Here is an 84,154-nt window from a genome sequence, read left to right as displayed (position 1 = left end):
ACCGAACGAAAGCTGGTTGGAAGCTGACGTATCCGGTATCACTCAGTTCCTTGAAACAGAAGTGGCGCTCCATAGAATGGAAAGGCGGGCATCTTCACTCAGCACTTCAGAAACGCATTCGAAGCACGTTCTACATCGTACAGCAATGCTTGCCTCTCGCAACTTTTAAAGGGAGTCCCTTCGATCTGCGCGTCTCCGTGCAGTGAACTGCGAACGGTCTCTGGAATGTAACGGGTATCGTAGCGAAAGTAGCTCCGAAACACACGTTCGTTACGAACGTAGCTCAAGGTGGCAAAACGTATCCGTTGCGCACAATATTGCAAAAAGAATATGCGAAGTTAGATACAAATGATATAGAAAAGCGCATCTTCAACCTTTCCATGCGAATCGCTTCACAGCTATCTAAACGACTTCCCCATATGGCCGACTTGGGACTCGACGTAGGCATTACGGCCGACGGGCATCCAATGTTTATTGAATGTAATGGCAGAGACCAGCGTTACAGCTTTCGAGAAGCCGGCATGATGGATGTGTGGAAAGCTACCTTTGATAATCCAATGGGTTACGCCAAATACTTGCTGGACAAACGCTCCAACGTATAAGCGTCGGAGTTTCCGGAATATAATCACTCAAGGACAAAGGCTAAAAACTCAAGGGGCCTTTAGCTCAGAAAACCAATGTCCATTTAGTATTTTAATACATTTCAAGATTTCGTGTAATCGAGTTAAGCGCGACCATTAAGTAAGTAGTATCGGCTTTGTCAATCAGCACGTCCATCTGCGTATGATCCGCTGGCTTAGCAGATCATCAAAGCCATCACAAATGGACTGGAGATATAGGATGTATTTCTCATTTATCTAATATCTTATATTCCACGCACAGGAATTAAGGCTGCAATTACTCTCACTTCACTCGGAATGGCGTTCGATCAATTCCCACATCGAACAGAAGTAAATATACTCAAAGGACCAGGAATCACACGATATAATATTTCACCAAAACGGGTATGGAGTGAATAATCATTAATACTTTTGAACGTATTTATTGGTCTCAATATTTCGACTTTATTGATGGTTTTAAAGCGTTGAACTATGCTGGATACTCATTACCATTTATACCTAATTTTCAAAGATTTATTGTAAAAAATAAAAAAGTTATTGAAGAGTTAAAAAAGGATTCTTTAAATTCTTTCTTAAATAATAAAATCATTGATGAAACCTATGTTCAAAAAAAATTTGATACTTATATAAATCCATTTAAGAAAGATATAAAATATAATAATAAAAATGGGTACGTGGTAATGCATGAGGATGTACTGAGATTCCCTAATAGATTCCTTAATGATTATTTTAAACCAAAAAAAACACTTATGCTAAATAGATCAAATATAAATAATTTGACTGGAAATATAAGCAGGCTTACTAATCTATACAAAAAAAGAGCAATTAATATATTCCGATCTTATAAAAACCATCCGATCTTCAGCAATAAAGAATTCCAGAAAGAATTTATACAACTTATTCCTGAAATACTAGGTAGTATCATAGCTGCAAATAAGTTATTCAAACAAATGCCCGTCTCTTGCATTATATTAGGGACAACTAATAGTATAACAAGTAGAGTATTAGCACTAGCTGCATTAGAGAAAGGAATTCCAAGTATTTGTATGCAGCACGGTGTCATAGCCTCTGAATTGGGATATTTACCAAAAATCTCACCAATCATGGCTGTCTATGGGAAATACGAGGCGGAATGGTATAAGAATAAGGGAGTGGCGGAATCCAATATTGAAATTATTGGTCACCCGAGATTTGATGATCTATTTGAAAGAAAACCAATATCTAGGACTAGGTTTGAAGCGAAGCTGGGTTTAAAACCTAAATTAAGATCTGTACTATTCATAATTCGAGGTAACCAAATAGCTATCCCAATAATTATTATTAAACATCTTTTAAAAATTCAAAAGGTTAATATCATTATTAAATATCACGGAGTATATGCTAAACTTCTAACAAATGAGTTTCCTTCTATTCGTTGCATAAAGCATAAGGATATGCACTTGTACGATCTCATTCATAATACAGACGTTGTTGTAAGTTATCAATCAACAGTCGCTTTAGAGGCCATGTTAGCGGGACATCCAGTTTTTATTTGGAAATCGAATTTTTTTTGTACAACCGATATGTTTGATGATATGGGCAAATTTCTTATAAGTGACCCTTTAGAATTAGTTGATATGCTAGTAAAGTATTTAAATGATGAAAAAGAAATAAAAAAGAATATTGAACAAACTAGAAAGCGGTTCATCTCCTATCATTATAATACTTCCGTTACCTCGGGAGAGAGGTTGAAAAAATTAGTACTTTCATTAACTCCAAACACGAAGCCAAAAATTTTGATCTTATCGAATCCAGAAACTATACCCAGTGATTCGAAAGACATTCATTTGCATGCGGATATACGGTACTGGTCCGAAGACGGAAGCATTATGGATATTTTGCGGGAAATCGATATTGCGCCTGACTTCATCCTCCTTTGCGGCAATTCCAAAGGCTGCGCATTCGCTCCGAACATTACCAACCTGAATCAAACCGTGATCCCCAAAGGTTATTATGCGGTCGACCAATTGAATTCACAGAAGAGACAAGGTGCTTACATTGGCGATCAACTGATTGACGTCTTGTTTACGGCAGACAATATAACATTATCCTTGTTTCCCCAATCCAAAATCCACTTAATAACCACACCTGCGAAAAGGAGTCTGCAGCAAATCATTGCGTATGTCCGAAATCTAATAAGTTTATCGCTTCCTCCCTTCTTTAAAAGCCCTAGGGCTAAGAAAGTGTTAAAACGTATCCCGAAAAAACCAAAAAAAGCTATGAGAACCAAAAAATCACGCAAAGTGGCCGTCCCCACCCGAAAGAAATTGCCGCCTCCTAAAAACCCTAAAAAATCTAAAAATGTTTCGAAAACCAATAAGCGAATAAGGGCTAAAAAAGTGTTAAAAAATATCCCGAAAAAATTAAAAAAAGCTATGAGAACCAAGAAAATACAATGTGGCCGTCCCCACCCGAAAGACACACATTATTTTAGGAAAAAGAAAATGAAAAACTAGAAATGAGGATTGAGAAGTGATATTAAATCTAAAAGATAATAACTGCAAACAACTTCTATGGAAGGCGTGGAAAAAATGAAGTTACCGGGAGGGACTGAAGCTATATACCATAAGCCCCAAATTGTCTTCGTAGCACTTGAGAAGTGTCGGGACTGGCTAGGTTATTCTTATACAGGTAACGGTTGGCATTATTCTAGCGCCACAATCAAAGAATATACTTTAAACCCTAAACTCACTTATGACCATTCAATATTGAAAATCTACTATGAAAAATTTCAACCCAAATCTTTAATAGAAGCACTTTTTTTAAATAATAACAATATCAAAAACGCTATCGTAGCAAAGTGGCCAGCTTTGCCTTGGCTTAATATCGCAATAAAACCCGGAATTTACCGTGAAACTTATATGTAGGAGTAATAATATGTATCAAGATATTTGGATAAAAGGAAAACTCAAGCAAAAAGGTGAGAGAGACTGTTCACTGAGATATGAGCATATCAAAACGCAGTTAAAAAAACTAAAAAAACCTTTTTCCGTATTGAATGTCGGAGCAAATTGCGGGTATTTCTCTTTCAGAATTGCAGAAGATTTCGATTCAAAAGTAACCATGATTGAAGCATCCAAAGGTATATTAAATATTTTTGATCAAAATGATAATAGTAACGTACAGTTACTTCACAAATTGGTCAGTGTTGACGAATTAAAGCAATTAGCCAAAAGCAAACATTACAATGTCGTTCTTGGCCTTAGTATCCTTCATCATTTTGAAGATTATAGAGGTGCAATTGATGCTTTCTTTGAGCTTGGGGACCTTATATTTATTGAGCCGCCGGCACTCGAAGAAGAGCGAGGAGGTTATAACGGTCATCGCGCTAAAGGTATTAATGAATATCTTAATACCAAAAGGTCTAAAGTACTCGCCTATACTCCGAACTTAAGGAACCTCGGCAAAAGACCGCTGCTCATGTTTGAATCGAAATAGACTAAAGGATCCGGCAGATTGCGTACTCTTATCCGGGTCGGTCTGCACTTACGATAGATAGCCCACACCCCCAAGGGGGAGTTAGCTATCTAGAGTTTATACATAATTCTTGACAGACCCTTTGTTGGTGTTTCAGATCATTCAGTAATATTGCGCTTATCTCTGAATCTTCATATTCTTCTGTCGTAATAATACTTTTGCATAAAAAAATCCTTTACAATAGATATGGTGGGTAGCCCTGTCCATAATCCATTGAAAAGGATCAATCACATTGACAAGCATACTCTATCTTCGTTTGATAAATGGCTAGCGCCAATATGTACGAGAACGTTTACAGAACAAGTGGCTGAAGCACGACAAAATAAATACACTAAGAAATTAACGACATTGGCATACCTAAAGTTGTTCCTGCACGCGCAACTGCAAGGCAGAGAAGAACTGCGGCATATCGCAGACGATGTGCTCAGTAAGGCATTTCAACAGGAGCTTGGACTCACGTCGATCTCGGCAGCCCAAATCAGTCGTAAGCACAAACAGGTGAATCCGGATCTGCTTCAGGAGGTGTTCGAGCGTCTCACCAGACGGATTCTTTCGACGAATCGCGTACCGGCTCATCGCAACAAGATCAAGATCACCGACTCGACGACCGTTGCCCTTTTGCTTGCAGAAGTACCAGCGGGCCCAATTTCGCAAGACGAAGGCTGACATCAAGATCCACATGCGACTGACAAATATCGGCGAACAGGATGGTTATTCCAGAGAAGGCGACAGCTGCAGGCCTTCTTTTCAGAGGCCGACAAATGCACATATGACAAAAGAAGTCCGGCAAGACATCTTGTATTTCCTGTCCTTTTTCGTATGATTTATTGCTCCGACTTGACATGGAGCCTCTGCGGGCATGATTTCTTGCGAAAGGGCGATACCACAAGGGTTTCGCATGGCTGGTTAGCCTATCATGCCCACCACTCCATGTAAAGTCTTTGAAGGATCAGTTGAGAATAATATTATTGCTTTGTTATTAAACGAGACAATAATGGGATTAAATCGAAAATAGGCTCTTCTATTTCCCCAATTGCGAAAACGTCTGAATGCCTTCCAAAGGATTCTCTTTCAAATTTGTATCTTACAGATTCTCCTCCTATCAAATAAATTTTGTTATCACGAACAATATAATCCGGGACATTTATTTCACAAAATAGAGTGTTATCATTATAACATGTATCAGTAACGGTATCATAGATAATTATTCTATTTGAAAACTTGCCATTATACATTGAATTTTTCATAAGTTTATTCTTATTCATAAAGTATCTATACGAATGTCCTCCAATAAGGATAATATAACGGTCCTTATAAACTATCTCGTCATTACCTGGTCCCCAATTACTTAGACCATTACAAATATTAGTTTTAATCAATGACCATTCTTTGGTCACCGTATTATATTCCCAATTATCGTTGATATTATAAAACCGTTTAGATGTATCTTTAATATTGGTAATCCATTCTTGGTTTGGATATATTCCTCCGATAATATAAATCTTATCACCAATACTCGTCATGGCAGGATTAAACCTTAGAGTACCCGGAAAGGTATCATATTTTTCCCATCCCTTATTTAAGTTGTTAATATCTAGTCTATATAATATCCTTCCAATTTCGGTGTTTTTATTGTTTCTTGATTCAACTTTGACCATTAAATGGTGACACCTATAATGTGCTTTTCTATGTGCACCACAACATATATAAATATAATTGTTTATTTTGGTCATCCCGAATCCTGACATACTGACAGGCAAATTGGGTAATTTAGTCCATATCCATTTATTGTCTGTATATTTTAGCGCATATCCGTCTTGTAACGTGTTGAAGGATTGTTTTTTTTTATTATTAGTTTTACCATGATTCCTTGTTGGCGCATAGACGTAACCGCCATAACAATACATGGTATTGTCGATACAGACTGCTCTGCCTGCTTGTCTCTCTGTGCCAGGAAATTCAGGTATTCTATTCCACGTATAGATTTTTTCATTCAAATCTAGGTAATAACCGTCATTTTTGAACCCTCTAATGTATTTATTAACTTTATAGTTGGTCGCGTAAGAAAAGGTTATTCCACCATTTAATCCACACAAATATATTAATTTATTATCTATCATGCCAAAAAAAGTTTCCTCTATACCTGACGGTATACTAGTAGACTTTTTCCATTTTATCCTCATACTATTACTATTACTATCACTATTACTATTACTATTACTATTACTATTACTATTACTATTACTATTACTATTACTATTACTATTACTATTACTATTACTATTACTATCACGATCACGATCACGATCACGATCACGATCACGATCACGATTACGAATACGATTACGAATACGATTACGATTACGAATACGATTACGAATACGATTGCGATTACGAATACGATTACGATTACGAATACGAATACCATTACGAATACGATTACGATTACGAATACGATTACGATTACGAATACGATTACGATTACGAATACGATTACGAATACGATTACGATTACGATTACGATTACGATTACGAATACGCATAATAAACACCTTCTCTCCTTCATGTTAGGTTTAAATAATTTGAGCACCTTCAATTGTTAATAGGTGGTCTAGCAATTGGTGTGCAGTTCGTAAACAACTCCATTCTAAAGTGATATCACATTTACATAATTTTAGATTAGTTTCATCATAGTATATGTCCGCGAGTAATCTTATGGAACGGCACTTGGCTTATCTTCAATTTCCTCACACTTTCACCATCTTGGCTTGTACATCCCCAGACGCTACGGCTTTACGAAACTGCTTTGGTGCCAAATCATACAGACTCCCATCATACGCCGCTCGTTGTAAAAGCGAATATAGTTGGTCACAATCTCGTACGCCTCCGTTGAAAGCATTCCGCTTCCAAAAGGCTGTGAAAGGATTCAATATGCGCATTCTTGTTCGGCGTCTTCGGGGGAATCCTCTCGTGAGTGACGGTATACGTTTCACACGCCTCCTCAAAGGCATGAGAAATAAACTGCGGTTCTCGATGTAACCTTATTTTTTGTCCATTTCCCACAGCTCGTTCGAAGCTTTAATCTCACGGTTGTTCGCCAATCTGCGCGGGTATTTCATTCTCTTACGACGTTGAGGTTGCAGCATCTCCATCTCGTCTAGCAGCCGATATACTTTTTCTTGTTGATGATCAGGTCATACTCACGCCGTGAACACACGGTCAGCTTACGGTAACCGTACACTTCGGTTTCTCCATCTAACAGTTCACAGAGTCATTCTTGGATCTGGCCGTCACTAATCGGCACACCTGTCTTGGTCATCGAGAAACTAGGCACAGGACGACCACCTTTGCGAGAACGCTCGCTGCTTTGTTGTTTCTTCCGGTAATAATAAATCTGTTCGCTCACACCGACGATCCGCAAAATGCGGCTAACCGCATGCCCCAGCTTAATCCATTTGTCAGCTATTTCAATTTAGTCCGATAAGCTGGGTTCTACTTTTTTAGTAAGTCATGAAGAACGGCAATCTCCAGTTAATCTCGCCTAATCGCCTTCAAGGGAACGAAACTCTTGTGGCAGAGGTGTATAAGCCGCAATCGTTTTGGACGTGGAATCGGTTGTTTTCCAATCCGTGTGTTCTGATTGTTCTATCCAACGGTACAGCATCTTTGGATTATCTTATAGCGGCGTGCTACTTGCGCAGTATTTCCTACCTCTTTGGCTTCTTGAATGATTAGTTGTTTGAACTCGATCGTGAATCGTCTCCGTTGCATAAAAAATCCCCTCCATTGATTCTTCATTGTTACCGCTGAAAGATAAAGTCCATATGCTGGTGGGATTGCCTGTCCAACTGTTGCTGAATATAATGACATCATGACAATGGACGATTGCAGTTCGCCAGAGCATTGTCGGTGATGAAATTAAAAAGCCACCGTCATTGGCGGTTCCGAAAGCACCGTCAATTAAAGTGGCTGATGACATTATTGAATTAATAAAATTTCAAGCCGAGGCAGGTTCATTCAATAAATCTATCCGAACAAGTCCCACGTAATGGGAGTTCCCTTCCTGACATCTTTGTTCACTCGTTTCCCGATTATAATCGGATAATATTTAGGAGGAAGACCGAATCCGGGGCGGATCGAACGAAGGTTGTCATTGTTTAGCATTTCGCCCGCTACAATATCTCTGGCCGCATAGAGAGAACGACGAAATTGCAGCGATTTCATCTCCGATCCTACTGGTCCGTAGGAGATTACTCCCATCGCCTGCCAGGCATTCAAAGATTCTGCAACCAGTCGCTTCAGCTCCTCTGGCTCCATAGAGAAAGCGGAGTCCACTCCGCCGTCCGCACGGTTTAGAGTGAAATGCTTCTCGATAACAGTCGCACCGAGTGCAACGGCGGCAACGGCAACCCCGGTTCCCATCGTATGATCAGATAAACCAACTTCGCAATGAAACAGATCTCGCATGTGAGGAATCGTCATCAGGTTGGTATCTTCCGGGGTTGCCGGGTACGTGCTCGTGCACTTTAACAAAACGAGTTGTTTACAGCCGGCTTCCCTTGCAGCACGAACCGTCTCATCTAACTCTGCTACAGAGGCCATACCTGTCGAAATGATTAAAGGCTTACCTGTAGCGGCTGCCTTGCGGATTAACGGAAGATCTGTATTTTCAAACGATGCGATCTTGTAGCATGGAACATTCAAGGATTCCAAAAAGTCTATCGCCGTCTCATCGAATGGAGTGCTGAACCCCAAAATTCCAAGCGCCTTGCAGCGATCAAATATCGGCTTGTGCCACTCCCATGGCGTATACGCTTGGAGATACAAGTCGTATAGCGAACGATCTTTCCACAAGCTGTCCGAATCCCCGATCACGAATTCGTCCTGACTTAAATTAAGCGTCATAGTATCGGCTTTGTAAGTTTGAATTTTCAGTGCATGTGCTCCTGCTTTTGCAGCTGCTTCTACGATGGTGAGAGCTCTTTCCAATGATTGATTGTGATTGCCCGACATTTCCGCAATGATGAATGGAGGATAGCCTTTCCCTATCTTCCGATTTCCAATACTAAAATCTCTCATCCGTCCCCCCCTCCTTCATCTACGACAAAAGGTACATTGAAAATTTTACTATGAAGCTCGTTCTTAATCCGGAACCATTCCTCGGTGGACAATATGAAAGTCAAAACATCCTCATAACGTCCATTCTTCCATATCTGCTTTCTTAAGCTCCCTTCTTCCCGAAATCCGAGCTTACGGTGGAAGGCAATGCTTGCAGCATTGAAAGCAAAAGCTTCACCGAAACATTTACGCATCCGCAAGTTTTCGAAGCAATGCTCCAAGCCTAAAGATCCCATGATCGAACCGCTTCCTCGAGGGGCTTGAGGATCACCTACGTAAAAGCCCCAATGGCAGGATTGATTCTGTGGATCAAAACGAGTGAAATTTATGAACCCCATACTTTGTCCATCAATCTCGAATATGCTGCAATCGGATGCGCGGGTATACTGGTTAGTCGTGTACCAACGGCTGTGCTCCTCCATCGTGATATGTCTATCCGTATACATATTCTCGCGAATTCGATCGGAGTTGCGCCACCTTAAAACTACGTCCAAATCCGCTTCCTTCATACGTCGTAGCAAATACGAACCATTCATTAAGTACCACCACCACCTATTATTGCTTGCGCAGCAAGTCCGTTTTTTAACGTTACAGTTCCACCCATTATTTCCATCGAGCACTTGCGCATTCGTTCGAGCAAACTAACGTCCTCGATAAACTGCAGTACAGCTTCTGCAAGCCGTTCATCATTCATCGTTTCATGCCATCCCAAATTGAAAATAACACCCGCTGTATGTGCCGCTTCAGCAACCCTTACCTGGTTTTCAGCAACCGTGATAGTTATAGCCGGTAATTCCATAAAACATCGCTCCCATGTCACATTCCCGACGGCACCAATGGCCAAGTCCGCATTCGCCATTAAATCAGCCATATTCTCTACCTGACAGTGAAAAACCACATTTGGCATACTTTCGCACAGCAGCTTGATCTCATCCTTATTAGGATTGTTCTCTCCGACGACAATATCGATATGAATTCCCGTAAGATCGAGAAGCTTGATTGCGCTTAGCGCTTTCGCCGTCTCATTTGTTGCATCAATTCCGCCAAAAAAAACAAATATTCTGTTAATTCCAGTGTTTTTACGCTTCAACCTTTTTCGAGCTTCACGAAACTCGGGACGCAGCAAGGCGAATTGAGGCCCAAGCAGCAGCCGGCATTTTTCAGGTACTAGACCCATATACCGCTCTTCCGGATTCGAGAATAGATTTTGATCGAGCAGTAAATCGCAATCATGCACCCGATTCACAAGATCGTCTATCACTACTATTTTTTACATAAGGCCGCTGTGCCTTTTCCCAACTCGCATCGAGTGTGTAATGATCGACGATCAAACAATCTGCAGGTTTTTCTAGTCCCTGTAGAATCGCTTTGCTGCATAAAGCATCATCCTCGTTCGCAGGTATCCGGTATACCGGAAAACCATGCCTCTCTATCCACTCACATAGATGCCCCGGTGACTCACGGCAAATAAAAGACGTGTTTGCACCCATGACGGACAGCTTGGAGGCAAGCGCCACGCAGCGGTAGACATGTCCGGTTCCGATTGCGATTGACGCATCAGCGCGTATGATCACATTCATTGGCAGCCATCCATTATTATCGTTGATATTATAAAACCGTTCAGATATGTCTTTAATATTGGTAATCCAACTTTGGTTTGGATATACTCCTCCGATAATATAAATCTTATCACCAATACTCGTCATGGCGGGATTAAACCTTAGAGTACCCGGAAAGGTATCATATTTTTCCCATCCCTTATCTAAGTTGTTAATATCTAGTCTATATAATATTCTTCCAATTTCGGTGTTTTTATTGTTTCTTGATTTAACTTTGACCATTAAATGGTGACACCTATAATGTGCTTTTCTATGTGCACCACAACATATATAAATATAATTGTTTATTTTGGTCATCCCGAATCCGGTCATACTGACAGGCAAATCGGATAATTTAGTCCATATCCATTTATTGTCTGTATATTTTAGCGCATATCCGTCTTGTAACGTGCGGAAGGATTGTTTTTTTTTATTATTAGTTAATTTACTATAAATCCTTGTTGGCGCGTAGACGTAACCGCCATAACAATACATGGTATTATCGATACAGACTGTTCTGCCTGCTTGTCTCCCTGCGCCAGGAAATTTAGGTATTCTATTCCACCTATAGATTTTTTCATTCAAATCTAGGTAATAACCGTCATTTTTGAACCCTCTAATGTATTTTTTTACTTTTCTGTCTCTAGGGTTTGTCGCGAAAGAAAAGTATATTCCACCATTATATCCACACAAATATATTAATTTATTACCTATCATGCCAAAAAAGTTTCCTCTATACCTGACGGTATACTAGTAGACTTTTTCCATTTTATCCTCATTCGATTAAGATTAAGATTAAGATTACGATTTCGAATACGATTACGAATACGCATAATAAACACCTTCTCTCCTTCATGTTAGGTTTAAATAATTTGAGCACCTTCAATTGTTAATAGGTGTGTCTAGCAATTGGTGTGCAGTTCGTAAACAACTCCTTTCTAAAGTGATATCACATTTACATAATTTGTAGATTAGTTTCATCATAGTATATGTCCGCGAGTAATCTTATGGAACGGCACTTGTCCAATTTTGTATTAAGTACTGAACCCCAAAAAACAACATAGTATACGGATGAACACCCGAATCCTTTAGTCAAGTCACTAACCAATTTAACGCTTAGTTTATCTTTAATTTCCTCACACTTTCACCAACTTGGCTTGTACATCCCCAGACGCTACGGCTTTACGAAACTGCTTTAGCGGGGTATTTCATCCGACTAACATTGAGCTTGATACCGAGTGGTATGTCGCTTTTGGCGGGACGAAGTTCCGGCTCCATACCAAGATGAAATAAAGGGTCTTATTATTGCAATAACCTGCTCTTGCGAGCAGGTTTTCTTTTGCCATCATGACAATGGACGATTGCAGTTCGCCAGAGCATTGTCGGTGATGAAAGAACAAAATCACCTAACGGTGACTTAACTTGCTAGCCGACGGTTACTCTTTCGCCGGCTTTTCCTTTCTCACCAGGGTTCCATTACATTCCGGACAAAAAAATTCAGGATTTTCACCTGGCTCTAATTCATAAGCACATTCTGCAACAATGAATTCAGGAACAGGATCTACACATCCGCAATCTACGCAATAGTAATCTATAAAAACCTCTATCGTCGAAGAAGAATACTTCCATCATCTCTTCCTTCTCCTTGTTATCCTGTTCTTTGTTTTTTCTTTCGTTCATAAGACCGAACTCCCCATTTCTTCTTATATGCTCGTTCGCTTTCCTCATCATAATAATAAATTCGGCCATAGTCTGCATGCCAAATCACTACAAGCAACATCGCATGCTTGCAACAAGGACAGGCAATCGGATCACGTTCATACGTTTCAATCATCCGTTCACGGTATGTCTTTTTTCTCGTCTCCTTCGGAGAAAACGTCATTTCGATTTGCTTGTGCACCATGTACCGCCACAAGTTAATAATTCTCTGCGACTCTTTATTCTTGCTTCTGCTGTATAAGCCGTATCTTCCCACCATTCGAAAATGTTTTGGTGATATGTACTGGAGGAGATCATATATGAATTTCATAGCCGGAGATACTACATTGACTCGCTTCCCGGTTTGATGATCTTCATACCAATAATGCACCTTATGGTAGTCGTACTTGATAATCCGATACTCCGCAATTGCAGGACGTGCCAAATAACGACCAATGTATTTGGCTGCTCCGCGAGCATCCTTCATACGCTGTTCTGCATTGACATAAAACCCTTGCTTGTATCGTTGGTAAAGTCGATTGACCAACGCTTGGACCTTCTCATCGTTCGGAAACCATTTCAACATGAGATCCATCAACAGTTTCTGCCACGATTTTCTTAAATACGTAAAGGATATATATTCGACGCTTTTCCATTGCCGATGACAGTCGAGCGCACCTTCCGTCACATGAATATGCGGATTAATTTCAAGTCCCGGCCAGATGTATGGATAACCGTGATGATGCCAACCTCGTACAGCTTGCTTTTGTTTTTACGGCGATAATAGTACTGAATGACCCTCGCCACTTCTTTGCTAAGTTCGTTCAGCCAACTTCTGTCCTCGAAAAAGTACTTCCGAAGCTCTTTCGGCACCGTTAAGACAGTATGACGATGCGGCACATTCAAGATTCGCTCCTGCTGCTTCTCAGCCCAATCATCTGTATATTTTTTCCCACATCCGTGGCAGAAACGGCTCTTACACGTAAAGCAGATGAGAATCGGTTCTGGGGTCCCTTCCTTGCATCCCATGCACTCATACCGAGCATACCTCATATCTTTCGTACCGCATCGAGTTGCCTTCTTTACCGCTTCAGGGATTGCGCTCTGCAATTCTTTCGGAAAGTGACTCGCATGGAGCTCCCAGAACCCATGAAAGTGATCTTTTAAGATCTGTTTAACTATCCTGAATAATCCGGAGTGAAATGAGCCATCGTTCCGGTGAGTGAGAGCCACGTCTCCGGCGTTTTTGAGCCACCCGTCCGGACTAGGTGAGCCACTTCATAGCGCCTCCTGTTAGAATGATCCCTATGCGTTGTTGAAAGACAGCGTAAATCATTCGTGAGGAGGTCACTATGACCAAATATCGTGAAATCCTGCGGCTCTACAGCCAGGGAATCAGTCAACGTAACATTGCCCTCAGTTGCGCCTGCTCGCGCAACACCGTATCCAAAATCATTCAGCGAGCAGAAGAACTCGGTATCGCCTGGCCGCTAGAAAAAGAGCTAACGGATGGCGAACTACGCCAGCACCTCTTTGCTGAATTTGCTCAAGTCTCTCGTCGCAAGTATCCAGATTACGACTACATCCACAAAGAGATGGCAAAAAGCGGTGTTACGTTAAGTTTGCTTTGGAACGAATACTGTGAACAGTGCCGGTTAAATCAAGAAATTCCCCTCATGTACTCGCAATTTTGCCATCACTATCAGCAATACACGTTGAAATCGAATGCCACGATGCGAATTCAGCGTAAGCCCGGCGAGCAGATTGAGGTGGATTGGGCGGGCCAAACGGCTTCCATTATCGACCGCGACACGGGCGAAATCGTCATCATGTATGTGTTTGTAGATGTGCTCTCTTACAGCCAGTATGCCTACGTGGAGGCCTTCCCTTCGCAAAATCAGGAAAGCTGGATTACCGCCCATATCCACATGTATCAAGCCTTTGGCGGCTCCACGAGAGTCCTCATTCCGGACAACTTGAAAACAGGAGTAGACAAAGCAACCGGACATGCGCCTGTCATTAACAAGGTGTATCACGAGATGGCCGAACACTATAGCACAGCCGTCATTCCAGCTCGCGTGCGCAAGCCCAAAGACAAGCCGAATGTAGAGGGAGCGGTCGGCGTTGTCTCCACATGGATTCTAGCTGCACTGCGCAACCAACAGTGCTTCAGCGCGGTTGAGTTAAACCGAGCGATTCGTGAGAAGCTTGAAGTCTTGAATGCCAAACCGTTTCAGAAAAAAGAAGGGAGCAGGCTCAGCGTGTTTATGGCGGAAGAAAAGCCGTTTCTACTTGCCTTGCCTGCAACCCCTTATGAGATGGCGGTTTGGAAGGCCGCCACAGTCCAATTCAATTATCATATAAGCATAGAGAAAATGCACTACTCCGTTCCTTACGAATACATTAAGCATCGCGTCGATGTCCGAATGACACGATCAGCCGTTGAGGTTTTCTACCAGAATCATCGGATCTGCTCTCATCCCCGGCTTCACGGAAAGCCCGGGCAGTACAGCACGGTAGAAGCTCACATGCCGGAGAATCACAAACAATTTATCCAGTGGAATGCTCAGCGGTTCATCGTATGGGCACAGCAGATCGGCCCCTGCACAAGCACCGCTGTACAGGCCATCCTCAGTAGCATAAAGTTGAGCAAAAGGGCTACAGAAGCTGTATGGCCCTTCTGAAACTAGCCGACAAGCACGGGGTTAGCCCACTTGAAGCTGCGTGTGCCAGAGCGCTATCCTACACGCCAAGGCCGAGCTTTCAAAGTATTAAAACGATTCTAACGACCGGGCAGGATCGCCTCGAGACGGGGACGCCGGACGAGAGCCAGGCTGCTTCCTCCTCCGAAACCCACAGCTTTGTCCGCGGCGCGGATTACTACGGGAGGGGCTAAGTCATGGTAAATGAACCGACCGTGCGCAAACTGCACGAAATGCGTCTCGCTACCATGGCAGAGTCATTCCAAAAGCAATTACTGCACCCCAGCTTTCAGGAGCTCTCTTTCGAGGAACGATTCGGCATGCTAGTAGACCTGGAGTGGTCCAGGCGTAAAAATAATCGGCTGGCCACATTAATCCGCAAGGCAGATTTTCAGCAATTGAACGCCAGCATTGAGAACATCGAATATCATGCTGACCGCAAGCTGGATCGTGCGCAGATCCTACGCTTGGCAACGGGCGCCTACATTCATGACAAGCTCAATATCATCATCATGGGTGCATCGGGTGCAGGGAAAACGTATTTGGCCTGCGCTTTCGGGATCGCCGCCTGCCGGAACTTCCTACCCGTGAAATACATTCGCTTGCCAGAATTTCTAAACGATTTGGCGGTAGCACGAGGAGAGGGCATCTTTCAACGGGTCATGAAACCCTACAAAAAAGTTCCGCTGCTCATTTTGGACGAAGCTCGGGACTTGCTTGAAATCGTGGAAGCGCGCCATAAAACCGGCTCCACCATCTTCTGCTCCCAGTTCACTCCGGGAGGCTGGCATAGCAAAATCGGTGAAAGCACACTTGCCGATGCCATTCTCGACCGCATTGTACACTTCTCTTACACGATAACGATTGGAGGCACGGATTCCATGCGTAAACGCAAAGGACTAATCAAGTAATCCCTCATCAGGAGCTACCTCTTTATAGGTGGCTCCTACCACCGGAGGGCTGGCTCATTTTCCCCGGAGACCTGACTCACTCATGACCGGAATGCTGGCTCTATTTCATCGAAATATTCATCTGAAGAAAAATGCCGTAATTGAGCCATTACATACGTATGATTTGCCACAAGGCAGCAAGGTTTCGCTAGATGAAAAGGTTCAAATCGGAACGCCGCAAAAACGCATGAAGCATCCATTGCGTATGATCCAAACAGAGGATTCGGAAGGCAATATGCTATTTCTAATCACGAATCGCTTTGATCTATCCGCCGATGAAATCGGTGAGATGTATCGCAGCCGCTGGGCCATCGAAACGTTCTTCAAGTGGATGAAGCAGCACATCAAGATCAAATCCTTCTACGGCACAAGCGAAAACGCAGTGATGAATCAAGTCTGGATCGCGCTCATCGCGTTCTGCTTACTGATTATGATCAAGCAAGAAACCGGAGTAAAGCATAAGCTGCTGCAGATCTATCGATGGCTCAAGGTGTTTCTCTGGAATACCTATGACGTGTGGTTCGCGAAAATGAACCGACAACCAAGCCGCACATCAACCGGACGGAAAAAGAAAGTGATTCACTGAGTGAAGAAGAACTGTTACTAATGGCTATAAATGAATAAAATTACCAAATGGATGGAGTTACCTTTAAGGGGTTCTCGACCTTTTGGTTTATTTGATCAAAACTCAATTTCTTAATTTTCAGTCGATTTGATTTTTAAGGTTTATGCAACGCTAGTGATTCTATTTAAAGGATGTTGCGATGTTTATTTCTTCATGCACCTTGGAATTATCTTTCCATTTTAATGATACAGCATTATTTATTTGTACAACCGAAGGATTATTTATTAAATACTCCCTAATCCTTGAGAATTGTAACGGTTCAACACCAATATTTAATCCTTTATACAATTCAACAAACATTTCATAATCCTTCTGTTCATCAAGAGTCAATCTCCAATGTGGAAATTTAAATTCATCTGGAAGCTCTACTTTATTCACACGAAATAATTGAGGATTATTTACAAAGTAAAACGACAAGTATTCTGTATAATCCAATGTGTGACCTAACTCGACCAGCTTGTTTAAAGCATGGACTGAATATACATCCGCACCAGTTCCAATTGCATGATTACTTGTAGCTAATGTAAGATCAGCTCCATGTTGTAAGTGCTGATCAATGAGATAATCAATGATTTCTGGTGAAACTGCAGGACAATCTCCAGTAACACGCAGAACAATATTTGCTTCAGTTGTTTTTGCAGCCTCCAAAATTCTATATGCTACATTTTCCGGATCCCCTTTAATAACCTGAACTCGTCCATTTAAATCGAAATTCGCCAAAGGTGCATCATCTTCCAAATAAGAAGTTGCAAGTACTACATGATCTGCTTTTTCAGCTGCTAAGCAGTTTAATAAGCAGCGCTTTATGGATTCTACACCGTTTATTGGTAATAGTGCTTTTTTCTTCAGTCTTGTTGACTTTAATCTGGCTACAACTGCAATTGTTACTTTTGGTTCTGTAACAACGGTTGCCGAGATTGATTCATTTTTCGCAATATTAACTTTTGATATAAGTGGCAGGTTCTTTTCAAATTCTGAAGGCATGTATCCTTCTATATTCTTAGTGCGTTTATATGCGATTTTATCGAGAGTAATAACTTCACCCTGTAAAATCTCTTGATTAGCAACAACCCTTATAGAATCTTTTAAATATTTTCTTTGGGACTCATTAACTATGGTATTACCGTTAACAATTTCAGCCAGCCTTATTTTTTCGACCATCTCTTGAAATTCATTAGGCTCTAGGGAAGAATAATAATCATAACCTTTTAGTGATCTATCCAATGTAATATGTTTCTCTATAACACTTGCACCTGCAAAATAAGCATAAACTGGAATATCCATTGCAGCTGGCTTATCTCCATCTGTATGGTCTGCAAACCCTATAGTACAAGTATACTTTTCTTTTAAATAGGTTAATCTCGCTAGATTTACATCTTTCTCATTAGTTGGATACCCTTGGAAACCATACATCAAGATAATTGGCACTGACGTAACGTCAGTGACAAATTTTAATATTTCCTCGATCTCATTATCGTACCAACCGCCAATACCGATCAGAATAGGTTTTTTAAAGTTAGCTATCTCATTAATCAAAAGTTTTGATTGAAGCACTGTCGAAGGAACTTTAAATCCCGTGATATATTGATGATATTTTTTAGCAAGTTCCAAACCCCATTTATCAAATATATCAACCCATACTTCTAAGTTATTTTGGGCGGCCAAGATTATTGCCTCTCCCCAACTCGATTCATCAATAAATAAATCCAAATAAGCATCATACCATTCATAGTCCGGTGTAGCTAATTGATCATATTTAAACCATTGAAATTTAACAGCATCCGCACCTGCTTTGGCAGCCTCGGATATAATTTGCTTTAAATTGTTTATATTACCTTGATGGGCATTCGCTATTTCAGCTATGATCTTAGCTTTGACCAATATAATTCACCCTTTCATCTACTCCAATAATCCCCAATTCACCGGAGTACCTCTTTCGATATCTTTTTTTACACTTTTTCCCAATAAAATATCATAATACTGTGGCGCCAAGCCATAACCTGGGCGAATTGCCCGAAGATTCTCTTTCGTGAATATGTCTCCGGCTTTCATATTTTGAACAACATATAGTGATACATTAAGGATGGCTTTTCCTTATCAGTCACCCCATAATGAATCGACCCTATTGATTTCCAAGCCCGCTCACTCTCCTGAACAAGCGCTTGAAATTCTGCCGGTTCAGCGGAAAAAGCAGCATCTACGCCACCGTCCGCTCGTGACAAGGTAAAGTGCTTTTCAATGACCGTAGCTCCCAAGGCAATGCTGGCAACTGCGGCGCCAATTCCCATGGTATGGTCGGACAAACCTACTTGAGTACTGAACAATTCACTCATATGAGGTATGGTACGAATATTGGTATTATCTGCAGATGCAGGGTAAGTACTTGTACATTTTAAAAGGATGATCTCGTTACAACCTGCATTGCGTACTTCACGAACAGTCAAGTCCAATTCCGCCGCAGTCGCCATACCGGTAGAGATAATCATTGGCTTGCCGGTAGCTGCCACCTTACGAATAAGAGGAATGTCCGTATTTTCGAACGAAGCAATATTGTAGCAAGGTACATTCAATGATTCTAGAAAATCAACAGCCGTTTCATCGAATGGAGTGCTGAAAGCAATAATACCTACCTCTTTACAACGGTCAAAAATTGTTTTATGCCAATTCCAGGGAGTGCAGGCTTCTTGATAAAGCTTGTGCAATGATTTACCTCTCCATAAGCTATTAGGATCATCTATAAAGAAGTCGCCATCGGCAATATCTAAAGTCATAGCGTCCGCAGTATATGTTTGCAGCTTCAGAGCATGTGCTCCGGCTTTGGCAGCAGCATCTACAATGGCTAAGGCGTGGTCCAATGATTGGTTATGGTTGCCGGACATTTCTGCGATAATGAACGGAGGAAAACCTTTTCCTATTTTTTTAGTTCCTAATTCAATATACCGCAACATTAAATACCCTCCCTAATCAATATTTATGAGCCTTCCCGGATAATTCAGAAACAGAGGTATCCCAACCTTTGATAAGTAAATACTCATACTGTGCGCGATCTTGGGAACGGTGAAAACTCCCTCCCGGCGGTTGCGGATAAGATTTTATTGTACCATTACGAACATCGGGCCATATCCTACAAAATAGTTTCTCAATTCTCTTAGTTAAATATTCGTAACTTGTAAGTAAAGTTTCCTTCGTATCAAAAGTCACTCTTTCTTGAGCTAAAATCTCTCCTGTATCAAGGCCTTCATCGATAAAATGAATGGTTACGCCCTTCGGGGTATTCTCTAAAAAACTCCAAAGGTTTGGATCGGTACCTCTATTCCAAGGTAAGTATGAAATATGAAGATTGATAATTTTTTTAGGAAAACGGGCTACAATTTCCTTTTTTATAATGTGCTGATATCCATAGCTTAAAATAAAATCGGTATAGTTCAATATCTCTGGTCGTTCAATCAAAGAGGACTCTATATGAATCACTTCATCATTAAAAGATTTGATAAAATCAATCAAATGTGGTCGCTGTGGTCCAAGAAACAAAATTTTCATCAAATTCCCCCTGTTTAATTTTTAATAAATGATGCAACTTTTTGAACCCCATCACCTTTCACTAGTGTTTGAGCTCTTTGGCTAGATGTAACTAAGCGATGAGGATTTGAGCTATAAGCCTCAATACCTTCCACGATATGTTTAACCTGGACATTCTCTGAGATTCCAAGGTAAAGGTCAATTCCTAATTCTGAAGTCGTTTTGGCAATTTCAACCTGGTTTTCCGCTACAGCAATAGTAACAGCAGGAAGCCCTAAGCATAACCTTTCCCAAGTAATTGTGCCCGAACTACAGATGGCAAGATCTGCCCTTGCAAACATATCCGCCATCTTAGATACCTGAATAAAAAGTTTAGTATTTGGGATATTTGAACAAATTTTTTTAATCTTCTGGGCATTTGGATTATTGATACCAATAATTACATATATTAGAATATTTGTTCGATTCGATTGATTAATTGCTTCCAGTACCTTTTGCGTCTCATTTGTTGGATCAGTTCCACCAAAACAAACTAAAATTGTTCTTATCTTCCCTTCCTTCTCTACTAACTCTGGTCTCTTATTAAGAAATTCAGGTCTTAACAAACAAAAATCAAGACCTAACAATTTAATGCAACTTTCAGGTACTAAATGATTGTAACGCGAATTCAAATTCTTATATAGATTTTGATCTAATAATATATCACAGTCATGCTTTCTATTAGCCAAGTCGTCAATAACCATAATTTTATTTACAAATGGCCTAACGTGTTTTTCCCAATCAATATCCAATGAATAATGATCCACAATCAACCAATCGATTGTTTCACCAATTTTTGCTATGATTGTTGCGGTAAGTTCTGCATCATCTTTCCATCGGCAACTCAGCCAGTCAGCGTGTTTATGATTCATATTTTCGTCTAATTTTTCTGTAGGTGACACCCATGTCAATCGATGAACAAAATAACCTTTATTCTCAATAATTACACAAATATTGGAATGAAATGTACGGCAAACAAACGAAACTTTAGCCCCTCTTCGGCTCAATTCATCAGCTAGCGTTAGGCAACGCATCACATGCCCCGTTCCGATTTGAATGGAAGAGTCAACTCGAAATAGACAATTCATCGTCAAAATTCCTTTGATGAATAATAACAGAGAACCTTCCGGATAGCAGTAATGACATCCTGGGCATCTTCTTCTGTCATTTTTGCAAATAAGGGAATGGTAATGATCTCTTCATATACCTTTTCAGCTACTGGGCATAGGCCCCTTTTGAAGCCTAATGACTGATAGTAAGGATGCAAATGGACAGGAATATAATGAACATTAACCCCGATATTTTCACTAAGCAGTGCTTTGTAGATTTCATTTCTCCCTACATTCAATTTTTTTGTATCAAAATGAAGGATATATAGGTGACAACTGGAAACCCCGTGCGCCATTTGATATGGTAACCGAATATAAGGTTCCATGCTTTTAAATGCTTCGTTATATATAGATACAATACGTTTTCTTCGTTCCAAAAATCGGTCAATCTTTGTTAATTGGCTCAATCCGAGTCCCGCTTGAATATCCGTCATTCGGTAATTAAATCCCAAATTATGCATTTCATAGTACCATGGCCCCTGGTTTTCATTAAGTTTGTAAGGTTCGCGTATGATGCCGTGTGTCCTGAATTGTACAAGCTTGTCATAATATTCTTCACTGTTAGTTGTAATGATTCCACCTTCCCCGGTTGTTATATGTTTAACCGGATGAAAGCTGAACATCGTCATGTCGCTTATTGACCCGATCTTCTTTTTTTTATAGCTCGCCCCTAAAGCATGAGCTGCATCCTCAATGACAACCACTCCCCGCTCTTTAGCAATTTTCAATATTGGATCAAGATCTACTGGTTGCCCAGTGAAATGGACAGGAATAATAGCTTTTGTTTTTTCATTCACCGCTTTACGTACTGCATCAGGGTGGATATTATAAGTTTTGGAATCAATATCAGCAAAAACTGGTATTCCTCCATTGTAAAGGATACAATTTGCACTTGCAGCGAAGGTCATCGGGGTAGTAATCACTTCATCACCAATCTTTATACCGGCAACAAAACAAGCAGCGTGTAAAGCAGCAGTTCCATTAGAAAAAGCTACTGCAAATTTTGCACCGACAGTTTCAGCTAACTTACTCTCAAATTCACTAATTTTAGGGCCTGTTGTTAGATAATCACTTTTTAAGACATTCACAACGGCTTCAATGTCGTCCTCTTCCAACCATTGCCTTCCATATGGAAGAAAGTCATTCCTGACTGGCCGTCCACCATGAATAGCCAATTGGCTCCATCTGTTTTCTTTATCCATTGATATACTCCCTTTAATAATAATAGACTCTCAGCATTCGCCGAGGCAGATGGGACAAGGGTTTCCCCGAACCATCTTTATTAGCATCCTCCTACTTGGGTAGGGGGATTTTTCAATTAATCCCATTTTTCATTATGGGAAATATTCTAGAATTTTTTGGCGATTTCCTCAGAAAACACTTGACTTTTCTCAAATTTCGCAAAATCGCGAGAAGGGTATGCCCCTTACTACTCACGATTGGAGCGTGTTCCCTTTTGAAGCCTTCTTTCATTCCTCATTCTGATTACCAATCTTTTGTTCTTCATCATTTTCATACCTCTATCGGTCCCGGTATTGTCCTCATCAACAAGGATTGGCCTTTGGCTGTGAAGCTTTGGATGACCGATTTATCTGCCATCACTACCTTGCTTATGGATGAATACTCCGATCAAGGGCCGGAGCCTCGTGATCCCGCATCGCTATTCCGCTCTTACCTGATTCTTCCTCTAACCAATCCGTCGATGGGCATCACCGAATGGGTCAATGAGTTAAAGCGTACACCTGTCTATGCGATCTTGAGTGGCTTCTCTCTAACGGATCTTCCCGGCGTAGGCACGTTCTATGACTTCTTCGATCGCCTCTGGCCAGGCCAGCAGTCGATCGCAATTTGAGGCCTATGCTTCAGCGCAAACGCAAGGGCAAAAAGAAAGGCAAGAAGGGCGAGAAAGCGCCCACGACGCCAGGAAGAGTTGAACGTTTGGTTAAATGGATGATGCGTCATGCCGACAAACAAGCTGCTTTACCTGCTGATCTTTTGTTTCATTTCTTTCAATCGCAGATTGTTGCTGTATCTGCACAGTTCGGGTTGCTCGGGGATATGTCGGCGATTAGCGCAGCCGGCGACGGTACGCCAGTCGTCACATCCGCCTATCCCCGAAGCAAACCCACTTGCGATTGTCGCGCCCACGGTATAGCTGATTGCAACCATCATCGTCTTTACTCCCAGCCCGACTGCAACTCGGGCTGGGATAGCGCCAGAGAGCGGTACTTTAACGGCTACCACCTGTACATGATCTCAGCGGCGGACAGCAAACACGATTTACCCTTATACCCCAGACTGCATCCTGCTTCCCGGCACGATGCGGTCAGTTTGGTCATGAGCACAGTCGAATTCAAGCAACGTTTCACCTTGGGCACGGTCGATAACATGCTTCTCGACGCCGCGCATGATGCGGAATCCATCTATCTTCTTCTTGAACATCAAGGCATGGAAGCCTTCATTGATTTGAATGTTCGCTCCAAGAAGAACATAACCAGCACAACCGCAAGCGATATACAGATTTCACCCACAGGAATTCCGATTTATCCAAACGGAAATCCTATGAAGCCTAATGGGACGGATTACAAGCTCCATCGTCGCAAGTGGAGATGTACACCGGCTTGTGGTTGCTCTACAGCCAAGTATGGTCGTACCTTCTACACGAAAACCAAGGATGACCCTAGACTGTTTACGAAAACGCCTCGCGATTCGGAAAAGTGGAAGCTGACTTACAAACGCCGCTCATCCATTGAACGTTCTAACAAGCGTGAGAAGATCGACTACAAGCTCGAATCCGGCAGGCATAGTTCTACGATGATGTGGTACATGCGACTCTACGGCATTATGATCTGCCAGCACATGGACGCTTGGTATGTGAGCCAAAAAGATGAATGGGACAAAAAGAAATCCATGATTTGCCCTTCAGCAGCCTAATTTTTAAAAAGCCTGATTGAAAAATTGGTGGAGTCTGCCCTTTCATGAAACTGGTTTTCATCTTCCATATTTTTTCCAGCATAATTTCATGGCTATTCCGGCATCGTCTCTAGAATTCCTCATTTAATTCCGAGAGTCTATAAAACACAATTCGCACTGGCAGCGAATGTCATCGGTGTCGTAATTACTTCATCTCCAGTCGTAATTCCCGCTGCAAAGCAAGCTGCGTGAAGAGCTGCGGTACCATTTGAAGAACGCGACCGCATATTTTGCTCCTGTGTAGTCGGCAATCGCCGATTCGAATCGTTCAACAACCGGACCTGTCGTCAAGAAATCGCTGCGAAGCACTTGGATCACCGCTTCAACATCGGCATCGTCGAGCAGCTGTTTACCATAGAATAAATATTCGGAGCGTACTGGTGTTCCTCCTCGAATAGCAGGTATTGCTTTGTCTGTCATCCGCACTTTTCTCCTTAGATCAGATTAGTTGATTGAATCCACTGTTCCGTTTTTAAGATACCGTCTTCCAATCTAACTTGCGGCTTCCAACCGAGCAGCTTTTCCGCTTTATCGTAATTACAAAGTAGTTTTGCAATTTCGCTTTGTGGATGAATATGTGGGATATGATTGATACGAGAGTCGTCCTTAACAATCAGTTTAGCAAGATCATTAATGGAAATGTCGCGTCCAAGCCCTGCATTGACGATCTCACCATTTACCCGATCAGAATAACCTGCCCAAGCTACGAATCGGGCGCAATCCTCCACATACAGTAAATCACGGGTTTGAGAGCCGTCTCCATAAATATCAAGTGTTTTCCCTTCCAGCTTACGCTTGATGAATATGGCCATAACACCGCCTTCTCCGCCCGTTTTTTGAAATGGGCCATACGTATTGAACGGACGAATGACAACGACTGGCAGACCGAAGGAGTGATGATAAGACAACACCATATTTTCTGCAGCAATTTTCGCTCCTGCATAAGGTGATGCCGGCTTAATCGGATCAATTTCCATGATTCCTCTAAAAGAGACAGCGCGGTTATACACCATGCATGTGCTCATGAAAACAAGCTTGACACCGTGCTTTCGGCACTGCTCTAAAATATGAAAAGTACCAACCGTATCGTTTTCAAATGTTGTCGCAGGATCATCGATGCTCTCCTGAACGTTGATGCTTGCGCCCAGATGGTAGCATATATCAAATTGTTTAAGAAATAATTCGTTTAGCAAAGCTTGATCTTTAATATCCCCAATTATAACTTCCATCAGATTTTTCTTTCCCTCAAATTCTTTGATATTTTCAAGTCGGCCGTTGGAAAGATTATCAAGTATCCAAACCTGATGCCCATCTTCCAGCAGACGTTGTACCACCCATCGACCAATAAATCCCGCGCCACCTGTAATCAAAATCCTCAAATGCATTCACCCTTTCATTCGAACAAATTTATTTCAGAAACAAGTCGTCTTACTTCCTCTGATGAAATAGGCTGTTGATTATGGGAACTGTAGGTTCCATAAGCAGCCTTAACCGCATCCTGGTAATGATGCCTCTTCACAAAATTGGAAGGAATAATGTACATATCCGGCAGTTCCAATGCCCAGCGGGATTCCTCTTCCGTCATAAGTTCTTCAAACATTTTTTCACCGGGCCTTATGCCGATTGTATCCACCTGCATATCCTCCGGCTTCAAACCAAATCGATTACAAGTCTCTTCTATTACAACTGTGGCCAAATCTTTCAAATTGATAACTGGCATTTTCAAGACAAATACCTCTCCGCCTTTTGACTGCTGAAGTGCTTTGATTGTTAATACGGTTGCTTGTTGCAACGTCATCATAAAACGGCTCATAGAAGGGTCAGTTAACGTTATTCTATTGGCTCTTTTTATTTGTTTTACAAATAACGGAATAACAGACCCTCTCGAACCGAGAACGTTGCCGAATCTCACAATGGCGAATGTCGTCTTACTCAATCCCTTACTGAATTCTGCTACCGCAACCAGTCTTTCTGAAGTTAGCTTCGTAGCGCCGTATGTGTTCGTTGGTGAGATTGCCTTATCGGTACTTGTAAAAACAACCTTCGTTACTTTTCGTTCAATGGCTGCTTTGATCACATGATTCGTACCGACAATATTAGTCAGCACTGCCTCGTACGGGTTATATTCACATGCGGGAACATGCTTCATTGCTGCGACGTGGAACACATAATCAATCTCTTGCATCGCAATGCTTACTCTCTCATAGTCCCTTACATCCCCAATAAGAAAGCGAACATTCTGCGGATTCCCAAGCTCGTTTGAGAGTTCAAACTGCTTGTATTCATCCCTGCTGAATATACGAACAACCTTCGGCTGCTGTATTAGTATATGCTTTAACAAGCTGCGGCCGATTGTACCGGTACCGCCAATGATTAGTATATTTTTGTCTTTAAAAAACATGTGGCACTCGTCCTTTAAAATAAATGTGAGAAGCGATTTGCTGAGACACCCGCCTAATTTGCCAAACAATTGCGATAAAACATGCTTGATAGTCTTCTATTTAACGATAGTCTCCTTTCTTTTCAATTGGTAAGGCTGTTCATACACCAAACTTGTATAAATACTGATTTACTTCCATAAAAATCACCTTAATTGCATTGTATGTTAAAGCTTCATTATAGGAACGGCAAACAACCTGAAAGATGAATGATATCAAAAATGATAGTATTAGCACTCGTTCTGTCGCCTTTTTTGAGAGAGACGAGAGATTGCTGATGCAGTCAAAATATAGAAAATATATTTATAGTGGAACGACATCGGAACGAGACATCCAACAATTCATAAAATCCGTAACAGGTATTCTTCTTCTTTAGAATAAACTCCAAGTTCTTGAGACGAACTTCTTTAATATTAGTTGGAAACTATGAAACTATTATTTTAGATAAATCCACCATATGCTCTTCAACAGTACCGGTAGGCTGGTAAATATCTTTCAGGAACAAACTTTGAAAATATAATACTTTTTCATTATTTGTCCCGTCCGGGATTACCAGTCGAATTCTTTTTTTGAAGCCTCTATCCATAACCGCTTGGACAAGTTCGGCAACTTCTCTAATGGTAAGCGTGTCGGGTCCATAAACATGTAAGAGAGGAAAATCTTGCATCCTGGAGAAAGAGTGATTGATTACTTTGCAAATGTCGAAAACCGATACAAAATTTCTTTGCTGCAACCCCGAGGTTTCCAACACAATTTCTCCAAACATAACCGCCTGTCTGCAGAAAGAGAAGGGTACAAGGCTCCATCGGTTAAAGGCGATCATATCCTGCGGGACGCCGATAAAGGTACTGGGACGTATGACCATTCCCTTAATTTTCCCTTGATTCGTATAAATGCGGACATACTCTTCTGCTTGAAGATGGCTGATTCCGTAGTCATCTTCGGGGAATGGAGATGACAATTCATGAATGTGACCTTCAGGATGGCCGAACACATTTAATGTGGACAAATATACGAAATGCTCGATCCGATTGGCTACGCAAAAATCTAACGCTGCCTTAGTACCAAGTATATTTTGTGCGATACTGCGATATGGATGCGCAAGACAGCTCTCTTTATTTGCGGCTGCAGCGTGTATAAACAAATCCACCTTATCTGAAATCCGCATATTGGCTATCGATTCAGGACTGTTCAAATCAAAAAAGATATTTGCGTTCTCGCGACGCATTGCCCGAATTACCGTCCATCCGTTTGAAGCAAAAAAATCACATGCGATCGCTCCAAAATAGCCAGTGGCGCCTGAGATGATCAAGGACTTCGTCATTTATATACACGCATCCGTATCTTCATATTGTTTGATTTGCTTCAAACAAATCTCTTTAACGTCTTCATCGGCCATAAAGCCTCGCGTCCATTCTACGATTAGAGATATGGCCTTTTCCACACGCCACTTGGGATACCAGCTTAATTCGGCCTTCGCTTTGGAGCAATCGAGCTTTAGTAGTTTAGCCTCGTGAGGCTGCTCTCCTCCGCTGCTAGCAATTTCAAAGCTGCCTTCCCAATGGCTTAACAGCTCCTTAACTACCCATTCAACCGTTCTTACATCCTGATCCTCCGGACCGAAGTTCCAGCTTTGTGCATAAACAGGGCCCTTCTCATATAAACTCTTCGCCAATAATAGATACCCATAAAGCGGCTCCAGGACATGCTGCCACGGTCTGATCGCGGTTGAATTTCTTATGATTATTTTATCTCCCTTCATTAAAGATCTGATGCAATCGGGAACAAGTCGATCCGGCGCCCAATCCCCGCCGCCAATGACGTTTCCCGCTCTGACAGAAGCCAGACTCACGCCATGCGTTTGATAGTCTGACGGATTGAAGAAAGAATTTCGATAAGCAGACGTCACCATTTCCGAACATGCCTTGCTATTGGAATAAGGATCGTAACCACCTAGAGTATCATCTTCTCGGTATCCCCAGTGCCATTCCTTGTTTTCGTAACTTTTGTCCGACGTTACATTCACGATCGCTTTAATCTTTGCTCCCAATTGAACGGCATGCCTAATCGATTCAAGCAAATAGACCGTTCCAAGTACATTGATTTCATAGGTCTCGACCGGATATTGATAAGATTCTCTGACAATCGGCTGTGCTGCCATATGAATGACGATATCCGGATTCGAAGCCATAATAGCTTGCTGCAGCTTGGGCCGGTCTCTTATATCCCCAATAATGGAATTCATAGATGAACTTAATCCGCATAACTCATATAAGCTCGGGGAAGTGGAGGGTTGCAGGGCATAACCCGTTACCTCCGCTCCCATAGCTTGCAGCCACAAACAGATCCAGGCTCCTTTAAATCCGGTATGCCCCGTAACAAATACTTGTTTACCTTTCCAAAACGTAGAGTCGATCAAATCTTTCCCTCCTTTTAGCCGCTATTCTGCTTCAGGACCACTTTTTCCAAGGCGCTCGCCCCGACTTCCATAATTCATCCAAATAATTTCTGTCTCGCAACGTATCCATAGGATGCCAAAAATTCGTATGCTTGTAGGCCATTAATTGCGATTGCTTTGCAATGTTTTCTAAAGGCTCTTTCTCGAAGACAATGTTGTCACCTGATATATAATTGAATACTTCGGGCTGCAGGACGAAAAAACCGGCATTGACCCATCCCCCGTCTCCTTTAATCTTCTCCGCGAATGTATTGACACTGTTCTCTGAAGTAATATTTAAGGCACCAAATCTGCCGTTTGGTTGGGTAGCTGTAATGGTAGCCAACTTGCCATGGGAATGGTGAAATTCGACCAATTTTCGAATGTCAATATCTCCAACACCATCCCCATAAGTCAGCATAAACGGCTGATCACCAATATACTTTTGAACTCGTTTCAATCTTCCGCCCGTCATGGAGTCTTTACCTGTATCCGCAAGCGTAACGGTCCAAGGTTCTGTCGTATGATTATGAATAATCATTTCATTCTCATTCGCAAAATTAAATGTAATATCCGAATTATAGAGAAAGTAATTGGAGAAATACTCTTTAATCATTTCCCCTTTGTAGCCGAGGCATATGATAAATTCGTTAAACCCATAGGCTGAATAAATTTTCATAATATTCCATAAAATTGGATGGTCTCCGATTTTTATCATCGGTTTTGGTTTCATGTCCGTTTCTTCACTAATACGGGTACCAAACCCGCCGGCCAATATAACAACTTTCATATCGAATCCCCCCTTCCATAAGCCTCATAAAGCTTATCTACCATATATTTGACCATCTCACGATTAATGCCTGGATGAACGCCTAGCCAGAACGTCCGTTCCATAATAATATCCGTATTCGCTAAGTTGCCGACAATACGATGCGGGATGTTCTTATAAGCTGGCTGTTTTAACAAATTCCCTGCAAAAAGCAAGCGTGTTCCAATGTTATTCTGCTCCAAATATTGGATGAGCTGATTTCTAGTAATAGGAGATTCCGTCCTCACTGTAATTGGAAACCCGAATGGACTAGAGCTGCTGTTCGGCGTTTCACGGGGTAAAATAAGCATATCCTGCAGCTCAGAGAGCCCTGCTTGCAAATCATTGTAATTTTCCCTCCGCTTGGCTATAAATCTCGGCAGTTTTTCTAATTGCGCTACTCCTACCGCCGCTTGCATATCGGAAACTTTTAGGTTGTACCCGATATGATTGTACGTATATTTATGATCGTAGCCTGGGGGAAGATCTCCCAGCTGCCACGAAAACCTCTTGCCACAAGTATTGTCTTTCCCCGGATCGCACCAACAATCTCGACCCCAGTCTCGAAAAGACTCTACGATTTTTTTTAACCGAGGATTGGAAGTAAGGACGGCGCCCCCCTCACCCATCGTTATATGATGCGCCGGATAGAAGCTGACAGTCGCAAGATCACCGAATGTTCCAACCTTTTTCCCCGTATACTCCGCTCCTACCGCATCGCATGTATCTTCAATAAGCCATAATTGATATTTATCTGCAATTCGTTTTACTTCAGCCAAGTTAAATGGATTACCGAGAGTATGGGCAATCATGATGGCTTTTGTTCGGCTGCTGATGGCAGCTTCAAGCATATTGGTATCGATATTATAGGTAGGAATGTCTACATCCAGGAAAACCGGAATAAGTTGATTCTGAAGAATGGGATTTACCGTAGTAGGGAAACCGGCCGCAACCGTAATGACTTCGTCACCGGGCTGCAATCGGCGTTCTCCTAACGATTCCGAGGTTAACGCGGAAAGCGCAAGCAAATTTGCACTTGATCCCGAATTGGTTAACATCGCATACCGAGTATCCATAGTGCGGGCAAATTCCTTTTCAAATCGTTTGGCATACCTTCCAGCCGTCAGCCAGAAATCAAGAGAGGAATCTACCACATTCAGCAGCTCCTCCGCATCAAATGTTTTTCCGCTGACCGGTATATAATCAACTCCCGGCACAAAATCCTGCTTAGCCCATTTTTTTTCATAATATTTTGTTGTCAATTTCAAAATTTGCATTCGAAGCTCATTGTGTGTTGAACTGATTGTTATCATCCCCTCTATTCGGCAATCAGGTTCCTCTTTACGCCTTACGAATTGACATTCAATAATTTTTGGAGAAATAGAAGATCCTGTTTTTTTATATTCGGATCCTGCTTAAACTCCGTGAAAAAATCAAACCTGTCCAAATCTCGCTCTTTCAATCTGACTGGTTGCGTTCTCTCGCCGTTCGGACTCGCTGTCCTTTCAATATAATGATTAACCTCAATTAACGCGTCGTATCCACCCTTTGCAATATGCAGGGATAATCGAGCTTCCCCCGTCCAGAAGTTTTTGGCATAATACTGGCTGTCTTGGATCGCTATATTACGATACGCCGTAAGGGGTGGTGCAGGCATATATCGGAGGCTAGCAATGAATGAATAATAATCTGCGCTCCGCATTAATCTAGTGCTTCTAAATACCTTTTGAAAAGCTTGTATAGACACAAAATGAATCACGCCCACGTTTGGATTGCCTTCCAGGAGGTCTACAACTCTCTCAAGATACCTATGATGTTTGTAATAGTCACCTCCATGCAGCGTAACGACGAACTTACCTGTTACCTTGGTAAGGGCAAGATTGGAATTTAATCTCCACCCCAAATTCTTTGCGTTTTGCCAGATTTTAATTCTCGGATCTTTATATTTTTGTATTTTCTGGAATGATCCGTCTGTAGAGCAATTATCTATGATAATCAGCTCAAAATTTTTTACAGTCTGAGACAATACACTATGAACGGCTCTGTCGATTGTGGCTATTTCGTTATAAATAGGCAGGCATATGCTCACTAATACTGGATTTTTCGTTATTGACAAAAGAATCACCCCTTTGCATGTACCCATTCTTCGATCGCTCGTTTTCCGCTTAGCAAGCTTTGATCGCTCCATAAATAATCCCATTCCCCGAATCGTCCTATAGGAGTGATGCCGATGCTATTCAAATATTTCCTAACCTGATCTCGCCTAGAAATCATGCCATGATCGAACACAACATTGGCGAATCTTTCCACTTTCAAATCGGCAAATAATATTTCGTCATCGGTTGCAAGCTTCATCTGTTTCAAACAGTTAACGGCATGCTCAAGCAAATAGGATTTAGAGAACGGGAGCGGCTTATATTTTGAATAGAAGATTTCAAATTGCAGAGAGCTGCAGTTTTTCGGCGCATTGTCTGATGATTTCAAGCTTGGCGAATGAACGCGCGATGCAAGCATCTCCTCGTCGTAAATATAAAACCAAAGTGAATCGACAGTCTTCGGCTTGCTTAAGCCTATAGATATTAGAGCAACCGAAGTAGCCCATAAGCTATCTGCTAACTCCACTATTTCTTTAGGAGCTCCATCAATCATCGGAATGAGTTCGGGTAAAGGTATACTGCTAAATAACTGTTCGTAATGCGCTTTGGTCCCGTCCGTAAACTCCACATATTTCAACTTTGGTTGAATTCGTGCGGCCTTTTTGTTGATGCGAATATCCGTCCCTGAAACCATCGGTTCCATGAAAGTTCGGTACCCGCCCTTGACGGGGTATCGCATCTCTTTGGCGTAATACGTATTGGGTGTTTGGCTTGTCATAGTGCCCTGCAGGACCTCCTCCAAAGTCGGTCGGTACATACGATTACCGATCCACTTTGTACTCAACATTTCCGGTGGGACCGTCCAATATTTTTGGGTATATATGACAGGAAAGCGATTCGCGATATAATCTCCGTATTGATGGACAAGCCATTCCATATAATTCGCAGGATTATATAAAGTAGGACGATTCAAAAAGCTCATGACGGCCTCAACTTTATCCAAGACATCCAACGGGTATAAGTTGTTTTGTACCGGGTGCTTAAGCCATTTCCCTTGTTCAAAATTAGAAGGGTTTGGGTAGTGGGATAGGAAAGGAGTTTGATCAAATATGGAACGAACATACTTATTATTTGTAAAAGAGAGATGGATCGCTTTATCGAATCTGAATCCGTCTATGACAAAATTGTCAAGTAATCCACCCCAAAAGCCTTGTGCTTCGTAGACCACTGCCTTTTTACCCGACAATCTTGCATGATAAGCAGCTGATATTCCTGCGATTCCAGCTCCTAATATGACGATCTCAGACATAATTGCCCCTGTCTTTCTTCACTATATGTTTCCATGAAAACGCCTGTCCCTCGTTGACCGGCTGCAGCAATGTCCGTCCAAATAGTTTGTCGAAATCGTCCGGACCCATATCCGCCCAATCTTCCATCCGCTTAAACTGAATATCCCGCTCCGTCAATATCGCGTCGATCGGCAAATCTCGTGCTGCCACCATTTGCTTGCGAGAATGCACATACTTTTTCTCATCCTCTTTAAGCTCGAATTTCAAAGGGCCGCTCATTAGCGAAATCATATTCGTATTTTCCGTAAATTGAATAAACGTATTTGCTTCAATGGCAGATTCGTCATCTATGTGTTTGCTCACAAAATCCAACGTGACATGCTGTTCAAATACGCGCGCTCCGAGTCCATATGCTGCGGCATATGCAACATATCTCTCTTGTTCGGAATGTGCTGCGGTATGGTCGGCATACCCGACTGGAAAACCGAATAATTTTTCATACATCGGTATCTTTTGCAGATGCAGCGATGACGGAGGCGTTGGATACTGCTGTATGCCATACATGAAAACGATATTTTTCTTGGGCGAGAGCATGCGGATGGTATATTCGATATCGGGCAGTGTCGCTCCTCCCACGCCGACGAATAACGGCTGCTCCGCTTGAGACAGCTTCCTGAGCATGTAGGCATCATGCATGCTTGCTGCATGGATTGCTAAAGCATCAACTTTCTCATCGATCAAAAATTCAAGTCCCGGCAGCTCGTCAGCCAATCCGACGATTGCGAGCTTATGCATGCGGCAGCGGGCGAATACCTCCTTCCATTGTTCGCGAGTGAGCAACCACTTTTGCAATCTCACAAATAAAGAATGGTTCGCTGCCATATATGCGTCCAATTCCAACATAATATGAAGCTTCACCGCATCAGCTCCGGACGACTTCAAATCATCGATCAATTGGAGCAAATAGCTTAAGCTGCCTTCATGATTGTACGCGGTTTCTGCAATTCGAAATATAGTGGCAGGCTTTTCCTTATGACTTTGAAAGTACGTTCCCATATCTTTCATTCTGTTAAGTCTCCTTCCTTAACTTTTATATATCTGTTCCTTCAGCAGCAGCAGCCGTTCCATTTGATCTTGATACAGCCGCTCGATTTCCGCCTTCTTATCCGAAGCAAGCTGTTTTTGTACAACTTCTCGATTGAACAAGGAAGCATAGGGCAGCCTATCTATTGCGCTTAAAATAGAGCCGAGGCTATGCCGTTCACCCAGCATCTCTCCTAACTGTTGCAAATAATGCAGATCCTCGTAGGTATCCAGGGTAAGCCTTACATCTCGGAATTCCTCCTTACGAGCTTGTATAACGTGAACGTCGAAAATATGGGGCTGATTTAACCAGTACCCCCATATTTCGGTGTCCGAATCCATATTTTCCTTAAATGTAACCACGGTTTTCAATGCTTCGTAACGAATGCCGTAAATGGAAGCTCCTAATGGCAGTCCTTCCACATACATAAAGTCAGGTTTGCGCAGCAGCGCTTCATTGGTCAATAGATTCGCATATTCGACCGAGAAAAAAGGATTATCCGCCGTAATTGAAAGAACATAATCTAATCTATAAAATGTAGCGGCCTCGTATAGCCGAAGAAGCACATCGTCCGGATGCCCCATAAAATAATGTACACGCTGGGCATGCGCGGCTTCGACCAATGGCGCGTCCTGCAGATTGGTCGAAGTGCACAGCACAATTTGATCTACCCGGCTTACCATCTTTGCCCTTTCAATGACGTGATCAATAACCGGCTTTCTCCCGATATGAAGCAAAAGTTTAAGGGGGAGTCTTGTTGATTTCAATCTAGCCGTAATCAGCACGCCGATTTTCATATAATGATCCTCCTCTATAATGGATCCTACTCTTTAATTACACTCCACCGTAAAGCTACTATATTCTATTGCAAACAATTGAAATATGCTCTAGACACCTGTTTCAATGTACGCAAATAAAACAAAATTGGTTGACTGCCCTATCGTATTTGGCTCCTTTCTCTCATAAGATACATAGATGATAAACTCGCAACTTCGAGCATTCGATCTGACTGCATATTTCTTTCATACGTTTCGCAATGTCAGGTATAAACATGTTCCTGTCGTTCGGGCAATGGCCTATCCATTCCATCTAGATGCCGTCAAATATTTCAAAAGCACCAAACGGGCAGGCCTACGGTTGATACGTAGCCCGCGCCAAATGTACGCCAAGTTGATCGCTAGCGATCAAGTAACAGCGGTACCTTATAAACCTAGCGAGCTTGTAAAAGCTAAAACAATATTTAGTTCTTTGGTTATAGATGGGTTAGGTGTAAATATAAAACAAAACATCATTTGCATCGAAAAGAAGAACAGCCGGTGGTTGAAGGCTCCCTAGCGGCCGGTCGTCTCCAAGCAGCTCACTACAACACGCTGTTGCGTCAAATCAAATCAATCGTGAACCTGAAAGGTGTACACCCTTACTTCAAGCGTAAAGGCTTCATGAAATGGATCACGTCCTAGCTTCGTTCGGTTATGCGGAAAATAGACGGTATCGATCAGTTATTCTCAAAAAATAACATTAAGGCAATCGTCCAGTCCTCATCCGTTAATCCGATGGGTTACCTGCTTGTGCATATGGGCAAGCAGCGCCGCATTCCTACGATGAATTTTCAATACGGGCTGATCGACACATACCAGATTTTATCTACAAACGTGGATCATTACATCGCTTGGGGAGATCAGCATCGAAAGCGGCTTACGCGGTATGGCGCTCCTCAACATAAATTTCATCTTCACGGGAACGCGCGGTTCGACCCCATCTTTAATGGCAAATGGATGAATAAATCACAAATCTCGAGGAAATTAGGCATAAACGGGAACAAAACGATATTCGTTTATCCCGAACAGCCTCTGAAGCCGCGTGATAACCGAATCGTCATGGAGCGAATCATTCGGGCTCTGCTGCCATTTCGTAATAAAGTCGCGCTCCTTGTAAAGAAGCATCCTCGTCAAAAAGGAAGCGGATTATCTCCTGGCATGATGCGCAAATACCCGTTCGCTAAGCTTATTCGTCACCGGGCAATCCGACTTTACGATCTGCTGAGCGGTACGGACGCTGCATTTGTGCAGTTCTCCACTACCGGTCTCGAAGCCATGCTGTTCCGTAAACCCGTCATTGCGCTGTCCTTCTTTCCCAATACGAATAAACACGAATACTCTTATTATGCTTCAAGCAAATTGTTAACATCTGCGAAGGGACAAAAACAGCTTCGGACGATTGTGTCGAAATTCATGAACAGAAGCTCCTATCGACGGCTTATGATGAATAAGCAGCAAAAGTACCTTCTTGGCGCTTACAGCGGCAGTGGGAACGCAAGAAAAAATATTAATGATTTGATGGCATCCATTTAATGAGGTAAAAAAAGGGTTGAGCAGAATGTTATTTCTGCTCAACCCTTTTCCGCTTTTGGTACTTTGCAGCTTGGCCCGATGTTGACATAATCGCCGATTGGGCAATCATGATCGAGTTCTGCTGCCGTATTAATCATACAGCCACGTCCCGATGAGGGTTATGTTCTTTTTCGAATCATCACCGTTTGCTTAAACTAATGAATCTATGCCTAAAGTTATTCCTATTACCTGGTTTGTTTAACTATCTTAAAATAGGATATAAAACGGTTGAGGATGCGGTGAAAGGCTGCGAACAGGAGCGTTGCCAGGTGCTTTATTATTCGGCGCTAGTCCTCTTTTATCCTCGCGGGAATTTGCAGGATGCTGCTAGCTGGCATTGGGCAGATGAAAGCGGGATGAACATAGACATTGTCTCGGCAGTAATTACAAAAGAAAAAGTCCATTCCGTCTATTGGAATGGACAAATCCTGCTTGTATGAAAGGATTAAACTGGTTGAATCACAATAACAGGTAGACCACTATCATCAATATATACAACATAAGAAGCTCCACTTGTACCCTTTAATACCAATCCCGGTTGATTCGCCACCCCAGTGGCATCGAACTGTACAGTTGTAGGTAAAGATGTACTTGAAGTTGGTTGATCGGTGACTATCACCCTAGATACTGCTGTGACATTGTTGCCTGCCGTCACGTCAGTACCTGCATTTACAGCTCCTGCGGTAGCGGTTATATCTCCTRCGGTAGCGATTATATCTCCTGTAGTTGACGTAATATTCCCTGTGACGCCGAGCGTTCCCCCTACTGTCGCGAGACCTGTGACGTCGAGCGTTCCCACCTGTGACGTCGAGCGTTCCCCCTACATCCGCATTGCCTGCTACATTCAAGTTAGTACCTGCATTTACAGCTCCTGCGGTAGCGGTTATATCTCCTGTAGTTGACGTAATATTCCCTGTGACGCCGAGCGTTCCCCCTACTGTCGCGAGACCTGTAACGTCGAGCGTGCCCCCTACAGTCGCATTCCCTGTAACGTCCAACGTAGTGGCATCCAAGTCATCTACTGTTGTAACTCCTGTGACGCCGAGCGTGCCAGTTAAAACCGTGTCGCCAATGACATTCAAATCATCGTTGACTTGTAAGTCAACAACAGTTGTTTGACCTGTAACGCCCAGTGTGCCAGTTAAAGCCGTGTCGCCAACGACATTCAAATCATCATTGACTTGTAGGTCGACGACGGTTGTTTGACCTGTAACGCCCAGTGAACCTACTACAGTCGCATTCCCTGTAACGTCCAGCGTGGTGGCATCCAAGTCATCTACTGTTGTAACTCCTGTGACGCCGAGCGTGCCTCCCACAGTCGCATTTCCTGCAACGTCCAGCGTATTGGTAACATCCAGRTCGYTGAGTGTTGTGAGACCTGTGACGCCGAGYGTGCCCGTTAAARCCGTTTCTCCAACGACATTCAAATCATCATTGACTTGTAGGTCGACGACGGTTGTTTGACCTGTAACGCCCAGTGTACCTACTACAGTCGCATTCCCTGTAACGTCCAGCGTGGTGGCATCCAAGTCATCTACTGTTGTAACTCCTGTGACGCCGAGCGTGCCCGTTAAAGCCGTGTCGCCAACGACATTCAAATCATCATTAACTTGTAAGTCGATGACGGTTGTTTGTCCTAATACGCCGAGCGTTCCTGTTAAAACCGTTGAGCCAGTGACATCCAAATCATCGTTAACTTGTAAGTCGAAAACAGTTGTTTGACCTGTGACGTCAAATGTTCCTCCTATTGTCGTATTGCCTCCGACCGAAAGCGGACCGCTGGTGGTAACGGTGTCGCCTGCTGCGTTCCCAAGGTCCGTATTGCCATTCACAGTCAAATTGCCTGCTAGCGTTAAGTCAGGGCCTAGCGTTAATCCGCCGTTGATGGTGATGTTGTTAACCGTCGTGTTGCCGCCGACAGTCAAATCACCCGTGATCGTTTCATCCCCCCCGATGTTGACATTGCCGGGAACTGTTACCGTGTCCGCCGCCGCATTCCCCAAAGTCGTGCTTCCATTCACAGTCACGTTACCCGTGACCGCCAAATTGCTACCGATGTTGACATTGCCGGGAACTGTTACCGTGTCCGCCGCCGCATTCCCCAAGGTTGTGCTTCCATTCACAGTCACGTTGCCCGTGACCGCCAAATTGCTACCGATGTTGACATTGCCGGGAGCTGTTACCGTGTCCGTCGCCGCATTCCCCAAGGTTGTGCTTCCATTCACAGTCACGTTACCCGTGACCGCCAAATGCCTACCGATGTTTGTATCGCCTGTAATCGTAGTGACATCGATTGTCGCGTTCCCAAGCTTCGTATTCCCACGTACATCCAAAGTATTTGTAATTATTACGTTGTCAAATGTGGCCAATCGATCAGCTCCTAACTAATATGATTTAAAATACATACTCACGGTTCAGCCCTTTCTTAAGAATGGATTACAAATTAAATATACTCAAAAATTTAAATAAGTTTACAGATATTTGTCATATTTACAAAAATATACTAGTGTTACTGGTCAATGAATCTAGTATTTAGGTAAAGCGCAGCATGCGATCGAACACGATTTTCCTTTACCCCAGATTCGTCTGCCGGACGGCTGAAACAGGCAGAGCTTGTCTCAAATACACTCAGTCCTTTACAGGGGAGATCCTAGGTACCACAGAGTAAATAAAAAGAGGCATTTATTACTGGACGCCTCTCTTTTACTAGCTGTATGACCTTTACATACTATAACTAAAAACGGAAATAAGCAGCTATGGAAGCACAAAGGAGGATTAATGAGACGAATGAATTTTCCAACAGGCATGAATGCAATATACAGCAAAAGTGAAATTCGCAAGGATTTCATTGCCGGTACATCCAGAGTTATCCTTACGGTGCCTTTCTTTTCTTAGCGTCTATCAAAGACCATTAAAGGTCTCAAAGGTCTATTTATTGCTTGTTTCTTCAATCGCGGGGGTTCGATGAAAATAATGCGGCCAAGATTAAATCTTCAGCGATTCGATAGGAGAAATAACTACCTCATTTTGCGGCGGCTCGTATCACTCAAACTTTTCCTTGACTTCTTAAACCTCAATTTTTTATTTTTCAAAGCAAGTGCTCTAATTTGTTTTTTTCTTATAATTTCCAGTCTTTTTCTTATAAGAGCAGCTTTCTTTCTTTTTACAACCAGCATCTTATTTACTAAGACATTTTTCTGCCGCAGAATACAGTTTATAAGTCTCAAGGTAACCATAGAAGGAGGTACGGAACTTTGCAACGTCTTGCTTATGAAATTAGCAGCCTGATTCTGCAAGCTAGTACGGAGTTCCCCCCTCCTAATCAATTTCTTTAAATGTAACAGAAGATCTTCACTGCCGAATGCGGCCAAGCCTGCGGATGCATGGACCAAATGAGCGTGGAAATCATTATAATTCAGGTCATAGTCGTAAGGTATAAGCGGCTGCAGTACGATAATTGCCTTCTTTAAACTTGCTGCCTCAATGGCGGTATTAGAAGAAATCGTCATCACAACATCTGAATTACCCATAATATTATAGATTTCGTCAGATTTTGGAAGGATCCTTATTCGGTGATTATCTTTGTAAAGAGAATAGTCAAATTTATCCCCTGGATGGGGTTTTATTAAAAATGTGACCGGTAAGGATGAATGATTAGTTACTTTATCGATCCAATTCATTATGGTAGAGTTTACGCTGTTCACAAAATGTTGGCTTGTATAGGTAACTACAAGATGCTCCGGTGGAATACTCCATTTAGCGATAAATGAGTTTCGTTCATCTACAATCACCCGATTCGCATATTCGAATTTCAAATTTCCCGTTATGGTTATTTTATTGGAAGCGATCCCCCTTCGTTCCAGCCATTCTTTATAATGAATTCCCCATACCGCATAATGGGACGCTCTTGAAGGGATCATTGTTCGATCTGCAACCAATAGCTGCGGAATATTGATAAACGGTATATTATATTTATTGCCAAGTAAAGCAAGCGTGGTACCGGGATTCACAATTTCAATATGGTCCATCATAATGCCTATCCGGCATTTCATAATCATGTTTTCTAATACAGTGATCGATTTGATTGATAATAATGAGCGAGTATATAACCATTTGGAAAAAGTCTTTGATCCGAATATAGGATGTTTATGATTCGCCCTCACTAGATTAGTAATGCTCTTCATGACATTGTTTTGGACAGCAGATGAGACTTTCACCCTTCGCAACTCAGAATAGTAATCGAATACCTGAAAATTGTTTGGCAATACTTTTCCTATCAAAGCAATCCTATCCTGCACAGTAGATACAATGAGCAAGATTTGATGTTTTTGCAGCTTATCCAAAGCAAAAGATAAAAGGCGCGCCGGCAAAAGAATCCGATTTCGTCCTGGCTCTTTAGATAAATCCGTTCTAACGGACGGCTTTCGGAGCAATACGGACTGAACGTCCTTTATTGTTGTTAGCTTATGCTTTCGTTTCATGGATTCCAAATACGCTTCGTTGCTTAATTGGTCATCCACAAAGTGTCTAATATGAACTTGAAAATAATTTATTATCGTTAGTGGAATTTCAATATCCTTAAATCTAAGGAATTTGAAACCTTCAAAAAACTCCTTAATTAATGCGTATTTAATGACATGATGAGCATTTAAGCTCTCCTCGCCATACATGTTGATCACAGCCTTTCAGTGCTAACGAGTAAACTCATTTCCTTCCCCGACGTAATTTCCTTTTCCTCGCAAGCTTTAGGCGTGCGGCTCTTGATAGAGTCCTTTTCTGTAAAATCAAGCTGCGAATCACTTTATATGCTTCGTCTGCTGGACTTATAGAAGTCTGAAGCGTATTGCTCAAAAACTGTTTCGCTTGCTTCACTAATAAACTTCTAAGCGCTTCGCTGCGTATAAATTTGCTAACATAACTGCTCAAATGTTTGCTGTTTCTCGCAACCAATCCAGCAGAAGCATTGACGAGATGTTGGTTGAAATCATTGTTGTGGTGCTCGTAATTATAAGGGATCGGTGGCTGGAGCACGATAATGGCTTTGTTAAGCATCGCTGCTTCTATGGCAGTATTAGAGGATATCGTCATGACGATGTCGGCCGAATGAAGTGCATCATACAAGCCTGCATCTTTAGAAAGCAGTTTCACCTGGGGAGATATGGTATATTTCGTATAGTCAATGGTATCGCTAGGATGAGGTTTTATTAGAAATGTAACAGGCAGTGAATTATTCGAAGCATTAGAAATCCACCTCATGATTTCGTTGCTGACCGATGCCTCAAAAGGCTGGGTCGTATAGAGGACAATGGTATGATCGGCCGGTATGTTACTGCTGGCAAGAAATTTCTCTTTCGTGCTGGGCACCTCTTGCTTCGCGTATTGAAACCTTAAATTTCCCGTTATTTTTATTTTTCTAGGATGAATGCCTCTCCTTACAAGCCATTCTTTATAATTTTCACCCCATACAAAGTGATAAGAAGCCCTTGTCGGCATAAGGGAGCGGTCTGCGATTAGCAGTTGGGGAAAGTTTATAAACGGGAGATTGAATTTATTCGCCAGTAATGCAAACGTCGTGCCGGGATTAACGATTTCCACATGATCGATTAACACACCAATGGGCTTCTTGTGAATGAGTTGTTCTAAAGCATTGATCGTTTTTATTGACTTCACAGATTGACTATACAGCCATTTTGAAAACTTGCGCGTTCCGAATATAGGATGCGCACCATTTTTAACGGCCAGTTTACGAATGATTCGATTTAATTTTCGAGTAGTCTTGGGAGCAATTCTCTGTGTTTTAATTGCTTTTTTATAATCAAATAGTTTAAAGTTGCGAGGCAGTCTTTTTCCTTTTAAAGCCGCACGATCGTGTCTATCGGAAACAACGAGAATAACGGACTGCTTCTTCATCTTATCGAGAGCGAAATCGATTAGCTTGGCCGGCATGATCGTTGTTGTGCGGCGGCTTACCTTCGAAAGATTCCTTTCGATCTTTGGCTTTCGAAGCAGCGCGGATTGCACATCCCGCATCGTGTTGAGCTTATGATTTACTTTTATTTTGTTAGCATATTTAGTTTTTGGCATCTGTCTGTTTATAAATGATTTAATGTGGACGTGGAATGGTCTGATTAAAGTGAGCGGAATCTCAATTCCTTTATGCCTAAGCGTATGAAACTGCTCGAAAAATTCTTTCGTTAAACCGTACCTCAGTAAATGATGCGTATTAAGCTTCTCTTCTCCGTACATTTATACACCGTCCTTTCATCCGTTTAATCTGAGCTTGCATTGACGATCGGCGAATAAAAACGTTTCCATCTATCGCATTGTTGTTCTATAGTGACCAAGGAAGCGTGGTTGGAATTCTCGAGAAAGGCTTCCGTTTGCCGATAAAGCCCCGGTTTATACATAAGATCCAAATGATCCTCTAGAGAAGCTTGCTCGACAAGCGTGCTTCCGATATGCTGAACTTGCAGCTGCTCTAAGGGCCTCAACATCAATCGCCGCTTTCGGGTCATCAGCTCGATTCCCCAACGACCCGGGGATTCCCAGTCGGCATGGTACGAGAATAATGCTCCTTTATCCGTACAGCCTGCACCGCAGAATACGGAAGCGGCCGGATGCCAGGCAAGGCCTCCGGCCGTATAAACATTCATTTGCCGAGGAATACCTCCAACAAAGAATGCTAGATCTACCACATGAGTAGAATTGGCTAGAAACCAATTTTCTTTAACGGCAGGCGCTTTATCGGATTTCGCGATGACATGACTCCATTCCGAGAAATCGAAGTGGAACGAGCTTACTCCCCCATCCTCCTTGATGAACTCAAGCGCTTTATGAGTAGAGGCATAGAACCTTCGGTTATAGCCCACATAAACATCCGCATTTCGCGCTTGAGCATCATTGCGAACGGCTTGAAGCTCGCTCTCATTTATGCCGCCAGGCTTTTCAATCAGGATTCGCCTAACCCCATAACGAAGCAGGAGAAGCGCAGCAGTTGCTAACTCCTCGACAGGGAGTGCGACAATTGCCGTATCCGGAACACGTTCCGTATGCACAAGCCATTGCTCAAAGCCTCCTGTTATCGGTTGGATACCAGTCTCTTTCTCAAATTGCGAAGCGGACTGCCTTCCGCGGCCGATCACAACTATTTTGCGACTCATTGTACGCAGAACATTCGCATAAGCCGCCCCCATCCTTCCGGTTCCTACAAGTAAAATATCATCGGTTATGTGACTGGGCATGTTGTCACCTCATCGGAAGTGATCGATTGATATTTTTCTAAGAGCGTCTCTATAAGTGGAAGATGAAGTTCGGAAGATTTGGTGTATGTCGTCAATTCGCAGCTGCCCGTATCAAGAAGCTGCCTTACAACATGATGGGTAAGCTGGCTTTGAAGCTTACTCGTGTAATTCAGTTCCTTTATTGCCCAGTTAAAGTCCGCATCTGCAATCCACGCCTTACGCTCAGTCGGTCGGATCATGCAATGCATGTTTTCGGACGAAATATGAATGTGCATGGGTGACTCTCCGGTTTCATAAGACGTTATGCTGATTCGCGCTTTAGCGGACACTCCCTTTAAAGTTCCGGTAAATTCTATGAAACCGGGTCTTTTACTTTCAATAACGTTATCGCTGAGATCGTCTCCGTTCAAAGAAAAGCGATAACAATTTGTCAAATACGCGAGCAGATCCAAATGATGAATCGCATTCGAGCCAATGCCCAAATGCGTTCCGCTTACCCGATAATCAACCTGCTGAGCTTGGTCCAGTTTTATTTTTAATTGTTGGAAGAATGACATCAGCCGCATCGGGCAATTCACCCACGCCGAAACCCGCTTTACTCTTAATAACTCTTCTATTTCGCCGTAATCCTGCAAATTTTGGAATAACACTTTTTCTAAAATAAAGTACTTCACTTTTTTTTCATTCAATAACTGCTCGATGATAGCCCTTCGTATTTGGCTGTTGGTTGCAACGATAACGGCATCCAATTCATGAGGCAGTTCCGTTATGCTCGTTAAATACTGTACATCATAAGCATAGATTGCATCCTTAAACAGATCCATTGATTGTTCAGCGCTCTGCAGCGAATGCAAGGATGGATCCACGACCCAAATCGAAAGCGGTCTATCCATTAAGGCCAGCGCCTGCAGGTGACGACTGCCGATTTGTCCGGCTCCGATGACAGCAACGTTAGGATAATTCATTCAAATCCCCCCATTCACCAAGCGCTTAATCCACCGTCGATAATAATGTTCTGACCCGTGACATAGCTTGAAGCGTCAGATGCCAGGAAAATATAGGCGCCGACAACCTCATCCGGTCTTCCCATTCGGCCGAGAGGCGTTCTTGCTGCATACTTTTTCTGAAACGTATCATTATGCCCGCTCTCGATGCCTCCGGGAGTAACGGCATTAACGCGAATGCCCTGGCCTGCCCAATACGTAGCCAAATATTTTGTTAATCCGTATACGGCTGCTTTGGAGGCTGAATATACGGCTGGGGAATTAATTGGCCGCCCCATAAAGGAGGAGCCCTCGTAAATGCGATGGTCAGCTCCGAGCATTCCATGGATCGAAGCCGTCTGAATAATGCTTCCGCCCGTTTTCTGTTGAATCATATATTTGCCCACCGCTTGCGCCATCAGAAACATCGCGTCAATATTAACAGACATAATTTTCCGCCATTGCTCCAAGGTATATTGCTCGAAAGGAGCGAAGAAGCTATTCAGATCGGAGGATTTACTTGCTGCATTATTAAGAAGAATATCAATTGAGCCGAAACGAATGAAGATCGTTTCCACCATTCGGATTACCTCATCCAGCGATGCAATATCACCGCCGAGGCCGATACAAACGGTACCGTAGCTTTTGGTCAGCTCGTCTGCGAAAGATGAGGCAGCCTTCTCGTCTAAATCGATAACGGCCACGTTCGCGCCGAACTCGGCCAAGCCAGAGCATATCCGTTTACCAAGAATTCCGAGTCCTCCCGTAACGATTGCCGTTTTTCCATTTAATTCAAACATTGATTTATAATAAGAGTTCATCAAGCCTCACGCTCCTCCCTTCTTGTACGGATCTTCGTCCCGCCGCCAAAATTCGCATGATCGTTAATGTCGTCACTGCAGGCACTGCCGGCGCCCTCTCTTCAACAGAGCGAAAGAAATGCCATAACATCCGGCGAAACATTGAAAAGTTATCTTCGACATGAAATACGGCGTGCTTGCGGCTTCCGTAAACATCTATTTTGAATATCGGGGAAACGTCTCCAAAGCAGTCGATTTGCAGCAAGAGACCATTATCGAAGGATACGGCCATTGAATAATGACCGGCAGGCAGCGCCGTCACTGCATGCGGCGTCGAACCGATTAGCGGAATAACGGCTTCAAGCATATGCACGCCGTACTTCTCCCAGGAACGAACCACTGCGCAGCGGATCAGCTTCAGCTCCCCATAATCAGTAAGCCCGACTCGAAGCCCGTCAAGCTCTTGAGCATACCGCATGCCCGAACAGGACATAAGCAGTCCGCTCTCCAAATACGGCCGAAACAGACGAAGCTGCTCGAGATTTGTGGTTAGCGGTTTGTCGACGAATACCGGGATTCCGTACTCCAGGAACGGCAGCGCCAACTGAAGATGCGATTCCTCGTCGTCCCTTGCCACGATGACCGCGTCTACCTGACCGAGCATTTCGCGCCAATCGGCAAGACCGTTCGGGATGAGACATGCCTCACACAGGCTGTTCGTATCCACTGCGTTTTGCGTCCAAGCATGAGTCACTTTTATGCCCTCAAAGCCGAATTCCGAGGCATCGCGTTTCGCAAGATAGTGATAGATCGGGTCCCATCCGGCAGCTGCTAGCTTCGTAGAGTCATACCCGTTCACGATTGCCGAGAAAGAGAAAGGATGGCCGTTACCTTCGGATAGTCCGATAACGCCGACCTTCATTACCACACTGTCCAGCCCCCGTCGACGCAGACATGCTGACCGGTCATGTAGCTGGATGCATCCGAACATAGCAAGGCGACGGCTCCTTTAATTTCATCAGGGTCGCCGATACGGTTCATCGGATTTTTCTCGGATAGGTGCCGAATAAACTCCTCATGCTGCTGAGTAACCGGATGAGGAAATGCTCCGGGACTAAGACAGTTGACGCGAATACCGTACGGGGACAGGAAGCTGGCTAAATATTTGGAAAACTGGATGACTCCCGCTTTGGCCGCGCCGTAGCTAGGCGGGTTCGTGAATTGCACGCCGTCATAGATTCGATAATCAGGTGCGACGTGTCCGTACATCGATGTGATATTCAAAATGACGCCTTTCTTTGCTACTAATCCGGGGAGTGCTTCCTTCACGCATCTGAAGACAGAGGTCATGCTCATCTCAATGTCATACTGCCAATCCTCGTCAGAAATCGATTCGAAGGAATTTTTATTTCCGGACCAGGCATTATTAACGAGAATATCGACACCGTTGTAATCCGATTTTATCTGTTGAAAGCATTGAAATATGGATTGTTTGTCCATTAAGTCCAAAACCATTGCAGTAGCCTTAGCACCCGTTATGCTGCTCTCGATTTCCTTGCATTTCTCCTCGCATTTCTTCAGATCTCTGCTCGCAATGATGACATGAGCGCCGAGCTCCGCCAGAGTTTCACATATAGCAGTACCCAAATAACCAGCTCCTCCGGTAACAAGGGCCACTTTACCGCGAAGCGATAACAATTGATAAATGTCAGTCATTGGTATCCTCTCTTTTCATCAGCAATTCGGCGAACAGAAAATCGATCTCGTCATCGATGTCAACAGAACGGTTTTTGGGCATCTTAACGACGCCGCATCGATCTGACAGGACGGAAATGCTTGATCCCGAAATACTGTCTAACGTAAATGCGTAAACTGCTCCATTCAATTGCAAAGCGTCTGGAAGCTGCTGACGAGGCAGCCACGGAACGGCACCGTCAATGAACATACTGGGCTTGCCCCCATCCCTTTTCCAAGCGCGGTAAGGATGCAGGTCTGCCTCTTTGAATGTCGCGACAGAGCTTAGACCTTTTACCGGATCAGCCAACATAGATAAGCAGTCGCTAATATCCTCAGGCTTTCGCAGCGGGCAGGTCGGCTCCAAATAAACGATCAGCTCTGCAGGCTCTTTGTCGGCCTTCAATCTCTCCATGCAATATCGGATTACATCGATAGGCAAAGAATCATCTTGCGACAGGCGATCCGGTCTCAGCATTACCTCTGCCCCATATTGATGAGCAACAGATACGATGCTCGCATGATCTGTAGAGACAATTACACGATCGATTTCTTTTGTATTGAACGCTGTTTCGATGGTCCAAGCAATGAGCGGCTTTCCATTCATCATCTTAATATTTTTTAACGGAATGCTTTTGCTGCCGCCGCGAGCTGGAATAAGTGCGACGACTCTTTTGTTTTGTATCACCAGACACGCTCCCTCCTTCTTCCACGAACTCCTACTCTATTGTATGAGGCAAAAGGAGAAAGGTTATGAGAAAAACATCTATCTTTGAGAGGCCCTATGATTTTCCAGTAAATTTGAATAAAAGCATTAATCTGCACTAGGCGGCAGTTCTCCAATTACGCGCGCGGGTACGCCTACTGCTTTGCTATAGTCAGGAAGGTTCCGGGTAACCACCGTTCCCGCTCCGATGACGCAACCTTTTCCGATACGGATGCCAGGAATGACAACAGCACCAGCCCCAAGCTCACTTAACTTCCCGACACTCACGTTACCGGCAAGTCTGCAGCCTGGTCCGATATTGACATAATCGCCTATCTGGCAATCATGATCGAGTCCGGCAGCCGTATTTATAATACAGCCGCGTCCGACGACGGCGTCTGGATTAACAATGGAGCCAGCCATGACCGAGCTGCCTACTCCGAGCTTACTGCTAACCGCCAGTACACTTGATACATGCACAGCAGTAATGACAGGACATCCAGTACGTAACAGCCATTCGACCTTGCTCCTTCGAATATGCGGATTGCCGATTGCGACATGCCAACCAGTCAACACGCTGCGGTAAGACATCTGTACATGTTCCGAATCCTTCTCGATTTCGCATGCAAGAAAATAAGGATCGACCGCCTCCGGCAACATTGTAAAGAAAACGATTCTCTCATTCGGCTTCTGGCTTCTAAAGATGTCCGTAATGACCTTCGCATGCCCTCCCGCTCCAATAATGCCTATCATGCATTCACCTTCCTGTTGATAAAGACCTTCTACTACTATATGAATAGATGTTTGTCCTAGTCATTCTGTACTTCGTACATTCGTCGAAACAGGCGGTAGTCGTATCACTACCTTACAAGAGCATTCATACAATATGAGTAGAAGCAGCGGACATTCCACCTATCAGACAGCTGTCCATGCCGGCAGAAAATTTATGTCATATTCTATATAGTGACAGATAAAAATTAGAATCCACAATGAACAGGGAGGCTCCGACATGTATCCGCCCATCGTGGGTATTCTTGTAAATGATAGTCTGCATCGCTGCATCTCCTCCGGAAAAACGAAATATGAGGCTATCAACCTTTATGTAGAGGCGGGTAGAAAATACGGATTTTCCCCCTGCTTCTTCCGTCTGAGCGATCTCCGTGCGGGTCGTTCGACAGTTAATGCTTACGTCATGCAAAATCAAAGATTTGTTCAGCAGCATGTGCCCGTACCGCGTGTCATTCACAATAGAGCTATTTTTGCCGGCAACCGGCTTAATCGCCAATTATCGGTACTGCTCGGAGGTGATCGCCAGCTTTTTAATTTCCGAAATCGATATGGTAAATTGTTCATAAATCGTTTACTAATGGAAGCAGCAGATTTGCGTGTCCATTTACCGGAAACGCAGCGGGCAACGTCAACTACCCTTTTTCAGATGATGAAAAAGTATGATTCACTTATCGTGAAACCGGATAACAGCAGTATCGGCCGCGGCATCATGCGAATTGACCGGAAGGCAAACGGATGGATGCTTACCTATCCGGCGTCTCTCGGCTTTCGTAATCGAAAATGGCATACGCTCGAATGGAAAGGATCCAGGCTTCCCGCGATTTTACGGAAACGAATTCAACGAACATTCTACATCGTTCAAAAAAGAGTGCCGCTTGCAACGTATCAAGGAGCCCCCTTTGATTTGCGCGTCTCCGTACAGCGCGCAGGAGACGGTCGCTGGCAAATAACAGGTATTGTCGCTAAAGTCGCCCCAAAGCACAAATTCGTGACCAACGTTGCGCAAGGAGGAAAAACCCATCTGCTGCATACCATTTTGACTGAAGAATACGTACATCTGATGCCGGAGGATGTCGTTAGTCGCATCCGCGACTTCTCCTTACGTCTTGCTTCCCTTCTTTCAGAGCGGCTGCCGCATATGGCTGATTTAGGACTGGATATAGGCATTACCGCCGAAGGACATATCATGTTTATTGAATGCAATGGAAAGGACCAACGTTATAGCTTCCGTGATGCCGGCATGCAGGAAGAATGGACCGCCACTTATGATAACCCGATGGCATACGCTAAATATTTGCTTGATGGCGGCATCAAAAGTTGAACACTCGAAAGCGCCGTAAAGATTACACCTCCAATTGCAACTGGTGTTATTCTTTACGGCGTTTACTTTGCTTTGCTACTGTCAAACAGCCTTAAGTTGGTTGTATATAGAATAGTAGTTTTAGTTGAATCCATATTAGCGTTGTCAAAACAAAAAAACGAGGCGGAAAACAACTTCCACCCCGAAATTTTATACATTTTAACCGCTTCGACGGATACGCTTTTTACGGCTAGCATTTATTTTTACGCGTCTTGCTTTTGTTCTACTAATTTGAATAGCCTTGTTCTGTTTCTGTATTATCTTCTGAGGCAGATGTGGGTTTGGTATAATGTCGGTCTTTTGACTATCCAGCTCAATATTGAAATAGGCATTTGACAACATAAAAGGATTTTCAATTTCTGGATTTTTCATATAATTTTTGAGGAAAATCCTTTTCGTCTCATCGCTGATCGGTTCCCCGCTCGAGAAGAGGCTATAGCTCCACGGTTTTTTATCCATATCACTTAGTCCCAGCTCGATCACATGGTTTAAATATTGGATATATAGATCACTATAAATTTTTCCCTTTTCCGGCTCGATCCAAGAAGATGCAAGTAAGAGATCAGGCGAAAGTTGAAGGCAGCGTAGAGGCTGATCGTTAATAACGTATAAATCCTCGCCAATCCGGTCAATATTCCATCGTTCGATTAAGTTCAAGGAAGAAACATTATAGCCGGCATGCCGCAGTGTATATACTTCATCAAAAAATAGATGGGATAGATCCAGCCAATCTTGATCAGCAAATCGGTTTTTTTCATGATCGTAATATCCATGATGATCGCTAATCTTTGACCACCAAAGCAAGTACTTCTCTGCTGACGGATGCCTATTTAATGCAACGATTCCCGGATGAAGTAAGCCCAATTTTCGGATTTCCGCCATACCATCCGGATCGAATGTTTCAGGATATATGAAATGACCCGTAACCGTAATAGGATTTTCCTTCACAATTGCCGGCAGCTCATCAAAAGGGCCTAACACCTTCATATCAGCATCCAAATAGACCATAATATCTTCATCTGTATATTTATAATAGATATACTTCATTATTGGCGCTTTGCAAGAGCGTATCGCTTCCTGCAACGTATATTGAAAGAAAAACTTATAATAAATGGTATACGTAGTAATATGTTTCATTAAAATGACTTCATTAAAATAAGGAAAGCGGAGCGCTGATTCCGGTATCTTATCTTCAATAATACCAACAACAACTTTGCTTCTAGGCATATATTTCTTGACCGATCTCGCCATGATCATTGCTTTCGGCAAATCGCTTGCGCTTGTAACCGTTCCAAATATCATGCTGCTCCTCCCAGTCTAATTAAAGGTATGCCTTATCCTATGAATGCCTAAATTCATGGGAAACCCTATTTATGCCTATTTTCAAAATATAATATTGAACGGTTTCTATTAATCTGCATAACTCTCTCGCTCTTATTCCATCTTAAATGACATAAAAAAACCGATTTAGAGAGTGGCAGCTCACTATACCGGTTTGCATTTCATATTTTTTGATTAATGAATCAGTCGTAAATCATACGTTTGTTTTTAATACTAGAGCTTTTGAGTTCCATATCGCTGGACTTCGCAGGGAATACCCGCTCGGCCATAGAATTAAATTCTGCAATAAAGCCTTGGATAGGATGTCCTTGCTTCACATCGTTCATATAAGCGTTCATGCGTCCGACAAAATCAGGATTAGCAGATACGTACACATGCTCCACGCTTGGTCTTGAACGCATGACCACTTTTGCAATTTCATCTTTTATTTGGTCTGTAAGCATATGTTGTCCCGTTGACAGGCTGCTCATTCGCCTGCTCATTCTAACGCCCTCTTTGCCCATATAACCGCTATCTGTGCGGCTCATCATTTTCGAATTGCCTGCAGGCTCTTCCTCATCAAGCGATACCGCAACATAAGCGTTATGATCGGTCAGTAGGACGTATGATAATTTGACCGCATCCAATTTCGTTATGCTCTCGGCAATTTTCTCGCTCATTTCCATCCGATAATTTTTATGCGATCCGATAATATTATTGCTGTTCAGCCTACGGCCGTTTACACGGTTCATTTCATTCATCTGATCATCAGCAAAGCGCTTGTCCTTCAGCAAATTACCATTTGCATCATATCTTATGCTGTTTGAACGGATATTTTTGTTGCCTAAATCCCCTTGTTTCTCCATGCAGCCCGCAAGCATTGTGCTAAGCAGCACGCCAGCAGATAAAGCAATGATTCTTTTGTGCATTTAGCCATCCTCCATTTCGGTTTGATCAGGCTTCAGGCCCTTTCTTAGCGTTCGCCAATCACTTTCGAACTATGCATGACGTTGACAAGAGCGAATCAATGAAGTAAATTAGCATCAGGTACTAGTACTTGATACTAAATATTGTGGGAGGTCTGAAGGTAATGAACGATACCATTCAATCCGTTATCCGCTCCAATGCCGCAATTACCGCTATCGGCACTTATGTTCCAGAACGAATTTTAACGAATGCCGATTTAGAGAAGCTTGTTGATACGAATGATGAGTGGATTGTGCAGCGAACCGGCATACAAGAGCGTCATATTGCGGCCGATCATCAATTCACGAGTCATCTTTGTTTCGCAGCTGTCCAAAATATGATTGAACGTTACAACGTAGAAGTGAACGATATTGATTATATTCTTGTCGCTACCTCTACTCCTGATGCCGTGTTTCCAAGTGTAGCTTCACAGGTGCAAGCTCATTTTGGCATTGAAAACTGCGGGGCTGCAGATTTACAAGCCGCTTGCGCCGGATTTGCCGCTGCCATTCAGCTTGCTAACGGATTGCTGCTTTCCGGTGCCTATCGCAAGGTGCTCGTTATTGGTGCGGAAACGTTATCCAAAATTACCGATTATTCAGATCGATCCACATGTATATTATTTGGCGACGGAGCCGGGGCATTCCTTATGGAGTCGTCGGATGACGGAAGTGGAGACGTGGTATCTATGTATTCCATTACGGATGGCGCGCGCGGACATCAGCTTTATCGCAGCAGCTTAGCTTCTGCTATAGGAGATCATGCTATTCATGCAAACGGATTAATTGTGCAAAATGGCCGTGAAGTATACCGGTGGGCTGTCAGTCATGTTGCAGCAGGTGTAAAGCAGCTCATGACACGAAGCAATCTCTCGGCTGCGGACATCGATTGGTTCATTCCACACAGCGCGAATATGCGCATTATAGAAGCACTTTGCGAGAGGACCGGCTTCACTCTTGACCAAACTTTGTCCAGCATCCAAAGGTTCGGCAATACATCCGCCGCTTCGATTCCGCTTGCCATAGACGAAGCAGTCAAAGCAGGCACATTGAAGCAAGATCAGCTCATGCTTCTTTATGGGTTTGGAGGCGGCTTAACGCAAGCCGGTATCATTATCCGCTGGTCGTTGTAACCAAGTCAAAAAGCCCTATATGCTATCGTTTCAGCTCCTGACGAAACGATAGATATATAGGGCATGAAGTATACCGGATTTATTATGGCTGTTGTTCATAGGCCAATTGATGACCATCTTCAAAACCTATTGCAAACCCTGTATTATAACCATTGTTGAACACTTGGCCTAATTTTACGCGCTCGTTATTTTTCTGAGTAAGACGCTTTCTTTGTACGGACTTTCTGCGCTGCAGCGTCTTTTTTGTATTTATTGCCATCCATTTTGCCTCCTAACCTTTAATGCGAATAGAGATTACAATGCTTGCCGAAGACGGACCGGTCCTATTATAGGCAGACCATCGGGAACATCATGAAGCTGTGACTCTGGCAAGCTGATTTGTGAACGCATATTCATAAACCAGGCCTCGGCTGCTAATGGACTAACGATAGCTCGTTTCATGCCCTTTTCCATATAATACATACAGCCATCCGCTTTGACGCAAATGGATCCATGGAGAACGTTGTTTTGTCCGTCTCCCTGAACAATCTCCAATTTAAACAGCGCTTCCTCCTCAGTCAATACAGGCCCGAACAACCATCGCTTTAAATCCATTTGGGACAACTGAATGACAGGTCCATCCCATATCCCTTCAATAGGCCTGCGAACATCATCTTCAATCCAGAAAATGGTATCCATTAACCCTTTTACTGCAATCGCTTGCGGGTAAAACGTCGTTTCGCCGAGTTTTCGTTCATACAGCCTATCCTGTTGATGAGCGTCTATCCGGCTTAATAGATTGCTGATTGCACTTTTATACGAATCCTCATTCCATTTATCCGTATAGTATCGCATTGCTTTCTCGCTTGCCGCTTCCGCTTCATGATCTGGAATCACCTTATCATCCGAAGCGAGATGAACGAAGGCGTCTCCAGCATGCACCAAAGAAAGTCCTTGGAGTTTTACTCTAATGCAATAATCTTCTATTACGTATGATCCTTCGAGGCAGCCTTCGTCCAAAAAACCTACCTTCTCTAGCAAATCGCGCCGAAGCAACAAACACTTTTGGGACAAAATCTCTTCATCGCTCCATTTGGCAGAATCACTTTGATTGCTTAATGTTTCATATTTCTGCAGATCATCCATACTGCTGTCATTCAGCTCATTCATTTCGCTGCCGTTCATCTCATTCAGCACCGGTCCTACCATGCCAATGCTAGAATTACTTTGTAAGCAAATAAGCATATTGTTAAGCCAATTGTCGGTGCAAACAGCATGATTGCTTAACAATAGAATCGTCGTTCCTTTGGCCATCATTAAGCCCCTGTTCACCGCTCCTGCAAAACCATGATTATGTGATAAAATTTGATATCTTACAAAACCGTCCAGCTGCTTCATATAATGCTTCATTCCATCTGAGGAGTTGTTGTCTACTACGATTATTTCGTAAGGCAAATCCGTATGATTGATGATGCTTTCAATGCATTGCTTAACGTATTCGACCTCGTTATCGCTCGGAATAATAATACTTGTTCCTTCAAAATACGATTCAAAGCTTTTATACCCTGCTTCTAAACCTTGCTGGTAGCCTGCATCAAAGCCACGTTTGTAACGAGCAACGCGTTTGTTCATATTGGTTTTCAAATCAGATTTGTTTTTGAGACGTTGGTCATTCTTTTTTTTTCGTCTCATCAGCGTTCTCTCCAATCCTTAATATGATCGGTCGGTATAACACCATATTGTATGTAGGACTTCCTGTACCGTAACGGCATCCGTGTAATTTTCGAAATTATACCGTCTTCTTTCTATAAATAGAAAAAGAGGATTTTGACGCATTTCGCGTACAAAATCCTCTTATCGTATCTAGGCTCTGCCGATTGCAATCCAGTTAATTTCACCTTTAGGATCATGACTGATGCGCGTACGGATAACGGTAATCTTTGCTTGTTCGGCCGTTTTTGAATGTATCACCGCATAACAAGCGGGATGATCAATCGTCGCTGTCAGTACGTAACGATTATCCACGAATGGCTCTTCGAATGCAATGATAACTTCAAACTGCTCTTCTTGAAAAGTGAAGCTAAAGGGCGACAATCCAAACTGCTGCTTAGTAACTCCGCTCCTTGCAGTCGATATTACAGGCGCAAAAGTTAATGAAGAAAGTTCAATCGGCTTTTGCTGCAAGGACAGAATCGTTTCATTTTCATCAATATACGCTTGCAGCATACCTGGCGCGAGCTTATCGGCTGTTATGCTGCCTGCCGAAAGCTGCTCTGCTCCTACGCTTCCGCTTACCAATTGTTCCGAGCCTACGCTTCCGTATGCCAGCTTTTCTCTCGTTACACTGCCTCCCGAAAGCTGCTCTGCTCCTACGCTTCCGCTTACCAATTGTTCCGAGCCTACGCTTCCGTATGCCAGCTTTTCTCTCGTTACGCTGCCTGCCGAAAGCTCCTCTGTTCCCACGCTTCCGCTTACCAATTGTTCGGAGCCTACGCTTCCGTTTGCCAGCTTTTCTCTCGTTACGCTGCCTGCCGAAAGCTCCTCTGTTCCCACGCTTCCGTTTACCAATTGTTTGGAGCCTACGCTTCCATATGCCAGCTTTTCTCTTGTAACGCTGCCTGCATCCAGATGCTCTGCTCCTACGCTTCCGTATGCCAACTTTTCTTGCGTTACGCTGCCTGCTGAAAGATGCTCTGCTCCTACRCTTCCGCTTACCAATTGTTCGGAGCCTACGCTTCCGTATGCCAGCTTTTCTCTCGTTACGCTGCCTGCCGATAGCTGCTCTGCTCCTACGCTTCCGATTACCAATTGTTCGGAGCCTATGCTTCCGTATGCCAGCTTTTCTCTCGTTACGCTGCCTGCCGAWAGCTGCTCTGCTCCTACGCTTCCGCTTACCAATTGTTCGGAGCCTACGCTTCCGTATGCCAGCTTTTCTCTCGTTACGCTGCCTAAATCCAGATGCTCCGTTCCTACACAACCAACTTCCAGCTTTGACGAAGTTACGCTGCCAGCCGATAATTGCTCCGTTCCTACGCTTCCAAGCGCAAGCTTCTCCGTCGTTACACTGCCTTCCGTCAGGTGCTCTTCACCTATGCTTCCGAGCGCGAGTTTTTCCCTCGTAACGCTGCCTTCCGTCAGGTGCTCTTCACCTATGCTTCCGAGCGCGAGTTTTTCCCTCGTAACGCTGCTTTCCGCCAGCTGCTCTGCGCCTACGCTTCCGAGCCCCAGCTTCTCCGACGTTACGCTGCCTGCCGAAAGCTGCTCAGAGCCTACGCTTCCAAGCGATAGTTTTTCTGTCGTTACACTGCCGTTTGACAACTGCCCGGAACCTACACTTCCATGCGCAAGCTTCTCCATCGTTACACTGCCTGCCGTAAGCTGCTCCATTCCTACGCTTCCAAACGCCAACTTCTCCATCGTTACGCTTCCTGCAGACAACTGCTCTTCACCCACGCTTCTGAGCGCCAGCTTCTCCGTCGTTATGCTTCCTGCAGACAGCTGCTCAGAGCCTATGCTTCCAATCGACAGTTTCTCTATCGTTACACTGCCGTCTGTCAACTGCTCCGTTCCTACGCTTCTGAGCGCAAGCTTCTCCGTCGTTACACTGCCTGCCGTAAGCTGCTCCATTCCTACGCTTCCAAACGACAGCTTCTCCGTCGTTACGCTTCCTGCAGATAACTGCTCTTCACCCACGCTACCGAGCCCCAGCTTCTCCGTCGTTACACTGCCTGCCGTAAGCTGCTCCGTTCCTACGCTTCCAAACGCCAGCTTCTCCGTCGTTACACTTCCTGCAGACAACTGCTCTTCGCCCACGCTTCCGAGCGCCAGCTTTTCCGTCGTTATGCTTCCTGCAGACAGCTGCTCAGAGCCTATGCTTCCAATCGACAGTTTTTCTATCGTTACACTGCCGTCTGACAACTGCTCCGTTCCTACGCTTCCAAACGCCAGCTTNTTCCTGCAGACAGCTGCTCAGAGCCTATGCTTCCAATCGACAGTTTTTCTATCGTTACACTGCCGTCTGACAACTGCTCCGTTCCTACGCTTCCAAACGCCAGCTTTTCCGTCGTTATGATTCCTGCAGACAGCTGCTCAGAGCCTATGCTTCCAATCGACAGTTTTTCTATCGTTACACTGCCGTCTGACAACTGCTCCGTTCCTACGCTTCCAAACNGACAGCTGCTCAGAGCCTATGCTTCCAATCGACAGTTTTTCTATCGTTACACTGCCGTCTGACAACTGCTCCGTTCCTACGCTTCCAAACGCCAGCTTCTCCGTCGTTATACTGCCAGCCGACAGCTGCTCTTCACCTACGCTTCCGAGCCCCAATTTCTCCGTCGTTACACTGCCTGCCGAGAGCTGCTCCGTTCCTACGCTTCCAAACGCCAGCTTCTCCGTCGTTACGCTGCCAGCCGACAGCTGCTCCTCGCCTACGCTTCCGAGCCTCAACTTCTCCGTCGTTACACTGCCTGCCGAGAGCTGCTCCGTTCTTACGCTTCCAAACGCCAGCTTCTCCGTCGTTACGCTTCCTGCAGACAACTGCTCTTCGCCAACACTTCCTAGCGATAGCTTCTCCGTCGTTATACTTCCTGCAGACAGCTGCTCAGAGCCTATGCTTCCAATCGACAGTTTTTCTATCGTTACACTGCCGTCTGATATCTGTCCCGTTCCTACACTTCCCAGTGCCAGCTTCTCCATCGTTACGCTGCCTGGCGTCAACTGTTCCCTTCCTACGCTTCCAAACGCAAGCTTCTCCGTCGTTATGCTGCCTTCCGAAAGCTGCTCCGTTCCTACACTTCCAAGTGCCAGCTTCTCCGTCGTTACACTGCCTGTCGACAGCTGCTCTTCGCCTACGCTTCCTAGCGCCAGCTTCTCCGTCGTTACACTGCCTGCCGAAAGCTGCTCTTCGCCTACGCTTTGGGACGCCAAAATTTCCGTCGTTACACTGTTCACGGAAAGCTGCTTCGATCCCACGCTTCCGAATGCCAGCTTCTCCATCGTTACGCTGCCTGCCGACAGTTGTTTCGTTCCCACGCTGCCGAACGCCAACTTATCGGATGTTACACTGCCAGCCGTTAACTGCTTCGATCCAATACTACCAAGCGCCAGCTTCTCTGTCGTTACGCTTCCGGATGCAAGCTGTTCCGTGCCGACACTTCCGAACGCCAGCTTCTCCATCGTTACACTATCCGGCGCCAGCTTCTCTGTCGTTACGCTGTCTGCCGAAAGTTGTTCCGTACCGACACTTCCGAACACTAGCTTCTCCGTCGTTACACTGCCGACTGACAGCTGCTCCTCGCCTACGCTTCCTAGCGCCAGCTTCTCATTCGTTACACTGCCATTTGACAGCTGCTCCTCGCCCACGCTGCCTAGCGCCAGCTTCTCCGTCGTTATGCTGCCAGCCGAAAGCTGTTCCGTACCGACACTGCTGAGCACCAGCTTCTCTGTCGTTACACTGCCTGCAGATAGCTGTTCAGCGCCGATACTGCCGAGCGCCAGCTTCTCCGTCGTTACGCTTCCGGATGCAAGCTTCTCCTCGCTTATGGAGCCACATGCAAGCTTCTCCATTGTTACGCTGCCTGCAGCAAGCTGATCCGGGCCTACGGTTTCAAAAGCCAGCTTTTCCGTCGTTACACTTCCGGCTGCCAGCTTCTCCGTGCTTACGCTTCCGAGCGCCAATTTCTCTTCTGTCACGCTTCCAGCTGCCAGCTTCTCGTCCGTTACGCTATGTGAGGACAATTGCTCTTCTCCTACGCTTCTAAGCGCCAGCTTCTCCGTCGTTACGCTGCCTGCCGAAAGATGTTCCTCGCCTACACTTCTGAGAGCCAGCTTCTCCATCGTTACGCTGCCGGCTTCCAATTGTTCTGCTCCGACACTTCCATGCGCCAGCTTCTCTGTCGTTACGCTGCCTGCCGAGAGCTGCTCCGAACATACACTGGCGATTGCCAGCTTCTCCGTCGTTACGCTCCAAGCTTCTAATTGCTCTTCTCCTACGCTTCCGGGTGCCAGCTTCTCCCTCGTTACGCTATCTGCCGCAAGCTGCTCTGCCCTGATCGCACCCGCTTCGATTTGCTCACTGCCGACCGCAGCCGTGAACAACTTATCACGCGTGACTGCCCCCGTATCCAGCTGATTTCTTCCTATACTGAATTCGGCTATTTGCTTCCGGCCAATCGTTCCTCGCTTAAGCTTGCCGCCGTGAATTGTATCATCGGATATTTTCTCGAACGAAAGCACTTCTTCTGAGAGATGCCCAACCGTAATCGTACCTTTACGAATGTGATACCCTTGGATCGTGTCAGCCTTAAAATGTTTACCCGCTAACGATTCCAGCTGCAGATGCTCTGACGTTACCGCACCGAAATCGATCTTCGCTCCCGTTACCGCTCCGTCCTGCAGGGCTTCTTCGCTTACGCTCGCCGCTTCCAGATTCGCCGCCTTCACAGCAGCCGGCTGCAGCTGCTTCGAGCTGATTGACAGTTCAGCAATTTTGTCCGATGTAATCGCACCGTCCGCCACATGCGCAGTGCCTATAGCGCCTTGCTTCAATGCCGCAGCCCCGACAGAACCGTTCTGCAGCTGTTTTTCTCCTACACTTTCAGCGGACAGCTTCTCATTTGAGATCGATTCATCCACAATATGGGCACTGTGCACACTATTCTCGCCTAAGTGAATGCCGAGCACCGAAGCATTGGCCAAATGACGGCTCTGCACTGCCTCATCGGCGATTTGCTTGGACTGGACAGCGCCGGCAGATAACTTTTCAGTCTTAATTAATCCATCCTGCAGCGCTTCGGAACCTACCGATTGGGCAATCAAATGATTAGCCCCAATGATACGATTCTGTAAATGCGATGAATCAATCGCGCCAAGCCCAATGTGCCTAGTCACTACTGACCCATCCGAAAAATGCTCCGATTGCACCGCGTTCGGTGCAATTTTGGAGCTTATTACGCTTCCGTCCGCAAGCTTAGAAGCCACAACACTTAAATCAGACAGCTTATCTGAAGTAACGGATTCCGGAGACAGCTTGAGTGAATTGACGATATGATCGGCCAAATGATGTGAAAATACGACTCCTGGAGCGATATAACGTTCCGTAACTGCGCCAAAAGCCAGCTTATTGCTCGTTACCGATCCATCCTGCAGCTTCTCCGTATCTACTGCATCTTTTACCAGATGACCATTGTCAATAATTCCAAGCTGCAAATGCTCCCCGCTCACAGCTTTCGGCGAAATTGACGCTTCCGTTACAGCACCAGCCGAAAAATGATACGCCCTCAGCGCATCCGGAGCTATTTTCTGAAACGTAATAATATCATCCTGCAAATGTCTTGACTCAACTGATCCATTCGCCAAAATGGACGCCGTCACAGCGCCTTCGGTTAACTTATTTTTAGTGACTGACTCATCTGCTAATTGCGACGTACCGACAGCTGAATGAACGATATGCTCCTTCCTGACAGATTGAAGAGCAAGCTTATCTTCATTAATAATTCCATCTTGCACATGCTCTCTCATAATTGAATTAGGTGCAAGCTGCTCCATTGATACCGAATCGGCTGCCAGATGCCACTGCAGCACCTGAGCTTCAGCAATTTTGTCTGAAGTGACGCTGAAACGTCCCAGATGACGGTTTTGTACCGCATCATTAGAAAGCTTTTGCGCGTTCACGCTTTGGTCCGACAGCTTTGATAAAGTAATCGAATGATCGACAATTTTGATCGTCGATACCGATTGGTCAGCCAGCTTCGCGGATGTGACAGAATGGTCTGCGAGATTCCCGCTTATGATTTGTTCCGCTCCGATGTGGCCGCTTTGAACGGCACCCGCTTGCAGATGCTCCGAGGATACCGACCCTGCAGCTAAGTGCTTGGCACTGACTGCGTCTGCTTGCAGTTCTCTTGCCCCAACTACTCCCTCGACCAAATGCTCGGCTGCAATCTCACCTGCGGCCAGATGTATTCCTTGAATAGCACCGGGCGCTATGTGCTCTGCAAACAATAAGCCAGGTTTCAAATGAACCGTGTCAACCGCTCCCGGCGCAATCTTCTCCCCGGTTACAGCTTCATCGCGCAGCTTGGAGTGAGTAACGGAAGCTTCACCCAGCTTGGAGTTGTTAATGATCTCATTAGTCAAATTTTCAGCCCGGATTGTGCCGCTTTTAATTTTATCCGATGTGATCGACTGGTCTGCCAGCAGCTCCGCAGTAATAATAAACGATTTTAAATGTCTGGATTCGATCGAGCCTTCTGCTAACTTGTGAGAGCTTATCGTACGGTCTGCGAGCTTCTCTGACGAAATGCTCCCGTCCTGCAGCTTGCTTCCGTAGATGGAGTGATCCAAAATTTTATCGCCGGATATCGAATTGTTAGTCAAATGATTACCCGTGATCGACTCCGGAGCGATTTTTGCGGACTTGATGGCGCCGTCTGCTATATGGACAGTATCTACTGCGTAATCTGCAATCACGTCTGAAGTGACAATACCCGCTCCGAGCTTGCTGCTGTCGATAGCACCTGATGCAATTTTTTCGGAGGTAACTGCGAAATTGACCAAATCATCCGTATAAATAAACGGAGCAGGCCTATCAGGGTCTTTCTTCTCTTCAAGCTTCTCCAACTTCTCTTCATGGCTTATTTCCTCTTCATCAATTACTTCAAAAATTTCTACCAATTGCGATGCATCAATCTCGATAAAATCAGGCTGATCATCATCTGGCAATTCAGCTTCCTTGCTTTCCGTTCCAAGTCCCATTCCCGTTTCCGCTTCCGAAGTTGCCATAACTGCATTAATATTCAATGTTGGTTGATTATCATCCTTAGCTTTTATCGTTCGATTGGCAACCGAATTTTGCGCAGCAACTTTTTTATTCAAATCATCTAGCCACTTTAACTCGGAAGTATTCGGATTATCAACATAAAAAAGCGGCTTTCGCCCTTTCGGGCTCTTTCCTTTATTGCTTTTTGTCATAGCCCTCTCCTTCTTCCACCTGAAATGTCATAGGTAATATATGCACTTACCCATAGGCTGGCTACTAGGTGTGCAGACAATTATGCATGCACCGTTAAACCAAAAATAAAAACCGCGGGAGCTCATTTGAGCCGCTCTCCGCGGTTTTGGTTTGTAATTAAGGTCAATTATTTCGATCTTGACAGCAAGTATAGGAAATAAGGAGCCCAGGAACGCAAACAAAATACCGCCAGCGATCATGTCCGGCTGACATGATCGCTGACGGCATTACTTCTAATTATATCAACAATCGGCTGTACGTTCCGGCAGCGCTAGCTGTAGATACTGCTTCCTGCCGCTTTAAACGCATCCGACTTTTCCTTCATCCCCGCTTCAATCGCATCTGTCGTTTCCATCCCGTTTTGCGCAGCGTATTCCCTAATATCCTGGGTAATTCGCATACTGCAAAACTTAGGACCGCACATGGAACAGAAATGTGCCGATTTTGCCGCATCCGCCGGGAGCGTTTCATCGTGGTACGCCATTGCGCGCTCAGGGTCAAGCGATAGATGGAACTGGTCGCGCCAACGGAATTCGAATCGTGCCTTGGACAACGCATCGTCACGATACTTCGCCCTTGGATGGCCCTTCGCCAAGTCGGCAGCATGAGCTGCGATTTTGTAAGTAATGACGCCTTCCTTCACATCCTCTTTATTCGGAAGCCCCAGATGCTCCTTCGGCGTTACGTAGCAAAGCATCGCCGTACCGAACCAACCGATCATTGCGGCTCCGATAGCCGACGTAATATGGTCATAGCCCGGTGCAATATCTGTCGTAAGCGGTCCTAGCGTGTAAAAAGGAGCTTCATCGCAAACTTCCAGCTGACGGTCCATATTTTCTTTTATGAGATGCATCGGCACATGACCCGGGCCTTCAATCATAACCTGTACGTCATGCTTCCAAGCGATTTTCGTCAGCTCTCCCAGCGTATCAAGCTCTGCAAATTGTGCTGCATCATTCGCATCGGCAATCGAGCCGGGTCTCAATCCGTCGCCCAAAGAGAACGACACGTCATAAGCCTTCATAATCTCGCAAATCTCTTCGAAATGCGTATATAGGAAGTTTTCCTTATGGTGTGCCAGGCACCATGCGGCCATAATTGATCCGCCGCGCGAGACAATACCGGTAACGCGTTTAGCTGTGAGCGGTATGTAACGCAGAAGCACGCCCGCATGAATGGTAAAATAATCGACGCCTTGTTCCGCTTGCTCGATAAGCGTATCGCGGAATACTTCCCAGCTGAGATCCTCCGCATTGCCGTTTACCTTCTCCAGCGCTTGATAGATCGGCACCGTTCCAACCGGAACCGGTGAATTACGGATGATCCATTCACGCGTCGTGTGAATGTTTTTGCCCGTGGACAAATCCATAATCGTATCGGCTCCCCAGCGGGTTGCCCACGTCATCTTCTCCACTTCCTCTTCGATCGAGGATGCAACAGCGGAATTACCGATATTCGCATTGATTTTTACGTGAAATTGACGTCCGATTATCATCGGCTCGCTCTCCGGATGATTGATGTTTGTCGGGATAATCGCACGCCCGGCTGCGATCTCGCTGCGTACAAACTCCGCGTCCATCCCTTCGCGAATCGCGATATATTCCATCTCTGAGGTGATAATTCCCTTACGGGCGTAATGCAGCTGCGTCACATTTTGTCCGGCTTTTGCCCGCAGCGGCTGTCTCACCAGGCCAGGAAACCGCTCGGCGCCCCGCTGACTTGCCTTATCCTCGGTTAAAAATCCGTTATCCTCAGGCTTTATTTCCCGGCCTCCATAATGCTCCACATCGCCGCGTTCGTTAATCCATTCGCCGCGAAGGTTCGGCAATCCGCGCCGCACATCTGATATATAGCTCTCATCGGTATAAGGGCCGCTTGCATCATAAACTCTTATCGGTTCGTTCGGCGTCTCTTCGCCATTTCTTCCCGTGCTTGCTTCCAAAGCAATTTCTCTCATAGGTACTCGGATACTTTCCTTCGAGCCAGTTACATACACTTTCCGGCTGCCCGGAAGCGGAGTCGTAATAATTGCCATATCAAAAACCTCCCAATTGGAATATGTAGAATATCTCCTGGAGGCATACGCGAGCATATAAGAAAGTTTAAAGCACCGCTTGAAATCACTGCATGAGTGGTACGTGCAATGCAGTCGCTGGAGCGTGTAGTCTTATATAACAAAAAAACCGCTCCAGCGAAGGAGCGGTCGAAGTGTGTCGTCAGGCGCGTGGCATCAGGCCGGGGTTCCCCTCCGAGTAGATGCGGCTTCAAAAGTCATGCTTATTCCAGCTGACGTTTCAGCTGAAATTCGGCAGAGCTCTCACGCGCAATTGCATAAACGCACAATCCCACTTTCCTACGCTGGCATAACCCAGATCAGGTTCAAAGGGACCAAAGCGAATCGCTTAATCTCAGCCGTGACGGCGCCCCTAGTGGATTTCCTTGTTTGACTATAACGTTTAGAGATGAAGGGTGTCAACCCCTTATTTCCATCGGCCGGAAAAATAGAGCCCGCTAAAAGCCTGCTTGGGTTCATTCGCTTCACCGCTAGCACAAATTGCGGGCGATTCTCAACGTCAATATTCCAAAAATACGAGGTTCTGCGTAAGGTTTCAGCAATGGAGCAAACTTGCTTACAGCTTGAATTTCATCTGGAATAATCCGGCCTTACGTGCCGCCATATAGATAATAACGACCAGCGGCCCGATGAATACACCAATTACGCCAACCAGCTTGAAGCCTACATACAAGCTTATGAGTGCTGACAATGAGCCGATACCAACGGAATCGCCGAGAATTTTCGGCTCAACGATGCGACGGAATACGGTAATGACGAGAAACAGCACGATAAGGCCAACGCCCATATATAAGTTACCCGTAAGCATCAAATAGCTTCCCCACGGGACAAGCACCGAGCCTGTTCCAAGAATCGGCATAATGTCAACGATGATAATTAGCAGCGCGATCGCCAGCGGATATTTCACGTTAAGCACCAGTAGGCCTATTAACGAAATGATATATGTAAGAGCACTCAAAATGAATTGCGAACGCAAGAAGCCGAAAATCGATTTCTTGAGATTGTTCAGTAAATCATTTACCTGCGGCTGCGACTTCTCCTCAAACAATGACAATACGGTAGCCTTCATCGTATTCAGGCTAAAGCTCATCATGTAGACCGCCACCAAAAAGACGATAAAGAAGATGAACATCCCTGGAATGCTTGAGGCTAAAGCAATGACCGTGTTCGATAAGGTGCCCACCATTTTAGTCAGCGCGCTCGTCAGTCCCATTAACCAATTTTCCAGCGTTTGAATCGCATCGGGCGGGAAGTTTTGATATAACGATTGCACCTGAATCATAAAATCGTCAACCAGGTTATTGGCATTTTCGAAGTAATTCGGCACTTTTTTGAAGAAGGCGATCAGCTCGGCTACAACCTTGACGCCAAGCAAGGCGATTAAGCCAATAAGAATAATTGTGAAGATGCTGCTTGATATGGTGGCCGCCAATAGCCGGTTCATTTGGAACTTCTTCATGAAAAGCTGGTTAAGCGGCTCTAAAGAAATAGCTACAACAAGCGCAAGCAGGAATGGAGCCCCGACAGTAAAAAACAAGTAGAGCAGCAGTAATCCTAATGCGATAAAGATAATAGTCTTGATAGACAACAGCTTCTCCTCCTCTCTAATATTTTATATGCGCCTTAATCCGCTATTAAGCCTGAACAAACCCTTGCCTGCCCGCTAATCAATCACCGCGTTTCGTTCATGGAAATTGACATCCTTGTAATACATATCTTTTACCAGCAGATTCGGGCCGCAGCATGCCGCGGCCGGGCAATGGCAATTCACGCTTTGCGAGAGAGAGTGGTCCAGCCATTTTTCAAACAAATCCTCCAGCTTTGACGAACTGATGTTGCCGAAAGCCGGTACGTCCGAAAAATCCGTTACAAAAACGTCACCTGTAAACAAATTAACGTTTAACCGGTTGCGGCCGTCAGGATCATTGCGAACCGACACATTCGGCTCATTCGCTAATCTTCTTAGCAGCATACGCTCGGATAGATTGTCGCTGCATTGATAGAAGGGCAATGTTCCGAACAGCATCCATACCGATTGGTCTCTTGCCTGCAGCAAACGCTTGATAGCCTCCAGCATTTGCTCCCGCGAGAGCACCGGCAAATCCTTCGCAAAGGAGCTTGGATACATCGGGTGCACCTCATGCCGCTGACAGCCCATTTCAACGATCAGCTTATGAATCTCATCGATCTTGTTATGCGTTCTGTAATTGATCATGGATTCCGCAGAAACGAGTACGCCAGTCTCGCTTAAGCGACGAGCATTCTCGATCATTCTCTCGTAAAGCCTTGTCGCCGCTTCAAGAGATACATGATGTCCTGCTTTTGCAAATCCGATTTGGTGAAAATCTTCCGGCGACGTATAGTTAAACGAAATATGCATTACATCGAGATATGGTGCTAGTTGCTCATAACGGCTATAAGGGAGTGTTACGTTCGAATTAATTTGAGAGCGAATGCCCCGGCTGCGGGCGTATTGAAGCAGCGGTACCATATAGTCGCGCACCGTTCGGTCGGAGAAGGAAGGCTCCCCCCCTGTTATGCTGATCGTCTCGAGATGCTCCACTTCTTCCAGTCGGTCCAGCATCTGCTTAAGCGGCAGCTTGGCAGGTTCGGATATTACGAGTGTGTCCCCAACAGCACAATGCTCGCACCGCATATTGCACAGGTTGGAAACGGTCATTTCCACGCTTGTCAGACGATGTCTTCCATACTTCTGCAGCGAACGAATCGGATCCCACGGATCATTCGCCTTCGATAATGCGGATAACGGTCTACTTGTTTGTCGCAAATCTATTGTATTCATTTTTTTCAGCACCTGACTTATTATCTGGAATGAAACATTCTTTATTTATTGTAATGCGCGGCTGCGAAGTAAGCAATTAAATCGACAAAAAAAAGAGCAAAAAGGAGCCTTATCGGCTCCCAAGCTCAACATTTGTTAAATGCCCGCTGCATGCTGTACTTCATTAGAGTCATCATTCACGTTAACGATCATTGTCGTCAGGTGCTTCGACAGGTCAATTTCATACGGCGATTTAAGCTCCTCGCCCGCTTCATTATTCAAGACGCGGATAATCGGCCTATGCGGATAGGAGTGGTTTAGATCGGCTACGATACCGGATTCTCCCGTATGCAGCTTAACCGATATCCCGATTGGATAAATAGCTACCTTGTCGCGGAACAGCTGAAGCATCTTTTGCTCATACAGCGTTCCTGTCCCCGCATACAGCCGCTCAATCGCATGATGCGGCAGTATTGGCGCGCTATAGACACGGTTTGTCGTCATGGCGTCGTATGAATCCACAAGACCGATCCACTTGGCATAATCATGAATCTCATTACCCTTTATACCGCGCGGATAGCCGCTTCCGTCAATTCGCTCATGATGCTGGAATGCGCAGTGAGCTACCAGCAGCGGCAGGTTAGGCTCATCCTTCAGCAGCTCATAGCCGATTCTGGCATGCTGCTTCATCGCCTCGTATTCCTCTTTCGTAAGAGAGCCGGGCTTCCTTAACACATCGATCGCAATTTGTGTTTTGCCGATGTCATGCAGAAGCGCACCCATGCCGAGCGTCGTCAGCTCCGCTCTCGAGTAGCCGTTCGACATGCCGAGCAGCGTCGTATAGACGCAGACGTTCAAGGAATGCTGGTATAAATAATAATCGACGGAGCTCATGTCCATCAGCATGATCATCGCATCCTTGTGATTGGACAGATCATCTATAATCATATTCATCATTTGCTTAAATGGTTGAGCGATATAGGGATAGGTAACTCCCTTCTTACGCTTCGGGCGATCCATCATCCCGCGGAAACTTGTTCGGATTTCTTTGAGAGCGGCCTGCGTCGTTTCTTCGCTGATTAAGGAAGGCCGGACTATATCGTCAGTTCTCGGATCTGCTATATAAACATATTGAATCCCACACTGCTCCAAACGGGAAATAAGACGTTCCGTAAGCTCAATGTTTTCACCGAGAAGGACGAGACCCTCCTGAGAAAATATTTTCTTGGCCAGCTTCATACCCGGCCTGCATCCCTCTATTGGCAACAAACGCATTTTCTCGATCCTTCCCATAAAAAGATGTATTAACAATTACATCGGAAAAAACCGTTCGTAATGTTAATGTACGGGAAAAATGAGAAAATCACAACCATTTTATACTATTTTTTCGACAATAATTGTCGAGAAAATACATATTCTCCGTTATATCGACTCGTTATGCCATCGCAATTGACGGCATTCGATAAGAGCTGATGCGCTTTGGAGCTGAGCAGCGATGACGTCCCGAATAAATTCCGGCAAATAAAACTTTAATTGAACCGCGTTCGCTAACGACTCATAACCCGCTTTAAAGCTGAACATATCGATCGTGCCAAGCGTATAAAGGCGTTCGTCTTCAAGCGGATCTCCGTTTACGTATACCGCGATGAGCCTGCTCATCGGCGGCCTTGTTGCGTCATAGGTAACGGACAAGCCGTCAACTGCAAGTGTACCGAGCACTTCACCGCGAAAGCCGTAGCCCTTAATCGGCTTGTGAATGAATTCGGGCAGCAGCGCTTGCTCCAGCGCTGTCTTTATATCGTTGCCGGTAATGGTCATCAGGCACGGATTGATCGGCGACGGACAGAGGGCGTGCAATTCGCCTGCTGTCACGTCTCCCTGCGCGAGGCCGCCGAGCAGCTGACCGGTGTTGACGATGCCGATCTCCGCATCGGTCCAGCGGCGAAGGCCAGCGGCCAGCAGGTTGCCGAGCGGCGATTCCCGCTCGGCTCTGGCGGGCAGCGGCGCAGCGAGCCGGGCGATGATCCGGCTCAAACGCCGCTGTCCCGCCTCGTGATAGCTGCCGATGATGGCGGCAGCCCCTGGATGCTCCGCCATGGCGGCCGTATGGACGCAAACAGCACGGAACACAGGGCTTGCAGATATCGGGTCGATCCCGATCTCTACACGCCCGATGTACTCTCCGAATTTTCCGGCTGCGCAAATTGTCGTGCTGCCGATCACAATCGGCTCCTCCAGCAAATGATGGGTGTGCGCCCCCAGTATGAGATCGATACCCTCCAGCTTTTCGGCCATCAGACGATCCGAAGACAGGCCGAGGTGGGACATGACGACCAATACATCGACATAATCTCGCAGCTGGGCTGCCTGCGCTTGTACCGCTTCAAAGGGATCCGTAACCTGCCAGCCAAGCAGCGAATAAAATTCCGAGAAGGCCGCCGTAACGCCGATGATCCCGATCCGCAGTCCATTTTTATCAATAATAGTGCTTGGGAGCATCCACTCGGGCTGCTCCCCTGTTGCGGAATCATGCATATTGGCGCACACAACCGCGAAATTTGCGCGATTAACGTATGCTTCCGCTATCGTTTGAAAGGAATAAGTTAGTCCTTCATTATTGCCAAGCGTAATGACCTCATAGCCTGCATCATTCAATAGTTCTACATTTACGATTCCGTCGCTGCCTTCCGTTTCTACCCGCATCCGATCCATATGATCGCCACAGTCTACGGCAAGCACAAGATCGCTGCCGTAGGTCCGCCGCTCCTCCGCGATGAAGGAAGCTATTTTAGCGGCATGCTCCAGACGACTATGTATATCGTTGCTATGAAGGAGCACTACTCGTGTACGAAAGGTGTCCGTCAAATTCATGCACGCCTCCTCATTGCTTCATCTCAGCGCCGAATAAACACTCTATTTGTTTTTACGCAAATCATCAGCAGAAAATGTATGCTTAAACCCATAAGCCGCCTCTTCCTGCTCACTAGCTGCATTGTACCCAATCTTCAGCTTGACGATGCTCTTTACGTTTAAGCATTTGCTGCTCCCGTTAGGCACATAGAGGCGAATCGGCCCCGTTTTAGATAAGGGCTCGCCATTAAGCTGGTACAATACGGCTGCCTGCTCAAGCTGCTCCCATGGAATAGAGGCCTCGAAAGTATCCGCTGCCTCTACGATAAGGTATGAGGGCGTTATGGCCGCCTCTGTCTTGCCGGCATGCTGAAGCCATGCCGAATACCAGCTATGCCAATCAAATGCCTCTCCTGCCGTCTCAGGCACTCTCTCCTCTACCTTGAAGCTAGTTCCAGCTAGCTTAGCCATCTCGGCTGGGCTTGTAACGGACAAGCCCAGTTCAAAATGCTCTATCTTAATTTCTTGCATCGGTAATCGTTATCCCCCTATTTGCGACATGCGCCGTTCCGTAGGCACGTGAGTTTGCGCACCATCCGCCAGCTTTGCCGCCATTTCATGATTTTCCGGCTTAATATCCATCGCTCTTAGCAGCAAGCGCTGCATTTCTTCCGGATGGCCGAAGGCATCCTTAACATTCAATTCATCCACCCAATACAGGCAAGGCTTAATCTGGCCGTCCGCCGTTAAGCGCAACCTGTTGCAGTTGCTGCAGAAGTGGTCACTAATCGGGTGAATAAGCCCGAAGGAACCGCGTCCACCCTTCATTTGCCAGTCGTCGGAAGGGCCGTTTCCGTGTATATTAGGACCGCGGCTAATTTCGTATCCCTCTTGCTCTGCCACCTCTAATACTCGTGTGAGCGGTAAATAATGCTTTTTCCAATTTTCATCAGCATGGCCTATCGGCATATACTCAATAAACCTGACATGCATCGGCTGCTCGTAAGCCAGTTTTAGAAAGGCGGCAATTTCGTCTTCATTAACTTCCTTCAGCAGCACGCAATTCAGCTTAATCGGATCGAACCCTACGGCCGCAGCCGCCTCGATCCCTTCCATCACCCGTTTTAATTCACCGCGCCGCGCGATAAAACGGAATCTGGCGGAGTCTAACGTATCCAAGCTGATGTTAACGCGGTTCAATCCAGCTGCTCGAAGTGCCTCGGCTTGCTTGGCCAGAAAAATACCGTTTGTCGTTAAAGCTATATCTCGAATGCCAGGAATGGCAGATAATCGGCTAATTAAACCGTCTAAGTTTGGACGAATCAGCGGCTCGCCGCCCGTAATTCGCAGCTTCGTAATGCCAAGCGCAGCACCCGATTCAACAACCTCCACGATTTGATCATAGGATAATAAATTTTCAGATTCTGTGAACTCCATTCCTTCTTCAGGCATGCAGTACAAGCATCGTAAATTACAACGATCCGTTACTGAGATTCGCAAGTAATCGTGTACCCGACCAAAACGATCCATCAACGTCGGCATGAGTCCCACTCCCTTCTGTCTATGTATCAGCATAACATTTTTTTGCGAATTATGATATTCTATAAACAGCTTTAAGCCTAAATGATGAGAGGTTTTATACCATGACATGTAATTGGTCTATTAAACTATTTGCCGGACTGCCTGAACGTCTGGGTGCTTCTTCCATAAACCTGCAAGCCGATATCGAGCAAATGAGCGTTGCCGAGCTAAAAGCAGCCATCTCAGCCGAATATCCGGAGCATCAATCGTTAATTCAAATTTCATTCATCGCACGCAATCATGCTTATGCGGCCGATGATGCGATTTTGCACGCTTCAGATGAGCTTGCTCTGCTTCCTCCTGTATCAGGCGGAGAGGAGCAGGCTCAGCCAGTCAAAGAACCTGTGGAGCGCTATATCGTTACTTCCGATGTCATTTGTTCAGATGATGTGCTTGCAAAGGTAATCGTACCAGAGAACGGGGCCGCGATCGCTTTCGTCGGGACAACGCGCGAATGGACACATGGACAGCGTACGGTGAGGCTGGAATATGAAGCCTATGCGCCGATGGCCGTTGCGACGATGCGGCAAATTGGAGATGAAATCGCCGAGCGCTGGCAAGGCGCCTTATGTGCCATCAGTCACCGGATTGGCGTAGTAGGTCTTGCCGAGACAAGTGTCGTTATAGCGGTATCCTCGCCGCACCGTGACCGCTGCTACGAGGCAAGCAGATACGCCATAGAACGGCTTAAACAAATCGTACCCATATGGAAGAAAGAAATTTGGGAGGACGGCTCAGAGTGGAAAGGGCATCAGCTTGGACCGTGGAACCCAACCGTGCAGTTAACCGATTTTTAAAACTGATTTCCGGCAGTCAGCCTTACATCTATCTAGCCCAGCTCGCAGTGTTGGACAAATCCGTTTCGCACCGACTAGGGAGAACGGGCAGCGGCAATCAAGCTGCTCTCCGGCAGCTGGAAGGCGCTGCATCGTGCACCGTTACAGGCCGACCGATGTAATGATGCCTAGCTTCCCGTTTCGCTTGGCTTGACCTTTGTCCTATTCAGCGATGGTCGCGCTATCGTTCAAGGTACGGATCAATTCACAAAAATAGGTCGATATATATTGAAATGTTAGGTAAATAGCCTCTTTTCCAATGCCCTCTTATTGCCAATCCAATCATTCATTGCTACTATTGTAGGTATACTAGTGACTACAATCAATTGAGGTGTCTTGATGAGGGTTCATGTTTCAGATTTAATCAACGGAGACCGATTAAGCCATGATACATTTAACGATTTCGGACTTCATGTACTCTCCAAAGGAACAATCGTCTACAGCCAAGAAATATCAAGATTATTTCAGCATCGAATTGATTATATTGATATCGACGAACGTGTTAACGAAGAAACTAAAGCCCGAACGCTTGAATCTACGGTAAATCCAAAATGGCTCCCTACCGTGCAGCCCGTATACAAAAACGCTGTCAAAAACATCGAGGGTTTGTTTACCAAAGCTCTTCAAGGCGAAGTGGACGAGGAAGAAGTAACTTCCATGATTCAGCCTTTGTTGAACAATCTTCAAATGGAACGTGATGTCGTATCGATGCTCCTTTTGCTCAACACAAATGACGACTACACCTATCAGCATTCCGTACAGGTAGGCATGCTCTCCTATTATCTCGCCACCTGGGTCGGTTATTCTAATGAAGAAGCCGTACATATTGGCAAAGCCGGTTTTCTCCATGATATCGGAAAATGCCGCATCCAAGCTAATGTCTTAAATAAACCCGGCAAACTCACCGACGATGAAATCCATCCCATAGCCAAAATCATATCTGTAGTGGACATATACAGCGCGATGATCTCAGAGCGGGTTTATCAGCAGAAACGCGACTTGCTATTCGTACTGAAGGAATTATACCGTCTAAGCTTCAAGGAGCTCGATCCTTTCACGACTCAGACGTTTATCAAGCATATGATCCCTAATTTCATTGGCAAACGGGTTGAGCTCTTAAGCGGCGAGACCGGAATTATTATTATGACGCATCCAACCGAATTTTTCCGTCCGCTGATCCAAATTGACGCCCAATTTATCGATATGTCCAATGAGCGCGATTACGAAATCCGCCATGTTTATCTATAAGCAGCTCCTACCTGACCCTTCGTACCGATCCTTGATCGCTGCCGAGGTTTTTTTTGCTGATCTGCCTGTGAAAAAAAAGGCCTCGCATGCAGTGATACTACTCACTGCATACCAGGCCTTGCTGCTGTTTGTATTAACCGATAGAGCCTTCCATCTCGAACTTGATCAAACGGTTCATCTCTACCGCGTATTCCATTGGCAGCTCTTTCGTGAACGGCTCGATAAAGCCCATTACGATCATTTGCGTTGCTTCCGCTTCGCTAAGACCACGGCTCATCAGGTAGAACAACTGATCCTCGGAAACCTTGGATACCGTTGCTTCATGCTCAAGCGTGATGTTGTCATTTAAAATCTCGTTGTAAGGAATCGTATCCGAAGTCGATTCATTATCGAGGATGAGCGTATCACATTTAACGTTCGATTTCGCGCCATCAGAGTTACGTCCGAAGGATGTAAGTCCGCGGTACGTTACTTTACCGCCGTGTTTACTGATCGACTTCGAAATGATCGTCGAGCTAGTGTCAGGGGCTAGATGTGTCATTTTCGCGCCTGCATCCTGATGCTGGCCTTTGCCGGCAACGGCGATCGACAATACCATACCTTTCGCGCCGCGACCGCGCAATACGACTGCAGGGTACTTCATCGTCAGCTTGGAGCCGATGTTGCCGTCTACCCACTCCATCGTTGCGTTCTCATCCGCAACCGCACGTTTTGTAACGAGGTTGTAAATGTTCGGTGCCCAGTTTTGAATCGTCGTATAACGAACGCGCGCATTTTTCTTAGCCAAAATCTCAACTACCGCGCTGTGCAGCGAGTTCGTGCTGTATACCGGTGCAGTACAACCTTCAACATAGTGAACGGAGCTGTCTTCGTCAGCGATGATAAGCGTACGCTCGAATTGACCCATGTTCTCGGAGTTGATACGGAAATAAGCTTGCAACGGAACTTCGCATTTTACGCCCTTAGGCACATAGATGAAGCTTCCGCCAGACCATACCGCACTGTTCAAAGCTGCAAATTTATTGTCATTCGGAGGGATAATCGTACCGAAATACTCTTTCATAAGCTCAGGGTACTCGCGAAGCGCTGTATCCGTATCCGTGAAGATAACGCCTTGCTTTTCCAAGTCTTCCTGCATGCTGTGGTAAACGACCTCGGACTCGTATTGAGCCGATACACCGGCAAGAAACTTTTGCTCAGCCTCTGGAATACCGAGCTTGTCGAATGTTTCTTTAATTTCCGAAGGAACCTCTTCCCACGTTTTACCTTGCTTGTCGGACGCACGCACATAATATTGGATGTCATCAAAATCAAGCTCATCCATATTGCCGCCCCATTTAGGCATCGGCATTTTGAAAAACTGCTCAAGCGACTTCAAGCGGAAATCCAGCATCCACTGCGGCTCGTTTTTAATTTCCGAAATCGTACGCACGATTTCCTCCGTTAAGCCTTTACCTGATTGGAATACGGCTTTGTGCTCGTCACGGAAACCATACTTATAATCTTCCATTTCCGGCATTGATTTAGCCATGGTCATTCACGCTCCTCATAAATCTAGTTTAATGTGATTCTTGCTGCTGCTCGATCCCTTTGCGCAAGGCGTTCCACGCTAGAGTCGCACACTTAATTCTTGCAGGAAATTTGTTCACGCCCGAAAGTGCATCCAGTTCCTCATATTCGTCAAATTCAACCGGTTCGCCTTTCATTAAAGCTGAAAATTTCTCAGCCATAGCCAGCGCCTCATCAAATGTTTTTCCTTTTACCGCCTCTGTCATCATCGATGCAGAGCTCATGCTGATTGAACAGCCTTCACCACTGAACTTCGCATCGGCAACTTTGCCCTCAACAACTTGAAGCTGAAGTGAAATACGGTCGCCACAGGTCGGATTATTAAGATTAATCGTCACCGACTCTTCATTCATGGTGCCGCGATTCCGCGGGTTTTTATAATGATCCATAATGACTCTGCGATATAAATCATCCAATTGCATGACCGAAGAACTCCTTTGTTTGTAGTAACGCATCGGCTAAGCGGTCAATGTCATCTTCAGTATTATACAAATAAAAGCTTGCTCTTGCCGTTGCCGATACATTCAGCCATCTCATAAGCGGCTGGCAGCAATGATGGCCTGCCCGGATCGCGATGCCTTTGGAATCAAGGACGGTTGCTACATCATGCGGATGAACGTCCTCCAAATTAAAGGTTACGAGACCAACACGATTTTGCTTTGGACCGTACAAGGTAATGCCATCAAGCGACGACAGCTTCTCGTAAGCATAGGCTGCCAATTGTCTCTCATGCCGATCAATTTCATCGAGTCCGATTTCTTGCAAAAAGTCGATCGCCGCCCCAAGTCCAACAGCGCCCGCAATAATAGGAGTGCCGCCCTCGAAGCGATAAGGAATCTCTTTCCACGTGGACTCATAAAGATCAACAAAATCGATCATCTCGCCGCCATACTCGATCGGCTCCATCTTGTTAAGCAGAGATTTCTTGCCGTATAATGCGCCGATACCTGTAGGACCACACATTTTATGACCTGAAAAAGCATAAAAATCTACGTCCAAATCCTGCAGATCGATTTTCATATGCGGCGTGCTTTGCGCGCCATCAACAACCATGATTGCGCCGTTGCGGTGAGCAATTTGCGTAATTTCTTTGATCGGATTAATGAGACCGAGAACGTTTGAGACATAGGTGACAGAAACCACCTTCGTTTGCGGCGTAATCGTCTTCTCAATATCTTCAAGAGAAATCGTGCCGTCAGGCTGCATCGGGATATATTTCAAGGTTGCGCCAGTCACTTTTGCCGCTTGCTGCCAAGGGATCAAATTACTGTGATGCTCCATTGGCGTGATGACGATCTCGTCGCCTTCTCCGCAATTCGAGCGTGCATAGCTTGATGCAACCAGATTGAGCGCAGTCGTTGTACCGCGCGTAAATATAATTTGCTCAGGCGCTCCCGCATTTAGCAATTTCGCTACTTTCTCGCGCGCTCCCTCATAGGCATCAGTCGCCCTGGAACCAAGTGTATGCACACCGCGATGAACGTTCGCGTTATCCAGCTCATAGTACCGATTAACCGCATCAATGACGGAGCGCGGCTTCTGCGAAGATGCCGCGCTGTCCAGATAAACGAGCGGGTGCCCATTTATTTCTTGATGCAATATCGGGAACTGCTCCCGTATCGCATTTATGTTCATCCCTCTAGCTTCCTTTCGAGCAAACGCTGAAGCTGCCCGCGTACCGCCTCGACCGGAATTTCCGAAACGACCGGAGCCAAAAAGCCGTAAATAATTAATCGTTCAGCGTTTTGCTTAGATATACCGCGAGACATCAGGTAGTAGACCTGCTCCGGGTTAACTTGCCCTACGCTTGCCGCATGACCGGCAGTTACATCGTCTTCATCTATAAGCAAAATCGGATTGGCGTCGCCGCGTGCCTTAGGGCTCAGCATGAGCACCTTTTCGGTTTGTACGCCGTTCGCTTTCGTTGCGCCATGCTCGATTTTTGTAATACCGTTAATAATCGCCGAAGCGGAATCCTTCATTACGGCACGGGTTACCATATTGCTGTCCGAGCTTTTGCCAAAATGCACAGCCTGTGTTGTCAAGCTGTTTTGCTGTGCGTTTTTGCCTACGCTGATAACTTTCGCATCCGATGTGGAGCCCGATCCCTTCAGAATCGATTTCGTGTCAGACAACGTATTTCCGTCATTCAGATCGCCGATAATCCATTCCATTTGACCGTCATTTTCAATAATTGAACGACGGATCGACATATCGACGCCCGTCTCGCCCATATGATGTATAGAGCTGAAACGAACGTGAGCGCCCGGCTTCACGAATACTTCAACGATGGATGGATGTACGAACGGACCATTGCCCGCGCCCGGTTCGGATACAACGCAATCTACATATGTCACACGACTATTATTGTCTGCAACGATAAGGATATGCGGAGCAAACGATGCTTCTGCATCATCATTGTAGAAAATAGCTTGCAGCGGAAGCTCTACTTCAACATTTTTTGGAACGTAGATGAAAACTCCGCCGTTCCAGATTGCTGCATGAAGGGCCGTCAGCTTGTCTTCGTCCTTCGCTACCGCTTTGAACAAATAGTTCTGGACAAGCTCGCCATGCTCCTTACAAGCTGTCTCCAAATCTGTGAAAATAACGCCTTTACTTGCATATTCGCTTGAAAACTGATTCCAAATCGTGCCGGAATTACGTTGTACAAGCAAATTCTCCGTACCTTCTGTAACCAATTCGCGAACGACCACCGGCAGATCGCCGATTGCTCCAACCGTTGTCGGCTGCTCATAGCTGCCTACTGCAGTCAGATTCCACCGTTCAATACGAACCTTCTCTGGCTTTGGCCAGCCGAGTGTTCCGGCAAGCTCAGCCGCTTCGCCGCGCAGCTCAACGAGCCAATTCGGTTCGCCCTTGCTGCGTGCCAGCGCTTCAGCAGCTTGACGGTTGGCCTGCGTCGATAGTTGTGTACTCATCCGTTATGCCCCCTTCTCCGCTTAAGCCTGGCCGACCGTTTCGTCTACGATGCCAAGTTCTTCTTTTACCCAATCATAACCTTCGTTTTCCAAACGCTGTGCAAGCTCAGGACCGCCGGATTTAACGATGCGGCCTTGCATCATAACGTGTACGTAATCCGGAGTAATGTAGTTAAGCAAACGTTGATAGTGAGTGATAATAAGGAATCCGCGGTCTTCCGAACGCATAGCGTTTACGCCTTGCGATACGATGCGGAGCGCATCGATGTCGAGTCCCGAATCGATTTCGTCCAAAACAACGATTTTTGGATCAAGCAGCATCATCTGCAAAATTTCATTGCGTTTTTTCTCGCCGCCGGAGAAGCCTTCATTCAAATAACGATGTGCAAACTCAGGATTCATTTCAAGATCCTTCATCTTGCTCTCCATTTGGCGGATAAACTTGATTAGGGAAATTTCGTTGCCTTCGCCGCGGCGGGCGTTAAGCGCACTGCGCAAGAAGTCTGAGTTTGTTACGCCTGGAATCTCGCTTGGGTACTGCATTGCCAGGAACAATCCGGCAAGCGCGCGCTCGTCAACGCCCATTTCAAGAATGTCCGCGCCGTCGAGTACTGCTGTACCTTCTGTTACTTCATATTTAGGATGTCCCATCAAAGCGGATGCCAGTGTGGATTTACCGGTACCGTTCGGGCCCATGATCGCGTGAATTTCTCCACCTTTAATTTCAAGGTTAATTCCTTTTAAAATTTCTTTTCCCTCGATTGCCGCTTTCAGGCCATCGATGACAAAATGCGTTGCCATAATATGCTGATCCCTCCAAGGTTGGTTTAATTCGTTCATCACAACTATAAAGATTAGCTTCCTATTATAGAGTGATTCTCAATGATTCTCAATAATCATTTTAATATAGTTTTTGTTATAAATCAATGCGAGATGTCTCTGTTCCGCTGAATTTATCTTTTTTTTGAGTATAAGAATGCGTAAATCTGAGCTTCCTGCACTTCTTAATTTTTCACTGCGAAAATGAGATTTTACTGCTTTAGGCTTGCCTAAACTGTTTGATCTTACAATTTTCAGCTATGCCAAAGCCTGTTTAATTTTCTGAACTTCAATTTGAAATTTCCCCTCTTCGAGCACAGAAGCCATTTCGGGAACGGCAAACTCATCTTCCAGTCTTACCCAAGATTTGCAACCGTTATAAGCGGCACGCATAGGTATTTCTATCGGAGCCGATAAACGGAATACTCGAAGTACCAGTACATGCAGCGGCTTCGTCCGCTTCCAGTTCAATCTTTCCTCGGCAAACGTATCTGTCCATATATGCAATTCACGCAGACGGTCTAGCGTTTCCTGGCTGGTGACTTCAATATCTTCGACAACCTCAGCGTATGCTTCAAGCTTAATCGTCTCCATATTCGGCGACCAATCAACAAGCGTCTCATCCAGTGCACCTTCATACTGCTCTTTTAAAAGATGCTTTTTCTGATGCTCAAAAGCGGGCATTAAATAAAAGGTTGGGCTTATAAGATGAAAATCACGTGTTTCTTCAATTATTCCGCCTTTGCGCATAATGATAATCTGCTGTCCCTCCGCGAGTGCTTTTACGCTGACGGCCCACTCTTTCAAAGCGATTGGCTGCTGTTCATTTTCTTTAGTCATTATGTTCCTCCATCCATTTAGTCTATAATTGATAACATTATATCAAATGAGGGTATTCCAAGGCGAAATAATATACATTATACTATGTTGAGATGAATACTGGGCATTGCTGCCCGATACTAATAACCGGAGGTGGACAGCCATGTCTGCATATCATCCTTTAACTGAACAAGAAGCCATTCAAATAGCCCATTCGCTTGACGGGTTTTTCCCGGAGGGAGCCGTGCTGAGCAGCCGTGAAATTGGCGACGGCAACTTAAACTTGGTTTTCCATATCACGGACTCTGCAAGCGGCAAGAGCCTGATTATGAAGCAAGCATTACCTTATGCTAAAGTTGTAGGCGAGTCTTGGCCGCTTACGCTCGACCGTGCGCGGATCGAGAGCGAAAAGCTTATATTGGAGAGCGAGCTGGCTCCTGGACTCGTTCCGGCCGTTTATAAGTTTGATCCGGACCTTTATCTGACCGTAATGGAAGATCTCAGCGATCACATCATCATGCGGCAAGGACTGATCGGCGGTACGCGCTATCCTAAATTTGCGGACGACATTTCAACATTTATGGCCCGCACCTTATTTTTTACCTCCGATCTCGGAATGAATCAGCAAAATAAAAAGCTTCGCGTAAAAGCTTTTATTAATCCCGAGCTGTGCAAAATAACAGAAGATCTTATTTTTGACGATCCTTATACGAACTCTCCAAACAACAGCTTTGATCCGGCCATTCGTGACGCTGCCGAAAAGCTATGGAAGGATAACGAGCTTCATCTAGAAGTGGCGATACTGCGCGACAAATTTTTGACGAATACACAAGCTTTGCTTCATGGAGATCTTCATACAGGCAGTGTCTTTGTAACGCCTGAATCCACTAAGGTCATCGATCCTGAGTTTGCTTATTACGGGCCAATCGGCTTCGATATCGGAGCCGTTATCGCGAATCTGCTCCTTAACTTTGCCGGCCAAGAGCACTGGACGCCGGATGCGGACAAGCGCAGCGACTTCCGCCGTTATTTAACGGATACTGTGCGCGATGTGTGGAATTTGTTCGATCAGAAATTCCGTGCTTTGTGGAATGAGCATGGGATAGACCGCATAGCTACTTCAACGCCGGGTTATCAGGATTATTACATGAATCGCTTGCTGCAGGATGCTATCGGTTTTGCAGGCTGCAAAATCGTCCGCCGCATCGTCGGTTTGTCGCATGTCGTTGACATAGACCGCATTCCGGATGCAGCCGCTCGCGAAAGAGCTCAGCGCTTAGCGCTCGCCATTGGAACATCGCTTATTCGCAATAACCGCAAGGCGCATTCCATCGAGGAAGTTATCGATACTGCATTATCGGCAGCAAGTAAATGATGGATGACAGAAAGGAATGACATCATGACAACGAATTATGCTGGCTTACAATCGGTTATTTGGACCGAAGGCAGGCTTGATCTGCTCGACCAACGGCTTTTGCCCGAGGAAATCTTATACTTGCCTTTAACGACGGCAGAAGATGTGTGGGAAGCGATTCGCCATCTGAAAGTCCGCGGAGCGCCGGCAATCGGGATTTCAGCTGCCTACGGGGTAGTGCTCGGCAGCCGGGACGAGCAAACATCGGAAGAGTGGCTCGCTCAAGTTGGCAAACAAGCGGAATATCTCGCTACATCGAGGCCAACTGCCGTCAACTTGTTCTGGGCGCTCGACCGCATGAAAGCAGCCGCGGCTTCCTACATCCAGCAGGGCTTGTCACTTGAAGAGAGCAAGGCCGCTTTGTTAGCGGAAGCGATCGCGATTCAAAGTGAAGACGAAGAAACGAACAGACTGATCGGCGAGAATGCCTTGTCGCTGTTCAAGGATGACATGGGCGTCCTTACGCATTGTAATGCCGGCGGCTTAGCTACTGCCAAATACGGAACGGCACTCGCGCCGTTCTATTTAGCTCTGGAGCGCGGAATTACGCTGCGCGTATATGCCGATGAAACGCGTCCTGTCCTTCAAGGCGCTCGGCTGACCGCATTCGAATTGCAGCAGGCAGGCGTCGATGTAACGCTTATTTGCGATAATATGGCCGGCATGATCATGGCCAAAGGCTGGGTCGACGCGGTTATCGTCGGTACAGACCGCGTATCCGCAAACGGCGATGTCGCTAACAAAATCGGCACATACAGCGTAGCTGTTTTGGCTAAAGCGCACGGCATTCCGTTTTATGTAGCCTGTCCGCTATCCACGATCGATTTAAACACGCCTACCGGCGCGGAAATTCCGATCGAAGAACGTAATGCGGAAGAGATTACAGAAGGCTTCGGCAAGCGTACCGCACCGCAAGGCATTAAAGTATACAATCCGGCCTTCGACGTTACGCCTAATGAATATGTAACGGCGATCATCACGGAGAAGGGCATTGTGCAGGCTCCTTATGATGTCAATCTGCGCAAGCTATTCGAGTAATCGTTTGACTTAAGGCCCTAATCCGCTTAGCACGGCTGAGCAGCAGCACGAAGCGGATTAGGGCCTTTTTCCGTTCTCTTAGAGCATTAACTGGAGCGCGTCCGAGCCCTTCATGCCTACAACAACGCCCATTGTTTCCGCTGTTAATGTGACAGACTCCAAAGGGGCTTCCATCAGCTCCTCCAACGTTCTTACTCCGACTGCGCGACCAGCTAATATCTCCCGGTCCTTAAGCCTGCTATTAAGTAGTGAAACATCAAGCGCACCGCACATAATATATCCTTTGTCCGTCATAATCGCGAGCAAAGTTGTTTTGGGCAGCTTCACTTCAACGCCTAGAACGGTTTCCCCATTCTTAAGTGTAAAAGGAACCATCCGCATCATATAGGATCCACCCCCTTCGTTTTAATAATAAGAGGCATTGCACTGTAACATCATTATATGCAAAAAAAAATTTACAGTGTTGGCTAAATGCGCATTTATAGTACTACATGGAAGGCCGATTTAGTGATATATTAGTACTATATTACAAGTGCGGAGGTCCTATGAAAAAACATCCCTCATCCCAAGACCAATCATCTTTTGTTTTCAATATTGAGGTGCTTGTTGAAGGGAAAAACAATGCGGCTGCGCTGGAGCAATTACTGCATAATTTAAACAAATCTAATTTCGTCGATTTTCGTATATTGTCCGGCATCCAGCTTGGAGAGCATATCGATGACCGGAGAAACAATGCATCATCCGTTCATCCAGTTCCCGTACAGTCAAGCCAGACTGCAAATGCTGACAAGCCCGCACAAGAGTCCTTAGAGTCTTTATGCTACTTTGAAAATATAAGATCGCTCATGAAAAACAACACCTTAATCCGGCTGATCGTGAATAAAGGACTAGGCATAAAGCTCAGCATACCATGCAGAATCATTAATATGGATGAAACCGAAAACCTCATTACGGTTTACCATGTCGACGAGAAGCAAGTATATACGTTCCGGTTAAACGAAATTGAAGATTTCTCCTATTAATGAGGATGAAAAAAAAACCGTTCGAATGACTGTCTTGGTATTATCCCCTTTAAGTAGACACTCTAAAAAAACCTCATGTTATCATGAAGGAAAGAGTGAACTTGGAGGGGATATTTTTTATGGCAAAACAAGGA

General features: G+C 45.0%; 70 protein-coding genes, 4 pseudogenes and 1 riboswitch. Of the genes and pseudogenes, 20 read left to right on the top strand and 54 right to left on the bottom strand.

What is annotated here, in order from left to right:
* Nucleotides 1-50 precede the first annotated feature (50 nt).
* From ASG81_RS12060 to ASG81_RS30815, 5 genes and pseudogenes are all read left to right on the top strand, one after another.
* A pseudogene (locus ASG81_RS12060) lies at nt 51-602 on the top strand (YheC/YheD family protein).
* Nucleotides 603-1,084: 482 nt separating this feature from the next.
* Complete coding sequence (locus ASG81_RS12055) at nt 1,085-3,115, top strand: hypothetical protein (protein WP_056633975.1); 2,031 nt, start codon at nt 1,085-1,087, stop codon at nt 3,113-3,115.
* A gap of 75 nt (nt 3,116-3,190) precedes the next feature.
* Entirely contained in the window at nt 3,191-3,526 is a 336-nt protein-coding gene (locus ASG81_RS12050) for a hypothetical protein (RefSeq protein ID WP_056633972.1), read from the top strand.
* Between the two features lie 10 nt (nt 3,527-3,536).
* Entirely contained in the window at nt 3,537-4,097 is a 561-nt protein-coding gene (locus tag ASG81_RS12045) for a class I SAM-dependent methyltransferase (RefSeq protein ID WP_056633969.1), read from the top strand.
* A gap of 225 nt (nt 4,098-4,322) precedes the next feature.
* Entirely contained in the window at nt 4,323-4,802 is a 480-nt protein-coding gene (locus tag ASG81_RS30815) for a DUF4372 domain-containing protein (RefSeq protein WP_155971452.1), read from the top strand.
* Between the two features lie 299 nt (nt 4,803-5,101).
* On the opposite strand, the gene ASG81_RS12035 is transcribed toward ASG81_RS30815, so the two are convergent.
* The 9 genes and pseudogenes from ASG81_RS12035 to ASG81_RS33935 all read right to left on the bottom strand — a co-directional run.
* Nucleotides 5,102-6,256 (bottom strand): kelch repeat-containing protein, encoded by a 1,155-nt coding sequence (locus tag ASG81_RS12035; RefSeq protein WP_056633966.1) that lies wholly within the window; start codon nt 6,254-6,256, stop codon nt 5,102-5,104.
* Between the two features lie 59 nt (nt 6,257-6,315).
* A complete protein-coding gene (locus ASG81_RS30810) occupies nt 6,316-6,702 on the bottom strand; it encodes a hypothetical protein (RefSeq protein WP_056633963.1) in 387 nt (128 codons plus the stop codon).
* A gap of 1,460 nt (nt 6,703-8,162) precedes the next feature.
* Nucleotides 8,163-9,215 (bottom strand): pseudaminic acid synthase, encoded by a 1,053-nt coding sequence (gene pseI, locus ASG81_RS12020; RefSeq protein ID WP_056633961.1) that lies wholly within the window; start codon nt 9,213-9,215, stop codon nt 8,163-8,165.
* Complete coding sequence (gene pseH, locus ASG81_RS12015; protein ID WP_056633958.1) at nt 9,212-9,790, bottom strand: UDP-4-amino-4,6-dideoxy-N-acetyl-beta-L-altrosamine N-acetyltransferase; 579 nt, start codon at nt 9,788-9,790, stop codon at nt 9,212-9,214. Before pseH ends, pseI (ASG81_RS12020) begins: the two co-directional genes overlap by 4 nt.
* Nucleotides 9,790-10,500: a UDP-2,4-diacetamido-2,4,6-trideoxy-beta-L-altropyranose hydrolase gene (pseG, locus tag ASG81_RS12010; RefSeq protein ID WP_162255023.1), complete on the bottom strand. Its 711-nt coding sequence runs from the start codon at nt 10,498-10,500 to the stop codon at nt 9,790-9,792. The genes pseH and pseG (ASG81_RS12010) overlap by 1 nt, the downstream gene beginning before the upstream one ends.
* Nucleotides 10,484-11,569: a hypothetical protein gene (locus ASG81_RS12005; RefSeq protein WP_056633952.1), complete on the bottom strand. Its 1,086-nt coding sequence runs from the start codon at nt 11,567-11,569 to the stop codon at nt 10,484-10,486. The genes pseG (ASG81_RS12010) and ASG81_RS12005 overlap by 17 nt, the downstream gene beginning before the upstream one ends.
* A 931-nt stretch (nt 11,570-12,500) precedes the next feature.
* A complete protein-coding gene (locus tag ASG81_RS12000) occupies nt 12,501-13,238 on the bottom strand; it encodes a transposase (protein ID WP_162255022.1) in 738 nt (245 codons plus the stop codon).
* The gene (locus ASG81_RS33940) at nt 13,235-13,456 is read right to left on the bottom strand and encodes a hypothetical protein (protein WP_056633947.1); all 222 of its coding nucleotides are present in this window, start codon (nt 13,454-13,456) and stop codon (nt 13,235-13,237) included. The genes ASG81_RS12000 and ASG81_RS33940 overlap by 4 nt, the downstream gene beginning before the upstream one ends.
* A 24-nt stretch (nt 13,457-13,480) precedes the next feature.
* Nucleotides 13,481-13,660: pseudogene (locus ASG81_RS33935) on the bottom strand (transposase zinc-binding domain-containing protein); the annotation flags it as partial.
* Nucleotides 13,661-13,902: 242 nt separating this feature from the next.
* Between ASG81_RS33935 and istA the strand changes: the two are divergent.
* The 4 genes from istA to ASG81_RS11980 all read left to right on the top strand — a co-directional run bounded on the left by istA (nt 13,903) and on the right by ASG81_RS11980 (nt 16,788).
* A complete protein-coding gene (gene istA, locus ASG81_RS11990; protein ID WP_200961485.1) occupies nt 13,903-15,234 on the top strand; it encodes an IS21 family transposase in 1,332 nt (443 codons plus the stop codon).
* Complete coding sequence (locus ASG81_RS32000; protein ID WP_200961484.1) at nt 15,222-15,446, top strand: hypothetical protein; 225 nt, start codon at nt 15,222-15,224, stop codon at nt 15,444-15,446. The genes istA and ASG81_RS32000 overlap by 13 nt, the downstream gene beginning before the upstream one ends.
* Before the next feature lie 3 nt (nt 15,447-15,449).
* A complete protein-coding gene (locus tag ASG81_RS11985; protein WP_056633944.1) occupies nt 15,450-16,163 on the top strand; it encodes an ATP-binding protein in 714 nt (237 codons plus the stop codon).
* Between the two features lie 82 nt (nt 16,164-16,245).
* Complete coding sequence (locus tag ASG81_RS11980; protein ID WP_056633941.1) at nt 16,246-16,788, top strand: transposase; 543 nt, start codon at nt 16,246-16,248, stop codon at nt 16,786-16,788.
* Between the two features lie 159 nt (nt 16,789-16,947).
* Here ASG81_RS11980 and ASG81_RS11975 read toward each other — a convergent pair whose 3' ends face one another.
* The 5 genes and pseudogenes from ASG81_RS11975 to pseC all read right to left on the bottom strand — a co-directional run bounded on the left by ASG81_RS11975 (nt 16,948) and on the right by pseC (nt 22,696).
* On the bottom strand, nt 16,948-18,708 hold the full coding sequence (locus tag ASG81_RS11975) for an N-acetylneuraminate synthase family protein (protein WP_155971447.1): 1,761 nt from the start codon (nt 18,706-18,708) through the stop codon (nt 16,948-16,950).
* 18 nt (nt 18,709-18,726) lie between these two features.
* Nucleotides 18,727-19,775: pseudogene (pseI, locus tag ASG81_RS11970) on the bottom strand (pseudaminic acid synthase).
* Nucleotides 19,776-19,791: 16 nt separating this feature from the next.
* On the bottom strand, nt 19,792-20,367 hold the full coding sequence (locus ASG81_RS11965; protein ID WP_056633938.1) for a formyltransferase family protein: 576 nt from the start codon (nt 20,365-20,367) through the stop codon (nt 19,792-19,794).
* Nucleotides 20,368-20,381: 14 nt separating this feature from the next.
* Nucleotides 20,382-21,473, bottom strand: a complete 1,092-nt coding sequence (gene pseG / locus ASG81_RS11960; RefSeq protein ID WP_056633934.1) for a UDP-2,4-diacetamido-2,4,6-trideoxy-beta-L-altropyranose hydrolase — start codon at nt 21,471-21,473, stop codon at nt 20,382-20,384.
* Between the two features lie 2 nt (nt 21,474-21,475).
* A complete protein-coding gene (gene pseC, locus ASG81_RS11955) occupies nt 21,476-22,696 on the bottom strand; it encodes a UDP-4-amino-4,6-dideoxy-N-acetyl-beta-L-altrosamine transaminase (RefSeq protein ID WP_056633931.1) in 1,221 nt (406 codons plus the stop codon).
* A 254-nt stretch (nt 22,697-22,950) separates the two neighbouring features.
* Here pseC and ASG81_RS32700 point away from each other — a divergent pair, with 254 nt between their 5' ends.
* A complete protein-coding gene (locus tag ASG81_RS32700) occupies nt 22,951-23,346 on the top strand; it encodes a hypothetical protein (protein ID WP_235548837.1) in 396 nt (131 codons plus the stop codon).
* Nucleotides 23,347-23,351: 5 nt separating this feature from the next.
* On the top strand, nt 23,352-24,428 hold the full coding sequence (locus ASG81_RS11950; RefSeq protein ID WP_235548836.1) for a transposase: 1,077 nt from the start codon (nt 23,352-23,354) through the stop codon (nt 24,426-24,428).
* A 140-nt stretch (nt 24,429-24,568) separates the two neighbouring features.
* Here ASG81_RS11950 and ASG81_RS11945 read toward each other — a convergent pair.
* From ASG81_RS11945 to ASG81_RS11895, 11 genes and pseudogenes are all read right to left on the bottom strand, one after another.
* Nucleotides 24,569-24,887: pseudogene (locus ASG81_RS11945) on the bottom strand (aminotransferase class I/II-fold pyridoxal phosphate-dependent enzyme); the annotation flags it as partial.
* Nucleotides 24,888-24,901: 14 nt separating this feature from the next.
* Complete coding sequence (locus tag ASG81_RS11940; RefSeq protein ID WP_056633925.1) at nt 24,902-25,846, bottom strand: dTDP-glucose 4,6-dehydratase; 945 nt, start codon at nt 25,844-25,846, stop codon at nt 24,902-24,904.
* A 14-nt stretch (nt 25,847-25,860) separates the two neighbouring features.
* On the bottom strand, nt 25,861-26,868 hold the full coding sequence (locus ASG81_RS11935) for an SDR family NAD(P)-dependent oxidoreductase (RefSeq protein WP_056633922.1): 1,008 nt from the start codon (nt 26,866-26,868) through the stop codon (nt 25,861-25,863).
* Between the two features lie 461 nt (nt 26,869-27,329).
* Complete coding sequence (locus tag ASG81_RS11930; protein WP_056633920.1) at nt 27,330-28,229, bottom strand: NAD-dependent epimerase/dehydratase family protein; 900 nt, start codon at nt 28,227-28,229, stop codon at nt 27,330-27,332.
* Nucleotides 28,230-29,324: a CDP-glucose 4,6-dehydratase gene (rfbG, locus tag ASG81_RS11925; RefSeq protein ID WP_056633917.1), complete on the bottom strand. Its 1,095-nt coding sequence runs from the start codon at nt 29,322-29,324 to the stop codon at nt 28,230-28,232.
* Nucleotides 29,325-29,355: 31 nt separating this feature from the next.
* Complete coding sequence (gene rfbF / locus ASG81_RS11920) at nt 29,356-30,132, bottom strand: glucose-1-phosphate cytidylyltransferase (RefSeq protein WP_056633915.1); 777 nt, start codon at nt 30,130-30,132, stop codon at nt 29,356-29,358.
* On the bottom strand, nt 30,129-31,463 hold the full coding sequence (rfbH, locus tag ASG81_RS11915; RefSeq protein WP_056633912.1) for a lipopolysaccharide biosynthesis protein RfbH: 1,335 nt from the start codon (nt 31,461-31,463) through the stop codon (nt 30,129-30,131). Before rfbH ends, rfbF begins: the two co-directional genes overlap by 4 nt.
* A gap of 35 nt (nt 31,464-31,498) precedes the next feature.
* Complete coding sequence (locus ASG81_RS11910; protein WP_056633909.1) at nt 31,499-32,266, bottom strand: glycosyltransferase family 2 protein; 768 nt, start codon at nt 32,264-32,266, stop codon at nt 31,499-31,501.
* Between the two features lie 5 nt (nt 32,267-32,271).
* Nucleotides 32,272-33,555 (bottom strand): protoporphyrinogen/coproporphyrinogen oxidase, encoded by a 1,284-nt coding sequence (locus ASG81_RS11905; RefSeq protein ID WP_056633906.1) that lies wholly within the window; start codon nt 33,553-33,555, stop codon nt 32,272-32,274.
* Complete coding sequence (locus tag ASG81_RS11900; protein ID WP_056633903.1) at nt 33,548-34,600, bottom strand: N-acetylneuraminate synthase family protein; 1,053 nt, start codon at nt 34,598-34,600, stop codon at nt 33,548-33,550. The genes ASG81_RS11905 and ASG81_RS11900 overlap by 8 nt, the downstream gene beginning before the upstream one ends.
* Before the next feature lie 18 nt (nt 34,601-34,618).
* Nucleotides 34,619-35,416 carry a cytidylyltransferase domain-containing protein gene (locus ASG81_RS11895; protein ID WP_056633899.1) on the bottom strand — a complete coding sequence of 266 codons (798 nt, stop codon included), beginning with the start codon at nt 35,414-35,416 and terminating at the stop codon, nt 34,619-34,621.
* Between the two features lie 675 nt (nt 35,417-36,091).
* Here ASG81_RS11895 and ASG81_RS11885 point away from each other — a divergent pair.
* Nucleotides 36,092-36,970, top strand: coding sequence for a hypothetical protein (locus ASG81_RS11885; protein WP_056633894.1), 879 nt, complete (start codon nt 36,092-36,094; stop codon nt 36,968-36,970).
* A gap of 308 nt (nt 36,971-37,278) precedes the next feature.
* A complete protein-coding gene (locus ASG81_RS30800) occupies nt 37,279-37,449 on the top strand; it encodes a hypothetical protein (RefSeq protein ID WP_155971445.1) in 171 nt (56 codons plus the stop codon).
* Between the two features lie 216 nt (nt 37,450-37,665).
* Here the strand turns inward: ASG81_RS30800 and ASG81_RS11880 are convergent, their stop codons facing one another.
* From ASG81_RS11880 to ASG81_RS11835, 10 genes are all read right to left on the bottom strand, one after another.
* On the bottom strand, nt 37,666-39,378 hold the full coding sequence (locus tag ASG81_RS11880; RefSeq protein WP_056633891.1) for a beta strand repeat-containing protein: 1,713 nt from the start codon (nt 39,376-39,378) through the stop codon (nt 37,666-37,668).
* A gap of 648 nt (nt 39,379-40,026) precedes the next feature.
* Nucleotides 40,027-41,679: a hypothetical protein gene (locus tag ASG81_RS11875; protein WP_056633888.1), complete on the bottom strand. Its 1,653-nt coding sequence runs from the start codon at nt 41,677-41,679 to the stop codon at nt 40,027-40,029.
* Between the two features lie 34 nt (nt 41,680-41,713).
* Nucleotides 41,714-42,919 carry a UDP-N-acetylglucosamine 2-epimerase gene (locus ASG81_RS11870; protein ID WP_162255021.1) on the bottom strand — a complete coding sequence of 402 codons (1,206 nt, stop codon included), beginning with the start codon at nt 42,917-42,919 and terminating at the stop codon, nt 41,714-41,716.
* Between the two features lie 359 nt (nt 42,920-43,278).
* Nucleotides 43,279-44,250 (bottom strand): Gfo/Idh/MocA family oxidoreductase, encoded by a 972-nt coding sequence (locus tag ASG81_RS11865; RefSeq protein ID WP_056633882.1) that lies wholly within the window; start codon nt 44,248-44,250, stop codon nt 43,279-43,281.
* Nucleotides 44,235-45,215 carry a Gfo/Idh/MocA family oxidoreductase gene (locus ASG81_RS11860; RefSeq protein ID WP_056633879.1) on the bottom strand — a complete coding sequence of 327 codons (981 nt, stop codon included), beginning with the start codon at nt 45,213-45,215 and terminating at the stop codon, nt 44,235-44,237. Before ASG81_RS11860 ends, ASG81_RS11865 begins: the two co-directional genes overlap by 16 nt.
* A 14-nt stretch (nt 45,216-45,229) precedes the next feature.
* Nucleotides 45,230-46,054, bottom strand: coding sequence for an SDR family NAD(P)-dependent oxidoreductase (locus ASG81_RS11855; RefSeq protein ID WP_056633877.1), 825 nt, complete (start codon nt 46,052-46,054; stop codon nt 45,230-45,232).
* Nucleotides 46,038-46,955 carry a Gfo/Idh/MocA family protein gene (locus ASG81_RS11850; protein WP_235548840.1) on the bottom strand — a complete coding sequence of 306 codons (918 nt, stop codon included), beginning with the start codon at nt 46,953-46,955 and terminating at the stop codon, nt 46,038-46,040. Before ASG81_RS11850 ends, ASG81_RS11855 begins: the two co-directional genes overlap by 17 nt.
* Complete coding sequence (locus ASG81_RS11845; RefSeq protein WP_056633871.1) at nt 46,955-47,749, bottom strand: SDR family NAD(P)-dependent oxidoreductase; 795 nt, start codon at nt 47,747-47,749, stop codon at nt 46,955-46,957. Before ASG81_RS11845 ends, ASG81_RS11850 begins: the two co-directional genes overlap by 1 nt.
* Nucleotides 47,742-48,455: an acylneuraminate cytidylyltransferase family protein gene (locus tag ASG81_RS11840; protein ID WP_056633868.1), complete on the bottom strand. Its 714-nt coding sequence runs from the start codon at nt 48,453-48,455 to the stop codon at nt 47,742-47,744. Before ASG81_RS11840 ends, ASG81_RS11845 begins: the two co-directional genes overlap by 8 nt.
* A 126-nt stretch (nt 48,456-48,581) precedes the next feature.
* Nucleotides 48,582-49,226, bottom strand: a complete 645-nt coding sequence (locus ASG81_RS11835; protein WP_056633865.1) for an acetyltransferase — start codon at nt 49,224-49,226, stop codon at nt 48,582-48,584.
* Nucleotides 49,227-49,482: 256 nt separating this feature from the next.
* On the opposite strand from ASG81_RS11835, the gene ASG81_RS11830 reads away from it, so the two are divergent.
* Nucleotides 49,483-50,583, top strand: coding sequence for a YheC/YheD family endospore coat-associated protein (locus tag ASG81_RS11830; RefSeq protein ID WP_056633862.1), 1,101 nt, complete (start codon nt 49,483-49,485; stop codon nt 50,581-50,583).
* Between the two features lie 198 nt (nt 50,584-50,781).
* Here the strand turns inward: ASG81_RS11830 and ASG81_RS11825 are convergent, their stop codons facing one another.
* Entirely contained in the window at nt 50,782-51,924 is a 1,143-nt protein-coding gene (locus tag ASG81_RS11825) for a hypothetical protein (protein ID WP_056633860.1), read from the bottom strand.
* A gap of 221 nt (nt 51,925-52,145) precedes the next feature.
* Nucleotides 52,146-52,871, bottom strand: a complete 726-nt coding sequence (locus ASG81_RS11820) for a YhcN/YlaJ family sporulation lipoprotein (RefSeq protein ID WP_056633856.1) — start codon at nt 52,869-52,871, stop codon at nt 52,146-52,148.
* A gap of 161 nt (nt 52,872-53,032) precedes the next feature.
* On the opposite strand from ASG81_RS11820, the gene ASG81_RS11815 reads away from it, so the two are divergent.
* Entirely contained in the window at nt 53,033-54,040 is a 1,008-nt protein-coding gene (locus tag ASG81_RS11815; RefSeq protein WP_056633853.1) for a ketoacyl-ACP synthase III, read from the top strand.
* A gap of 82 nt (nt 54,041-54,122) precedes the next feature.
* On the opposite strand, the gene ASG81_RS30790 is transcribed toward ASG81_RS11815, so the two are convergent.
* From ASG81_RS30790 to moaA, 10 genes are all read right to left on the bottom strand, one after another.
* Entirely contained in the window at nt 54,123-54,299 is a 177-nt protein-coding gene (locus ASG81_RS30790; protein WP_155971442.1) for a hypothetical protein, read from the bottom strand.
* A 35-nt stretch (nt 54,300-54,334) separates the two neighbouring features.
* Nucleotides 54,335-55,711 carry a glycosyltransferase family 2 protein gene (locus ASG81_RS11810; RefSeq protein WP_056633850.1) on the bottom strand — a complete coding sequence of 459 codons (1,377 nt, stop codon included), beginning with the start codon at nt 55,709-55,711 and terminating at the stop codon, nt 54,335-54,337.
* Nucleotides 55,712-55,882: 171 nt separating this feature from the next.
* Nucleotides 55,883-56,245 (bottom strand): WIAG-tail domain, encoded by a 363-nt coding sequence (locus ASG81_RS33930; protein ID WP_442952863.1) that lies wholly within the window; start codon nt 56,243-56,245, stop codon nt 55,883-55,885.
* A gap of 7,055 nt (nt 56,246-63,300) precedes the next feature.
* Nucleotides 63,301-65,064: a phosphomethylpyrimidine synthase ThiC gene (thiC, locus tag ASG81_RS11790; protein WP_056633837.1), complete on the bottom strand. Its 1,764-nt coding sequence runs from the start codon at nt 65,062-65,064 to the stop codon at nt 63,301-63,303.
* 298 nt (nt 65,065-65,362) lie between these two features.
* Nucleotides 65,363-65,467, bottom strand: a riboswitch (TPP riboswitch).
* A 192-nt stretch (nt 65,468-65,659) separates the two neighbouring features.
* The gene (gene ytvI, locus ASG81_RS11780) at nt 65,660-66,691 is read right to left on the bottom strand and encodes a sporulation integral membrane protein YtvI (RefSeq protein WP_056633830.1); all 1,032 of its coding nucleotides are present in this window, start codon (nt 66,689-66,691) and stop codon (nt 65,660-65,662) included.
* A gap of 75 nt (nt 66,692-66,766) precedes the next feature.
* The gene (gene yfkAB, locus ASG81_RS11775) at nt 66,767-67,906 is read right to left on the bottom strand and encodes a radical SAM/CxCxxxxC motif protein YfkAB (protein WP_056633827.1); all 1,140 of its coding nucleotides are present in this window, start codon (nt 67,904-67,906) and stop codon (nt 66,767-66,769) included.
* 135 nt (nt 67,907-68,041) lie between these two features.
* Nucleotides 68,042-69,160, bottom strand: coding sequence for an HD-GYP domain-containing protein (locus ASG81_RS11770; RefSeq protein WP_056633824.1), 1,119 nt, complete (start codon nt 69,158-69,160; stop codon nt 68,042-68,044).
* A gap of 147 nt (nt 69,161-69,307) precedes the next feature.
* Complete coding sequence (locus tag ASG81_RS11765; RefSeq protein WP_200961482.1) at nt 69,308-70,756, bottom strand: bifunctional metallophosphatase/5'-nucleotidase; 1,449 nt, start codon at nt 70,754-70,756, stop codon at nt 69,308-69,310.
* Nucleotides 70,757-70,798: 42 nt separating this feature from the next.
* On the bottom strand, nt 70,799-71,266 hold the full coding sequence (locus tag ASG81_RS11760) for a hypothetical protein (RefSeq protein ID WP_056633820.1): 468 nt from the start codon (nt 71,264-71,266) through the stop codon (nt 70,799-70,801).
* A 9-nt stretch (nt 71,267-71,275) separates the two neighbouring features.
* Nucleotides 71,276-72,277: a GTP 3',8-cyclase MoaA gene (moaA, locus tag ASG81_RS11755; protein WP_056633818.1), complete on the bottom strand. Its 1,002-nt coding sequence runs from the start codon at nt 72,275-72,277 to the stop codon at nt 71,276-71,278.
* Nucleotides 72,278-72,378: 101 nt separating this feature from the next.
* Here moaA and ASG81_RS33680 point away from each other — a divergent pair, with 101 nt between their 5' ends.
* Nucleotides 72,379-73,113: a molybdenum cofactor biosynthesis protein gene (locus ASG81_RS33680; protein ID WP_056633815.1), complete on the top strand. Its 735-nt coding sequence runs from the start codon at nt 72,379-72,381 to the stop codon at nt 73,111-73,113.
* A 378-nt stretch (nt 73,114-73,491) separates the two neighbouring features.
* On the top strand, nt 73,492-74,400 hold the full coding sequence (locus tag ASG81_RS11745; protein ID WP_056633810.1) for an HD-GYP domain-containing protein: 909 nt from the start codon (nt 73,492-73,494) through the stop codon (nt 74,398-74,400).
* A 133-nt stretch (nt 74,401-74,533) separates the two neighbouring features.
* Here ASG81_RS11745 and sufB read toward each other — a convergent pair whose 3' ends face one another.
* The 6 genes from sufB to ASG81_RS11715 all read right to left on the bottom strand — a co-directional run bounded on the left by sufB (nt 74,534) and on the right by ASG81_RS11715 (nt 80,567).
* Nucleotides 74,534-75,931: a Fe-S cluster assembly protein SufB gene (gene sufB, locus ASG81_RS11740; RefSeq protein WP_056633807.1), complete on the bottom strand. Its 1,398-nt coding sequence runs from the start codon at nt 75,929-75,931 to the stop codon at nt 74,534-74,536.
* Between the two features lie 28 nt (nt 75,932-75,959).
* The gene (gene sufU, locus ASG81_RS11735) at nt 75,960-76,391 is read right to left on the bottom strand and encodes a Fe-S cluster assembly sulfur transfer protein SufU (protein ID WP_056633804.1); all 432 of its coding nucleotides are present in this window, start codon (nt 76,389-76,391) and stop codon (nt 75,960-75,962) included.
* Nucleotides 76,378-77,604 carry a cysteine desulfurase gene (locus tag ASG81_RS11730; RefSeq protein ID WP_056633801.1) on the bottom strand — a complete coding sequence of 409 codons (1,227 nt, stop codon included), beginning with the start codon at nt 77,602-77,604 and terminating at the stop codon, nt 76,378-76,380. The genes sufU and ASG81_RS11730 overlap by 14 nt, the downstream gene beginning before the upstream one ends.
* Nucleotides 77,601-78,908: a Fe-S cluster assembly protein SufD gene (gene sufD / locus ASG81_RS11725; RefSeq protein ID WP_056633798.1), complete on the bottom strand. Its 1,308-nt coding sequence runs from the start codon at nt 78,906-78,908 to the stop codon at nt 77,601-77,603. Before sufD ends, ASG81_RS11730 begins: the two co-directional genes overlap by 4 nt.
* 21 nt (nt 78,909-78,929) lie before the next feature.
* A complete protein-coding gene (gene sufC, locus ASG81_RS11720; protein ID WP_056633795.1) occupies nt 78,930-79,709 on the bottom strand; it encodes a Fe-S cluster assembly ATPase SufC in 780 nt (259 codons plus the stop codon).
* 276 nt (nt 79,710-79,985) lie between these two features.
* Nucleotides 79,986-80,567 carry a DUF1802 family protein gene (locus tag ASG81_RS11715; protein WP_056633792.1) on the bottom strand — a complete coding sequence of 194 codons (582 nt, stop codon included), beginning with the start codon at nt 80,565-80,567 and terminating at the stop codon, nt 79,986-79,988.
* A 142-nt stretch (nt 80,568-80,709) separates the two neighbouring features.
* Here ASG81_RS11715 and mtnK point away from each other — a divergent pair, with 142 nt between their 5' ends.
* Nucleotides 80,710-81,921, top strand: a complete 1,212-nt coding sequence (mtnK, locus tag ASG81_RS11710; protein WP_056633788.1) for an S-methyl-5-thioribose kinase — start codon at nt 80,710-80,712, stop codon at nt 81,919-81,921.
* Nucleotides 81,922-81,945: 24 nt separating this feature from the next.
* Complete coding sequence (gene mtnA / locus ASG81_RS11705) at nt 81,946-82,998, top strand: S-methyl-5-thioribose-1-phosphate isomerase (protein WP_235548834.1); 1,053 nt, start codon at nt 81,946-81,948, stop codon at nt 82,996-82,998.
* A 78-nt stretch (nt 82,999-83,076) separates the two neighbouring features.
* On the opposite strand, the gene ASG81_RS11700 is transcribed toward mtnA, so the two are convergent.
* A complete protein-coding gene (locus ASG81_RS11700; protein WP_056633782.1) occupies nt 83,077-83,382 on the bottom strand; it encodes a YunC family protein in 306 nt (101 codons plus the stop codon).
* A gap of 161 nt (nt 83,383-83,543) precedes the next feature.
* Here ASG81_RS11700 and ASG81_RS11695 point away from each other — a divergent pair, with 161 nt between their 5' ends.
* Nucleotides 83,544-84,020 (top strand): hypothetical protein, encoded by a 477-nt coding sequence (locus ASG81_RS11695; protein WP_056633779.1) that lies wholly within the window; start codon nt 83,544-83,546, stop codon nt 84,018-84,020.
* Nucleotides 84,021-84,154 lie beyond the last annotated feature (134 nt).

It is taken from the genome of Paenibacillus sp. Soil522, assembly GCF_001428245.1.
Lineage (GTDB): Bacteria > Bacillota > Bacilli > Paenibacillales > Paenibacillaceae > Pristimantibacillus.
This window is presented reverse-complemented; position numbering and strand designations above follow the sequence as displayed.

Coding starts and splice junctions, on each gene's coding strand:
- sufC (WP_056633795.1), bottom strand. CDS start 79,709: ATGGCAACGCATTTTGTCATCGATGGCCTGAAAGCGGCAATCGAGGGA.
- rfbF (WP_056633915.1), bottom strand. CDS start 30,132: ATGAAAGTTGTTATATTGGCCGGCGGGTTTGGTACCCGTATTAGTGAA.
- ASG81_RS11770 (WP_056633824.1), bottom strand. CDS start 69,160: ATGCGTTTGTTGCCAATAGAGGGATGCAGGCCGGGTATGAAGCTGGCC.
- ASG81_RS11875 (WP_056633888.1), bottom strand. CDS start 41,679: ATGTATGGCGAGGAGAGCTTAAATGCTCATCATGTCATTAAATACGCA.
- ASG81_RS11835 (WP_056633865.1), bottom strand. CDS start 49,226: ATGATAGGCATTATTGGAGCGGGAGGGCATGCGAAGGTCATTACGGAC.
- pseI (WP_056633961.1), bottom strand. CDS start 9,215: ATGAGAGATTTTAGTATTGGAAATCGGAAGATAGGGAAAGGCTATCCT.
- ASG81_RS12050 (WP_056633972.1), top strand. CDS start 3,191: ATGAAGTTACCGGGAGGGACTGAAGCTATATACCATAAGCCCCAAATT.
- ASG81_RS11950 (WP_235548836.1), top strand. CDS start 23,352: ATGCTTCAGCGCAAACGCAAGGGCAAAAAGAAAGGCAAGAAGGGCGAG.
- ASG81_RS11830 (WP_056633862.1), top strand. CDS start 49,483: ATGTATCCGCCCATCGTGGGTATTCTTGTAAATGATAGTCTGCATCGC.
- ASG81_RS11895 (WP_056633899.1), bottom strand. CDS start 35,416: ATGAAAATCGGCGTGCTGATTACGGCTAGATTGAAATCAACAAGACTC.
- ASG81_RS11865 (WP_056633882.1), bottom strand. CDS start 44,250: ATGCCCAGTCACATAACCGATGATATTTTACTTGTAGGAACCGGAAGG.
- ASG81_RS11815 (WP_056633853.1), top strand. CDS start 53,033: ATGAACGATACCATTCAATCCGTTATCCGCTCCAATGCCGCAATTACC.
- ASG81_RS12005 (WP_056633952.1), bottom strand. CDS start 11,569: ATGATAGGTAATAAATTAATATATTTGTGTGGATATAATGGTGGAATA.
- ASG81_RS11715 (WP_056633792.1), bottom strand. CDS start 80,567: ATGACTAAAGAAAATGAACAGCAGCCAATCGCTTTGAAAGAGTGGGCC.
- ASG81_RS11730 (WP_056633801.1), bottom strand. CDS start 77,604: ATGAACATAAATGCGATACGGGAGCAGTTCCCGATATTGCATCAAGAA.
- ASG81_RS11745 (WP_056633810.1), top strand. CDS start 73,492: ATGAGGGTTCATGTTTCAGATTTAATCAACGGAGACCGATTAAGCCAT.
- ASG81_RS11965 (WP_056633938.1), bottom strand. CDS start 20,367: ATGAAAATTTTGTTTCTTGGACCACAGCGACCACATTTGATTGATTTT.
- ASG81_RS30815 (WP_155971452.1), top strand. CDS start 4,323: ATGGTGGGTAGCCCTGTCCATAATCCATTGAAAAGGATCAATCACATT.
- ASG81_RS11935 (WP_056633922.1), bottom strand. CDS start 26,868: ATGTTTTTTAAAGACAAAAATATACTAATCATTGGCGGTACCGGTACA.
- ASG81_RS11860 (WP_056633879.1), bottom strand. CDS start 45,215: ATGAATTATCCTAACGTTGCTGTCATCGGAGCCGGACAAATCGGCAGT.
- yfkAB (WP_056633827.1), bottom strand. CDS start 67,906: ATGAATACAATAGATTTGCGACAAACAAGTAGACCGTTATCCGCATTA.
- moaA (WP_056633818.1), bottom strand. CDS start 72,277: ATGCCGACGTTGATGGATCGTTTTGGTCGGGTACACGATTACTTGCGA.
- ASG81_RS30810 (WP_056633963.1), bottom strand. CDS start 6,702: ATGAAGGAGAGAAGGTGTTTATTATGCGTATTCGTAATCGTAATCGTA.
- thiC (WP_056633837.1), bottom strand. CDS start 65,064: ATGGCAATTATTACGACTCCGCTTCCGGGCAGCCGGAAAGTGTATGTA.
- pseC (WP_056633931.1), bottom strand. CDS start 22,696: ATGGATAAAGAAAACAGATGGAGCCAATTGGCTATTCATGGTGGACGG.
- mtnA (WP_235548834.1), top strand. CDS start 81,946: ATGACAACGAATTATGCTGGCTTACAATCGGTTATTTGGACCGAAGGC.
- pseH (WP_056633958.1), bottom strand. CDS start 9,790: ATGAATGGTTCGTATTTGCTACGACGTATGAAGGAAGCGGATTTGGAC.
- ASG81_RS11980 (WP_056633941.1), top strand. CDS start 16,246: ATGACCGGAATGCTGGCTCTATTTCATCGAAATATTCATCTGAAGAAA.
- ASG81_RS11855 (WP_056633877.1), bottom strand. CDS start 46,054: ATGAACTCTTATTATAAATCAATGTTTGAATTAAATGGAAAAACGGCA.
- ASG81_RS11900 (WP_056633903.1), bottom strand. CDS start 34,600: ATGAAAGATATGGGAACGTACTTTCAAAGTCATAAGGAAAAGCCTGCC.
- ASG81_RS11870 (WP_162255021.1), bottom strand. CDS start 42,919: ATGAAGAAGCAGTCCGTTATTCTCGTTGTTTCCGATAGACACGATCGT.
- ASG81_RS32000 (WP_200961484.1), top strand. CDS start 15,222: ATGGCCCTTCTGAAACTAGCCGACAAGCACGGGGTTAGCCCACTTGAA.
- ASG81_RS11695 (WP_056633779.1), top strand. CDS start 83,544: ATGAAAAAACATCCCTCATCCCAAGACCAATCATCTTTTGTTTTCAAT.
- rfbH (WP_056633912.1), bottom strand. CDS start 31,463: ATGATAACAATCAGTTCAACACACAATGAGCTTCGAATGCAAATTTTG.
- ASG81_RS11905 (WP_056633906.1), bottom strand. CDS start 33,555: ATGTCTGAGATCGTCATATTAGGAGCTGGAATCGCAGGAATATCAGCT.
- ASG81_RS11845 (WP_056633871.1), bottom strand. CDS start 47,749: ATGACTGACATTTATCAATTGTTATCGCTTCGCGGTAAAGTGGCCCTT.
- sufB (WP_056633807.1), bottom strand. CDS start 75,931: ATGGCTAAATCAATGCCGGAAATGGAAGATTATAAGTATGGTTTCCGT.
- ASG81_RS11700 (WP_056633782.1), bottom strand. CDS start 83,382: ATGATGCGGATGGTTCCTTTTACACTTAAGAATGGGGAAACCGTTCTA.
- sufU (WP_056633804.1), bottom strand. CDS start 76,391: ATGCAATTGGATGATTTATATCGCAGAGTCATTATGGATCATTATAAA.
- ASG81_RS12045 (WP_056633969.1), top strand. CDS start 3,537: ATGTATCAAGATATTTGGATAAAAGGAAAACTCAAGCAAAAAGGTGAG.
- ASG81_RS11760 (WP_056633820.1), bottom strand. CDS start 71,266: ATGCAAGAAATTAAGATAGAGCATTTTGAACTGGGCTTGTCCGTTACA.
- ASG81_RS30790 (WP_155971442.1), bottom strand. CDS start 54,299: ATGGCAATAAATACAAAAAAGACGCTGCAGCGCAGAAAGTCCGTACAA.
- istA (WP_200961485.1), top strand. CDS start 13,903: ATGACCAAATATCGTGAAATCCTGCGGCTCTACAGCCAGGGAATCAGT.
- ASG81_RS11820 (WP_056633856.1), bottom strand. CDS start 52,871: ATGCACAAAAGAATCATTGCTTTATCTGCTGGCGTGCTGCTTAGCACA.
- ASG81_RS11930 (WP_056633920.1), bottom strand. CDS start 28,229: ATGACGAAGTCCTTGATCATCTCAGGCGCCACTGGCTATTTTGGAGCG.
- ASG81_RS11885 (WP_056633894.1), top strand. CDS start 36,092: ATGCGGAAAATAGACGGTATCGATCAGTTATTCTCAAAAAATAACATT.
- ASG81_RS33930 (WP_442952863.1), bottom strand. CDS start 56,245: ATGCTGCAAGCGTATATTGATGAAAATGAAACGATTCTGTCCTTGCAG.
- ASG81_RS11825 (WP_056633860.1), bottom strand. CDS start 51,924: ATGATATTTGGAACGGTTACAAGCGCAAGCGATTTGCCGAAAGCAATG.
- ASG81_RS11985 (WP_056633944.1), top strand. CDS start 15,450: ATGGTAAATGAACCGACCGTGCGCAAACTGCACGAAATGCGTCTCGCT.
- mtnK (WP_056633788.1), top strand. CDS start 80,710: ATGTCTGCATATCATCCTTTAACTGAACAAGAAGCCATTCAAATAGCC.
- ASG81_RS11765 (WP_200961482.1), bottom strand. CDS start 70,756: ATGAATTTGACGGACACCTTTCGTACACGAGTAGTGCTCCTTCATAGC.
- ASG81_RS12035 (WP_056633966.1), bottom strand. CDS start 6,256: ATGATAGATAATAAATTAATATATTTGTGTGGATTAAATGGTGGAATA.
- ASG81_RS11810 (WP_056633850.1), bottom strand. CDS start 55,711: ATGAGACGAAAAAAAAAGAATGACCAACGTCTCAAAAACAAATCTGAT.
- ASG81_RS11850 (WP_235548840.1), bottom strand. CDS start 46,955: ATGAAGGTCGGCGTTATCGGACTATCCGAAGGTAACGGCCATCCTTTC.
- sufD (WP_056633798.1), bottom strand. CDS start 78,908: ATGAGTACACAACTATCGACGCAGGCCAACCGTCAAGCTGCTGAAGCG.
- ASG81_RS33680 (WP_056633815.1), top strand. CDS start 72,379: ATGACATGTAATTGGTCTATTAAACTATTTGCCGGACTGCCTGAACGT.
- pseG (WP_056633934.1), bottom strand. CDS start 21,473: ATGAATTGTCTATTTCGAGTTGACTCTTCCATTCAAATCGGAACGGGG.